Origin of the sequence: Desulfosporosinus nitroreducens, from assembly GCF_023897015.1 — a bacterium.
Taxonomy (GTDB): Bacteria; Bacillota; Desulfitobacteriia; order Desulfitobacteriales; family Desulfitobacteriaceae; genus Desulfosporosinus; species Desulfosporosinus nitroreducens.
In genome coordinates this window covers 1-115,343 of the sequence record NZ_JAMHFY010000013.1, presented here as the reverse complement: position 1 = coordinate 115,343, position 115,343 = coordinate 1, and the positions used below count along the sequence as shown (strand labels likewise).

The following is a 115,343-nucleotide window of genomic DNA, read 5'->3' as shown; positions in this document are numbered from 1 at the left end:
CTAAAACAGCACACCCTGCCGCAGTGGCTAGAGGATTTCCTCCAAAGGTTGATGCATGATCTCCCGGCTGAAAAGCTTTGGCAGCTTTATCTGTGGCTAGCATTGCTCCAATCGGCACTCCTCCGCCCAAAGCTTTTGCTAAAGTCATGATATCTGGGACCACACCGCTCGACTCATAGGCAAAGAGCTTTCCAGTCCGGCCAACTCCGCACTGCACCTCATCAAAAATCAACAAAGCTCCATGTTGGTCACATAGCTCACGCGCTGCCTGGAGAAACTCTATCGAAGCAGGGATTACCCCTCCCTCTCCTTGAATGGGTTCGATAAAGACTGCTGCCGTATTGTCACCAATCTTTGCTCTTAGACCCTCAATATCATTTAGGGCAGCGTAAGTCACGCCGACAGGAAGTGGATCAAACCCTTCCTGATATTTTGTCTGTCCAGTTAGTGTAAGGGTGGCTAAGGTTCGCCCATGAAATGAGTTTTCAAGCGAAATCACCTCATATTTATGCTCACCATAATTCTTCCTGGCGTACTTACGAGCGAGCTTGAAGGCTGCTTCATTAGCTTCTGCACCACTGTTGCAAAAGAACACTTTATCCGCAAAGGAATGCTTCACCAAGCGCTCAGCGAGAGCAACTTGATTCGGTATCCAGTAGATGTTTGAGGTGTGCAGAATTTCTTTAGCCTGTTCCTGAATAGCACGGACAATCGCAGGATGGTTATGTCCCAAAGAATTAACTGCGAGTCCCGTCACGAAATCTAAATATTGCTTTCCGTCAGAATCCCAAACCCATGCCCCGTCCCCTTTGACCATCGTCATAGGCAATCGTCCATAGGTATTCATCACCACATTTCTCCCGCGCTCAATAATCGCTTCGCTTGTTAAGCCTTCTAACATTTCATTTCATCCCCCTATCTATCAAATATAGGAAACTTACTTCAGTGGAGTCCCACTCCACTGGAGTTTAGCTGAACTTATCCAGGGACTTACCTCCACTTATCTCTAATTATACTGAAGAGTCTAGTGGCGCTTAATTATTGGGTAAACATTGTGCCAATCCCGCCATCTGTAAATAATTCCAGTAGAATTGCATGGCTTAGTCGTCCATCAAGGATATGCACACTGCCAACCCCGGCATCTAAGGCAGAGACTGCACATTCTACCTTAGGCAACATTCCACCGCTTAATACTCCTTGTTTCTTGAGGGTAGCGACTTCCCCTCCAGAAATCGTAGAAATAAGTGATCCAGGATCGGAAACATCACTCAGTATTCCTCGTACATCTGTTAAAAGAAGCAACTTATCTGCCTTTAGAGCCTCAGCTATTTTCCCCGCAGCTGTATCAGCATTGACATTGTAAGTTTCCCCTTCTTCGCCGCTGGCAACCGGAGAGATAACGGGAATATATCCCTGTCCCAATAACGTGTTCAATATATCGGGAGTAACAGTTTGGATTTCTCCCACAAGCCCTAGATCAACATCTTCCATTTTCCCTAGACTATTTGGCATCTGCATCGGCTTCTTAACAGCCATTAGCAACTTAGCATCCTTCCCTGATAATCCAACACCTTTCCCTCCAAAGCGATTGAGGAGAGAAACCATTTCAGTATTCAACTTCCCTAATAAGACCATTTGAGCGATCTCCATAGTTTGAGCGTCCGTGACTCTCAAACCCTGTATAAATTGACTTTCTATTCCGACCTTCTTCAACATAGAGTTAATCTCTGGTCCACCGCCATGAACGAGCACCGGACGAATTCCTACGGAATGCAAAAGAAGAATATCTAACATGACCGATTCTTTTAGAACTGGATCAACCATGGCGTGTCCGCCATACTTAATCACGACGGTCTTTCCTGCAAATTTCTGGATATACGGAAGGGCCTCCACCAATACCCGTGCTTTCCCTAATCCTTGTTCCATCGGGGTCATCTCTCCTACCTCCAATTTCAACACTTGACTTCTTGGCTAAATATCTTAGTTTTATAACCTTAGAACTCAATCCTCAGTCTTCGGTTTTAATCACAGCTTATGAACCTCACGATCAAGTCCTATAACTCCCATTGATCGTGACGTACTCATGGGTCAGATCACACCCCCATGCAGTTGCTTGTTCTTCCCCGCTGTGAAGATTTAAACTTATATGAACCTCTTTGCGGCCAAGAATCTCTTTAGCTTCTTCTTCCGAAAAAGTGACACCTTTTCCCGCTTGAGCAACGATTAATTTCCCTAAAAAGACGTCGACTTTGTTGGGATTGAACTCAGCTCCTGAATATCCTGCTGCGGTCAAAATACGCCCCCAGTTCGCATCCTCTCCAAAGAGTGCAGCTTTAACCAAGCTGGAGCCACAAATACTCCGAGCAATTTTACGAGCATCCTCTTTAGTTTTAGCTCCAGAAACTGATACTTCCATTAACTTAGTAGCGCCTTCTCCATCCCTAGCAATATCTTTTGCCAGCTCGATGCACATTGATTTAACCATTTCTTCAAAATTGGTTCGGTCTTCCCCGCTCAGAGTTATTCCAGAGGCCGCATTTGCCATTAAGACAACCATATCATTAGTACTCGTATCTCCATCGACGGTCACCATATTAAAGCTTTCTTCCACCGCTTCACGCAGGATACGTTGTAACTCTTCTGACGGAAGAAACGCGTCTGTCGTCAAGAAACCTAACATGGTACCCATATTAGGGTGAATCATTCCAGACCCTTTCGCGATCGCACCCAGATGAATCACGCCTCCCTGTGAACAGGAAAGCTCATAGGCATATTCCTTAACCAGCGTATCCGTCGTCATAATTGCCAGGGCTGCTCGATGCGCCCCTTCATCGGCCTCTTCCTTCTGACCGCGAATTCCTTTGACCACATCATTAAGAAGCAACGAGCTCGCCACCCGAATACCATTCAGGACTTTATCAAGCGGCATTTCGACCCCGATTACGCCTGTGGAAGCCACCAGAACATCCTCGGGCGGTACTGCCAAAAACGTGCCTGCTACTTCAGCCATGGCAAATGCCGCTTGGTCGCCAAACTCGCCAACACAAGCATTGGCATTGCCGCTATTTATGACAATAGCACGTGCCAGACCGTTTTCCAGATGGCGTTGGGTTAAATATAGCGGGTGGGCTTTAACTAAATTTCGAGTGTATACTCCAGCTGCCTGTGCTTGCACCTCGGAAAAAATTAGTGCTACATCATACTTATCCTTATATTTAATACCCGCTTGGACACCAGTTGCATAAAACCCTTTAGGGACTGCTATACCGCCGTTAATTAACTTCCAAGCCTTTTTAGAATTATCCACTTAATTCACACGCTCCTTCACTTAGTCCATCAAAAATCGTTGCTTGTGCTAAGAACCGTTCCCCAATTTGATGTCTTATGGCCATAGTGCTGTTGCCTTTAGCCCTTGCGCCTCGGGCCAACCCATAGCGAGATTCATATTCTGAACAGCCTGCCCTGCTGCACCCTTTAATAGATTGTCAATTGTAGTAACAATGACCGAATTCCCGGTTCTTTTATCTAACGTCAATTGTAAAAAAGCATGGTTGCTCCCACTGGAGAATTTTGTCTGGGGCCAAGTCCCCGGCGGCAAAAGATGAATAAATTCCTCTTCCTTATACTGGTCTAACCAACAGCTTCGCAGGTCTTCTTCTTGAACCCCCTCTGATACTTTAGCATAAATTGTCACCAGCATCCCGCGCGTCATAGGGACCAAATGTGGCGTAAAGTTGACAGTTAGAGGCAACCCTGCAGCGCGAGACAGCTCTTGTTCTATTTCTGGCGTATGACGATGGCTTGCAACCCCGTACGCTTTAAAGTTCTCGTTTACCTCGCCATAGTGCGTACCTAACGATACCCCTCGTCCTGCTCCCGATACACCGGACTTGGCATCAATGATCAAATAGCCTGTTTGAAGTAATTGCTTACGCAGCAAGGGAACGAGCGCCAGCAAAGTTGCCGTTGGATAGCAACCTGGATTGGCAATTAAAGATTGTCCCTGAATTTTCTCACGATAAAGCTCTGGTAATCCATATACTGCGTCTTTGAGTAACTCTGAAGCTGGATGTTTTATTTTGTACCATTCCTCGTAAATCTCCGTTGAATTTAAACGAAAATCGGCACCCAGATCAATTACCTTAATTCCGCGCGCCAAGAATGCGCCTGTTCTTTCTGCCGTCAACCCATGAGGAAGAGCACAAAAGAGAACATCCATGTCAGGTATGTTTTCGTCTTGCAAGATCCCTATATTTTGACCTAGCCAATGTGGGTAGACTGTTTCATAATCCTCTCCTGCTACACTGGACGAGCCCAGATATAATTCTTTCACCTCTTCATGGCGATGTAATAGCCGCACCAATTCCTGTCCTGCGTATCCTGTAGCGCCAAGAATACCGACTTTCATATCTTGAACACCCTCTCTAATCATTTCTTTTTAATAATTATACATATACTTGCATAAACATTCAACCATTATCGTAAAAAAGAAAGGGGTATCCCTTTCTTAATGACTTATTTTTTTATTCTATTTATAATTCCTATTTCTTTACTATTTATGCTCTCTTATTCTTTAGTCAGTAACAGAAACTCACGTTTGATCTGTTGCAACAGCTTATTATTACTTAAAACATCCCAGCCTGTAAAGGCTAGCACCTGCATAGCCAACAACACTAATCTTTCTCCATCTGGTGACAACGATACCTGGGCAAAGTTCCGAGTATGAGGAATCTCAGTACCTGTTCCTAATGTTAAATAGGGATGAATTGCCGGAACAGCTCGACTGACATTTCCCATATCTACTGACCCCATAGCCGTTTGAGGAGAAGCTATCTGATGGATACCCATCTCCCCCAGATTTCTAGTAAAGCATTCAGCCAGAGATAGATTAGTATGCATTTCATCATAAGAAAATTCGAACTTATGCCAAGTCATTTTTGCAGAAACCATGGAAGCAGCCCCTTCGGCACAACGTATTACTTGCTCTCTCCATTCATCCAATTCTTTACGTTTTCGAGCACGCAGATAAAACTGTGCCACAGCACGTTCCGGGATAATATTCGGGGCTGTCCCCCCCTCTGTTATAATTCCATTGATTTTCACATCCTGAGAAACCTGCTTTTTCAGTGCATTAATTCCGACAAAAAAGTTAATCATGGCATCTAAAGCATTAATCCCAAAACCAGACGCTGCTACAGCATGTGCAGAACGTCCATGAAACGTAAACTCCAAAGCATCTAAAGCCAGGCTGGAAATGACAGGGACGTTTTGACTGCCTGGATGAAACATCATCGCTGCATCGACGTCCTTAAAAATTCCTTTCTCAACCAATGTTACTTTTGCCCCACTGGTCTCTTCTGCTGGAGCACCGATCACTAAGACCTCACCTGCTAATTCTAAACTCTTACTTAAAATCACCGCTGCTCCCGCGCTGGCCGCTCCTATCAAGTTGTGCCCACAACCATGCCCTATAACTGGCAAGGCATCATATTCTGCTAAATATGCAATTCTCGGCCCTGGACGCAACCCCTTAAATCTTGCTAAAAAAGCGGTCTCCATCCCTGCAATCCCACGATCCACTATAAACCCATGCTTCTGCAGAAAACTGCTTAGGCTATTGGACGCAAAGTATTCCTTATAACCAAGCTCAGGACGCGCCCCTATCTGGCGGGCAACTTCCCACACTTCTTTGCGCAAATGCAGGGCCTGATCTCTAAAAAAAGCCTTTATTGCATCCATGGGTAATCCATCTCTTTTCTCAAATTCTATCTCTAGTAACTTAGCTCTATCAACCATTCATATTCATTCAATAATTATGCTTCTTTGATTGTAGAATCTTCGTAAATAGAATGAGGGTTTCTAAAAACAACTATTACACACAGCACCCCCAGTAATGGCCAAGAAACAACACCCCAGAGGAGATCTATCCCGATCTTTAGCTCTTTAAATAATATGAGGCTTTCTAGAATTCGCTGTCCAAATTGCTGAAGCTCAGAAACATAAGGGAACCCGGCGAACATAACCAGCAGTGAATTTAGCCCTTGATAAAGTATTTCGCTTCCGAACCATAAAACTGTCCCAAGCAATAATCCTGTAAACATTAAACTAAAAGCTAACCCTAACCCCCACTTTCGACGCGCAGCCAGGCGGCTTTCTGCTCCGAAATCAACAGGTTGTGCTACAATTTGAGCCATGAGCTGAGCTTGGAAATTTTCCAGAGCTACTTTGGGAATAGGTTCATCTCTAAACAGTTTAATCCATTGCAGGTTGTCCTTCTCCTCCATGGGTCTCCCTCCTTTCCAGGTTCTGGCGAAGCTTTTCTTTTCCCCGATGAATGTAAGTCTTGACTCGGCTTACAGGAACCTCCAGCACTACAGCTATTTCTTTGTACGAAAGTTCTTGATGATAACGCAAATAGAGTGCTTGAGTGTAATGTTCAGGAAGTTCATGTAATACCTCAGATAAAAGGATTGCCTGCTCTTTAGCCAACAATACTTCTTCAGGGCCAGGTTGATGATCAACTGTGTTTTCATCTGAAGTTACTAAAACTTCTTTACGCCTTTTACGCAAAAGATCAAGAGCCCTATTACGAGCAATGGCATATAGCCAGGCCCGAAACGGATATTCTTTTGAGTATCGATTAAGATTTCGATAGGCTGCGAGGAAAGCATCCTGAGCGCAGTCAAAAACATCCTCTTCTGAACCAAGGATTCGGCACAAGAAATGAATCAAGGGCTCCTGGTAACGTTGGACAAGGACAGCATATTGTTGGTGATGACCTGCTATTACTTGCCGAATAACCTCGGCATCTTCCATTAACTTAGGCTCCTATCCTGAGTACTTTTAAACTCGCATTATCTTCTCACTCTTAATACGTTTTAATAGTCTAAAAAGTTTCAAGGGGATTTGAGCAAGATACTATAACCATTTTAACCTACAACCTGTTTTATTCGCAATGAACAATTTAGAAAATACTCTGTATTTAAACATCTCAATTGCGATTTTACTTCACCCCTTAGAATATTTGTTCTCCAAAAGCTGAACATATTAGCCCTACGGCTAGCTTAGCTGTTTTATTATGATTATCTAAAATCGGATTCACTTCTACGACATCCATACTTGAAATACGTCCTGAGTCGGCCAAGAGTTCCATCGCTAGATGTGCCTCCCGATATGTGATTCCTCCTGCTACAGGCGTTCCAACACCTGGTGCCTCCTCAGGATCAATCACATCCAAATCAAAACTGATATGAATCCCATCCGTCCCTTGTGAAGCAATTTTAATCCCTTGTTTGACCACTTCCGTCATTCCTACTTGATCAATATCTCGCATCGTAAAAACAGTAATTTTCGACTTCCGAAGCAGTTCCTTTTCTTGAGGATCCATTTCACGCGCTCCAATAATCACGGTATTTTCCTCACGCAATTTTTTCTTTACCCCGCCAATGGACGTTAATTCCGGAGCACCGATCCCATTAGCTACTGCCAAGGGCATACCATGAATATTACCGCTTTCAGTCGTATCAAGGGAATTATAATCACCATGTGTATCAAACCAAATTAATCCAAACGATTTTTCACTTAAAGCCAATCCTGCTAGAGTCCCAATTCCTAAACTATGGTCTCCACCAAGGATTAAGGGGACCACCCCTTCCTTTATTGCCTCAGAGACTATGAGATGAAGACGTTCATTAATCGTGACAATTTCCTCCAGATACTTAAGACGCTTGTCCTTGATCTCACGCGTCTCAGGAACCGGAACCTCCAGATTGCCGTAATCCTCAACCTTCCAACCCAGCCCCTTTAATCTGGCATTTAAACCAGCATATCGAATAGCACTTGGACCCATGTCCACTCCACGACGATCTGCACCCAAATCAATAGGTACTCCAATAATCCTAATGACTTTTTTTTGCATAGCTTTATACTCCCTGCTTTTAATTCTCTACTCCGAGTGATTCGAGGCAAGATACCAAGCCCCTTGGTTCAAAATATTGCCCATTTTCTCGATACATATTAATGTTCCCCAAAAAGAAAAAAGCTTGCAAACAATTTGCAAGCATATATTCAATTCCAAATCACGACCACCCCGGCTTGCACACGTTCTACACAAGACCAAGCCAGAAGGTGCACATAAAATGTGCCTTCTCCCAAAGCAACGCTCCCCTCGTCCTTCGTCCCAAGACCCAGGACGCAGTGTGACACGAGCGCGACGTCTTTACGTAAGCAGAAAAGCAAACTTCCGTTTAAGCTCCGACCCCAGAGGCGGGGCAGTGTACAGGGATGTACACTGCCGCCAGTGAGCCAAGGACGGCTCATCTGGCGGGAACCCCGCTCCCCATAGCGGAGCTTAAACGGTTAGTTTGCTCTGCGTCGTAAGCACCGAGCGCTGTGTCACACAAGTCCCCTACTTTAGCAACCTAAAAATCACTTCTTCCTCACTAAGACCTACTAACAATTTAAAAGTTCCTGCTCTAAAACGCCGCTCTGCTCTCATTTGACGAGTAAGCGCTAAGAAAGCCTCTTTATCTTTAATAAATTCTTGAGCAAACAACAAATCAGCTATTCGTTCAGCACTGGCTCCCTTTGGGATTACAAAATCTCGATCAATTTGGGGCGAAACTTGGGGATCAGGCGGCAAACTCTCTTTTGGATCAGATTCGGCGGGCTGAACGGGCGGCGCAGGATCAGGTTCTTTTGTCTCCTCAGTTATTGGAAGCGATGTTTGAGGATTTAATTGACCATCTGAGGGCCTCTGCTGAGGAGAGAAGAACAGAGACAGCATAGCACTCAAAATAAGTCCTGAACCTAACCCAAGCCAAAAGGATCGTGTCACTTTCAACTGTTCTTACCTCCATCTGGCTGCATTCGCAATACCATCCTTACCGCATCTTGGCTTAGAAACAAGCGTTGGGCAATTTCCGGTATACGTTGCCCGTTTGCGGCAAGTTCCAATACTTCTTGGTATTTTGGTGAGAGATGGGGTTGGGGTTGGGGTTCAACTTCACTTTGCATTATCCCTTTTTGTGTTTTAAATAAACTATAATTGTAAGTTTCTTTGGATTGGATTTCTCTAGCTTCAAGTTCCTCAGGGCTAGGTTCCTCTACATTGGTTTCTTTTTCTATAGATATAATTTCTCCGTTTTCAACTTCTTGAATATCTTTCACCCTAGCTTCTAACAGCTTACCTTCGAGCTCATAAACCTGATCTTGGACCCGAATAACTTCTCTCTTCAAATACGCTAGCCCTTTCAAGGCTGTCAGAGCTTCTTCGTTGGGTGGATTCTGCCAACGCCAACCCAAAAATAAGAAACAAACTCCTAGAAGAAATAATATAATGGGCAGAATATCCACAAATGCTCCCTACTTTCACAGATATCTTTATCCTAAATTAGACATTCGCGAAAAGAAAATAGTTTCCTGCAAAAACTAATATTATTCAACAAAATTCTCTAATTTATCTTGTACCTTTATTCCCAGCTTGTTTACTAAAGTAGGTACTTACCCCTTGAAAGATTGCAATTGCTAACCTTTGTTGATATTCAGGAGTGGTCAATAACTGTTCTTCTTGAAGGTTTGAAAGAAAGCCTAGTTCGACAGTCACGGCTGCCTGATTTGCCTTCTTTAAGACATAAATATCTTGATTTCCTTTAGCAACTCTTTTGGTATCTGTCATACTGTTTAGCTCTTGCTGAATCGATTGAGCTAAGAGCTTTCCTTCCGGAGAATCTGAATGATAAAACGTTTGCGCTCCTGTAAGTTTTGCATCAGGAAAACTATTGGCATGAATACTTAAATATACTTCAGCTTGAGAGTCCATCGCCAATTGGATGCGTTGGGCTAAATCCTCTCTCTTCCGCCTCAAAAGTCCTTGAGAAGTACCTAAGTCTCGGTCATCTTCGCGAACCATAATTGTCTTAGCTCCACTTTGCTGAACCAGCGCTTGCAAGCGTTTGGATACAGCCAAGGTAATATCTTTTTCTAATACTTTGCTTATTCCAACTGCACCGGGGTCCACACCTCCGTGACCTGCGTCAATTACCATGACTCGATCTCCCAAGGTCCAACTCCATATTTCTTTGTCCTGTCCACTAAATCCAGCTACAAGAGCTAACGTCAAAAAAAGTGTAAGCACAATTCCTAAAAATATCTTGCGTCGTTTCACACTTATAACCCAAATCGGTTTCATTCCTATCCCTCCCCTAGTCTATTTCGTCTTACCTTATGGGGGAGACCTTCAGAATATTCGTTTGGCTTGTCACAAAAAGTTACTCTATTTCTGATTTCATATGTATACCCATCTGCAGATTCAATCGGAATATTGCCTTTAACAAAAATTGGACCACTGGCTTCTTTTTCAGGATCCTGAAGTATTTCAACGGAAGGCTCATATTCAGGTTCAATCGCTTTTCCTGTTTTATCATAGGCAACTAATCTTCCCGCTAGACACTCCGAGGCTGCTATAATAGCTTCTTCTCTATATTTGGGATTATCGGAGTTTCGATGAGCTCCCATACTTTTCCGTCTTCTCTGTGAAAGAAAACGGGCAAAGGCAAATCGATTATCTTCTAGCAGGTCAAGAGATGGTCCCTCAAATAAATTCGCCCTGTCTTCATACTTCTCTCTTGATGCCTTCTCAGCTTTTCAGCACTTTCAAATTTACCCATAGCATTTATTCCTTTCGTTCATAAGTTCTGTTATTTGTGCCATCTTTAGTTTGATGAGTCAAATGCAATAAGTTCCCAATTTACAAGTGAAAGGACAACTCTATTGTGAGCAAATTTATGTTTCCTAATACAAAAAGGAAGGGATAAATCCCTTCCTTTGAATTGCACTGTATTAACGTTTTGAAAATTGTGGAGCTTTACGAGCTTTCTTCAAGCCGTATTTGCGACGCTCTTTCATACGTGGGTCACGTGTAAGAAAGCCAGCTCTCTTAAGACTTGGACGGAGACTAATATCTGCCTTTAACAAAGCACGAGCAATTCCTAAACGAATTGCACCAGCTTGGCCAGTAGTTCCCCCCCCATGAGCGAGAGCAATAACATCATATTTAGCAAGTGTATCTGTTATATTAAATGGTTGTTGAACAATCATTTCCAGAGTTTTCTTACCAAAATACTCCGCTAATTCACGCTTATTAATGATGAATTTTCCTTCACCGGGAATAAGACGAACACGAGCAATTGCATTTTTGCGTCGTCCAGTAGCTGCGTATTGTAATTGAGTTGCCATGTTTTACTTCCTCCTTCCTACTGAATTGTCCAAATTTCAGGTTGTTGAGCTTGATGGGGGTGTGTATCTCCCTTGTACACTTTTAACTTAGTGTACATTTGGGCGCCCAACTTGTTATGAGGAAGCATTCCCTTCACAGCATGTTCCATAGCTCGTTCTGGCATGATTTGCATTAACTTTTTGTAAGGAACTTCTTTTAACCCGCCAGGATATCCTGAGTGACGACGATACATTTTATCGTTTAGTTTGTTACCTGTTAAGACTAATTTTGCAGCATTAATAATAATGACATGGTCCCCCGTGTCAACATTAGGGGTGAATGTCGGTTTATGTTTACCTCTCAGGAGACGTGCTGCTTCAGTAGCAATACGACCCAAGGGGATTCCCTCAGCGTCAATAATATACCATTTACGCTCCTGTTCTTGTGCTTTCGCAAAAAACGTGGACATGACTTTCCCTCCAATTTAGAAGTTTTGCTGTTTTTCCTCACTCGCATGGGGCTCAATCATGCTTGCGTATGCCAGGGGCATGGGGCTCAATCATATCCAAGGCATAAAAACTCATATTGATATTCTATTTAAAATTGAGCCTAATGTCAAGCTTTATTTAAAAAGCTCTTTAAAAACCTCAAATGGACTTTCATCCGTATAATTTACATGAACTAGTGATAAACCGTGTGCAGGTGCAATCATGCGAGCGCGCTTCCGATCATGACTGGCAATGATTTCGGGAATCTCTCCAGGGAGAGTACGTCCTTTACCTACCTCCATGAGTGTTCCAACAATAATACGGACCATGTGGTATAGAAATCCATCTCCCACGCAGGATACTCGAATTAATCGGTTGTCCTCTTCTCTTACTTGACACCTATGAATCGTTCGTTCAAACCTCTTACTATCACCACCTGTAGCTGCAAACGTTTTGAAATTATGTCGTCCTTCCAGAAAGGCAGCCGCTTGTTGCATGTGGTCAGTATTTAAGGGTATGGGCATATGGGATGCATAAAGACGCTTAAATATATCCGGTATACGCTTATTATCAATCAGATAATCATAGCGCTTCCATTTTGCTGACCATCGGGCATTAAACTCGTCCGCAACACACTCCGCCTCGAGTATGCGAATGTCCCTTGGAAGCAGACTGTTAAATGCCTTAGGGATTTTTTCATCGGGAATTCTAGCGGCAGTCATGAAATTTACAATTTGACCGGAGGCGTGCACCCCCGCATCCGTCCGACCTGCCATAGCTAGAGTTATGTTTTCCTCGACGAGTCTCGCCCATACAGATTCCAAGGTTCCCTGAACTGTGGGCCCATGGGCTTCATCCTGTCGTTGGAATCCGTGATAGTTTGTTCCGTCATAGGCTAGTTTTAGACGAATGTTTCGCATGATAAGCATAGCCTCCGCTACTTACTATGGTGTACCACAAAGGCTGGGCATGCTTAACCTTGTAAGCAACCCAGCCCTTAAGTACCGCATTAAACGAGTTCGATGATTACCATTGTGGCAGCATCTCCTCGACGTAAGCCGAGTCTCATGATCCGAGTATAGCCGCCTTGACGGTCAGCATATTTCGGCGCGATAGTATCAAATAACTTCGTAACAACATCTTCATCCATCAGATAAGCCATTGTTAAACGACGGGCAGCCAAATCGCCTTGCTTGCCAAGTGATATCATCTTTTCAGCAATAGCATTCAGTTCCTTGGCGCGTGCTTCTGTCGTTTGAATACGCTCATGTCTTAACAGGGAAGTGACAATGTTACGCAACATTGCCCCGCGATGACCAGTGTTTTTTCCTAACTTGCGGTAAGCCAATTACATTCCCCTCCTTTTGCACCGAATTAGTCTTCAGCAGGTCGGAAAGATAAACCTAAGTCTTTAAGTTTAAATTCCACTTCTTCTAAAGACTTGCGACCAAGGTTACGTACTTTAATCATGTCTTCTTCCGTTTTTTGGGTCAACTCTTCAACAGAATTAATCCCTGCCCGTTTCAGGCAGTTGTAAGAACGAACAGACAGATCTAATTCCTCAATCGTCATCTCGAGGATTTTATCTTTGGCTTCCTCTTCTTTTTCCACCAAAACCTCAATACTATTGAGCTTATCAGTGAGTCCCATGAAAAGGCGCAGATGATCACTTAGGATTTTGGCTGCCGAACTGGTAGCTTCTTCCGGTGAAATACTGCCATTAGACCATGCTTCAAGGGTTAACTTGTCATAGTCCGTGATCTGACCAACCCGGGTATCCTCTACCGTGTAGTTGACCTTGTAAATCGGGGCAAAGATGGAGTCAATGGGGATAACTCCGATGACATGATCTGGCTTCTTGTTTTTGTCAGCAGGAACGTAGCCGCGGCCGCGTTCTACCGTCATTTCCATAAATAGCCGACCATCTTTATCTAATGTCGCAATCTTCAAGTCATTGTTTAAAATCTCAATATCTGGGTCAGTTATAATATCTCCTGCCAAGACAACCCCTTCACCCTGGGCTTCAATACGTATAACCCTAGACTCATCCGTATAGCCCTTCAGAGCAAGAGACTTCAAATTGAGAATAATGTCTGTAACGTCTTCCAAAACACCCGGAATCGTTGAGAACTCGTGTAGTACTCCTTCGATTTTGACTGATGTTACCGCTGATCCCTCGAGAGAGGACAGGAGGATCCGCCTTAAAGAATTTCCTAAGGTGATCCCATATCCTCGCTCAAGAGGTTCAACAATGAATTTTGCATAGGAGTTATCTTCAGAACGCTCGATACACTCGATTCTGGGCTTCTCGATTTCTAACATCGGAATGCACCTTCTTTCTCGAGAACTTGATATACAAACCATCCGACCCAAATGGGTTGAACGTCAACATTAACGGGAGTATTTCTCCACGATGAGGTGTTCTTGGATAGGCAGTTGAATATCTTCACGAGTAGGCAGTGCAACTACAGTTCCAGCAGCAGTATTGGCATCCAAGCTCAACCAACCGGGAACCGAACGCGTACCCAGGTTTTCGAGGAGTTGTTTCATACGTGGCGAGCTCTTACTGCCTTCTTTGACAGCAATGACTTCACCAGCACGTACCGAATAGGAAGCGATATCAACTTTTTTACCATTTACGGTAAAATGACCGTGATTAACGAGTTGACGAGCTTCAGGGCGCGATGATGCAAAACCCAAATGGAAAACGACATTATCAAGTCGACGTTCCAGCAGAACCAACAAGTTTTCACCGGTTACCCCTTTACGACGGGCAGCCTCGTCAAAATAACTACGGAATTGTTTTTCCATGACGCCGTACATGCGGCGTGCTTTTTGTTTTTCTCGCAACTGAAGACCATACTCAGTGGGCTTCTTTGCACGGGCTTGGCCGTGTTGGCCAGGGGCGTAAGCACGACGGTCGATCGCGCACTTACCAGTATAACAGCGTTCTCCTTTAAGGAATAACTTCATTCCTTCACGACGACATAAGCGACAGACTGGTCCAGTATATCTAGCCATGATTACACACCTCCTATACCCTTCTGCGTTTCGGTGGCCGACAGCCATTGTGTGGAATCGGTGTCACGTCTTTAATTAAATTAACTTCTAAACCTGCAGCTTGCAGGGCTCGAATAGCAGCTTCTCGTCCAGCTCCAGGTCCTTTTACATAGCATTCAACATCTTTTAAGCCATGTTCCATTGCAACTTTAGCACAGGTTTCGGCAGCCATTTGGGCTGCAAAAGGTGTACTCTTACGAGAACCCTTAAATCCAAGAGAACCTGCACTGGACCAGGAGAGTGCGTTCCCGCTGGTATCCGTAATGGTCACCATGGTATTGTTGAAAGTAGATTTGATATGAGCAATTCCACTTTCAATATTCTTGCGTTCCCGGCGTTTTGTCCGGACAACTTTACGTGCCATCTCGGTTATCCCCCCTTATTACTTTTTACGTTTTGCTCCAACGGTCTTAGCCGGACCCTTACGGGTTCGGGCATTGGTTTTCGTGCGTTGCCCCCGAACCGGAAGTCCGCGACGATGGCGCAGCCCGCGATAAGAACCAATTTCCATAAGACGTTTGATATTGAGGGAAACTTCGCGACGCAAGTCGCCTTCAATTTTAATCTCTTTATCAATAAATTCCCGAAGCTTGCTGACTTCATCTTCTGACAAGTCACGCACTCGGACATCCGGGCTTACACCCGTTTTAGCGAGAATCTTATGTGAAGTTGGTAGCCCTATCCCAAAAATATAGGTCAAAGCTATCTCTAAACGTTTCTCGCGCGGTAAGTCAACTCCAGCGATACGTGCCATCTAAAATTTACACCTCCACTATTTCAGTTCTGGAAACAATATAAAATCGGTGCATTGGAGATTTTCCCCAATCAGCCGCGCAACCGAAACTTTTTAGCCTTGTCGTTGCTTGTGTTTCGGATTTTCACAAATGATCATGACTTTACCATGGCGACGAATAATTTTACATTTTTCACAGATCTTTTTAACAGAAGGCTTTACTTTCACTGTAATCCCTCCCTTTGGTCATTACTTAAACCTGTATGTGATTCTTCCTCGAGACAGATCATAAGGGGAAAGCTCCACAGTGACCCGATCTCCCGGCAGAATTCTAATAAAATTCATGCGGATTTTTCCAGAGACATGCGCTAATACCTTGTGTCCATTCGCCAACTCAACTTGGAACATGGCATTTGGCAACGGCTCTAAAACTTTACCTTCAACTTCAATCACGTCTTCTTTTGACATAATTATTTACCCCTCCTCTGGCATTCCCTACGCCTCGCACCTAACATCGAGTTAGAATTTCTAGGCCATTTTCCGTAATTGCAACTGTGTGCTCGAAATGGGCCGATGGCCGGTTATCTTTCGTAACCACAGTCCAGCGATCCTTTAGCGTCTGCACTTCATACGTACCCATGTTCACCATGGGCTCAATAGCCAAGGCCATACCAACCTCGAGTCGTGGCCCCCGGCCTGGTTTGCCAAAATTCGGGATCTGAGGATCCTCATGCATGGCTTTTCCAATCCCGTGCCCAACATAATCGCGCACTACTGAAAACCCATTTTCTTCAACATGCGTTTGAACCGCATTAGAGACGTCATAAAGGCGATTGCCTACTTTAGCTTGTGCAATACCCTGCATCAAGGACTCTTCAGTCACTCTCAAAAGTTTTTGGAGGTCTTCACCAACTTCTCCAATTGGTAAAGTCACAGCCGCATCTCCAAAGTACCCCTCTATGAGTGCACCGCAATCTATACTTATAATATCTCCAGATTCTAGAATCCTTAAACCGGGTATTCCATGAACTACTTGTTCATTTACAGAGGTACACAGCGTTGCCGGAAAACCATTATATCCTTTAAACGCTGGTATGGCACCCTGCGCACGAATATATTTCTCAGCTATGCGATCCAGTTCCAGAGTTGTAACACCGGGCTTAGCGTGCTCACGGATAAGGGCAAGTGTCTCAGCCACGATCCGCCCTGCATTACGCATTAGAACTAGTTGGTTCGCATTTTTCAGCTCAATCATGCTGATTAGCCCAAAGCTTTCAGAATATCCTGAAACACTTGGTCAATTGGTTGATCCCCGTTAATACGCTTTAACAGTCCCTTTTCCTCGTAAAAAGCTATCAAAGGTTCTGTTTGCGTATTGTAAACATTTAAGCGATTCTTAGCTGTTTCAACAGTGTCATCAGAACGCTGATAAAGCTCTCCTCCACATTGACCGCAAACTCCTTCTTGCTCAGGAGCGTTGAAGATCATATGGTAAGAAGATCCGCATTTCCGGCATACACGTCGTCCAGTTAATCTGGGAATTAACACCTCTTCGTCAACTTCAATGTTGATAACACCATCGAGCTTCATGCCAAGGCGCTCTAAAATACCAGCTAAAGCACTGCCTTGAGCAAGTGTCCGTGGAAATCCATCAAGAAGAAATCCATCCGCACAATCAGGCAGTGCTAACCGCTCCTCAACAATCCCAATTGTCACTTCATCAGGAACCAAGCCGCCTGCATCCATGAAGGATTTAGCCTTAAGACCTAAGGCAGTTCCCTCTTTAATAGCTGCTCTAAACATGTCCCCTGTTGAAATATGTGGGAAATGAAAACGTTCTACGAGCGGATTTGCCTGCGTTCCCTTACCTGCACCTGGGCCACCCATTAATATTATCTTCATTGCTCTTCCTCCTCTTACTTCATAAATCCTTGATAATGCCTCGACATAAGTTGGGATTCAATTTGTTTCATCGTATCGAGCGCAACCCCAACCACGATCAGAAGGGATGTTCCACCAAAATAGATGTTCTTGAGTCCTGTAAGTCCAATAACTAGTGTCGGTAGGACTGCAATCAAAGCTAGAAATAAACCACCTGCGAGAGTTATACGGTTTAATACTTTAGACAAATATTCTGCCGTTGGTCGCCCAGGTCGAAGGCCGGGAATGAATCCCCCATACTTCTTCAGATTATCAGCTACATCAATTGGGTTAAAGGTGATAGAAGTGTAGAAGTACGTGAAGAATAATATGAGCGCACCGTAGAGCAGTAGGTATGGGATTGAGGTAATGCTACCATTCATAGTAAACCATGTGTTGACAAATCTTGCGAAACCTGATGTCGGCGTCCAAGACGCAATCGTCTGTGGGAAAGCAAGCAAGGACATTGCGAAAATTACTGGGATAACCCCTGCTTGGTTAACCTTGAGCGGAATATGGCTGCTTTGGCCTCCATACACTCGCCGACCGACTACTCTCTTCGCATATTGAACTGTTACACGGCGTTGCCCTTCTTGAACATAAATAACGCCCGCTGTGATAAAGGCAACGATGAGCAACAATCCGATAAGTGAGAGAGCATTGATTTCCCCTACCCTTAACATCTCAAACAAGGATGTAATTGCTGATGGGACTCTTGAAACAATTCCTGCAAAGATGATGAGTGAGATACCGTTTCCAATCCCCTTCTCGGTGATTGCCTCTCCGAGCCACATTAAAAAGGCGGTTCCAGCTGTTAGAACAAGTGCTATCAGCAGGAATGTCGGCCATTTCATAGCTGGACTGGGGATATTAACTGCAGCCCTGATCCCGTAGGTAAGTCCAAATGCTTGAATGAATCCAAGAGCAACAGTACTATATCGCGTATACTGTGTTATCTTCTTACGCCCATAGTCGCCCTCTTTAGAAAGCCGTTCAAGCGAGGGAATGACAATCGTCAGAAGCTGAAGAATGATGGATGCGGTAATATAGGGGGTAATACTCAAAGCAAATACAGATAGACTTTTAAAGGATCCTCCAGAAATCGTGTCCATAAAATTCATCATGGCACCAGAACCAAACATTTGGTTCAGCATTTCTCGATCAATAAAGGGAGTTGGAATATGTGCTCCGATACGAAAAATCAAGAACATCAGCAAGGTATAACCGATTTTCTTCCTGAGATCCGCTACATTCCATGCATTCTTCAGGGAATCGACAGCCATCCTACTCCACCTCTACTTTTCCACCCGCCGCAACTATCTTCTTTGCCGCTGCTGGGCTGACTTTGTCAATTTTGACGGTCAGTGCTTTGGTCAAGTCCCCTGTTGCCAGAATCTTAACGCCATCTTTAGCGGCTTTGATCAAACCAATTTCAAAGAGGCTTTCAATCGTAACTTCGGCGCCATCTTCAAAACGTTCTAAGTCACGAACATTCAACGCAACAATTTCTTTTCTGGAAATATTATTAAAGCCTCGCTTTGGCGCTCTGCGAAACAGTGGATTCTGTCCACCTTCAAAGCCCGGACGTACTCCACCGCCTGCTCGCGAGTTTTGACCCTTGTGTCCTTTACCGGAAGTTTTACCATGTCCGGAACCAATGCCGCGACCCAAGCGCTTAGGTGCATGTGTTGATCCTTCAGCAGGCTTTAGTTCATGCAATTTCATGCTGGCCTACACCTCCTTCTATTGAGCTAGTGTTTCTACCGTAACCAAATGCATGCATTTATGAACCATTCCCAGAATCCCAGGACTGTCCTCATGAACTGCACTTGATCCAACTTTTCCTAAGCCAAGTGCTTGTAACACTTTGTGCTGTGCTTTAGAATATCCGATTGGGCTCTTTGTTAGTGTCACTTTAATTTTCATGACCAACCCTCCTTAACCTAGAACTTCTGCTACGGTCTTGCCTCGGAGTTTGGCAATCTCTTCTGGACGTTTGAGAGATTTTAAGGCTGTCATCGTCGCATTAACCATATTATGCGGGTTTGCTGAACCCAATGACTTCGTTAGAATATCATGAACTCCGGCAACCTCGAGAACTGCACGAACAGCTCCTCCAGCAATAACTCCGGTTCCTTTGGAAGCCGGCTTTAACAGCACGTGTCCCGCACCAAATATTCCATTGATGGGATGAGTAATAGTGGTTCCGTGCATAGGAACGCTTATGAGATTCTTTTTAGCATCTTCGATTCCTTTACGAATTGCTTCAGGAACTTCTCCAGCTTTTCCCAGTCCAGCACCAACACGTCCGTTGCCGTCTCCGACCACAACCAGAGCGCTAAAGCTAAAGCGGCGTCCACCTTTAACAACCTTGGCCACACGGGCAATATGAACAACCTTTTCAATCATGTCTGATTTATTAGCTTCGAACTTCGCCAATTTGAAAATTCCTCCTTTACCCAAGCTTAGAAGCTGAGTCCAGCTTCTCGCGCTGATTCCGCCAATGCTGAGATTCGGCCGTGATAGACATTTCCTCCACGATCGAATACTACTTGCGTAATTCCTTTTTCAAGGGCTTTCTTCGCAACCAGTTCGCCAACCTTTTGAGCGCCAGCGGTGTTACCACCTGACAATTCTGCTGCTTTGAACTCTGGATCGAGAGAAGAAGCCGCAACAAGTGTTACTCCGAGCTCGTCATTGATAACCTGAGCATAAATATGATTCAAGCTCCGAAACACTGCTAAGCGAGGACGCTCGGCAACTCCGATAACATTCTTGCGGATACTCTTATGCTTTTTCAAGCGAATAGCCTTACGATCAATGCGCTTAATCAAAGGGAACACACTCCTTTCACGTTGGCAAGAGATTTTGCCCTTGCCTAATTTGTATTACTTCTTGGCGCCTTTTTTGCCACCTGTCTTACCTACTTTACGACGGATGACTTCACCTTCGTATTTAATACCTTTGCCTTTATAGGGTTCAGGCAGTCGCTCGGAGCGAACAACAGCTGCAAAAGCACCAACGAGTTCTTTATCCATTCCTTTAACCAAAATTTTATTGGGTGCAGGAACTTCAAAGTCAATCCCCTCAAAGGGAGTAAGTTCAACTGGGTGTGATTTTCCAACCGTTAAAACCAACTTGTTTCCTTGCTTCGCAGCACGATATCCAACCCCAACCATATCCAGACCCTTGGTAAACCCATTCGTAACGCCCTCTACCATGTTGGCGATTAACGTGCGAGTCAGTCCATGCAGAGAACGGCTTAAAGGTTGATCATCTGGCCGTGTAACAATGATTTGTGAGTCTTCTACGGCAATGTTCATTAATGAATGAATCTCTCTTGTTAAGGTGCCTTTCGGACCCTTAACTGTAACAACGTTACTCTCTATTTTGAAGTCCACACCACTGGGTATTCCAATGGGGCGCTTGCCAATTCTGGACATTCACTGCACCTCCGCCTTAGAAAATTACCAAATGTAGGAGATTACTTCTCCACCAAGGCCCTCTTTTCGGGCTTTCTTATCTGTCATTATCCCCTTGGATGTTGAAATAACTGCGACTCCAAGTCCACCAAGGACTTTCGGAATTTCATCCTTTTTCGCATAAACACGCAGTCCCGGACGGCTTATCCGCTTCAGCCCGGTAATAACACGCTCACGGTTTGGACCGTATTTCAAATACATCCGAATCACGCCTTGTTTGTCGTCGGCAATGAATTCTACATCCTTGATGTACCCTTCTGATTTAAGCAATTCCGCAAGCTCTCTCTTAATACGAGATGCTGGCACCTCAACTTTATCGTGATAAACCATTCCCGCGTTGCGGATACGAGTTAAAAAATCTGCTATCGGATCTGACATTGACACTTCAGTCGTCCCCCTTCCTTACAATGTTTTACCAACTGGCCTTCGTGATTCCAGGAAGTTCCCCTTTGTGAGCCAACTCCCGGAAGCAAATCCGGCAAATTCCGAATTTCCGCATGTAAGCATGGGGACGTCCACAAAGCTTGCAACGGTTATGCGAACGTACTGCGAATTTTTGTCCACGATTTTGGCGGACAACCATTGATGTCTTAGCCACGTTCTTGAACCTCCTTTTCTCTAATCACGGTATGGCATTCCGAATCCACGAAGCAACTCTCGCGCTTCCTCATCGGTTTTTGCCGTTGTTACAAAGACTACATCCATTCCACGAAGCTTGTCGATCTTATCGTACTCCATTTCAGGGAAGATCAGTTGCTCCTTGATTCCTAACGTGTAATTTCCACGTCCGTCAAACGCCTTTGCTGAAATACCGCGGAAGTCTCGAACACGAGGCAACGCCACGTTTAAGAGTCGATCCATGAATTCATACATACGTTGACCACGTAAAGTGACTTTGCAACCAATGGGCATTCCTTCGCGAAGCTTAAATGCCGCAATAGATTTCTTAGCTCGTGTGACAATCGGCTTTTGTCCAGCAATCTTCATAAGATCACCAACCGCGGAATCAATTGCTTTGGAGTTTTGAACCGCTTCACCAACACCCATATTGATAACGATTTTATCAACTTTAGGAATTTGCATCACATTTTTATAAGCAAACTTCTGCTGTAAGGCAGGAGCTATTTCGGTTAAATATTTATCATGCAGACGAGCCACTAAGGTCCCTCCTTTCGCGATTAGTGTTTATCAGGTAGATTCACACCGCACTTTTTACAGACGCGGAATTTACCGTCTTCCGTTACCTTATAACTGACACGAGTCACGGATTTACACTCTTGGCAATATAACATTACATTTGAGCTGGCCATTGGAGCTTCTTTTTGAACGATGCCGCCTTGAGGCATGCTTTGAGAAGGTTTTGTATGACGTTTGATCATGTTGGCCTTCTCAACCACTATACGGCCCTTCTTAAGAATCACATCAATGACTTTGCCTTTTTTGCCGGCATCCTTGCCGCTGATTACCATGACATAGTCGCCTTTTCTAACGTGTATCTTGCTAGGTTGTACCTTATGCTTAGTAGCAGCCACTTTCTTCACCTCCACCCATCATTGGGTCTTAGATAACTTCCGGTGCTAAGGAAATAATTTTCATGTAGTTATCACGCAACTCACGCGCTACTGGTCCAAAGATACGGGTGCCGCGAGGACTTTTGTCATCCTTGATGAGGACTGCCGCGTTTTCGCTAAACCGTATATAAGATCCGTCGGTACGCCGAATTTCTTTCTTCGTTCGTACTACTACAGCCTTAACAACGTCTCCCTTTTTGACAACGCCCCCTGGCGTTGCTTGTTTAACAGAAGCAACAATAATATCTCCAATCGTTGCATATCGGCGCATTGAACCGCCTAGCACACGAATACACATCAACTCTTTAGCGCCTGAGTTGTCACCAACTCTAAGCCTAGTTTGTACTTGGATCATTCCATTGACCCCCTTCCGAACTAAATATCAAAGATTTAGAGAGCAATTGATCTCTGAGTTATCTCAACTACGCGCCAGCACTTATCCTTACTTAAGAGGCGTGTTTCCATGATCGTGACAGTATCCCCGATGCGGGCTTCATTGTTCTCGTCATGAGCCTTATAGTTTTTTGTGCGTGTGATTGATTTTTTATAAATCGGATGACTCTCCGTGATCTCAACTGACACAACGACAGTTTTGTCCATCTTGTCACTGACAACTTTGCCAGATCGAACCTTACGTTGGGCTCTTTCCACGTTAAAATGCCTCCTTTCTCACCTTAGGCACGTTCAATCTTTAACTCGCGCTCACGAAGAATCGTTTTACCGCGGGCTATTCCTTTGCGGACTTCACGAATTCGCATCGGGTTATCTAATTGTCCCGTTGCCAACTGGAAACGCAAATTAAACAGTTCTGTTTTGAACTCGTCGATTTCCTTTAATACTTCTTCATTCGTTAGGTCTCGGAAATCCTTAGTTTTCATTTGCGTCACCTCCTTCTTGATCTGCACGGGTAACGAACTTGCACTTGATCGGGAGTTTATGCATTGCAAGACGTAAGGCCTCGCGTGCTTGTTCCTCCGTTACGCCGTTTAATTCAAACATTACACGGCCTGGCTTTACTACAGCTACCCAATATTCCGGGGAACCTTTACCACTACCCATGCGTGTTTCAGCAGGTTTAGCTGTAATAGGCTTGTCTGGAAAGATTTTAATCCAAACTTGACCGCCACGTTTAATATAACGGGTCATAGCAATACGAGCAGCCTCAATTTGACGATTCGTAATCCAGCCTGCTTCCATAGCCATAAGGCCAAATTCACCAAACGTGATTTTATTACCGCGTGTAGCCTTACCTGATAAGCGTCCACGATGTTGTTTCCGATGTTTCACTCTGGCTGGGACTAGCATCTAGTTTCCTCCTTCCACCTGAGCGACGGCCTTTTTGGCGGGTAGAACCTCACCTTTATAAATCCAAACCTTGATACCAATTTTTCCGTACGTGGTATTGGCTTCGGCAAATCCGTAATCAATATCTGCACGTAGGGTGTGAAGGGGTACTTTTCCTTCATGATACCACTCGGTTCGGGCAATTTCGGCTCCAGCCAAACGACCGCTGCATTGAATTTTAATACCTTGAGCGCCCTGCCTCATTGTCCGGCCAACCGTTTGCTTCATAGCCCGACGAAAGGATATGCGTTTTTCAAGTTGTAGGGCAATGTTTTCTGAAACCAATTGGGCGTCAAGCTCAGGCTTCTTAATTTCTACGATATTTACTGCTACTTGCTTGCCTGTTATGGCTTCAAGTTGTTTGCGCAGATTTTCGACTTCAGTGCCACCACGTCCGATAACAATACCAGGCTTCGCAGCATAGACAGATACTTTAACACGACTGGCTGCCCGCTCAATTTCGACTTTAGGGCATCCCGCTTGTTTAAGTTTATTCTTTACGAACTCACGAATCTTCAAATCTTCATGAAGAAGTTCCATGTAGTTCTTATCTGCATACCAACGGCTTTCCCAGTCCCGGATAATTCCGACGCGGAGGCCTTTGGGATTAACCTTTTGACCCACAGTTTAGCCCTCCTTCTTCTCGCCTACAACCACGGTAATGTGACTCGTCCGTTTCCGGATTTGGTCAGCACGTCCCATAGCTCGAGGCTTGATACGTTTTAAAGTCGGTCCTTGATCCACACATATTTCAGTAATATACAGATCATCAACATTCATGTCATAATTATGCCCTGCATTTGCGACTGCAGACTTCAGTACCTTGGTCACATCATCAGTGGATCCATTAGGGGTAAACTGAAGGATTGCGAACGCATCACTGATCTTTTTGCCACGAATCAAATTAACAACTTGGCGTACCTTACGAGGAGAGATACGTACATATTTTGCCACTGCTTTTGCTTGCATGTGCCTTAACCTCCTCTCGAATTATCGTAAGCCGCTGGATTTTTCGCTGCCAGCATGGCCCTTATAGGTGCGAGTAGGCGAAAACTCTCCGAGTTTATGCCCAACCATGTCTTCTGTAACATAGACCGGAACATGTTTTCGTCCATCGTGTACCGCAATGGTGAGTCCGACCATTTGCGGGAAAATTGTTGAGCGTCTGGACCACGTCTTAATAACGCGTTTTTCACCTGATTCGTTCATCGCTTCTACACGTTCGAGTAAACGAGATTCGACGAAAGGTCCTTTTTTCAGAGATCTGCTCATTCATGGGCCTCCTTTCGACTACTTACTACGCCGCTTCACAATAAAGCGATTCGACGGATTCTTCTTCTTGCGGGTTTTTGCACCCAGAGCTGGTTTTCCCCAAGGAGTACATGGGTTGCGACCTATTGAGTTACGACCTTCACCACCACCGTGCGGGTGATCCACAGGGTTCATTACAGATCCGCGGACTGTAGGACGAATGCCCATCCAGCGTGATCTGCCGGCTTTACCGATATTAATATTCTCATGGTCAAGATTTCCCACTTCACCGATGGTTGCTCGGCACTCAATACGGATCATTCGCATCTCGCCCGATGGGAGTCTTAATGTTGCATAAGATCCTTCTTTAGCCATAAGTTGAGCTGATCCACCAGCTGAGCGGACCATTTGTCCACCCTTGCCAGGTTTCATTTCGATGTTGTGTAACAAAGTACCGACTGGAATGTTCTGAAGCGGTAAGCAGTTGCCTACTTTAATGTCAGAGTCTGGACCAGAAACAACCATCTGATCAACGCTCAAGCCATTGGGCGCTAAAATATAGGTTTTAAAGCCATCTTGATAAAACAACAATGCAATGTTAGCTGAACGATTTGGATCATATTCAATACTCGCAACACGAGCAGGAATTCCATCTTTATTGCGCTTAAAGTCAATGATACGAAGCTTTCGCTTATGTCCGCCGCCTTTATGGCGAACACTCAAGCGACCGTCGTTGTTACGACCCGCTTTCTTAGTCAAAGGCTTGACTAAAGAGCGCTCAGGTTCAGTTCTGGTGATCTCTTCATACGTCGAACCAGTCATATTTCGACGGCTTGGAGAGGTAGGTTTATAAGTCTTTATTGCCATAGGTCTTCATTATCCTCCTTTGCTTCAAGCTGCTTACAGGCCCGCGAAGTTTTCAATCTTATCTCCAGCTTTAAGCGTAGCAATCGCTTTTTTACGGTTCGATGTTTTACCAAGATATTTCCCAACCCGCTTCATTTTACCTTTTACGGATAATGTACGGATTTCCACTACGGATACTTTAAACATCTTTTCCACCGCAGCTTTGATTTCAATCTTGTTCGCAGCTGGATTTACCCAGAAGGTGTATTTGTTTTCTTCAACAAGTCCTACGGACTTCTCAGATATCACCGGACTTTTGAGGACATCTCGTGCGTCGCGCATTACGCTAACACCTCCTCTGCTTTAGTTACTGCCGCTTTGGTCATCACTAGAATGTCATGATGGAGCAGGTCGAAAACATTCATTCCAGCTACATCCATTGCTTTTACACCCTCGATATTACGGGCTGAACGGAATATTGCCTCATCAGCATTATCCATCACAATCATAGCCTTCTTATCAATATTAAGAGCTTTGAGCACTTGAACAACCTCTCGCGTTTTTGCCTCATTTATGCTTAAATCATCAAGGACAATCAGCTGTTGCTCTAAGACTTTCGAAGAGAGCGCCGAGTACAAAGCTAATCTGCGTACTTTTTTAGGTAATTTAAAACCATATTTACGTGGTTTAGGAGCGAAGATTACACCGCCGCCCCTCCACAATGGAGAGCGCGTACTTCCAGAACGTGCACGGCCCGTTCCTTTTTGACGCCACGGTTTGCGTCCACCTCCGCGAACTTCACCGCGTAACAAAGCAGACTGAGTTCCCCGTCTTTCTCCTGCTAATTGCGAGACAACTGCTGAGTGAAGAACGTGGACATTCGGAGTAATTCCAAACACATTTTCACTGAGTTCAATTTCTCCGACAGCTGCGCCTTGCATATTTACTACTTGAACTTTCGGCATTGCTTATTCCTCCTTTCCCAGTGTTACTTCGCCTTGACAGAAGGCTTCAGAATGAGCAACGACTTATTCGCTCCAGGGAGAGCCCCTTTAATCAAGATCAAGTTTTTATCCATATCAACCCGGATAACTTCCAGGTTTTGTACTGTTACACGTTCGCCACCCATACGTCCTGGCAACTCACGACCTTTAAATACTCGAGCCGGGCCTTTCGCGCCAAGGGAACCTGAACGACGATGATACTTGGATCCATGTGCCATCGGTCCGCGACTTGCGTTATGACGCTTGATCATACCGGCAAACCCTTTCCCTTTAGAAGTACCTACAACATCAACTTTGTCGCCAACTGCGAACAGATCTACAGTCACTTCTTGCCCAACTTCATAGCTCTCGACATCATTGACTCTGAACTCACGAACATATCTCATAGGCTTAAGAGAAGCCTTTTGAAAATGCCCTTTTCGAGGCTTATTACTCAAGCCATCGCGAAGGATAGAAAAACCCACTTGGATAGCGTTGTAGCCATCTGTTGCAATCGTTTTCTTCTGCACCACCGGGCAAGGACCCGCTTCAACGACAGTAACCGGAACCACACGTCCTTCAGCTGTAAAAACCTGAGTCATACCAATTTTTTTACCTAAAATTCCTTTTGACACGAATGCCACCTCCTAAACGCTTTGAAGTGCGCTAGATTCCTCTAGAGCACGAGAGCGCTATTTTATTTATATTATGCCAGCCACCCGACAGCAACTCCACGCTACCGGGTGTTTCGCACAACAAACATAACGATAGTATATCACAAAGTTAAATGATTTGCTACTCTAATTTTAGCCAATTACAACTTAATTTCGATATCCACACCGGCTGGCAGATCTAAGCGCATGAGCGCATCCACCGTCTTAGGCGTCGGTTCAAGAATATCAATTAGGCGTTTATGAGTGCGCATCTCAAATTGTTCCCGTGAATCTTTATTGACATGTGGCGAGCGCAAAATGGTGTAGATGCTTTTCTCTGTTGGAAGAGGAATTGGTCCACTAACCTGTGCGCCCGTACGTTTTGCAGTTTCAACTATGCGTTCTGCTGATTGGTCAAGTGTTTTGTGATCAAATGCTTTAAGCCGAATTCTGATCTTCTGGCTCATAAGTTACAACCTCCTCATAATTCCCGTTATACGGGTTTCGAGCATAAAAATTCCCTGACCAAGCGGAGTCACTCGTCCAGCAACCTTTTACGCCATTCCTGGTGTCAGAGGTCAGATGTCGGAGGCCGGATAAGTGTGTTTCTTATTTAATCCAACCTTCCGTCAACTGGCGAATACTGACTGGCTTTTAATGACGAGAGGAAAAGTGACTTTTCCTCTCGTCATTAAGTCTAAAAAATATTTCTTAGCTGTTAATTTTTGCAACGATACCTGAACCAACAGTACGGCCACCTTCACGGATAGCAAAGCGAAGTCCTTCTTCCATAGCGATTGGAGTGATAAGTTCAACTTCAATCGTTACACGGTCGCCAGGCATAACCATTTCAGTGCCCTCTGGAAGAGTGATTACTCCAGTTACATCTGTTGTGCGGAAGTAAAATTGTGGGCGATAGTTATGGAAGAACGGCGTATGACGGCCACCTTCTTCTTTATTAAGAACGTATACTTCACCAGAGAACTTGGTGTGAGGCTTGATTGATCCGGCTTTTGCCAAAACCTGTCCGCGCTCAATATCTTTACGCTCAACTCCACGAAGGAGAGCTCCAATGTTATCTCCAGCTTGAGCTGAATCAAGGAGTTTACGGAACATCTCTACGCCTGTTACGACAGTCTTACGGGCAGTGTCAGTCAAACCAACGATTTCAACCTCGTCACCGACTTTAACTCTACCACGGTCAACACGACCTGTAGCAACCGTTCCACGTCCAGTAATTGTGAAGACATCCTCGACAGGCATTAAGAAAGGCTTGTCAGTGTCACGCTCTGGAGTTGGGATATAGGAATCAACAGCATCCATGAGATTCCAGATCTTGCCGCACCATTCGCAATCACGTTTTCCGCAACCGCATTGAAGGGCTTTTAGACCAGAACCAGGAATGATAGGAACATTGTCACCATCATACTCCTGGGCAGTTAAGAGTTCCCGAAGCTCCATTTCAACGAGCTCGATTAGCTCTTCATCATCAACCATGTCTACCTTATTAAGCCAAACTACAATACTAGGAACACCTACTTGGCGAGCCAAGAGAATATGTTCACGGGTTTGTGGCATAGGGCCGTCAGCGGCAGAAACACAGAGGATCGCTCCGTCCATTTGAGCAGCACCAGTGATCATGTTTTTAACATAGTCAGCGTGTCCTGGGCAGTCCACGTGTGCATAGTGACGATTTTCAGTCTCATACTCAACGTGTGCAGTGGAAATGGTGATTCCGCGTTCGCGTTCCTCAGGAGCCTTGTCGATTTGGTCAAACGCTGTAGCTACAGCGCCGCCGTGTTTTGAAAGAACAACGGTGATTGCCGCTGTCGTAGTAGTTTTACCATGGTCAACGTGACCAATGGTTCCTACGTTAACATGTGGTTTTGTACGTTCGTATTTAGCTTTTCCCATTTTAATCACTCCTTTAATATACTATAAAGTTATATGATTCAGGGAGGTTACGAAGCCCGAACAAAAGCTCGTGCTTCGCGCCTCAAACTTCGCCTATGACCCTTGGCGCTTAGCAATAATGCCATCCGCAATGCCTTTTGGGACTTCTTCATAATGATCGAACTGCATCACATAGACTCCACGGCCTTGAGTTGCTGAGCGTAAGTCGGTTGAATACCCGAACATTTCGGAAAGTGGAACAAATCCACGAACAACTTGAGTATTGCCACGCGCTTCCATTCCTTCAATCCGACCACGACGTGAGCTTATATCTCCAATGACATCTCCCATATATTCTTCAGGAACTGTCACTTCGATTTTCTCGATCGGTTCGATGATCGCAGGATCAGCTTTGAGTGCACCGGCTTTAAATGCCATAGATCCAGCAATCTTAAAGGCCATTTCTGAAGAGTCAACATCATGGTAAGAACCGTCATACACTGTAGCACGCATGTCAAGCAGAGGATAGCCAGCAAGAATACCATTTTGCATCGCTTCTTCGATACCGGCTCCAATCGGATTAATGTATTCCCGAGGTATAACTCCTCCGACTACCTTGTTAACGAATTCGAAACCGCTACCGGGCTCAAGAGGTTCCAACTCGATCCAACAGTGTCCATATTGACCGCGTCCACCAGACTGGCGAACAAATTTCCCTTCGGACTTAACAGTCTTCCGAATGGTTTCTTTATAAGCAACTTGTGGACGACCTACATCACATTGTACCTTGAATTCTCGCTGTAAGCGGTCAACGATAATCTCCAGATGAAGTTCACCCATTCCTTCGATAATCGTCTGCCCAGTTTCTGTATCGGTGTGCATTCTAAAGGTCGGATCTTCTTCAGCCAAACGGCCGAGTGCCCCGCCCATTTTTTCTTGGTCGGCTTTAGTCTTAGGCTCAATCGATACAGAGATAACAGGCTCTGGGAATACCATTTTCTCCAGAATGATTGGAGTCTTCTCGTCGCATAAGGTATCCCCTGTCGAGGTATCCTTTAATCCGACGGCTGCAGCGATATCACCTGAACGCACTTCTTGTATATCTTCGCGGTGGTTGGCATGCATTTGGAGGATCCGTCCGATGCGTTCGCGCTTGCCCTTAGTCGAGTTGTAGACGTAAGAACCGGCACCTAAAACTCCAGAATAGACCCGGAAGAATGCAAGTTTACCCACAAATGGGTCAGCCATGATCTTAAATGCCAAAGCGGAGAAAGGTTCAGTATCTGAGGCTGTCCGCTGATCTTCTGCCCCGGTATCAGGATGTACTCCGTTAATTGGCGGTACATCTAATGGAGATGGCATATAATCAACTACAGCATCCAGCAAAGGTTGAACTCCTTTGTTCTTGAATGCAGAACCACAAATGACCGGGATAAATTTGTTCCCTATGACTCCGCGGCGTATGCCGTCGCGAATTTCTTGTTCTGTGAGTGCTTCCCCTTCAAGATACTTCATCATGAGTTCTTCGCTTGTTTCAGAAACCGCTTCAATTAACTTTTCACGGTATTCGCTGGCTAATTCAGCTAGGTCTTCTGGGATCGCACTATGCTCTTCAGTCGTACCTAGGTCATCTGTATAGATTGTCGATGTCATTGTCACTAGGTCGACAATTCCTTTGAAGTTTTCCTCAACACCAATCGGCAATTGGATCGGTACAGGGTTAGCACCCAATCGGTCAGTTATCATGGAAACTCCGCGGAAGAAATCCGCACCCAATCGATCCATTTTGTTAATAAAAGCGATCCGCGGAACTTTGTATTTATCCGCTTGACGCCATACAGTCTCCGATTGAGGCTCTACGCCACCGACTGAACAAAACACTGCTACAGCACCGTCTAGTACACGCAAGGAGCGTTCAACTTCCACAGTGAAGTCCACGTGCCCTGGTGTGTCAATGATATTAATCCGGTTGTTTTTCCATTGGCATGTTGTAGCCGCAGAGGTGATAGTAATACCGCGTTCTTGCTCCTGCACCATCCAGTCCATCGTCGCAGCGCCATCATGAACTTCCCCAATTTTATGCACACGTCCGGTATAAAAAAGGATACGTTCAGTTGTTGTCGTTTTTCCTGCGTCAATATGAGCCATAATTCCTATATTGCGCGTATTTTCTAGTGAAAATTGTCTTGCCATTGAGAATCCCCCTTTCTGTCAAAATCAGTGTGTCTCAAATTACCATTTGTAATGCGCAAAAGCCTTATTTGCTTCAGCCATTTTGTGCATATCATCTTTTTTCTTTACTGAACCCCCTGTATTGTTAGAGGCATCAAGTAACTCTCCGGCAATCTTCTCTTGCATTGTCTTCTCGCCCCGTTTACGAGCCATAGCGACAAGCCAACGCAGAGCTAGTGTAGTACGACGTTCAGCACGTACTTCGATAGGAACTTGATAGTTTGCTCCCCCAACACGGCGTGCCTTTACTTCCAATACCGGCATAACATTCTTTAGCGCAGTACTGAAGACTTCAAGGGGATCTTTGCCAGACTTTTCCTGAATCATATTAAATGCGCCGTAGCAAATTGCTTCAGCCGTTCCCTTTTTACCATCTAACATAATTTGATTGATAAACTTGGTTAGAGTTTGATTCTTGTAAATCGGATCTGGCAGAACATCGCGTTTGGCAACATATCCTTTACGTGGCATTTGGTAACCTCCTTTGTATCATAATATTAACAATTCGAGACAATTCAAGAGTCCTTATTAGGCTTTCTTAGGACGTTTTGCACCATACTTCGAACGACCTTGCGAACGTTTTTGAACAGCAGTTGTGTCCAAAGCACCACGAATAACGTGATAACGCACACCAGGAATGTCCTTAACACGACCGCCACGAATAAGAACCACGGAGTGTTCTTGTAAGTTGTGTCCGATTCCAGGAATATAGGTGGTTACCTCAAGCCCATTAGTTAAACGCACACGAGCAACCTTCCGGAGTGCTGAGTTAGGTTTTTTAGGAGTAGTAGTATAAACCCTAGTACAAACTCCTCGCTTTTGAGGGGATCCTCCTGAGGGATATTGCTTACGTTTAAGTGAGTTATAGCCCCACTGTAAAGCCGGAGCTGTTGATTTTTGTTCGATTGTGGCACGTCCCTTACGGATAAGTTGATTAATTGTCGGCATGTCTCCGCCTCCTTTCTAATGAAATCAATATACAAGGAATTGCTTGCTGCAGCATTTAACAAGCAATTCCAAACTCAGCTTTATTGGGTAGCCAGACGGGCGTTACTCTTGCAATATGGCCGCTATTGCTGTGCCTACTTCAATCCCGCACGCTTTCCCTAATTCCCTCATAGTAGGAACTTCAACGCACTCCACGCTATGACTCTCGCACCATTCAAGAATAGGGCGACGAACATGCGTTTCGGCATCTTTGGCCATATAAACGCGCCGAACCCACCCTTTTTCAAGGGCTCGTTGGGTTTGCTTTAACCCAACTGTTTTTTGTTTGGCGTGTTTGAAGGTTTCATCAAGCATCAAAATGCTTTCCCCCTTAATCACACTATAGTAGTTTAGCATTTGAGTTCTAGCGTGTCAATAATTCGGTCGGATTTGTTTCCAAAGATTTTACATTTTGATATCTTAACATGCCTGTTCCGGCAGGAATCAACTTTCCGATAATGACATTTTCTTTTAATCCAAGCAAAGGATCTACTTTTCCTTTTATAGCCGCTTCAGTAAGAACACGAGTAGTTTCTTGGAAAGAAGCTGCTGATAGGAATGAGTCCGTAGCCAATGAGGCTTTGGTAATTCCTAAAAGTACCGGGTGCGCAACCGCTGGCTCTCCGCCTTCAGCAATAGCTCGTGCGTTCTCATCTTGGAAATCAAAAACATCTATCAGTCCACCAGGAAGCAGACTTGTATCCCCGGCATCGTCGATTTTTACCTTGCGTAACATCTGACGTACCATTACTTCAATATGCTTGTCGTTAATATCTACCCCTTGGAGTCGGTAAACTCGTTGAACTTCTCCCAGAAGATAGACCTGAACACCGCGTTGACCCTTAACTTTTAGCATATCATGGGGGTTAATACTTCCTTCAGTCAACTCATCCCCAGCTTCGACCATCTGGCCTTCCTTGACACAAAGGCGCGAACCGTAAGGAATCGTATAGACTATGTGTTCTTCAGTTTCAGTTAGGAGATCCACTTCACGTCGCCCTTTAACTTCGCTGATTGACACTTTTCCAACTGCTTCTGAGATGATCGCTTGCCCTTTAGGTTTACGTGCCTCAAAAAGTTCTTCTACCCTCGGAAGACCTTGGGTTATATCGTCTCCCGCAACCCCTCCAGTGTGGAACGTACGCATGGTCAGCTGAGTACCGGGTTCTCCAATGGATTGGGCAGCGATAATCCCTACTGCCTCTCCCATTTCTACTGGGCGTCCTGTAGCCAGGTTACGACCATAGCATCTCTTGCAGACTCCGTACCGCGATTTGCAGGTTAGGACTGAACGAATTATCGCCGTATCAAAGCATTTAGCAATTTCCGCAGCCTGTTCTTCTGTCATTTCAGTATCCGGTACAGCAAGCACTTCTCCTGTTTCCGGGTGGTGTAACTCCTCTAATACAAAGCGCCCGACAAGACGATCTACTAAAGGTTCAATTATTTCTGGACCGTCCTTAATATCCTCGACCATAATGCCGTTTAATGTTCCACAATCCTCTTCGCGCACAATCACGTCTTGAGAGACATCTACCAATCGACGGGTCAGATAACCTGAGTCAGCCGTTCTCAAAGCAGTATCTGCCAGACCTTTACGTGCACCGTGAGAAGAAATAAAGTACTCTAAAACTGTGAGTCCTTCACGGAAATTAGCCTTAATTGGCAACTCAATGGTCCGTCCAGACGGGTCTGCCATAAGTCCCCGCATTCCTGCTAATTGTCTCAACTGTTGAATATTTCCTCTGGCCCCTGATGTCGCCATCATATAAACAGGGTTAAATACATCTAAGGTATCCATCAACGCTTGGGTTACGGTTTTAGTTGCTTTAGCCCACGTATCAATGACCAGATTATAACGTTCTTCATTCGTGATCAAACCGCGTCTATATTGAAGTTCAGTTTTAGCAACTGCAATGTCTGCTTTGCTAAGAATCTCGGTTTTCTCTTTGGGAACGGTAATGTCAGTCAACCCGACCGTCATCCCAGCTCTGGTGGAGAATTTAAACCCTTGACTCTTTAGCCCGTCTAACAAGTTAGCAGTCGCTTCATAGCCCGCCTTGCGATAGGTTTTAGCTACAATGTCGGCGAGTCCCTTTTTACCTACTACTTCATTGAAATAACCAATTTGAGGAGGAATGACAGAATTGAATATCAATCGACCAACGGTTGTTTCCAAGAGTTCTCCGCCCCGGCGAACTTTAATACTGGCCTGCAAGTGAACTGCTTTGGAGTCATAAGCAAAAACTGCCTCATCATAATCTTTGAATATTTTTCCTTCTCCAAAAGCGCCCGGTCGATCCATAGTCAGATAATAAGATCCTAAGACCATATCCTGAGTTGGAGTGGCCACTGGTCGCCCATCTTTAGGGTTCAGAATATTGTGCGCTGACAACATTAACAACCTAGCTTCCGACTGGGCCTCTGCCGACAGTGGAACGTGCACAGCCATTTGGTCTCCGTCAAAGTCCGCATTGTAAGCAGTACAAACCAACGGGTGAATCTGTAGAGCTTTACCCTCAACTAAGATTGGCTCGAAGGCCTGAATGCCCAAGCGATGAAGGGTTGGGGCACGATTGAGAAGAACCGGATGATCGGTAATGACTTCTTCGAGAACATCCCACACCTCAGGCCGCACCCGCTCAACCATGCGTTTAGCGCTTTTTATATTGTGTGCATGGCCCTCATTGACAAGTTTTTTCATCACGAAGGGTTTGAAGAGCTCTAAAGCCATTTCCTTAGGCAGACCACACTGATGAAGCTTAAGATTTGGACCAACAACGATAACGGAACGTCCGGAATAATCAACACGTTTTCCTAAGAGATTTTGTCGGAAACGACCTTGTTTTCCTTTTAACATATCGCTGAGAGACTTAAGCGGTCGGTTTCCCGGCCCAGTCACAGGACGTCCACGACGGCCATTGTCAATCAAGGCGTCAACCGCTTCCTGGAGCATCCGTTTCTCGTTTCTCACGATAATATCTGGTGCACCGAGATCCAAGAGACGCTTTAAGCGGTTGTTCCTATTAATCACTCGTCGATAGAGATCATTGAGGTCCGACGTTGCAAAACGACCGCCATCCAACTGGACCATGGGTCTCAGTTCGGGTGGAATCACAGGGACAACGTCCATAATCATCCAATCAGGGTGGTTTCCTGAAGATTTAAAGGCTTCCACTACCTCGAGACGACGAATGGCACGGATTTTCCGCTGTCCTGATACTTCTTTGAGCTCTATTCGCAGTTCTTCATTTAATTTGTCTAAATCCATCTCGGCGAGCAATTGTTTAACCGCTTCCGCTCCCATGCTGGCTTGAAAACGATCCCCATATTTATCACGATATTCCCTGTACTCTGTTTCTGTCAGAAGCTGTTTCTTCATTAGAGACGTATCACCAGAGTCTGTCACAATATAAGAGACAAAATAGAGGACTTTTTCCAAAGCGCGAGGAGACATGTCCAAAAGTAGTCCCATCCGGCTCGGGATTCCCTTGAAATACCAGATATGAGATACCGGTGCAGCAAGAACTATGTGCCCCATACGCTCACGGCGAACTTTTGAACGGGTTACTTCAACACCGCAACGATCACAAACTATCCCTTTATAACGAACCCGTTTATATTTTCCGCAATGACACTCCCAATCTCGAGTAGGGCCAAAGATTTTTTCACAAAACAAACCTTCACGTTCCGGCTTTAAGGTCCGATAGTTAATGGTTTCAGGTTTCTTTACTTCTCCAAATGACCACTCACGAATCATATCCGGGGAAGCCAAACCGATACGCATACGGTCGAAGTTATTGACGTCTAGCAATCCTTATCGCTCCTTTCGTCCGGGGACTATTTGAGATCGCCAAGATCTATATCTTCTTCCTCAAGGACTTCAACATTTAATTCATCGAGAGGGTCTTCCTCATCGACCATGGTGTCTTCCTCATCCTTCGACCCAACTATTCGAGTTGAAGGAAGCGGGAGTTCTTCATGCAGATCAATGCCAAGTTCCTTTGCGGTTTCCGTTATATCCTCATCGGTATCATGAATCTCAATTTCCCTGTCATCTGCTGACAAGACTCTAACATCAAGTCCCAAACTCTGCATTTCTTTTATCAAAACCTTAAACGATTCGGGGATTCCTGGTTCAGGAATGTTCTCTCCTTTAACAATCGCTTCGTATGTTTTTACACGTCCAACGACATCGTCTGACTTAACTGTTAGGATTTCTTGTAAAGTATAAGCTGCTCCATAAGCCTCCAACGCCCAAACTTCCATTTCTCCAAAGCGTTGCCCACCGAATTGAGCTTTACCGCCCAAAGGTTGCTGGGTTACGAGGGAATATGGACCTGTGGAACGGGCATGAATCTTATCGTCAACTAAATGGTGAAGTTTAAGAACATACATATAGCCAACAGTGATTTTGCTGTCGAACGGATCTCCTGTCCGTCCATCATACAACATCGTCTTCCCATCTCTTGAGATGCCGGCCTTCTCTAAAGTTTCAAAAATATCATCCTCAGTAGCACCGTCAAAGACCGGGGTTGCAATACGTATCCCTAAGGCCTTTGCCGCCATACCTAAGTGAGTCTCAAGCACCTGTCCGATGTTCATCCGAGAAGGAACGCCCAATGGATTAAGGACAACTTCAATCGGCGTGCCATCCGGCATAAACGGCATATCCTCTTGACGCATAATGCGTGAAATTACCCCTTTGTTACCGTGGCGACCCGCCACCTTGTCACCCACAGATATTTTTCGTTTTTGAGCGATGTAGACACGAACAAGTTGATTAACACCAGGGGATAATTCATCCCCGTTTTCGCGGGTAAACACTTTAACATCGACAATTTTCCCAGCTTCTCCATGGGGTACACGCAACGAAGTATCACGCACTTCACGCGCCTTTTCCCCGAAAATAGCTCGAAGCAAACGTTCTTCTGCCGTTAGCTCTGTCTCACCCTTCGGTGTCACTTTACCAACTAAGATATCTCCCGGACGAACTTCAGCTCCGATACGAATAATTCCACGCTCATCAAGATCTTTCAGAACATCTTCCCCGACATTCGGAATGTCGCGAGTAATTTCTTCTGGTCCAAGCTTAGTATCACGGGCATCTGATTCGTATTCTTCAATATGAATGGATGTATAATAATCCTCTCGAACAAGCTTCTCGCTTATCAAGATAGCATCTTCGTAGTTATACCCTTCCCATGTCATAAAGGCTACTAAAACGTTGCGGCCTAAAGCGAGTTCTCCATGGTCAGTTGATGGACCATCCGCAATGATTTGGCTGGCCTCTACCCGCTCCCCTTTCATAACAATGGGTCGCTGGTTAATGCAGGTTCCTTGGTTGGAACGAGAATATTTAAGCAGTTTATGCTTTTCTGTCATCCCGTCATCACCGAGGACAATGATCTCGTCAGCGGTCGCCCGCTCAACTACCCCAGCTCGTTTAGTAATTGCGCAAACACCGGAGTCCTTAGCAGTCTTATATTCCATTCCAGTCCCTACATAAGGCGAATCCGTCCGCAAAAGCGGCACTGCTTGCCGTTGCATGTTTGAACCCATCAAAGCCCTGTTTGCATCATCATGCTCCAAGAAGGGGATAAGTGCTGTAGCGATGGATACCATTTGCTTTGGAGAGACATCCATATAGTCAACTTGGTTCGGAGACACATGCACGAAATCTGGTCCATGACGACCATCAATTTTCTCCCCTAGAAAATTGCCATCCTTATCAAGTGGTGCATTAGCCTGTGCTACAACATACTTTTCTTCTTCGTCAGCCGTTAAATAATGAATTTCATCAGTAACGCTTCCGCTCTCCTTATTTGCCTTGCGGTAAGGGGCTTCAATGAAGCCATAAGGATTAATGCGTCCGAATGTACTTAGAGATCCAATCAGACCAATGTTTGGTCCTTCCGGCGTCTCCACAGGACACATTCTGCCATAGTGAGAATGATGGACGTCGCGAACTTCAAAACCTGCACGTTCTCTGCTCAATCCTCCAGGTCCTAAAGCACTTAAGCGCCGCTTATGCGTTAACTCTGCCAGCGGATTTGTTTGATCCATAAATTGAGATAACTGACTGCTGCCAAAGAATTCCTTAATGGCAGCCACAACAGGTCGGATGTTAATTAATACTTGAGGAGTAATCACTTCAACATCTTGAATTGTCATTCGTTCGCGAACTACGCGTTCCATACGAGATAATCCAATTCGGAATTGATTTTGAAGCAACTCACCTACAGAGCGCAACCTCCGATTGCCTAAATGGTCAATATCGTCTTTATGACCTTCACCATCCATCAAGGCAAGCATTCGCTGAACACTGGCCACGATATCTCCGCGAGTTAGATGTCGTACATCCATTGGGATATCCAGACCTAGCTTCTTATTGAGTTTATATCGACCAACCTTGGCCAGATCATAACGTTTAGCATCAAAGAACAATGCTTCCAATAATGAGCGTGCACTGTCAACCGTCGGTGGTTCGCCTGGTCTTAACCTTTTATAGATTTCAACCAATGCTTCTTCTGTCGACTCTGAGTTATCCCTTTCCAAAGTAGCGCGGATATATTCATTATCGTTAAATAACTCCAAGATCTGACCGTTGCTGGCATATCCTAAGGCACGAATAAGGACAGTGCCTGGAAGCTTCCGAGTTCGGTCAACTCTTACAAAGATATTATCGTTAACATCCGTTTCAAACTCTAGCCAAGCCCCACGATTTGGAATAACTGTAGCTCCATAGAGCTTTTTCCCGCTGGGATCAATTTGTTCGGCATAATAAACCCCCGGCGATCGAACAAGTTGGCTGACAATAACACGTTCGGCCCCATTAATAATGAAGGTACCTTTGTCTGTCATCAACGGGAAATCCCCCATAAAGACTTCCTGTTCCTTCACTTCTCCAGTTTCCTTGTTGATCAGGCGAACCTTTACGCGGAGTGGCGCGGCATATGTAACATCGCGTTCTTTACACTCCTCCACCTGATATTTAGCCTCTCCTAAGCTATAATCAACAAATTCTAGAACGAGATTGCCTGTGAAATCTTGAATCGGTGAAATATCGCGAAACATGTCGCGTAACCCTTCATCAAGAAACCAACGATAGGAGTTTTGCTGGATTTCAATTAAATTTGGCATGTCGAGAACTTCACGGATTCTGGAGTAGCTCCAGCGCTCTCGTGTCCCAACCTTAACAGGATAGAACATTTACGTTTCACCCCTCAGTGTGGTTTTCTCTCATTGAGGTCTAATAATATATTGACATATACAGCCAAAAGCAAGGCCTTTAAAAGAACCTCGCTTAACTGTTTATGATGTTCCGCTATCATTCCGACAATTTCAAAGATAATATCTCCTTATTATCTAATGCTTTTAACTTATTACCATAGCATGGATAGATTAAGTAATAAATTCCATTTACATATAGTAACATTTATAAAGTATAACAAAACGGAACCCCTCTGTCAAGAAAACATTTTAGTTTTAGGCTTGAATTCAGTATTTTACTATTCTATTCTAAAAGTACAATTTTGTTGAAATACACTGCCTATCCAAAATAAAGAAGGTACTCTCTACAAGAGAGTACCTTTCTGCTATAAACTCTTACTTAACTTCGACGGTTGCACCGGCTTCAGTTAACTTAGCTTTTAAAGCTTCAGCTTCGTCTTTTGAGACTTTTTCTTTAACTGGTTTTGGTGCATTGTCTACGAGGTCTTTTGCTTCTTTAAGCCCAAGGCCGGTTGCTTCACGAACTACTTTAATAACGCCAATTTTGGAAGCTCCGCAGTTCATAAGCATGACATCAAACTCGGTTTTTTCTTCAGCTGCATCTGCTGCAGGAGCTGCAGAGGCTACGCCTGCAACCGCTACTGGAGCAGCAGCGCTTACGCCAAATTCCTCTTCAAAAGCCTTTACGAGTTCAGCCAATTCGAGAACAGTTAAGCCTTTTACGGCTTCGAGAATTTCATTTACTTTAGACATTTTTAATTTCCCCCTTAAAATTATAAAACATTATTGTTATCTAGATAATAAAAACTATTGAGCAGCCTTAAGTTTACGTACTTCTTCCAACGCATACCCCATTTTACGGATCGGTCCTTGAAGAACATTAACCATACCTGTAAGAGGAGCTTGCATACCGCGCAGAACCATAGTGAGCAAGACTTCGCGAGAAGGCAGATCAGCAAGAGCTTTAACGCCCTCGGCTCCGATAACTTTCCCCTCTAATACTCCAGCTTTAATCTGGAACTTTTTGAGCTTGTTTGCTTTAGCAAAGTCCATTAATATCTTGGCCGGAGCAACAGGATCTGCACTAAAGGCGAGTGCTGTCGGTCCTTTAAGATAGGAATCAAGCCCCTCTACCCCTAACTCATCAGCGGCGCGACGTACGAGGGTGTTTTTCAAAACCCGATACTCGACTCCAGCATTACGCAGTTGAGAACGCAATTGCGTTACTTGGGCCACAGTTAAACCGCGGTAATCGGCTAAAACTATACCTGAAGACTGTTGAAACTTTTCTTTAATCTCCGAGACTACCAGACTTTTTTCTTCGATGTTAGGCATTCTGTGTACCTCCTTCCCTATAGATAAACCCAGCAAAAAACCTCCGCGCTTGCAGAGGTTAAGAATGCCAAATGAATATCTTTCGGCGTAATCTTCCAACCTCGGCAGGACATTAAGCCTTTCGGCACCTGCTTTCTACAGCGGACATATTAAATTCCTGATAAGTTTATCCCATTTATAGAACACTGTCAAGCATACCTGTGTTTAGACTGCTTTTGCAGGGTTAATGCGTACGCCCGGTCCCATTGTAGAGGACACTGTGACACTCCGCATGTATTGACCTTTGGCAGCTGCAGGCTTCGCCTTAAGCAAAGTTTCTCCTAACACGCGATAGTTTTCCAGTAGTTGTTCCACACCGAATGAGGCTTTACCGATTGGTGCATGTATAATGCCAGCCTTATCCGCACGGTATTCAATCTTACCAGCCTTAATCTCTTTGATCGCACGAGTTACATCAAGGGTAACCGTTCCAGTTTTCGGGTTTGGCATAAGGCCTTTAGGTCCGAGTACTCGACCTAATTTACCAACCATTCCCATCATGTCTGGTGTTGCTACCACTACTTCAAAACCGAACCAACCTTGTTCGATCTTAGCAATCATGTCCTCGGCTCCAACAAAGTCTGCTCCTGCCAATTCTGCTTCTTTGGCCTTTTCCCCTTTAGCAAACACCAACACGGAGCGGGTTTTACCTGTTCCGTTCGGAAGTACAATGGCACCCCGAATTTGTTGATCTGCATGACGGGTATCAATGCCTAATTTGAAAGCAACTTCTACAGTCTCATCAAACTTAGCTTTAGCGTTAGTCTTTACAATTGATAAAGCCTCTGTTGGTTCGTAGAGCGCAATACGATCAAATGATTTTACAGCCTCTTGATATTTTTTCCCTACTTTAGCCATTCTATTAACCTCCTTGTGGTTATGCGGGCTTAGCCCTCCCACAAAATTTTACTTAACCTTCGACTACGTCGATTCCCATGCTCCGCGCTGTTCCTTCGATCATGCGCATTGCCGCTTCAATACTTGCTGCGTTTAAGTCCTTCATCTTAATGTCCGCTATTTCGCGTATCTTCGATTTAGGAACAGCTGCAACTTTTTTTCGATTCGGTTCAGAAGAACCCGAATTAATATTAGCAGCTTTCTTAAGCAATACTGCTGCTGGTGGAGTTTTGGTAATAAAGGTAAAGGAACGATCTTCGTATACAGTAATTTCTACCGGAATAATAAGCCCTGCTTGATCTTTCGTACGTTCATTGTACTCTTTGCAAAAGCCCATAATATTAACGCCGTGCTGACCCAGAGCTGGACCAACCGGAGGTGCCGGTGTTGCCTTTCCTGCATTGATCGCTAATTTTACCAACCCAATTACTTTCTTTGCCATTGTCATTTACACCCCCTTGTTAAGATAACATTTATTAGTCTAATTTTTGAACCTGTGCGAACTCAAGTTCAACGGGTGTCTCTCTTCCAAACATAGATACCTCAACCCGCAACTTTCCTTTGTCAGCAAGGATTTCTCGAACCACCCCAACAAAATCTTTGAACGGACCAGCAATAACCTGAACGCTTTGATTAATATCAAAATCAATTCGAGTTTGAATCTCATCCATTCCCATTTGTTGTAAAATGGTTACAACCTCACTGTCAAGCAATGGAATAGGCTTAGTCCCAGAGCCAACGAACCCTGTCACTCCTGGAGTATTACGAACAACATACCATGAGTCATCCGTCATTTCCATCTCGACAAGGACGTAACCGGGATATACCTTGCGCTTGGTAATCTTTTGTTTGCCATTTTTGAACTCAATTTCATCTTCCATGGGAACAAGCACTCGAAAAATCTTTTCTTCCATGTTCATAGATTCAACACGTTTTTCAAGATTCATCTTAACCTTGTTCTCATAGCCAGAATAGGTATGAATCACAAACCAATCTTTTGCCATTTCTCAGGGACCTCCTCAGACACTGCCGTTGAAACTTATGTTTAGGGCAGCAGCTTGGTCAAGGCCGCACTTAAACCGCTATCAACAATCCACATTAGAATGGATACAATTGCCACCGCAAAAAACACAACTACTGTGTAGGTAAGCAACTGCCTGCGGCTTGGCCAATGAACTTTCTTGAGTTCGCTCAAAACCCCGCGGAAATACTCCATCGCCTTATCTTTCTGTCGCAGAGTATTGGCCGGTTTCTTCAACTCGCCCATCACTTCACATCCTTACAGACATCCACATCATCGACTCCGTGACAACGCCTCCTGGCGTACATAAACCTTTGCAAAAAAAAAATTACTTTGTTTCCTTATGCAGAGTGTGGCTCTTGCAAAACTTGCAAAACTTTTGAGTTTCCAAGCGATCTGGGTTATTTTTCTTATTTTTCATAGTAGCATAGTTACGGTGCTTGCAATCCGTACACGCTAAAATAATGCCAACACGCATTCACGAACACCTCCCGGACAACGGTAGGACGCTGTATTTTTTTCCATTACTCAAAATACTTTATCATAAGATAATTTTACTGTCAAGAAAAAACATCTTATGAAAAAAACTTGGCTGGCGCTGGCTTGACTCGCTTAGGACGGACGAGTGCCCCTGTAGTCAAGACTCAACCAAGTAATGGTTGAGATTAAGCACCGCCATGACTCAACCATTACTTGGTCGAGATTAGAACACCGCCATGAATGGCAAGGTACCGGGATGGCGATATGTTATACTTTCTAAACAGTATAACAAAAAAGACAGCTTTGCTGTCTAAATCATACTTGGTTGCGGGGGCCGGATTTGAACCAACGACCTTCGGGTTATGAGCCCGACGAGCTACCACTGCTCCACCCCGCGACGTAACGCTTTAGTTGTCCTGTGTGATCACTTGTCAGCCTTTGTGAAGTTACCATGCAGTTTTAAATGTTTATTGCTAAACTATGTCATGCAATCCTCATTAAGTCATGGAGCCGATGGCAGGACTCGAACCTGTAACCTGCTGATTACAAATCAGCTGCTCTACCAATTGAGCTACATCGGCACTAATTCCCGTGTGCGACAATCATCACCCCAAGGCACTTACGTAGTTTACCATTTCTTTATTGATAATGCAAGTCTTTTATCAATAAAGAAATATGTAAATTTATCCATCTCGCCGTTCAAGATATCGTTCGAGCTTTCTCTTAACCCGTTGCAACGCGTTATCGATTGATTTCACATGTCTTCTCAGGTCTACAGCAATCTCTTGATAAGATTTGCCTTCCAAGTATGACATAAGTACTTTCCACTCTAAAGAACTAAGGATTTCGCCCATTTTTTCTTCAATGTCGTCAAATTCTTCCCGACTGATGATTAGTTCTTCAGGATCTGTGATTCGGGTTCCCGAGATTACATCTAGTAGAGTCCTGTCCGAATCTTCGTCATAAATGGGTTTGTTCAAGGAAACATATGAGTTTAACGGAATATGTTTTTGCCTTGTCGCAGTTTTAATCGCAGTAATTATCTGTCGTGTGATACATAATTCAGCAAAGGCTCTAAAGGAAGAGAGTTTGTCCCCGCGAAAATCTCGTATTGCCTTATAGAGTCCAATCATACCCTCTTGGATAATATCTTCACGATCAGCGCCAATAAGAAAGTAAGAACGTGCTTTAGCTCGAACAAAGTTTTTATATTTGTTAATTAGATACTCCAGTGCTGCAGCGTCGCCTTCCTTGGCAAGCTCAACCACCTCTTCATCCACGATAACGTCGATGATTTCGCACTCCGGTAGTTCTGGTTGGGCTTGAAGAGTCAAGTTGATCCCCCCTACAATGTCGTCACGAAGAAGACGCAATCTCGGCTAGCCCTCGTCCACGAGAACATCCTCATTATACTCGACCCTAAAGAAAAGCGTCAAGGCGAAGTTTTGGTTGTTCTGTCGCTATTCGTGAGGTTCTAGATCGAGATACGAATTCAAGGTTCCAAATTATGTTAAAAAATAAAGCTTCTAGATATGGCAAATAGTGCGGAAGAACATAATAAAGTCACATTTGCCATATGTCCTTGGGAAAGTTCAGCTAACCCATATTTCGGTAATTCAAGGAATAATAGCTTTTAATTGGAGTAGATTCTCTGTCTGAGAACTTCATAAAGCATGACAGATCCAGCAACGCTAGCGTTTAAGGAAGTGATCTTTCCCTTCATAGGCAGGCTTACAATCTCATCACAATTTTCTCGGAGTAAACGGCTTATCCCTTTACCTTCGCTGCCAATTACGATTACCCGCGGACCTGTGAGATCTGCCTTGAAAGCATCTTTTCCCCCTGCTTCAGCGCCTGAAACCCAACATCCCTTTTTCTTTAAATCGTTTAATGTTTGAACCAAATTACTAACGCGCGCTACCCTGACATGTTCAACCGCCCCAGCGGATGTCTTGGCTACCGTTCCTGTTAAGGCTACGCTTCTCCGCTTGGGGATAATAACCCCGTGGGCTCCTACAGCGTCTACAGTCCTTAACAAAGCCCCCAGATTATGAGGGTCTTCGATCTCATCCAGCATCAATAGAAACGGGGCCTCTTGCCGTTCCTCAGCTAAGGCCAGAATGTCCTCTACACTTGCATACTCCCTCGCTGCCACATAGGCCAGCATTCCCTGGTGCCGTTCACGATTTGTTAAACGGTCAAGAGTCTGACGATCCACAAATTGGTAAGGAATATTTCGTTCATGCAATAACGAGATTATTTCTTGATTTCGGCTACCCGCCCCTTCCGTGACAAGAAGAATTTTATTAACGGGTTTTCCGCTTTTCAGAAGTTCCACCACAGGATTTTTCCCATAAACCATTTCTTCGTTCAAGTAGTTCACTTCTTTCTATTCGAGGGTTTTCATTTTTCCACAACTGCAGACGCCTTGTCGACAGACAGCAGTTTCTTCACCTAACTATATTTATCCAACCAATACATATTTTACAAACTTAAAACCAATGTTTTCATAGTTTTTAAAATTGCTGGCAGATACTAATTTCCATGCTTTATTCTTATCTAAATTAACGAAATATTTATCTGCTACATATTTTTCCTCAATTTTAGTTACATATACTTCAGTACAAAATGCTAAAAGTTGAGAATAAACCGATTCTCCGCCCACCACAAAAACATCGTCCGTATCATACTTTTCTAGTTCAGAGTACAGTTCATCCAGAGAACGGCATAATGTTACTTTTTCATTGTTAAAGTGCTCGTTCTTACTTAGAACAATATTAACTCTGTCTTTCAAAGGTTCTTGTCCCGGCAATGACTCAAATGTCTCTCTTCCCATAATCACGACTTTACCTAAAGTCATTTGCTTAAAAAACTTCATGTCGTCAGGAATTCGTTTTAACAAATTCCCTCTGTACCCAATTCCCCAATTTAAATCTACAGCTGCAATAGCTTTCATAAACTCTCCTTTTCAAATAGCAACGGGAATATTTTTAATTTGTAGACCGCTTTGGTAACCCTCTAACATAAAATCCCCAACTTTAAAGTCATAAAAGTCTTTTCTATCTTTGTTAATTAATAACTTGGGCGCTGGAAATGGGGCCCTTTGAATTAGATCTGTAATTAACGGTATATGCCTGTCGTATATGTGTGCATCAGCAATAACATGTACAAATTCTCCAACCTCTAGGTTACTAACTTGAGCCAACATATGTACAAGAATCGCATACTGACATACGTTCCAGTTATTTGCAACCAGTATGTCTTGAGATCGTTGATTTAATATGGCGTTAAGCTTCCTTCCAGTAACATTTAGGGTCATGCTGTAAGCACAAGGATATAAGTTCATTTCATGCAGATCACTGTGATTATACATATTAACCATAATTCTTCTGCTATACGGATTATGTCTTAAGTCATACAGTACCCTGTCGACCTGATCAAGCTCCCCTTCGCGGTACTGATGTTTGACGCTCAATTGATATCCGTATGCTTTTCCGATTGACCCATCTTCATTAGCCCAACTATTCCAAATATCGCTGTTCAGATCCTTGATATTATTAGATTTCTTTTGCCAAATCCATAGTAACTCATCGATCGCCGCTACTAAATTTGTGGGTCTCAATGTAAGAATTGGAAACTCTTCCGAAAGATCGTATCTATTGATTACGGCAAATTTCTTAACAGTATTCGCCGGTGTGCCATCATCCCATTTAGCTCTGACAACCTCACCCTCAGACGAAATCCCGTTTTTAAGGATATCAGTACACATCGCAATAAAAATATTATCCGCCTTACTCACTATAGACCCCTCACTCATACATAATAATTATATATTCGCACACCGAGCATTCCCGATCATCATCATTGGTGAAGCATTTCGTCCACTTTATCAAACGCCCACTGCATACGATCAGTTTGTCCGCTTAATTGCCAATAACCCACTAGGCTTTCAAACCCTGTTGCATGTCGATAGGTTACAACATCTACATTTTTAGGATGCCCGCCCTTGGTATTCCGCCCGCGCATAACAACCTGCTGTTCAACCTCATCAAGGTCGGGCAGAAGCACATGCAAAACCTGGGCTTGAGTACTGGCCCGAACATAGCTGATCGCCTGTTTATGAAGTTCCTTGACCTTTTCATGCCCCAATTCCAGCAAATGTGTACGAACCCAAAGTTCATAGACTGCATCTCCCAAATAAGCTAGAGTTAAGGCATTCATTTCCTGCCAATTTCGCATAAGTCACCTTTCAATTACTTCTTTATTTGCCACCTTGCACCTTGCGGTGTATCTTCAATAATAATTCCTTTTTCTTTCAGAACATCGCGGATAAAGTCAGCCATTTCCCAATCCTTTTTTTGGCGTGATTTTGAACGGATTTGCAAGACGGCATCCATAACCTGGGTTAATATCTCATCGTTTTCAATATGAACTTGGGCCGGATGAAGCAAGTCAAAACCTAAAACATCTCCAAGCTCCACTAAAGTCCTTTGGGCTTCTGCTAATTCTTCCGAAGGTACAGGATTCTCCTGAACATACCCATTCATCGTTTTGGCCAGTTCAAAGAGCGCTGCATAAGCTAGTGCTGAATTAAAATCATCATCCATTGCCTTTTCAAACGCTTCACGCGCCTCTTTAGAAGCCTTTAACAGCTCAGCTTGGCTCTGCTGGTTTTTGGCAGAGCCTTCCCTGCCCAAGGCCTCTTGAGCCAAACGGACACTGGTTTGCAACCGTTCCAATCCCTTTTGGGCCATAATTAAGTTTTGGTCATTAAAATCCAGGGGACTGCGATAATGAGTTCCCAGTAAATAAAAGCGAATGACTTCTCCCGGAGAATTCACCAATAACTCGCGAATGGTGAAAAAATTGCCCAAGGACTTAGACATCTTTTCTTGATTAATAGTAAGAAACGCATTGTGCATCCAATACCGGGCGAAGGTCTTTCCTTTCAGATAACCTTCCGTTTGGGCAATCTCATTTTCATGATGTGGGAATGCGAGGTCCTCCCCCCCACCATGAATGTCAAATCCTGCCCCTAAATATTTTAACGACATAGCTGTACACTCGATGTGCCAGCCTGGACGCCCCTCACCCCATGGACTTTCCCAAAAAGGCTCTCCGGGTTTAGCCTTTTTCCAAAGTGCAAAATCCATCGGGTGTCGTTTGCGCTCATCGACTTCAACTCTTGCTCCTGCCTTCATATCTTCAAGCGTTCTGCCAGACAGCTTCCCGTAATTAGGAAAATGATCTACCGCAAAGTAAACATCCCCCTCCACTTCATAACCTAGGCCCGAATCAATAAGCCCTTGAATAATCTCGATCATTTCAGGAATATGTTCTGTAGCCTTGGGGTGAACGGTTGCTGGTAATAGGTTTAGTGCTTTAGCATCTTTAAAGTACTCCTCAATATATTTTTGGCCCAAGGCCAAAGGGTCCATCCCTTCAATGTTACCTCGTTGAATAATTTTATCATCCACGTCCGTAAAATTCTGGACATAACGAACATCATATTTTTTATATAAAAAGTAACGCCTAATCATGTCAAATACAACAAACATTCGTGCATTTCCCGCATGAAAGTAATTATAGGTTGTCGGGCCGCATACATACATCGCAACCTTCCCACTCTCTCTGGGCTTAAACTCCTCTTTTTGCCGGGTCATGGTGTTGTATAATTTCAAAGACATTGTATCGACTCTCCTCTTCCTTTAATCTTTGTTCCAAATATTCCACACGTTGCATTAGGCATCTCAGCATCTCATTAACTGGATCCGGAAGGTCATCGTGTCTTAAATCTGGATCTTTAATCGGCACCCCATGGTGGAGGACAATCCGCCCCGGCACACCTACCACTGTAGTATCACTGGGAACAGGCTTATTAACAACCGACCCAGCTCCAATTTTTACATTATCTCCAACTTTAAAGGAACCTAGTACCCTGGCCCCCGCTCCAACGACTACATTGTTCCCTATAGTCGGATGCCTTTTTCCTTTTTCTTTGCCTGTCCCGCCTAAAGTAACTCCTTGATACAGAGTAACGTTGTCCCCGACCTCCGCAGTTTCGCCGATGACCACCCCCGTTCCATGGTCAATGAAAAGCCCTTGCCCTATCTTTGCACCCGGATGGATTTCTATTCCTGTTAAAAAGCGGGAAAGTTGAGAGATCATGCGCGGGATGAGGATCAGATTACGAAGGTACAGCCAATGAGCCATTCGGTGGAAAAGCACAGCATGAAACCCAGGATAACAAAATACAACCTCCCAAATACTTCTTGCTGCAGGATCTCGTTCAAAAATTACTTGTATATCTCGTTTCATCTGTCCAAACATCTTAGCTTCACCCTTTTCCCTTTAGAATATATTACCAGGCATCAACTTAACTCTATAATGGAGCTAAATTAATACAAAAAAGCAGAACCTTTCGTCCAGAGACGAAAGGTTCCGCGGTCCCACTCTGTTTGAACGACATGTCGTTCCAGCTCAAAGCTTTAACGCAGCCAATACGGATTGAAATACTCTAAATTTCTTCCAATCAACTCCGAGACGCACTTCCAAATACTCCTTGCAAATGGCTTCCACTACCCCATTCTCGCTAGTCGCAATTCCTCTTTGTACTCTTTCTCATCATCGTCCTAAATCATAATTGAGTTATAAAACTATAGTTTGTATCCCATTATAAGGCAGTCTACAAACTCTGTCAATCACTGCGTTGGCATGTCTAACTTAAATATCTCGCCTCTGTAACCGCAATTCGCCCCAGGACATTCTTAATCCCCAACAATGGGATAATATCATAGAGCTCCGGTCCGTGCATTTGCCCGGTCAAAGCTACCCGAACAGGCATGTAGACAAATTTACCCCCAAGTTTTAATTCCTTTGTCATTTGCTTCAATAGCACTTTTACAGTTTCTCCAGAGAGCAACTCTGTTCCCTGCACTTTCTCCCTAAATGAGGCCAAAACACTAGGAACTTGTTCTCCTTTTAACACTTCTAAAGCTTCACCTTCAGGCTCTAGGGGAATATCGCCATGGAAATAATGGATAAAATCCTTTACTTCAGACAGATGAGATATTTTCTCGGAAATAGCATTAATAAAGCTAATTAACCACTGCTGTTGTTCTGCTGACCGCTCCTCATATGGAAGAATGCCTAATTCATCTATATAAGGCAGAGCCAGTTCTGCTAAGCGTTCAGCTGAGGACTCTTTAATGTAATGCGTGTTAATATAATCCAGCTTATGCCGATCAAAAACGGCAGGACTCTTAGAAACCCGATCCAATGAAAAAACGCTTGTCAATTCATCAAGGGTATAAAACTCTTCTTCCCCTGATGGCGCCCAACCAAGCAGGGCAATAAAATTAACAATGGCTTCTGGAAGATACCCTTTTTGCTGATAGTCTATAACCGCAGTATCCCCATCCCGCTTGCTCATTTTCCCTCCCTCCGTATTAAGAATGAGAGAAATATGAGCAAATTTTGGGGTAGGAGACCCTAGCGCTTCATATATGAGAACCTGTCGTGGGGTATTAGAAAGGTGTTCTTCTCCCCGGATCACATGCGTAATAGCCATAGAAATATCGTCAACAACAACCGCAAAATTATAGGTGGGAATTCCATCTGATTTAACAATAACGTAATCCCCAATCCCGTTACTTTCGAATACAACATCCCCACGAACCTGATCGGGGATATGGATTGCCTGTCCGTCCGGAACACGGAAGCGTACCACAGGCTTTCGCCCTTCAAGCTCTAAGGCAGCTCGTTGTTCTGCGGATAATTGACGGCACTTTCCTAAATATCGAGGAGTCTCCCCCTTGGAAGTTAATGCTTGCCTCTCTTGTTCCAGCTCGTCTTCCGTGCAGTAACAATAGTAAGCGTGCCCACTGGCAAGCAACTTATCTGTATACTCCCTGTAAAGTTCTAAGCGATCCGTTTGACGATAAGGACCATGCTCCCCGCCAACTTCAATCCCTTCATCCCATTGAATATTCAGCCATCGAAGCGCTTCCAAAATGTTATGTTCAGATTCTCTGCTTGAGCGTTCTAAATCAGTGTCCTCACTCCGAACAATAAATGTCCCCTTGTTTTTGCGAGCCCATAAATAATTAAATAAAGCCGATCTTGCCCCTCCGATGTGAAGTGGACCTGTTGGACTGGGTGCAAATCGAACACGAATTTTCATCATTCTTCCTCCACCTTTTTTAAGCTAACAATCGCTTGAGCAGCAATTCCTTCTTCTCTTCCCACAAATCCCAACCGCTCTGTAGTTGTCGCTTTCACTGAAACACATGCTTCTTCGATATGCATAGTACGTGAAAGATTAAACCGCATTTTAGAGATAAACGGAGCAATCTTCGGGCGCTCTGCCATAACGATACTATCTAAATTTCCGACACGATACCCCTGTGACTCAATAAGTTTCATGACATGCTCCAATAAAGCAAGACTTGAAATGCCTCGATATTTTGGATCATGATCTGGAAAATGTCCTCCAATATCTCCTAAGGCCAAGGCCCCTAAAAGCGCATCCATAATCGCATGAACCAACACGTCCGCATCCGAGTGTCCCAATAACCCACGTTCATGTGGAATTTCCACTCCTCCAAGAATCAATGACCGCTCCGCCACCAGAGCATGTACATCATAACCGATTCCTACTTTAATACTTAACACCCCTTCTCGATACTCACGGTTTGAAGTTCGACCGCCTAGCCGATGCGGCAATTCACCGCCTCTTTTCTATAGCAAGCTTACTTTGTAACTCGCATATCATATCGTACCTTGCGCTTCGAATATCTAACATCAAATATCGAGTTGCGCTATCGCCTTTGCGTAAGTATCCGTTCAGCTAACAACAAGTCTTCTGGTGTCGTCACCTTAATATTCTCCTGCATACCTTCTACCATCTGTACAGGATGCCCCATCCATTCTAACAAAGATGCATCATCTGTACCATAGTATCCTACGGAAGCTGCTTGCTGATGTGCTTCTTCCAATATTTCTCGGTCAAAAATTTGGGGTGTTTGGGCGGCACGCAAATAATCTCGCGGCAAAGTATCAAGCACTTTTCCTGCTATGTCAACTCGCTTTACAGTATCCTTAATAGGGACCCCCATAATTGCGGCAGAGTACTCTCGTGTTTCTTCAAGAAATTTATGAAATGCTTGTAATGTTAAAAGGGGCCTCGCCCCATCATGCACCACTATCCTTTGAATAGTAGGACTTAGAGCTCGAACCCCTGCACGAACGGAATCTTGTCGCAGCACCCCACCTATACAGACCGCCGCAACTTTGTGAAACTCCTGATAATAAACAAGTTCTTTAATAACCGAGATGTCACCCTCTGCCCCAACAATTACAATTTCTGAGACAAAATCAGATTCTTCAAAGAGTCTTACCGTATGTGCCAAAATTGGTTTCTCCATCAACATCAAGAATTGCTTGTTGTATCCGGCCCCCATCCGTTTACCTTGACCGGCTGCCGGAATGACGATCCCAATATTAGCCAATCGCATTCACCTCATCCGTCGAACGAAGGCCCATCGGCTTTTTTTCCAAGGTAGCTTTTGGCTTGGCAAAAATCATGCGCCCGGCTGCCGTTTGAAGAACACTTGTCACTAAAACAACAACGTTTTGCCCCATGAACCTCCGCCCCATATCCACAACGATCATCGTTCCGTCATCAAGATAAGCTACACCCTGACCAGGCTCTTTTCCTTCTTTCATGACTTGAACTAACATTTCTTCCCCAGGTAATACAATGGGTTTAAGCGCATTGGCTAATTCGTTAATATTTAAAACCTTAACTCCCTGAAGTTCGGCCACTTTGTTAAGATTATAATCGTTTGTCAACAGAGGCGACCCTAATACTTGTCCTAACCGGACAAGTTTGCTGTCAACTTCATTTATATCATCAAAATCTTGTTCATGAATGTGCACTTTGATGACAGTTTCCTTGGAAATCTGATTAAGAATATCAAGTCCTCTGCGCCCTCGATTTCGTTTTAGTAAGTCTGAAGAATCCGCAATATGTCGAAGCTCCTCGAGCACAAAACTTGGGATTAGCAAGACTCCTTCTAAAAATCCGGTTTTAACGATATCGGCGATTCGGCCATCAATAATTACACTGGTATCAAGAATTTTGTAGCTTACTGACTCTTGGGAACGGCCAGTCTTGCCGTCCTTGTTCTTGTCCCCTTTTTCGGCCTTATCTGCCTTGTCTCCTCGATCACGAAATTTAGGGAAAAAATTAAGAAAACTTAGGACATCTTCTTTCCGTTTCATTCCAATTGTCAAACCCAGATAACCTAAAAACAGACTCAGCAGGACTGCCAAAAGCGGTCCGAAGAATTTGATACTGACAAATGAATTTCCAAATAAACTTGCAATAATAAGTCCAATGATCCCCCCGATGGCTCCACCCATAAGATCATTTGTAGGAACTCTAGTTAACCTCGAATCCATCCAACGCATTAAAGCAATAAAAGAACGGATACTAAAAGGAGCAACTAAAAACCCGATAATGCCAAATAAAATACTCATTATGGCGTATGTCCATACAGGCGACCCATCCCATCCAAGGGTTTTTAAAAAGCCGAGGCTAAAAAGAATATAGTTCAGATAAAATCCTACTGCCCCTAATAACAGAGTGATGATCCCGCGTATCAAATTGCGAATCATCTTTTCACCTCCTTTTAACCTATTTTGACTAAAAGTCTTTCCAATTATACTGTGGATTTCATTATTTTTCAACCAAAGGCAATTTAACCCTTTTTTCTCGACATAAATCTATTTTCCGATCCCTTGCTAATACGACACCTTGCCAGCCATGCCGGTGCTCTAATCTCGTCCATCCTTGGTTGAGTCCTGGCGGTGTTTTAATCTCAACCATCCCTGATGAGTCCTGGCGGTGCTCTAAGTTCAAGCTAATTTGATTTAATACGGGGTTCATGGCGATGCTTAACTCTTGAACGTCCAGTTTAAGTCATGGCAGTTATCTTACAACAAATCCTTGTTTAAGTCTAGCGGTGCTTTCCTCGAATTTATAATTCGAGTAAACGAAATACTTTTCAGCCATGACCTCAATAAGACGCCAATAATTCAATTAACAAAAAATCTAAGCCAAAATCAAAGCAGATGAAAGCCATTGTCTGACAGCTTCTTCTTCAGATCCCTCTGTCAAAACGAGTTCACTTATAAGAATTTGGCAAGCATTTTCATACATCTTTTTTTCCCCAGTAGAAAGTCCTTTTTCATTATCCCTTTGAGCAAGGCTTCGAACAACATTGGCAACTTCGAAAATGTTTCCACTCTTGATCTTCTCTAAGTTTGCCCGATAGCGCCGATTCCAAGCTAAGGTAGCTGCCGTATCTTTAGTCCTAAGCACCTCTAATACGTCTTGGACCATAGTGGGAGAAATAACTTGCCTTAAGCCAAGGTTCTCCACATTGTTCAAGGGAATAAACAACTTCATATTCCCTACTGGTAAATGCATGACATAATATTGGCTTTTTTCTCCAAGAACTTCCCGTTCTTCGATCGACTCAATAATTCCGGCACCGTGCATCGGATAGACAACTTTGTCACCAACCTTAAACATTCGGCCACCCCCTTATCTATTATTATAGCAAGGAACGTAGCCCGGGTCAAAATTTTAAAATTATATCATACAAGTCTTTAGCCTGTCAATTTACCTTTTTTAGCCTTATTACTGTTGAAAATTGACAACTGACCAGCCACCTCGGTATAATAGAGATGGCAGAAAGGAGTGAGGATAGCACACATGGAGCAACTCACTGACCAATTCCAAGACACGGTAAAATCCCTCTTGATCCGGCATCAAAGCATTTTGGATATCTTGTCCAAAGGACAAGAAACTTCAGCGCGTGTTAACCGAGCCGTCGTCAAATCTGTGACTAGTTGTGGTTGCCACGCAGTGAATGCACGCAAGAAACCCATACCCCCAGATGCAAGCCTCGCTGACTTAAAGGAGCTCTTGGACAGCCAACTCGAAGGATTCGTTTGTGATAACTGCCAAGACATAATTGCTGCAGAATTGGGAAAACAACTGTTTTACATAGCGGCTTTAGCTAACGCCCTAGACATTTCTCTAAGCGACGTCCTTTACCAAGAACTCAAAAAGTTGCAAACTCTGACGATTTTCAATTTGACTTAAGCCTTTACCCCTTATGTAAATATGTTTATGTAATTTAGCTCCTGCATTGCAGGAGCTTTAATATTTTCCAAAAACAATAGAATTTGCTCATTCCTAAATTTTATTTCACTTCTTAAAACCAAGAGCAACCAGCTTCTGCCGACTGCTTTTGGAGAGAGTATCCCCTGCCAAAATAGTCATGAAAAACCCGCCTGTAACTAATGGAGGATTTGAGGTACCATAAGCTTAATCTGGTGAATCGAATTATTTCCGTACCCTTTGGCATTCCAGGGAGCCGCCTTAGGCTGAACATTTCCGTAGCTGTCAAAAGCTCTGGCCAATAGGGAATAATGGCCTGGAGCGGTAATATCCCATAAATACTCCCATAAAGTCCAAGTGTATTGCTCATGTTCCGAGCTTGTTAACTGTGCTGAATTCCAAGTCATACCGTTGTCTAAACTTACTTCTACTTTATTAATAGTCCCTTTTCCCGCCCAAGCAAGCCCCCTGACGGTATGTTGACCTAAATGAACCTTTTCCCCTTTAGATGGCCAAGTAATAATAGAATTCACTTTCATTTCAGTTACCGGTACTGCATCATGATAATCACCTTCATTGGTTATGTAGACATAGTCAATTGCTTGAAACGGCCCCTTGAAGGGTATGGATGATGCAGTAATACGCGTGACCCATTTAACATGAGCCATCCCATACCAACCTGGAACAATCAATCTGAGAGGAAAACCATGTTTATGAGGTATTGGCTCGCCATTCATTTTCAAACCCAAAATACACTCCGCTAACAAGGTTCTGTCTAACGACAAGCTTCGCTCGTAGTTGACCGGAGTATCCATATCGGGGCGAATGCCGGAATCTGACCCTGTAAAAATAAGCTCTACGGCTGACCCCTTAAGTTTCGCCTGATCTAAGAGATAAGTTAGGGGCACCCCTGTCCATTTGACATTGCCTACTGCGCCGATCCGCCATTGTTCTCCAGGGACTGGCGGTTCCATAAAAGCACGTTTATTGCCTGAGCATTCCGTCGTTACAAATTTGCTAACCGAAGGCATTTTTTTTAGATCCTCATAAGTAAAACTAAACGGTTTTTCCACTTCACCGCCCAGACCTAAAGCCCATGATTGCATCTGAATCGTCGGATAGGGCAGATGGTTCCGAGCGTAATACATTTCGGTAGGCGTAATCCAACTCAGGATGTTGTTTATCGGGGTTTCCAGATTTTCCGGCATCACTTGCCTGGGTATTAGGCCTGGCTTGTCATTCATTCCTCTGGGCAAATCTTGGTTTTGCATTTTACCGCCCTCTGCTTTCAAGAACTTATTTCGCTCCAATACATACCAAATCACTGCTGACAAGGCTCAGAGCATTGCGCTTGCACTTGACACAATCAATAATATATGGTTTACAATCCACTTTCTTTTATACATTTATACCAGAGGATGGAAATACAGAGTTCTGTCAGCTTAATTCCTTATTACTGCGAACGCAAAAAAGGTACTCGTTTAATACAACGAGTACCTGCAAGCATTAAAATCATTTAATTTAAGCGCATTGTCCTTAAACCAACCAATCTTAATCTATTTACACAGGTTTAAACATCTTTTTACCAGCCCCACATAACGGACATCTCCAAGTATCCGGCAAATCCTCAAAAGGAACATCTTTAGGTATTTTACTTTTCTTACACCCTTTATCTGGATTATAGATATATCCACAACTTGAGATTTGGCATTGCCACATTTTATTTTCTTCGTTCATTTCTCCGCTCACCCCCTTGTTTGATTTTATCATTAATTAGTATGTATTACAATTAAAGAGTGATAATCCTTATCGCAAGAATGCCTATTGCAAAGAAAATCCTTTGACCAAACTCGTTTTCCAGTTTGTTCAAAGGATTAGTATACCATATGTAAACTCCTTGTCTGCAGAGGACTCAATAATTCCAATCTCTATTTTAAGCGCATACAACCATTGCTTACAGGCAGAATAATATTAGTGAACCTCTATTTTTTGAACTAAGACATTTAAAAATAGAACAATCCTGATAAACTGGCGGCCGCCATATCCGGTGGTAAATGAAAACTGCGTGAAAGAACATTGATGATTGCTGCCATAGTAATATCCACATATTTTTATAGAATAACTACTTCTTCGAGTTATCCAAATATCTTAATCTTGGAATAATTTCTTTATGAATATCACAAGTAACAGATTTTCCTGATCTAGTACCGGTCAACAGCAATTTATCATGCGGACATCCTCCCTGACAGGCAGTTTTAGATTCACAAGTCCTGCATTCATCCGGGATGCCTTGTTTTCTATGATCAAAATGAAATATGTCACATAGTATTTTACTTAAAGGATTTGCGTCAAATATTGTTCCAACCTTTAATGAATGGTCTCTAATACATGGCCCTATCGTTCCATCAGGATATACCTTAGCAATCCTTTTCCCACATGGGTATGGAGAAGATTCAATATCCCATGAAGGAATTAAAGTATCCAATAAGAAAGTAGTATTCACATCGTATCCTTTAATAATAAAATTCTCCAATAAATCACATAGCTTGTGATATTTTTTCAACAATCTTTCCTTATATTCAGTATCCGATCCTCTGTATAGATCCGAATTATATCTTAAGCGGTATCCATTTACTATTCCGAATTTAGTAATATCAAGAACTCTCTGTAGGTTATAATCATCCAAAACAGCTACTATTGTTTGACCAATAACATTGGATCTTTCACTAATTATTTTCATTCTTCTCGCTAGTTCTCCAATACCTATATCTGTAATATTAGTTGTCATCCATTGGATAGCTTCAAGATCATCCCAATTCACAGAATCTATTAAATCAGCATTTGTATTAACATATCCTTGCATACCATCCGTATTTTTATAGACAGAATCCATGACTTTCTTAATTCTATCCGTTCTCAATAATGGTTCCCCACCAAGAAAACCAATGGAGTTTACTTTAACGTTATTAGCTTTCCAGACTTCTGGAATCCACTCCAATAACCTTGAGAAGGTATTCTCATCCATTTCCATCGTATTGTCATTACCAACTTGATTAAAAGAATAACAATAGTTACATCTTCTTGTGCACTTGTATGTTAAAAATAGGAGGAACCAAAAGAAGGGTAGTTTCTCCCAATTGCCTTCTCCCTTCAATCTTCCATCTTCTATAGAATACATTCTTTTTAATTGTTTAGCATGTTCTGTTAGTTTTCTCACAATTACCTCGCCTTTCTTTATTCTTTCTAAAAATAGACCGGATGGAAAATGTTAATAGATGACAACTGGTTGCGGTCCGGTCCGATGCGATGGACCGCTTCGACCAGTATCATGAACTGTGAGGGAACCGGCGGGATAAGCTAGCCACACTTAATTTGATAAGCAGCTAAGTCGCTCAGGGTGGGAATACACCACCAGGCGGCTTCCACGCGCATGCCCAACCAGAGCAATACCTAGATCGCTTGCCAACAAAATGGCGCTCTTTGTCGGCGCGTGTCGCGAAACAACAATTGGGGCCTGCATCTTTGCCGCCTTGAGCAGCATTTCCGAAGAAATGCGACCAGTGCTCAGCATCAACCGATCTCTGGGTGATATACCCCTCAACAGACATTCGCCCTGAATCTTGTTCAAGGTGTTATGCCGTCCGATATCCTCAGCCACTACCAGCAAGTTCTTGGTATCAGACAGAGCTGAGGTGTGCACGCCGCCACTAAGCGGATACAGCTCCATCTGCTCTTCCAACTGCTTCATCAGTGACAGCACTTCCATTGGTGTGGATATAAGATCCGAATCAACCTTCTGCCCCTGAGTTTTGAAAACTGAACTGCCACTGCATCCAAGTTTCCGCCACGTTGGCAATTCATAATCGAGGTTGCTCAGCCTCACATCGGCCAGCGATTCCTCAAGACTCACCCGCATACTCGCCACATCGCCGAGGCCTGATATAATTCCCTCTGCGTAAAGGTATCCGATGACGAGATAATTCAGCTTGGCTGCAGTGCACAGGATAGTGACCATGGCCTTCTCATTTACACAGATTGTCAGCTCCATCTCTCTAGGCACGTAAACTTTGGTCCTGACCCATCCCTCGTCCGAAAAACGATCACATACTATGTCCGCTGCCACACCCTGGATGTCTAATATGCCAATCTCTTCTTGCATGTTTCGCTCCTTCGTCTCCTCTTAATGTTTTAACTCTTCTGGGACATTCGGGCGATGGTATCCACCAGCTTTTCTAAGCCATGTTTGTCCACTAATGATTGCAATCCGAGCTCCATCTCGCCCAGTTTCACTTCTTCTTCGACTTCCTCTTCCCTTTCTTCGAGAGTCAGAACCTTATTTAAGCACCATTCAACACAGAGCGGCTGTTCTTCACCTTCACACATATCACATCTTAACGGGAGGCCGGAATCGGGCTCTATGAATCTGCCCCTGGCTGAGCAGGAAGCCTTGCAGAAGGAGCACTCATCGTATTCCTTTCCGTCAATCACATACTTTTCCCTGCCCATGCATTGGGCTGGCGTATTCTCACCCGCGAATACGGGAAGAAATATATTTTCTAGTCGGTGAGTAATCACATGAATACGAGCCCTTGCCGGATTATTGCTGCTGAATCTCGGCGTAGCGTGACCAGCGGAGCAGACTACCTCACAGGTTCGACATCCATTGCACAAATCTGCATTAATCTTGATCGTTCTTATTTTCTTCTTAATCGTGGCCATCTTTTATCATCCCTCTTTTCTCGAGACGTGATCATCGGGAATATAAAAGTCCGACTGACCGTCCTGCAGATAAATTGAGCTTTCTTCTCTCGAGACGTTATCATTGGGAACATAAATCAGATCTGGGTCGTCTTTTAATATCCCTCTCTTCTCAAGATCGTCTGCAACATAACCAAGATCTAATTCCTCTAATCTTTTTCTTGTCGGAATCGCGTCCATATTCCATCCCTTGAAGTTATAATAATACGATAAGAGTTCGTATTCGTACTCTGGAAATCTATGCTTCCAATGGTCTTTCGGCGGCGCCTCATCTTTCCTTCTCAGGCCTCTCCGATTTTGTAGTGCGCGGTGTAAATTCCGGCTCCGATTAACTATTTTCCTTAGTCCGGCTTCATCTAGATTCAGCCCGGTGGCTGCATTAATGAAATTGCAGTAATTGTGGATATGATAGGCAGGCTTCAAGCAAAATGATCCCATGCCGCAACAAATCCCAAGGGCGTCATCAATGTTGTGCAACAGCTCCATCCAATCCACAAGTTCAGCGGATATTTCTTTAGTAGGGTAAAATGGATTGGCGAATTCTCCGCGTGGTTCCCAGTCCAGGAAATATTTCTTAAACTTTTCATCCGGAAGATGGGGCCAGTCCTTAACAAACTCTTCTCTATCCGCCATTTCTCTAAAAGGCTCCTGGGGCCAATTCCCTTCCATTTGGGTAATGCTTACCTTCTCGTTGGTAGAATACATAAGGTAATAAAGGGGATCCATCATGCCCAGTTTGACACACATCTGCTCATGTTTCTTAATATTATTATGATCATACTTCCCTTCTGGTAAGCCAAGCCTTTGGCATGCCCCATAACAGCCGTCGGCCAGTAGATCTCCGACTCTTCCTTCCCGGCGGGCCATTTTGTCAAGCAACCAGAAAAATGTCCCTGCTATATCGCTTGGGCATCCTTCCCAATCCTCATCAGTAAAAATGCCGTCTTTACGAAGTTCAACACCCATGGCCAAAATTTGCGGGGTTGAAAATGAGTCAAACCCATACTGAAAAGCAGGCTCAAGGATTTTCCAATTAAAGCCCTGTTCGTCTATTTCAGCTGCAAACATATAGGAAAGTTTCGAGAAGCATTTCGCCATGTATCTTGGCGTATCCTCATGGGTAATTAAGGCTCCGCATTGCTGCGGACAGTTAAAGCAACTTATGAATCGCTTTGTTGCTTTTTCTTGAACCTCCGTCCATTGCTTATTGATTGCGTCGTTCCAGAAGGTTTTTCTCCGTCTGCGCGAATTTCCCCAAGCGAAACCTTGAGTATGCCAGCTCTCATCAATAACTTTCATCGCCTGTGGCGACCCAACCCCGCAATGAATAGTCATTATGTTTTTGTTCGGAAGGGGATTATGATTGCGGTGATCTATCCAATCCGCCAATATCTTCAACTGCTTCATAAATTCAAGCCCATCAGCAAGGTAAATATCCTTTGTTCCACGAACAGCAATCGCCTTAACGTTTTTGTCTCCCATAACGGCGCCGGCGCCGCCCCGGCTGGCACTCGACTTGGATTGCTCAATGGAAGCCACGAAACAACGATTTTCGCCGGCCAAGCCGATAGCAGACACCTGGGCATCCGGCTCATTTAACTCTTCTCTTATTAGGTCTTGAACTTCAAGCGCGCCTTTCCCCTTCAAATGAGTAGCATCACGTATTTCTACTTTGTCATTGTTTATATAGATATACACAAGCTTTGGGGACTTGTTGCGCATGATTACTTTGTCATAACCGGCATACTTCAATTCCGACGCCCAAAATCCCCCTGCCATTGGATAACACAGTAACCCCGTCTGTGGAGAAATAGTGGTAACCAGCATACGATTCGCGCTGAAAGTAGGTGTGCCACATAAAAGACCTGCGCTGAAAATCAGTAGATTTTCAGGATCAAATGCTTGAGTCTCAGGAGGAACCCTATCGTAATGGATCTTGACGTCCGTACCCAGGCCCCCCAAATGAAGTTCCATTAATTTCGGGTCAGTTTCTACCTTCTCAATGTTTCCTGTGGCTAGATCAATTTCTAAGTTATATCCTGACTCTGCGTATCTCATTTTCCAACCCCTTTATATATTTTTTCCACACAATTTAACCGGCAATATTTAGTTTGTTAAACATCCTCCTTTTATATTTCGATTTAATTTAATTTAATTTAGTTTGTTTTAGATAGTTTTTATTTGTTTTAGTTTGGTTTGGTTATATACTTGCAAGTACAATGCCACTATATAAACTCTTTCCCTATTTGAGTATTGATTAGCTGAAATTAACGGTCTAATTGTCGAAATCAAACGGTCAACGGTATAGTACCAGATAATTTATTTGAAAATTTTAATAATTTAAAATATAATACCACTGCAAAATTGCAGTGGTATTTATCAATATATGCAAAAAGACTTCTTAATCAGAGCTTGTGTCAAGTCATAATTGCATCTAGATGATGCAATTATGACTCAATTATTCTTAGCAGTTACTAATATAATCCTGAAGGCTGCAGAGAATAGCACCTGCTATCTTAAGCAAGTGCTATTCTCTGTTGTTATGCTAGTAATGCAGCACCTAATGATGCAGTTAATTCGGGATCCGACGGTATCACGATCTTCCCTTTTAACTCTCGTTCGAGAAAGTGGACTAAGAGACTGTAATGGGCGCCTCCCCCAGTAAATATTAGACATTCAGGGTGTCCGACAGACTCTACAAAATTGGCAAGACGTTTTGCCGTACTTTTGAAAAGACCAGCAATCACCTCTGGTTTTGGAATCCCCTTAGCGAGCATAGTAATGACTTCAGATTCCGCGAAAACAGTACACATGGAATTGATGGGCATTGGCTTAGCTTCTGTGGCTAACTCCATCTCCATAGAGGTTAGATCTAATCCCTTAAGAATAACATCTAAAAAACGCCCGGTTCCGGCAGCACACTTGTCATTCATAATAAATTGAACGACTTTGCCTTGCGCACTTTTCTTGATCACTTTAGCGTCTTGTCCCCCTAAATCCAAAATGTAGGCATAATCCGGAAAATAGACATGACATCCTCTAGCTTGACAGGTGATTTCCGTAATTACCCGGCCCTCCGGAAAGTTTACCCGTCCGTACCCTGTGACCACAAGTTTTTTAGGTTTTTCTCCATGTTCTTCGACATAGGACTTTAATAGGGTAATACCCGCTTGGACGGAATCGAACCGAGAAGGTATGACCTGGTTGTAAATTCTTTTTCCGTTTTCAAGCACCACCAACTTTGTGTTAACCGAGCCAAGGTCTAACCCAGCCTGTTTCATGCACGAATCATCTCGATTAAAGCCTCGATACGCGTTAAGAGTTGCCCCTGATCTTCATCCGAAAAATCACTTTCCAGCCGTAGGAAGGGAATTTCTTTCTTCTCCATTTCTTTACCCACAAAATAACTTTCTACTCCATAGGTCTGACAGAACTGAAGAGTAAAATCAATGACGGCGTCGGCTTTTAAATTGTCCGCCATGAAAGCTATATCTTCCATGCGTCCTTGATTCGGGGTAAAGCAGGCACAATTCACCTTTAAGGGACGCTTAGCAATATTGGCGAGCATATCCGATATGTTGTCCGCCGGCTCAGTGATATCCTTATAGTAACGCTCTCCTGTGCAAGTTTCTTCCCCTACCACAACAGCTCCAGCTTGTTCGATTAAGGCGTGCAACTTCCAAGCTGGAAGCGGCTGTGGTGTTCCCGTTACCAGAATCCTTGGCGCATCAACGGGTGCAACTCCGCTCCCCTCTTTAACCCTCACATCGAGTTCATCACATAGAGCATTGACTTGAGCGGCAAAACGAACCGGATCATCAAAGAATGAAAGTTGATTAATTAAGAGAACATCTAAACCGTGAATCGGAGCAGGGGTATGTTTTCTTAAGTTTGCTAACCTTTGAAGTGCTTGACGTTTATTATTAATCGTCTGAATTGCCTTAGCTAGATTTTCTGGGGTTATGGTTACCTTAGTTTCTCGTTCAATGAAGGATGCAAATTCACGCACCTCTTCTTCCCATAGACGTGTGTCTTTAGCGTCTTTCTTTTGGGGGAGGTCCATTACATAGGTAGGAATATGTTCATTAAGGATCTCCCACGCCTTCTTCTTGCCGTCGCAGGTCGTCTCCCCAATAACCCAATCAGAAACTTGAAAGTACGGACAAATTCGGTCTAATTTGAAACCCATAGTCGACTTAATCAACGGACAGAGGTTGCGGGGCAAAACTTTTTCCCCTGAAGAAACGGTATACTGAGCCCCAGCGCATAGTCCGATATTGGCACTCCCTGTTGCAACGATGATCTCCTCCGGAACATATACGCAAAAGGTTGAGAACACCTTAGCGCCAGCTTCTTTCATAGCATAAAGTTCATGCACTCGAATCCCATGCACATCTCCGACTACCATATCGAAATACCCCATAGCTTTAGGTCGATTGGGTCGATCTAGGAATAGGCTCGTAAAAATCGCTGGCACAGGGGCCAAAAAATCATCGTGTTTCTCTAAATCCATACCCAAGGCTGTCCATAATTCTCTATTATCCATTCTTTTATCCTCCCCATTCTCCTAAGTTGTCCTCGTTAAATATGTATCACTTTATCGCTTTCATGCATAACGGCGATAATCTCAGGCATAGTTGAAATCTCTCCAACCTCGATTTTATCTTTGATTCCGTAATAATCCAGACAGGTCACACAAGCCAATAGCGTAACGCCAGACTCCTCTGCTAAAATCTTAAGGGCATCGAGAGCAGAAAATTCGGGCAACAAAAGCTGCACCCCTTTTTCGAGGAAAAGAATATGGGTTGGTTTTTCGGCAGCCTCCAAGAGTTTCAAAAAGAAGCTATGCATCAGGCGTCTTCCTAATTCCGGATCTTGATGGCCAATGACATCTGAGCTAATCAAGTAGGTAAAGGACATTGAAATCTCTCCTTTATTATAACTTTTTGTTTATGTAATACTATCACTAAATGCACATGTTATAAAGATCCAAATTAGATATTTTTCCAATTTCCTTCCAGTCCGTTAATAGCCAAGGACTCATGGAGCACATAGGACCATTTTCTTCTACGCTTTAACTTCTAGAAAACTTATCCAACGCTAAGCCACAGGCGTTGGCCACGAATGGCGAGAAGGGACTGCTGTCCATGGATGCCGAGAAGGACCTTCTAGAAAGTATGTAACGCAAATTATGCTTTCTGAGTAATGCAAAAAAGAGTAATGGTGAATGCAAACTAGCATTTTACCATTACTCTATTGTCAAAGTGTATTAAAATTGAAATTGCCCTTGCCCACTCACACCCCCTTACAACTCACCCTCTTTTTTATCCTTTAACGCCTTTAATACCATTTCCGGGGTAATCGGCAGGGTGTAAAATCTTACGCCGATGGCATCATAAATCGCGTTGGTAAGAGCAGGGAAAGTAGGTTGAACAGCTCCTTCACCTGTTTCCTTAACCCCAAACGGAGCTGAATGGTCATAACTTTCTACTATGTTAGTATCCATTTCTGGCATTTCCATAGTAGTTGGCGTCTTGTAATCGTGGAAGTTTGGGTTTAAATGTTTACCACTGGCATCTAACTTTTGATCTTCGTAAAGGCAGGCTCCTATATTAAACATAATGGACCCTTCTACCTGTCCGTCTACACACATGGGGTTAACAGGTGTACCACAGTCACCGGCTTCAGTTACCTTCTTCACATAGATTCGGCCAGTTTCCACATCCACTTCTACTTCGTGTACTTGGGAACTAAAACCGAAAGTAGGAGAGTGACCAATATTTGCGCCCTGAACCCGATTCCCGCTTATGATATCAATTCCCTTGCGCCTTGGTGGAGAAAAGTTACCCATACCAACCAATGTCCCATTGATACTGGTATAGACCTCAATAGCCTTTTCCCACGAGATCCGTTTCTTGATCTCATACATTGAATATATCTCATGATTTTTAATCACTAATTGATCGGCCCGTACTCCAAGCATTCCAGCCGCGGTTTCTTTTAGACTTTGATTAATTTCTACGCAGGCCATCTTGATAGCCGCCCCGGCTGCATAAGTTAGACGGCTGGCAAAGCTCCCTAAATCAAAGGCCCCTATTTCTGTATCTCCCGACTGAACATGTACATCTTCGTATTGGATACCAAGTTCTTCGGCTACCATCTGGGCCATAACAGTATTACACCCCTGACCGATCTCCGCAGCCGCACAAAGAAGGGTAACCCCTCCCTCTGTATCTACCCTAATCATCACCGTAGTGTGCGGCTTATAATTTTGATAAAGAGTGTAGGCTGTGCCGGTGATATAATAACCACCCGCCATTCCAATACCTTTCCCAAAAGGTAACTTGCCCTGTTTTTCCAGGAAACCTGATTTTTTAACCGCTGTCTCAAGGCATTTCTTAAACTCGGAATGCGGTACGAACATATTATTAATGCAGGTATGTCCCGATTCGATAGCGTTTTTTAGTTTCAGTTCGTATGGGCTAATTCCCATCATTTCAGCCATTTCATCCATCAAGCACTCCAAAGCCCACCGAGGTTGAACCCCGCCTAGACCGCGCATGGCCCCAGTGCTGGGTTTATTAGTATAAACACTTCTTCCCCGAAACCGGGCGTTAGGAACCTTATAAGGCAGATGTATCATTGATGCAGTGTAAAACAACACAACGATCCCCCAGCCAGAGTATGCACCTTTGTCCAATGTATTGTCAAAATCTACGGCTTGAATATAACCATCCTTATCCAAACCCATTTTCACCTTCATATGGCATGGATGCCGGCCTTTGTTCGTATAAAATACTTCTTGGCGATCATAAACTACTTTAACGGGCCTGCCTACCTTCCTTGATAACAAGCAGGCTACAAATTCTGAAGGCGCTGCTTCTCCTTTGCCGCCAAAACCACCGCCGATTGTAGGAAGTGTAACCCGAATTTTGTTCATGGGTATTTCTAACACTATCGACATTTGTCGATGCAAGTAGTGGGGAATTTGACTGCTGGCCCACAAATGCAGTTGACCGTTTTGGGTATCATAACTGGCTAGGGCTGAATGCGGCTCGAGAAAGCCGTGTTGCGGATAGTTAGTATGAAACTCTCTTTCTAAAACATACTCACACTCGGCAAAGGCCTTATCCACATCGCCATAGACCTGCTCCCCTGCATGCATTATATTACCCTTACTATCTTCATGGATAAGCACTTCTTGGGAGCGTTCCATGGATTGAAAAGGATCGAGCAAAACCGGCAGAGGCTCATATTCGACTTCAATCAATTCAAGAGCAGCTTCGGCGGTTTCTTCATCCAGGGCAGCAACAGCAGCCACACCTTCACCATAGAAACGAACTTTCCCAACGGCTAGGACAGTCTCATTGGCTGCCTGTGGAACGATACCCCATTTGTTAGGAGCTTCATCTCCAGTAAGGACTGCCAGAACACCCGGCAACTTCAGAGCTTTGCAGCAATCAATCTTTTTAATGATCGCATGGGCGTACGTGCTACGCTTGATTTTCCCATAAACCATGCCGGGCAGTGTCATATCTCCTGTATAAATTGCTTCACCCTTAACCTTGATAGGGCCATCTATCCGAGGGACACTTCTTCCCACCTGGGTATATCTTTTCTCATCCTGGCTGGAGGGTACCCCTTCGAGGTTCCAGCCTTCTGGAGTCAGATTCCATTTTGATTTTAAAACTTTCTTCTCCATTATTGCACCCCCTCTTTGGACCAAACCTTAGCCGCCGCTTCAACTGCTTCAATTATTCTCTTATAGCCGGTGCAACGACAAATATTGCCACTTAATTCGTGTTTTATATAATGCTCGGTTGGATCGGGATTCCTGTCCAACAGCGCCTTTGAGGACAAGATCATACCCGGTGTGCAAAAACCGCACTGTACGGCACCATGATCGACGTATGCCTGCTGAATCGGATGAAGCTGACCGCCTTCCTGCACCAGGCCTTCAATAGTGGTAATTTTTTTGCCCTGGCTGGCAATAGCAAGTTTAATACAAGACAACTCAGGTTTGCCATCAATTAACACGGTGCAGGCTCCACAGTCGCCATCCCCACAGCCTTTCTTGCTGCCTGTAAGGCCTACTTTATTTCTGATGACATCGATCAGCAAATCTCTGGCATCAATGGCTACTTCATAAATCCTATCATTGATATCTAATTCAATCAGTTTTTTCATCACTATACCCCCTTCGCATCGGTATAAGCCTCTTTAATCAACCTGCGTGCCAGTACTTTGACAATTTCACGGCGATATTCAGCAGATGCTCGAATATCATCAATCGGTTTAGCTTCACCTTGGGCCGCCTCAGCAGCCTTTTCGATCAGTTGATCACTAAGCTTTTGCCCTACCAAAAGAGCAGTAACTTCCTTTGATACCAAAGGCCTTGGATATACAGACCCCATCACAAGCTTTATATTTTTAACTTTTTCACCATCATCTTCCAACTCTATAGTTACAGCCATATTGACACAATCGATTTCCATGGCATCTCTGCGTCCCATGTAGGCATAGCGGCATGCTGATTTCAGTTTAGGTTCCGGCAGTACGAACTTTGTTAACATTTCTCCTTCTGCAAGGTCCAGTACTCGGACGCCTAAAATAAATTCTTCCAAAGGCAGTTCTCTCTCCCCCAAAATACTGCTAAGCACCACTTTCGCGTCCATTGCCACTAGGGGTGTCGGGGTCTCTGCTGCCGGAGAAGCATTACAAGAATTACCTCCTAAACTAGCCATCTGCCTTACCTGAGATGAACCTACCTCACCAGCTGCGTATGCAAGAGCAGGGTATTTTGCCTGAATCGCCTCTGAAAATTGAATCTCAGCCAACTTAGTATTTGTTCCGATAACAGCACCTTTTCCTTGCTCACAAAAAATTCCTTTAAACTCCTCTACCCCATTGATGTCGATTAGATAGTCGGGGCTAATTGCCTTTGCCTTCATCACCACCATTAAATCTGTGCCCCCGGCGAGTATTTTAGCCTTACTTCCCAAGCAGGCAACCAATTCTAGGGTTTCCGCCGGCGTTTTTGGCGCAAAATACTCAAAGTGATTCAAAAACATCTTAGAGCAACCTCCTCTTTTTGTTTAAACTTGGACATTGCAGCTGTATTTCACTAGGCAAAGCCGTTGTATTAGACAACATATTTGCCGGCTTTCCGGTAAATAATTTTATGTTCAAGTGTGAAATCCTCGGGTGTAAAAATATCTTGTGTATTAGTTTGTCAGAAAAGGAATCTTCTTCCTTTGGGTAAGTTCCCTATTTTTGCTCATCTCACTTTCATCGGAATATTTATGAGCTTGACTATCTAATCAATGAATACCCCCTCCGTCATGTTTTTCGAATTAAAATTCTAATTATTCAGTATATTCAACTAAGTATGCAATTATTGTGCCAGAAAAGCATACTCGTCCTTACCCCTTGCTGCAATTAATCAGAGGGATCTAGAGGCACACATAAAATTATCGAGACAATATACCTTTGTTTAAATTGACGGATGGTTGTACAATTTGATTTACAACAAAGGGATTGAACATGATATAATTAGAATATATTGACTATTTGATTAATTAGTCTATTCTGGCAGTATCAAATAAGGGGTGAGATTAATGAGTCACGTAGAAGAAACAATTAGTCAAGAACTGCTAGAACATCTTCGGAAGCGAAATGACGAATTAGAGCACCAGAATAGGGACCTTTTAGGGATGCTTGAAAACTCTTATGATGGTCTGCTTATAGCCGATAATGAAAGTAGAATTTTATATATCAATCCCTCGATAGAACGAATTATGGGGCTTAAATACCCCGATTCAATTGGTCAAACAACAAGAGAGCAGATTGAAAAGGGAATAACTGACGTCAGTGCAACGTTGAAGGTTATTGAATCCGGCCAGAAAGAAACTGTAGTGATTAACACGATTAATGGCAAGATTGCTCTAAGTACTGGTGTTCCAAGTTACGATAGTAACGGAAAAATCCACAGGGTCTATTGTAATGTGCGAGATATCACGGATTTAAATCAATTAAAGCAAAAACACCAGCAAACTCAAGTGCTTGCCTTGAAATATTTAGCAGAGCTGAATCAACTTAAAAAAAGTAATAACTCGGAGATTATCGCCCATAGCAAAGAAATGCGCAAGGTTATTGATTTGGCGTATCGAGTAGCTAATGTTGACAGTTCGGTGCTGCTGCTAGGCGAGTCTGGAGTAGGAAAAGACTTAATTGCTAAAGTAATTCATAAGGCAAGCCCGCGTAATGAAGCGGGTTTGTTTTTAAAAATTAATTGTGGGGCTATTCCTGAGAATCTTTTGGAATCCGAGTTATTCGGATATGAAACAGGGGCCTTTACCGGAGCCAGCAAAGAAGGTAAAGCGGGATATTTTGAATTTGTCAATAAAGGCACACTTTTTTTGGATGAAATAGGGGATTTACCAAAAAACATGCAAGTCAAACTCTTGAATGTTATTCAGGATCAAAAAGTAACCAGGGTGGGCGGCGTTAAGCCAAGAGAGATTGATGTGCGGATATTGGCTGCCACCAATAAAAACCTTGAGGAAATGGTTATGCATAGACTTTTCCGTGAAGATTTGTATTATCGATTAAATGTTTTGCCCATCACAATTCCCCCCTTGCGAGAGCGAAGAGAAGACATACTTTTAATTGCTCAACATTACGCGGATCATTTCAACAAAAAATATAATCTCAATGTGAAATTCAGTAAAGAAGCGATTGAAATCTTGTCAAAATATGATTGGCCGGGTAACGTGCGAGAGTTGACTAATTTAGTTGAGCGCTTGATCATTATTGCTCAAGAAACAGTGATAACTCCCGAACACATCCCTTCTAAATACCATTCAGCTTATGAACCTCTAACGCTAGAATATAATTATCAAGCGAAGACACTTAATAATGCTATGGAAGAATTCGAAAATAAATATATCGCTCAAATGATTACGCACTGTGGGAGCAGGGAAGAAGCAGCCGTACAGCTGGATATCAGTTTATCTAGTCTAACAAGAAGGATAAGAAGACTAAGAAGGTCAAAATTGACGTTCATAAATGACTGATAAAAAGGTTCTTGGACAAAAAGAATTAGGGAGTAAGTAAAATAAAAAGCCCCAGAATATACCAAACCTTTGACCGTCCTTCAATATTTCAAACTTGTCCTTTTGCTTTTATCCATAGAAAAAAGGGCTGTTTCAAAATACAAATGTAAATTTCTATTTTGAAACAGCCCTTACGTTTAGCTTCGATAATCTTTTATAGATTTCTATCAAATTTGTCTTTCTTTCCGTTTGACAAACTATTTACTTCATTTAATAGTTTGTCTAATTCACGGCTAATAGTAACTACTTCTTCAGAAGTAAGTTTTTTAAATGTAGCCAGCTTATTCAGTTGATCGCGTTTCGTTTCAACGGCATTTAGTAAGTCCTGTAAATCGCCCCTCATCAGACCACCTTCCTCAACGTCCAAAAAGACAAGAGATTAGGGGTATTAGTTACTCTGCCTTTAATAAATTAAGATACTGGGGATGACAATTGAAATTACTAGGAATGCCAATATTAAATTGAAAGCACTAACAACTACTATTTGCATCACCTCTAAATTTAAAATTAATTTATATCTTTAAGAAAATTCTATTATAATTATGTCTAAAGAACAAGGGCATATAAACACTAAGTAAGGGTAAATTTAGTTAAATTTGTCATACCGATTCATCCATACTTTAGTCCCTAATAAAATCAGTTTCTATCTTTGACACTGTTCTCATATTTAAATCCACAATGACCTCATACAAAGTGTTAACCTCGATAATTTCGAGGTTCTTAAACCTCGAAGAATCTCTTAGCGTATTTTTTGCTATATAGACTCGCTTAAAACCCATTCTGTCTATTTCCCGTATACGCGCCTCAATTGAAGGAACTTTTTTCAATTCTCCGGTTAAGCCGACATCCGCTACAAATACAGTATCATTGGGAATGGCTTTGTCTTTAATAGAAGAAACAATACACATGATAATAGCCAGGCTTGCGGATTGTTCTTTGAGCTGAAGACCACCTGTTGTTTTAATGACCACATTTTTATCGTATAGGTTGATCTTTCCTCTCTGTTCCAAGATAGAGATAAGGGTGTTTAATTGATCTCTTCTCAAGCACTCTGCAATTCTAGAGGGATAGGGAGTAAAAGACTTGGATACGAGACTTTCTACTTCCGCAATAATTGGGCGTGTTCCTTCTTTGATCACAGTTAAGGCGCTTCCTGAAACTGTTTGTCCCTCGCCCCTTTGAGTCATAAAGAACTCTGACGGGTTATCGATGGACAGCATTCCTTGTTCAGTCATTGAGAAGAAACCTATTTCACCTGTACTTCCGAATCGATTCTTCGAACACCAAGCTCCCCTTAATTCTTCCCCATTTTCTCCGTTAAGAATTAACACAGCGTCGACCAAGTGCTCTAACGCACGAAGTCCCGCGATTTCATCGTCTTTAGTCATTTGCCCTACCATAATCACGGCCCTTGGACGACTGTTATTTTTCGCTATTTTTAGAAGTTCGTTGGCGCACTCCATTGTTTGGATAGGTGAACCTGGTCGGGAATTATGTTCTTCAAGGGTGAACGTCTGGATACTGTCAATAATGATCAAATCAGGATCAAGTTCCTCAATTGAGGTTAAAACATGGTTCATACTTGTATCTGAATATACCCATATGTTACTCTTGCTTCCCTTGAGAATTCTGTCAGAGCGATTTTTGATTTGACTGTCACTCTCTTCGGCCGAAGCATATAAAACCTTGTAGCCCTTATTAGCAACATCATCTGCTACTTGCAAAAGCAAAGTTGATTTTCCTGCACCTGGCCGTGCTGTTAAAATAATGATTGAATCCTTGACGATGCCTCCACCCAAGACTCGGTTGAATTCACTAATGCTCGTCACAATTCTATCACTATTGCCAGGTAAAACCTCAGATAACCTCTTAGGAGATGTTCTTCTCTTGCTTGTCGAAGACGTCGTTTTTAGTTGACTCTCTGATTCTTCAAACGTATTCCATTCCTCGCATTTTGGACACTTTCCTAACCATCTTAGACTTTCAGCTCCACAATTAGAACACCGATAAATTACCTTAATCTTCATCTAACGCCCCATTTCCCATAACACTATCTGATGCCTGGAATAATAATGTGCTTCTAACATTAACCATCCCCATGCCTAATATTGCAGGGGCAATTCATAAATTGCCCCTGCATCCCTTGACAAATATCTGCGTGTTTTAAACACATAGATTAGCTTTTGGTAAACTTCATCTTTCCATCTTCTGCTTCGACACGAATTCGGTCTCCATTTTTAAATTCCCCTTGAAGTATTTTCTCAGAGAGTGCATCTTCAATTAACCTTTGAATAGCTCTCCGAAGAGGACGTGCTCCAAAAATCGGATCGTTTCCCTCCTTAGCAACTAGCTCGACAGCACTTTTTTCTACGTCAAGCGTTAAACCATTTTCACTTAAACGCTTGTTCACCTGACGAATTAGGATTTCCGATATTTTGACTAAGTGTTCTTCTTGGAGGGAATGGAAGACCACTATCTCGTCAATTCGATTTAGAAACTCCGGGCGGAAGGAGCGTTTTAGCTCTTCCATTACATATCCGCGCATATTTCGATAATCTGTCTTTTCATCTTTTTTAGGCGCAAAGCCCATAGCTTCTTTTTTAAGGAAGGAAGATCCTACATTGGATGTCATGATTATTACAGTATTTCGGAAGTCGACTGTCCTTCCTTTAGTATCTGTTAAACGTCCGTCTTCAAGAACTTGGAGTAAAATATTGAAAGCTTCAGGATGGGCCTTTTCAATCTCATCCAACAAAACAACACTATAGGGTTTTCGCCTTACCGCTTCTGTAAGTTGACCCCCTTCATCATGCCCCACGTATCCCGGAGGTGCTCCTACAAGTCGGGAAACCGCATGTTTCTCCATGTACTCTGACATATCGATACGAATCAGCGCCTTTTCATCCCCAAACATTCCTTCTGCTAGAGCTCGCCCCAGTTCGGTTTTCCCGACTCCTGTTGGTCCGAGGAAAATAAAGGAACCTATTGGACGCTTTGGATCTTTCAACCCTGCCCGTGCTCGGCGAACTGCTCGAGCAACCGCAGTGACGGCGTCCTCTTGTCCAATGAGTCGTTGATGCAGGAGATCCTCCAGATGGAGCAGACGTTCACTTTCCTCTTCTGCAAGTTTTTTGACAGGTATTCCTGTCCAACTTGCAACAATTTGAGCAATGTCGTCTTCAGTAACCATAGCATTTTCTTTATAACGTTGGTTTTGCCAAGCTCCACGTTGTTCAGCCAGCTCCGCTCGTAATTTTTGTTCTTGATCACGGAATTGCGCAGCTTTCTCAAATTCCTGACTGGAAACGGCCGCTTCTTTCTCTTTTTTCAATCGTTCCGTTTCTTCCTCCAGTAATTTCAAATCAGGCGGTGCCGTAAAGCTTGCTAACCGAACTCGCGAAGCTGCTTCATCCATCAAGTCTATAGCCTTATCTGGCAAGAAGCGGTCCGCAATATAACGATCAGACAGACGGGCGGCAGCCTCAATAGATTCATCGGTTATTTTCACCCGATGATGAGCCTCATACCGATCCCTCAAACCATGGAGTATCACGATGGCTTCCTCTACAGTCGGCTCACCAACTGTGATAGGTTGGAAACGACGTTCTAAAGCGGAATCTTTCTCGATGTATTTTCGGTATTCTTCTAATGTTGTCGCTCCAATGCATTGCAGTTCACCCCTAGCTAAAGCAGGTTTCAAAATATTTGCTGCATCAATTGCACCTTCTGCTGCTCCCGCTCCTATCAAGGTATGCAGCTCATCTATAAAGAGAATGACGTTTCCGTCCGCTCGGATCTCCTCCATAACTTTCTTTAAGCGCTCTTCGAATTCACCACGGTATTTGCTTCCTGCCACCATTGCCGAAAGGTCTAACGTAATGACTCGTTTGTTTACTAGAATTTCCGGCACTCTATTACTAACAATCCCTTGTGCTAATCCCTCTGCTATCGCTGTTTTACCAACACCTGGTTCTCCTATCAACGCAGGATTATTTTTCGTACGGCGGCTTAAAACCTGAATTACCCGTTCTATTTCCTTTTCTCTTCCAATTACAGGGTCAAGACGTCCTTCGCGCGCTTGCAAAGTAAGGTCACGACCAAACTCATTTAAAGCAGGTGTGTTCACAGGACCGGCATTTTTAGAAGGTTGAATAGAATTTGGGGCAGGTATCGAAGATTCATCCAATTCTCCACCTAATAATTTAACGACTTGTTTCCATACTCTTTCAGGACTTACATTAAGGTTTGCCAAGATGCGAGCTGCAATTCCCTCTCCCTCCATAATAAGACCTAAAAGCAAGTGTTCTGTTCCAATATAATTAACCTCTTGCCGATGAGCTTCCTCATTCGCCAATTCCAAGACCCTTTTTACTCGAGGGGTGAACCCAACTTTCCCTTTACTAGGCTGACCCACTCCAGTAATTTGTTCAATCTGATTCTGTATTTTTGCAAGGTCCAAATTCATTCCTGTCAAGGCTTGCGCAGCAATGCCTTCCCCTTCTTGAATAAGCCCCAGCAAAATGTGCTCAGTCCCTATCACTTGATGGCCCATTCGTTTGGCTGCATCATGGGCTATAGCTAATACTTTCTCGGCACGTTCAGTATAACGACCCTTCATAAATCTTTCATCCTTTCCTGATCGCAGTTATTTATAGTTAGCGTTCGTTGAAGAGCAAAAATTTCTGCTTGCATCTTGTCTCATCTTTTTGCCACGCTTCACGCAATTCGTTCTCGTATCAAGCGAGCCCGTTCCTCATCACGTTGACTGGGGTCAAGTTCTCGATCGAGGATATATTGCAAACATCCCGGACGGGTATCGACGATTAACGTCGCAAAGCAATCCTTAGTCTTGGGCAGTAATCCCATATCCGTTCCTAACCGATCATGGGACAAAAGATGTATCGCATCTTCCGATGAAAGTAACCGTGCATTTTGTAAAGTTCCCCTGGCACGCCAGACTTTGTCTTCTAAGTGTATAGGAGTTTGCTGACGAAGAAGTTCACGTGCCTGAAGCTCATGCTCAACAATCTGTCGGGTTACTGCATCTAAATGAGTTAAAATATCCTCTTCACTCTTCCCAAGTGTAATCTGGTTAGAAACTTGAAAGATGTGTCCGAAGGCTTGAGAGCCCTCGCCATATAACCCCCGTACGGCTAACCCCAAGCGAGTTACCGCCCCTAAGACCTGCTGAACTTGCTTCGTGATAACCAAGCCCGGCAAATGGACCATAACTGAAGCTCTGAGTCCTGTCCCTACATTTGTAGGACAAGCCGTTAGATATCCTTGACTTTCCCTGTAGGCAAAATCAAGTTTTGCTTCTAAAAGATCATCTAACTCTGTTGCTAAACGGTGTGATTCTAAAAGCTGATTGCCCGGTAAAAGTACTTGAACTCTTAGGTGATCTTCTTCATTAACCATCACTGCATAACGGTGATCAGGGGCTAACGCCACACCGCGCGCTCCAGTTGACCCGCCTAAACTCGGACTGATCAAATGCTTTTCTATGAGAACTTGTTGCTCAATACTATTCAGTTCTGTTAGAGGTATATAGCTGAGTTCCTTATTCTCCCCTTCTGTATCGGTTAAAACTTGGGCAACAGTTTTCTCAACCTGAGCGGCACCCTCCTGGCTTAGACCATGGGGAAAAGGGAAATCCTCAAGGTTACGTGCTAATCTAACCCGACTGCTAATAACGACCGGAGAATCGGTTTCACTCATCCAGGCGCTGTGCTGTAAAAGAAGCTCTTTACGAATCACTTTTTTCCCCTCCAGCCGATTGCTCAATTTTACGAATCTGATCCCTTACTACAGCAGCCTCCTCAAACGCTTCTTGCTGAATCAAGGCTTGAAGAGTTTCCTTCAGCTTTCTTTGTTCCATGCGTTTTATGAGCGTTGCTCCTCGTCTTGCAGGGATTTTACCCACATTTTGGCCTCCGCCATGAACACGTCGCAGTAACGGCTCAAGTTGAGTTTCAAAGGTCTCATAACAGGTACTGCATCCCAGCTTCCCGACTTGCGTAATTTGGGAAAAGCTAAGTCCACATTTAGGGCATGCTGTCTCAGTTGGTTGGTCCTTTGCAGTGGAATTAAAGCCAAAAAGTGCTTGCAAAAACTCCGGCACAATGGCGGGGTGGAAGACAAAGCTTACTTCTTGGGTTTTTTTAGCACAAGACTGGCAAAGATACACCTCACGAGTATTCCCGTTTTCTGTAATAAACAATTGCATAATAGCCTCTTGCTGTTTACAATGCTGACAAAGCATTTTCAAAACCTCCTTAGACCAAATCATCCCGACTTAGCGTTGTTAAAATATCTTTCATTAAACACGCGCGGAGCGTATCCCAATCTCTGAATTCTCCCCCTAAATTGTTTCCAGAAAGCAGGCTCTTAATCAGGGCTGCTTCTCTAGTCGTCAACAGTTCCTCATCCAAAAGTCTCTCTACCAAAGCGTTGGATCGAGCATGAGAAAGCTGTTCTCCAATCAATTGCCTTATAACATGTTGATACTGCCCCTCAATTCCCAGACCTAAGCGGATAATCCTCAGGTATCCCCCACCCCCTCGGCGACTTTCAACGAGGTATCCGCGTTCAACCGTAAAACGGGTGTCGAGAACGTAGTTAATCTGGGATGGTACACATGAGAACTCACCCGCAAGTTCGCTTCGTTGCAGCACAATGTATCCTTCTGTTGTCTTTTCCAAGATCTGTTTCAAGTATTCTTCAATGCGATCCGCTAGGTTTCCCATTGTTTTGTCTCCTTGTCAACGTAATATTTCTGCAACACATATCATTGACCTTTCCTGACCTTCTATTTATATGATACCCAAATTTTAATGATTTTGCAAAGATTTTTTCAAAAAAAATAGGAAGGCTTTCATTATTTTGTAACAAGCCTTCCCACAAATTATGCAATTATTAACTGCTAATCAGAAAATAAGACAAAGTAGAACCATGATGATAGTGTTAAAATACCAACACTGCCCAACAGCCATATTACAGGCTGTCCTTCAAGTCGCCTGGAATCGGTTCCCTTTTTCTGCGGAAAAGAGTCCTCTGCTTGCTTTGCAGGTTGGGAAACCGACGGTTTGTCTATAGATTCACCCAGCTTTCGCATTCCCGCTTTGGACGAGGTTACGCGAGGGGATATGTCATTCCATTGTAATGAGCCCTGTAGCATGAGTTCAAGTTCCTTGGAACTTAGCCAAACATATTTCTCTTTCATGGTTGCCTCCACTTGTCTCGGATCATTCCTAATAAGATAATTTGCCCCTTAAAGTTTAACTTTCAATAACTAATCTGCCAAAAAGACTCTAACTCGTAAATTATAGTGAAGCTAATCCTCTGGATGAGTGCACCGAAGGCACATGCCCCATAGAAGGTTTTTCTATATACTTCGCGACCCATGAAAAAAATCCCTGCCGCTTGGACAGGGACATTTGTCCTGAAATGTCTACAAAATGAATCAATATTTACCATCAACTTCATTTTATTAACAGCTTATTGCTAAATGAACACTTTCATTACTTAAAGTACCATCAATTCCCTCGGTGTTACCGATAAATATCGGGCGCCCAATTCAGCCTCGATAACAACCGTATCCTCAATTCCAACAACTCCTACACTCGGAAAAACAAACTTGGGTTCAATGGCTACTACCATTCCAGTTTTTAAAACCTCTTTAGAACCCCTGCTGATAGTTGGAAGCTCATCAAGTTCCAGTCCCACCCCATGTCCTACATAACTAACTCTACTTGCTCCATAGCCCATAAAATTATCTTCATAAGGGGTATTATCACAAACCCACGTTAGAATTTCTTCATAGACCTCGCCAGCAACCCGGCCTGGAATTAAGGCACGCCGCAGTTTCTCTTCAACCAGCCTTGCCATCTCATAGGCCATCGTCAGCTCTTTGGACAAGGGCCCTATGCTTAATATTCTGGTCTGATCAATTTGGTAGCCATTTACAACTGTTACCATATCCACGACAATGGGTTCACCCATTTGAATCTGTTCCATAGAAGCGCCATTGGGATGAGCAATGGAGATACCCTGCCCTGTAACCGGACTATCAAAACTGCTCCGCGTTGCTGCCTGAACTCCTGCAGTGATAGCACCGGCATAAAACTCCGAATCAAATCCGCGCATCCTGATAAATCCACCATGACCAAGTGCCCTGGCTTTGCCTGCTAATAACCCTTCAAGCTCAACTTCGGTCATTCCCGGATGAAGAACTTCCTTGGCAAACTCTAGTACTAAAGGAAAGATACGTGCACTCTCTTCAATTCTAGCTAACTCCCACTCAGATTTTACAGAACGTTGCAGACGAATCTCGGCGGAAATATCCACTAAGGTAACCTCTGGAAAGGATTTTCGATAGCGCTCGTATTGATTAACTCGAAGAACATCGAGTTCTAAGCCGAGTACTCGAGGCAGGGGAAGCCCCGCTTCCTGGATATCCTTTGGAATTTTCGACATGCTTTTAAGCGGTATAACCTCCCAAGAACTTTCACTTTTTGCTCTGGCAAAATCCCGATAGGCAAGCACCATCGGCTTTCCTTCCACTGGAATATAGACATGAACATTTTGAGCTGTGCCACTAAAATAGAGGGTATCTGCCCGTTGGACCAAAAGTGCTCCTTCGATCCCTCTTTTCTGGAGATTTACCTGTAAATTAGAAATCCGTTCTTGCAATTCTTTTATAGGTATTCTCATTATTCTCCTCCGTTTTTATATAATATTCAGAATGTTGCATCTATAATTATGTTCATATTTTATAGAATTGCAAGTATTTATTTAGAATTATTGTTTTAAAGTTATTTGGTTTTAATTATGTATACCTAAGAAGACAATTCTGTCTATTGTAAAGCCGAGTAGGTATCCCTACTCGGCTTTAGATGCTTAATACTTCTCTGGCAGTTCTTCGAAATATCCCTGAGGGTGCGCACAAGCTGGACATGTATCCGGTGCATCTGGGCCTTCGTGAATATAACCACAGTTCGTACATTTCCATACAGTTGCAGTATCTTTACTAAAAATCGTGCCCTTTTCAATCCCATCGGCATAATGGTCAAAACGAGTCATATGGTGCTTTTCTACTTCAGCAATCGTCTGAAAAGCTCTGGCTATATCGGAGAATCCTTCCCTTTCTGCAACAGTTGCGAACTTGGAGTAGATTTCAGCCCATTCTTCTTTTTCTCCAGCTGCAGCAGCCCTTAAATTTGTCAGGGTGTCTTTATAAACTAACGGATAATCAGCATCAACATGTATAATGTCAGTTTCTTCCCCCGTATGTGTAACAAGAAGTTTGTAGAACACTTTAGCGTGTTCCTTTTCGTTAGCGGCCGTTTCCTCAAAAACAGCTTGGATATGTTGATACCCTTCATTCTTAGCCACCCCAGCAAAAAAAGCATAACGATTACGTGCCTGAGACTCACCTGCAAAGGCATTGCTTAAGTTCTTGAAAGTTTCGGTTCCGGAGAACTTCATAATTCACACTCCTTTTTAGGTAGTTTCTCAAATAGGCTGCAATTTATGCCAAATCGGATAACCTCTTCCGACAACCATAGATGATTTAGTGACGATGTGCTTTGGCAAGGAGCTGGTAAGATCAGATGGGGTAAGGGTTCCTTTATCCCCCTGCTGAAAGGAATCGTAAGCGAAAGGCCCTTATAATTTCCGGCCAATCCTCTTCGTCAACCCGAAAGATTACTTGTGTGGCTGGGATTTGAATCGACCCCAGGGTACAGGACCATGTATCACTTAAGTTAACTTCCCAGTTTGGGGCGAAATATGTTCCCTTTCCATCCCACTTTCCTCCGATGGAGAGAAAATACTCTTCCAAATCACAGTGTGGCATTCCTCTCATTTCCAGAGAATATTCTTTGATTCCCATCGTACTTGCTCCTTCTTCTAATGGTTCTCAGTTTTCAATTCTCAATTTAGAAATAATCAATTACTATTTTAATGATTACTTTCTTAATCCGTCCAACAAATGCCTTATTGCTGCGATTGGATGATTATAAATCACCTTAGGTCCTGAATACCGCATAGTCTCTTGAATCTTTTTACGCATTTCTGATTTATAACAATGCACTGTACATTTTGCACACGTTGGTTTGCTTTCTCCAAATTTGCAATGGTTGAGGCGGGTCGTGGCATACTCTAACAATTCTTGGCATTCATAACATAATTCACTGTCTGCAGAGTGGTGATGACCTTTACAATATAGCTTAATCATCATCTGCGCGGTCGCTTTTTCACGCTCTAATCTATTAGATATTTCGACTCAACTCCATTTCAACTCAGCACATTTTTAAGGCATATGCATGTTATTCATTAATCAGGGGATTCTACCTGTGAAACTTTTAAAGGAGGGTAAAATCAGTAATGGCAAAGAAAACGAATAATAAGTCACGCAAACCTGATAACACCGAGAAAATTCCCCTTCCTCATGACTCTGATAAAATCGGGAAAGACGTATCAAAAGACCGGGTGTGAACCCGGTTTTTTCTTGAACTGGCCCCCATGCCGCTAGGCATCATCAAAGAAGGAAATGAGTTATTTTCAGGCAGTCAGAAGTATCTCTTTTTTATATATAGTCAGATTAATATCCAGTATTTTGATAGCTGTCATTTAGCTTCCTCTGTTATTATGTCACGAATCTTTACCGCTCTCTGATAAGCCTTCTCAAGAAAGTTCTGCGGTGAATCTTCACGTTCTTCCTTCGTTGCATAAGCTTCTAAGGTCAAACACCCACGATAACTGGTTGGAAAGTGATTGGCTACTTTAGTCCAGTCAATAATGCCTTGACCGGGGAGCCAATGACGGTCTTTTAGCCCGTCATTATCTGACAGATGAGTCGACATCAGTCTCCCTCCATATTTATCCAATAAATGATAATCCAGTTTATCTGTTAAATTATAATGAGAGCTGTCATAGCAAAAGCCTAAATATTTGGAATCAATTCTTTCTAGGATATAAGGAACATTATCACTCCTTAGAGTGTTCTCTATAGCAATTTTTACTCCGAGCCCCTCGGCAACTTTCACTAGTTCTAACATGCTTTCTAAGCCAGATCTATTGGGAGCCGGATGGTTTCCTTGTTCTGTCAAGTGCATAACCATGATTGGGATTTGGTGGTCAGCGCATGCATTAAGCCAGTTAAGATGACTCTTAATGATATTAGTTCTCACGGACTTCTGCTCTGACCATAACGCACCCGATTCATTAAAAGGAACATGAATATTCTCTACAAATATTCCCATATCCCTAACTAACTGGGGCATACTCTCCTTCTTCATCGGCCATGGTGTATCTTCATCTTCCCACCAGATAGAAGTCGATGCAAATCCAGCTTCTTTGATCAAACGAATCCTTTCTTGAAAAGGGAGTACATAACCGAACCATGAAAAGATACCTAGAAGATAATGATCTATCTCTTGATTCTTCAATATAACTCCTCCACCACTGACTTTGTATATGCTATCATTTAAATAAATTTAAAAACTCCTTCGGAATATCCGTTTCATAACGAACTACTTCGCCAGTAATTGGATGTTTGAAGGCCAATACTCGAGCATGAAGTCCGATCCGACCAATAGGGTGCTTAGTCGCACCATACTTCTTATCTCCGATCACACTGTGTCCAATATCTTTCATATGGACACGAATTTGGTTCTTCCGGCCTGTTTCTAATTTTACTTCCAACAAAGAATAATGCTTATTTTTCTTAAGAACTCTATAGTGGGTTATCGCTTTCTGACCATCATTAGGGGTCCGGCTAGAGTACATAATAAACGCCTTACTCTCTGTCAGCCAAGAAGTAATCGTTCCTTCCTCTTTTGTTACCATCCCCTCTACGACAACGACATAGGTACGCTCTAAGACAGCTTCCTTCCATGCTTTTTGCAGTAGTTGCTGCACTTTTTCACTTTTTGCAAACATCATCACGCCTGAGGTTTCTCTGTCAAGCCGATGCAATACAAATACCTTGTTTTTAGAGTCCCTTTTTTTCACATGATCACTTAGAATACTGTAGGCAGTTTGCTCCTTTTCTGTAGCAGTCGCAATCGAGAGCAACCCCGCTTGTTTTTCGATAATCATTATATAAGGATCTTCAAATACAATAGTTAGACCTTGAGGTTGCTCTTCTATTAAGACCTTTTCCCAATTTACAACGACCTGTTGCCCTTCTGCAAGAGGATGATTAAATTGTGTGATAATCTCAGCGTCAACGGAAATCTGACGATGGGCTAATAGAGATTTAATATCCTTCCGACTTTTAGCAGGAAGTTTAACCATTAAAAACTTCATTAGTTCAGCTGGCTCAGTTACCTCCAGATAAGTATGATTATCCTTTTCCATATTACGTTTTATTTTACCACTTGGTATTTGCATACTTGTTACCCCTTTACCTTTATAATTCTTATATTCTAACCAACGATGCCAGTCTCAAACTATATAATAATAACCCCAATATTACCAGTTAACATTGGGGGGGTCAAACCTCTTTTGCTTACAAACGATCTTAACAATTATGAGTTACACCGCCTAATTTAATATACCCAACCGTTCAGAGGAACCTATAAAAATTCAAAAGAAAAAAGGGGCCATTTCAAAGGCCCCTTTTAGTAAGTGCAATACTATTTATATTGGTTAGCTAATCTCTTCTTGAGGTTTTCTGCTACCACGGCAGGATCAATAGGATTTCTAGCAATTCCACTTTCGATAGCAGCTTTAGCTGTAGCAGCAGCAACAGCAGGGGCTACTTCCGGATTCAAAGTGCTTGGCATAATAAAGCTAGCATTGAGTTCTTCTGCAGAGACACAATCAGCGATTGCTTTTGCAGCGGCAATCTTCATAGCGTCATTAATGTCAGTAGCTCTAACATCGATAGCGCCTCGGAACATGCCAGGGAAAGCTAGAACGTTATTAATTTGATTAATAACATCTGAGCGGCCAGTAGAAATGACTGCAGCACCAGCTTCTATTGCTCTTTCAATCGGCCATATTTCTGGAATTGGGTTTGCTTGACAGAAAACAATAGGATCCTTCGCCATAGATTTGATCATTTCTTCGTTAAGAACATTTTCTGCCGAAACACCAATAAATACATCTGCACCAACAAGTGCTCCAGCGAGATCACCGCTAAACTTATCAGGGTTAGTTGCTGCAGCGATCTGTTCTTTCCAAGGATTCATTCCAACGGTGCGTCCTTGATAAATGGCACCTTTGGTATCACACATAATTACGTTTTTCAGACCAACACTCATAAGAAGTTTAATGATTGCAATTCCAGCGGCTCCTGCGCCATTCGCAACAACCTTAACGTCTTCGATTTTCTTTCCGACGACTTTAAGTGCATTGTAGAGTCCGGCCAAAGTTACGACTGCAGTTCCATGTTGGTCATCATGGAAAATAGGTCCCTTAAAGATTCCACGAGACTTAAGACCTTCTTCAATTTGGAAGCATTCAGGAGCTTTAATATCTTCTAAATTAACTCCGCCAAAGGTAGGAGCAGTTAATTCAACAATCTCAATTATTTTGTTAACATCTTTTGTATTAACACAGATCGGGAAGGCATCGACATCTCCAAAGGTTTTAAAGAGAAGTGCTTTCCCTTCCATAACAGGCATGGAGGCGGCAGCACCAAGATCCCCTAATCCAAGAATAGCAGTACCATTGGAGACTATGCTTACAAAATTGGCGTGGTTTGTATAAATATCAAGATTTGTAATATCTTTTGCAATATCTTTAACAGGCTCAGCAACCCCAGGGGAATAAGCAAGTGTCAAATCATCTCTGTCTTGAGCCGGGCATGTTACTCTTACTTCGAGTTTACCTGGTTTCACAGCATGAAAAGCCAGGGCTTCTTCACGAAGATTTTTAATACGTGACATATGCATCTTCCTTTCATAATCTTTTTAGTTTAACGCAAAAGCAGATACTCCTAAATAAATTGTTTGGTCACCTCGTAGAAGAGGCAACCAAACAACAATTAAACTATCTTACTTAGCGTTTTTTGCGTCGATTTCAGCTTGAGCAGCAATAATATCTAGGGCATTAAGGTACACAGGGGTATCTACCATTTTTCCGTTGAAAGAAACGGATGCTTTGCCTTTAGCAATACCTTCTTCTTCGAAGACTTTCACGACACCAGCAGCCCACTCAACATCAGCAGGATCAGGAGAGTACATACGATTAGAAGGTTCGATTTGTCCTGGGTGAATGATCATACGGCCTTCATAGCCCATTTGTCGTCCTTCAGCAACGTTTCTTTCAAAGGCTTCAATATTCTTAAAGTCAACGAAAGGAGCATCGATTGCCACAATTCTCGCCGCACGGCAAGCAACAGCCACATGAGCGCGGCCATATTGTTGTTCAACACCTTCATTGGTTAGTTTAACACGCATATCGCGGCAATAGTCAACTGCTCCGAAAATTGCATTCACATTCCGTTTGCTGGCTAAGCAGCACTCTGCAGCATTGATAATTCCTTTAGCGGTTTCAAGCAACATAGAGATCTTAACTGTCCCTACTTCTAAGCCGCGACGACGCTCGAGTTCCTCGAGTTTCCAATCAAGGCGCTGTACATCTGCGGCGCACCCTGTTTTAGCCAGAGTTACTCCACTGAGACCTTCATAAACAATAGCTTCCAGATCATCGTTGGTTAATTCTGTTTCCCAGTTATTAATACGGACATATACTTCTGCTCCACCAGTACCTGCATATTTGAGGTTTTCACGAACGATTTGACGAGCAGCTTCTTTTTCAGCCGGCGGAACGGAATCCTCTAGGTCAAGTGTAACGATGTCAGCTGGAAATTCAGGAGCCTTTGCAACCATTTTAGGATTGTTTCCAGGAATATACATAACAGATCTCATAATTGTCATTAGTATTACCCCCTATAATTTTATTTTTTTATTTCCAGGGTTAAAACCCATGGGATACCTACACTATGCTTTAGACCTTAATCCTTAATCTTCTGTTTTAAGATAATTGGGATATCCGTTGGAGTTTCAGCAACAAATCCCCCAGCCTTCGTAATAGCTTCCATTTTACTTTTAGCTGATCCACGTCCACGCTCTACAATATTAGATGCATGGGAGAATCGCATACCTGCCGGTGCCCATGCACCTGCTACGTAAACTACGAAAGGCTTTGTGAATTCACCAGCTGCGATAACCTCAGCACACTCTTCTTCTTGAGTACCACCGATTTCTGCATAGACTGCAACGCCCTTTGTCTCTGGATCAGCCTCAAATAACGGCAGTAAATCCGCCATAGACGTTCCCAGGACTGGTTCCGTCCCGGTATGAATTACGGTACTTACTCCAAATCCGCCTTCTCTCAGCAACCAAGGAATTGTTCCTGACTGGCCGCCACTGCGAGAGAAAACTCCAATATTCCCTTTTTGGAAGAATTTGTTGGCCCATTCTTTGTTACCGCCAAGCCAACCTACGACAGCCTCACCTGGTGTTATAATTCCGATAGACCCTGGTCCTAGGAGCCTTGATCCTTTAGACTTGGCATACGCTATCATTTGCATGATATCGTGGATCGGAGTTCCCTCAACACATGGAATAATGTTCTTAACGCCAGCATCGACTGCTTCATAAACAGCTGTTTTTAAGATTTTGCCTGGTACAAAGATAACACTGAAGTCAATTTCACCTTGCTCGCGGACAATCTCTTTTACGGTGTTAAAAACCGGTATGCCGTGGACCTGTTCTCCAGCTTTTCCCGGACTAGTTCCACCAATTACTTTGGTACCATATTCTTTCATGTACTTTGTCCGTACAGATCCCTCTCGACCCGTAATCCCTTGGACAATTACCTTAGTACTCTTATTGATCAAAATGCCCATCTTTATCCCTCATTTAACATTTTGCTTCGTTTTAATATACAATAACAACCTACCTAGTCTATTGCACCTATTGACGTTTCTTAAGGTACTCATCCAAACCTTTAACAGGAACCTCAATGGTTATGGCATTGTTACCTTTGGTCTTACAAGCGAGTTCACATGCTAAACACTCAGTTCCAAGACGCAGAACTTCTTCTGCATCGCGATGTGCAACCGAAGCTCTACCTTGGTCATCAATCCCAAGCAAACCTCTCGCGTACTTTTTGCACGCCTCGGCACATGCCTTAGTCTCGCATGTATCACACTTGCTGGTATCGATTCTAACTGTCAGGCTTTTTTCTGCGAATTCCAGCACAGGTTTCCCCTACTTTCCTTGAGATTCTTTTTCAGCTCTATATTCTTTGCTAAGAGCTAAGAGTCTTTGTCCAATGAATTTGGTATCTGTTACGTATTCTTTGCCATAGATTTCGATTCTCTTTCCCGGGCCATCAGGAGTCATTAGGTCGGCAAGACCCTCTCTAAGGATTTCCAGAGATTCATCTTCCCTGTTGCCACAGAGTAACAACACACAAGGCAATCCGGGTTTCTGCGTAGGGAGAACCTCCCTGAGTACCTTGACGATAGCGTGGGAATGATGCCACTGCTCTTGGTTTGCCATCATGAACCCGCCAAGCAGATAACCGTCGATATTTGGCTGAGAAAGGACACATTTTGCTACTCGATAAATTTTTGAGCCGACTGGGTTACCACTGGTGTCAGCATAATTTGCCGGCTTCAGGCCTACTTGGTTCAAAGCATCTAAGCCCATCATTGCTGAACCGCCACCAATTGGATGGTAGCCGATATAACCAGGACTCACTTCGTCATAGCCCATATTCATAAGGAAGCCTGTACCACGAGCATCAGTTTCTTCAATACTCCAGCCAATCAGGTCTAACTCAGTAGGCGCACCAGGCAAATCCCGCGCGATTGAAATCCCAAATTCCGGATGACGTCCCACGGAACTGTTGTCAATTTCCATTTTGCAATCTGCACAGACTAAGTTACCGCTACCCGTCATAATAAAGGGATTAATCTCCAGTGTTTGGCAATCTAATTTTTTATAAGCTTGGGAAAGCTTAGATAAAAAACTAGCAAACTTACTTATATCCTGAGCAGGAATTCCAGCTCGAGCACACACATCTACTGCGTCATATACCTGCAACCCGTTGATTGGATCAATGTTGACTTTAAAAAGGAGTTCTTCAGGAACGCTTTCAATGTCCATTCCACCCTCCGTACTAAACATGAGCATAGGGGAACGAGCTTCTCTTGCGCCATTAACAACGAACGAACAATAGTACTCTTTTTTAATATCCAATTTTTCCTCAACAAGAACCTGGTAGATAGGTACTCCCATGACGTTTTTAGCAAAAATTTCGGCAGCTGCTGCTGCTGCCTCATCAGGAGTATTAACTAATTTTACAATTCCTGCTTTACCGCGTCCCCCGGCCTGTACCTGTCCTTTTACTGCAACAGCTTTGCCTATCTCTTCGGCAATCTTTTTGGCTTCTTCCGGAGTCGAGGCTACACGTCCTTGTGGTACCGGTAGTCCTGATTTTCTAAGCCATTCTTTTCCCTGGAATTCTAGAAATTTTGCCATACGTTATCACTTCCATAATGAAATTTTCTGCAACTATTAAGGTCGCTTTAAGAGATTAGTTTTTCTAACTAGACACATACCTCTTGACAATTTTTAATACCCATTCAATGAAAAGAAAATGTCCCTCCTTCCCACTTAGTATTCACACAAGATTCGAGGGGCGTATAAGACATTGCTTCCCAAGCACATCGTAGTAAGTAATATTTATTTGACAAGTGGAAAACGATTTAAGGCATTGTTTCACTCTTTAAAACCTAGTTTCATTTTCCCTTAGCACCATTATCTATCTTATTTGCTCATTAGTCAACAGAATTATTTGCTTATTTTTCAAAAAAAATGTCATTAAATAATAACTTTTTTGTTCATAGCTTAAATCCAAATTCTTTTGCCTCGTATATTATAACTTCACTGTCTCTACCGGCACTGGCCCAGCAATCCCGATAAATACAAAACGGTCTTTACCGGTATTTCTCATTCCATGAGTCTGTACGGCTTTTGCAAGAATCGCCATGCCTTTTTTAATTTTTACATCTTGCCCTTCTCCCGCAAAATAGAGACCCGATTCACCTTCCAGACAAATCCACACATCATCAGCATTAGGATGTTGATGAAGAAATACTTCTTGACCAGGTTCTAAACACCACATAGCACCTAAAGTTTTATCGGACTGATAAACCATAACTTTTTGAGGATCGTTTGCATCAAATTTAGCCAAATCTTCAAGCATAAAAACTCGGTTTTCCACATTTTTGCCTCCATTCATTTTTAATCATCCGCCACAACTCAATTTCTGATAACCAGAATATTTAGATATTAGTGGTGTTATATTACTTGGTTTACAAGCCTTAACCCCTTTTATCTTCATACACTTATGCCGTAATAATAGCTTAGCCATTATTGCTCAGATTCTGTTGTCTATGTTAATACCATGATAAAAAGGACTCCTAAAACCCAAAATTTAGTATATCCCCTTTATACTATTAAATTCGCTTCACATGTATACATAAGCACTGTTTTTAGAGCCTCAAAGAAAACTGCTCTAGTGTATAAACACTAGAGCAGTGTCCAAACGCCACTAGGAAGTGAAATTTATAGGTCGATAATCTTCCCTGGGTTAAAGCGATTGCTCGGATCAAAGCTTCTCTTAATCTTTCTAAAAGCTTCCATAGCAGCGGGTGTAAACTCCTTATCAAGATACTTCTTCTTGACGAGCCCGATTCCGTGCTCACCACTTATGGTACCATCGAGATCAAGAGCCATCATACAGAGCGCCTGTTCAGCCGCATGGACGGTTTCAGTTTCCTCTTTATTCCGTTGATCGAAAAGAATGAGCGGATGAAGATTTCCGTCACCGGCATGGGCCACAACTCCGATGGTCACACCAAAATCTTTTGCTACTTTAAGGACTCCCTCAATCGCTTTTGGGAAATTACTCCTCGGAACCGTAATATCATTAACACCATAAGATGGTCTAACGCGAGCAACCGATCCGAAAGCACTGCGCCTTGAAGTCCAAATTTGATCTACTTCAACTGCCGTTTGAGCAACTTTAAATTCTTTGGCAATTTTAGAGGCGATTTCACCAATCGTCTTGACTTGTCCGTCCATATCTTCTGGATATCCGTCAACCTCAATAATTAGAACCGCTCCAGCGTCACGGGGAAGCCCGGCATGGGTAAAATCCTCAGTTGTATTGATCAGTAAATTATCCATCAATTCTAGGGTTGTCGGAATAATACCGGCAGCAACGATATCGGCAACCGTTTGAGAAGCATCTTCAACTTTGTCATAAAGAGCTAGCATTGTTTTCTTAGCTCTGGGTATCGGTAAGATACGGACGAAAACTTTGGTGACCAATCCTAGAATTCCTTCCGAGCCAACAATGATTCGAGTCAAATCATAACCAGGCTCACTTTGGAAATTACGCCCCCCCGTTTGAATGACTTTGCCATTGGGGAGAACGACTTCTAGACCCAACATATAATCGCGGGTAACACCATATTTAAAACATTTCGGTCCACCGGAGCATTCACCTAGATTTCCTCCTATTGTTGAGGCCTTAAAGGAGGACGGATCGGGAGGAAAATAGAAATTTTTCTTTGCGAGTTCAACTTGAAGGTCAAAATTGATCACTCCAGGCTCAACAACTGCTACAAAGTTTTCAGTGTCTATTTCATGAATCTTAGTCATTTTAGTAAAGCTAATCACCACAGATTTTTCAGAAGGAATGGTTCCACCACTCTCATTCGTACCAGCACCCCGGGGAACAAGTTTAATATCGTGCTCGTTCATTAATTTGACTATTTCAACGACTTGTTCCGTTGTTTGCGGAGAAACGACTCCTAACGCTTCACCAGATAATAACGTGCCGTCATAACCATAGGTCAACAGACCAACTTTGTCTGTAACCACGTTTCTCTCCCCAACAATTTCCTTCAGCCGCTTAACAACCGCTTGGCTTAACATATTAAGACCTCCTTCTTCTTAAGCCTCTAGACTTACCCCAGGGTTGAGAATCCCTTTGGGGTCAAATTGTTGACGCAGTTCACTGAGCAAACTTGTGGTTTGCTTCCACATTTCCGCATCATTGTAAACTTCAGCTTTGAGCTTATGACCCAAGAGGCCCTTCACGTTCCCGCCCAGGGACATCGCCAGTTTATTCACTTTAGTGGCTAAAACAAGTTTATCGGTTCCCTCGGGCAGAGCCAAACAAACATATCCGAGAAGTCCTTCGACAATTATGCCAGGATAAGCCCCTAGATCCCCCGTAAGCGCTTCGAGCTGAGCCAGGGCTTGAGGCATTTTCATCGGGCCAACCACAAACTCCACGATCCGCTCCGGTTTTGCATTGAGTTCAGCGCGAACTTTAAGCCAACCATTGATCATTTGATCATACTCAGCGCCCTCCTCAATGATCTTTACATCAGAGCCTCCACCCAAGGTAAGAACTGAAGCAACTTCATTAGCGATGTTTTTACCCGACTCTTTAAATCCTTGCAAATCAATGATCACAAGTTGCCCTTCCGTTTCGGGTTTTGCAATTTTCGCAAGGGATGCATTGATGAGATTCATCCGGGTCGGATGCACATTCCGCTTAATCAGGGTATTGAAGGTTGCATTCGCCTTATGCATGGATGGGAAGGTTCCAATCACTGCTTTTTTAGCTTCCGGTACAGGTAAGAGCTTCACCAGAAGTTTGGTGAAAATCCCAAATGTCCCTTGGCTTCCGACAGCGAAGTGGATGAAATCTAAACCAGAAACGTTTTTTATACATTTATTTCCGATCTCCAGGATTTCCCCTGTCGGGAGAACCATTTCAAATCCCAAAAGGAACGTCCGGGTAGGACCATATTCAAAGGATTTAGAATCAGAATCTCCAATCGCAAAGCAGCCGCCAACCGAACTGGTTTCGACTACATAGGGCTCCGGAGGAAAGTTTAATCCGGCTTCCGCAACTTTAAGAAGAAATTCTTTATGAAGAAGTCCTGGTTCGACGACCGCCACAAGGTTTAGATGATCCATTTCTAAAATCCGGTTCATCCGGGACATAACCATCGCAATCCCGCCCGTAATCCCCTGGGTATCGACGACTACCCCGCCTACCCCTAATTTCACATTCTTCTCATTCGCCAGTTTGACGATACTCGAAACTTCTGAAGTACTCGCAGGTAAGACGACGACTGCAGGCTTACCTTGACCTTTTAGATATTTAGCCATTTCGGAAGGGGAATCGATGACATAGGCATCACCGACAATCCCCTTTAACTTACTGATATTGACGTTACTCATGACTACCCGCCCTTCCACTCATTTACTAGAACTTGCGGTCAGCATGTTCCGCAAAGGGAAATTTTCGATTTTCGGCCAGACCATGATGAATTGTAATGGTCCGCCCATATACAAAGTTAATGTAATTCTTGCATCCAATTAGTCTTCGTAAGCGTTTGCCATTACATCGGCAACATGCATAACCTTTTGTTTTTGTCCGGCTTTGTTTATGCCGCCTTGAAGTCTCAACATGCAAGCTGGGCAACTTGTAGCCACCAAATCTGCATTGGTATCCTTGATGTTTTGAGTCTTCTGATCTGTGATATCTGTTGATACCTCATGATAGAAGGCTTGTATTAAACCGGCTGCCCCGCAACAACGGTTGGCTTCAAACATTTCCTTATATTCAACCCGAGGAACCATTTGCAACAATTGCCGAGGCTGCGTTGTTACCTTAAGACCCCGAACCATGTGGCAAGGATCATGATAGGTGACTGTTAGAGGAGTTGAATTATGAAGTTTGCTCTGATCGACACCAATCTTTGCCATATATTCCGAAAACTCGACCACTTTTTCACAAAATGATTTGACTTTTGGAAGATAGGACGGCTCATCGGCAAAGAGCTTTAGATAATCATGTCTAAGCATCGCAACACAGGAACCGCATGCGGAGAGAACAACTTCGGCATCGCTATACTTATCTAAAAAGGTATCAATCGTTTTGCGGGCGTTTCTTTTCGCTGTTTCAAAGTCACCATAGCAATATTGCGGAAGACCGCAGCAGACTTGATCTTTTGGAATAATAACTTCACAATCATTTTTCGTTAACACTTTAACAACAGAATGAGCGGTTTGGTCTAAGGAGTGATTGAGAAAACAGCCCACATAAAATCCGACTTTATGCTTCGGATGTTGAACCGTAATCTTCTGCGGGACCTGCTCCAAAAATGGTTTTTTGGCAGTAGGGAAGTTTCGAATATCAATACCGCGAAAATAGTCCAATCCATCAATTTTATTGAGGACACTTTTACCCATTCCTCCGAAAAGTCTGAATCCCATACCCAACCTCTTTGGACTTGCTAACGTATTTAAAGCAAAAGACTTGACAAATGGCTTGATTCCTTTTCTTAGTTTTAGATCCCGCCGCGCGGCCATGACGAGTTCATTACCATGTACACCGTTTGGGCAAGTGACTGCACATTCTCCACACAACAGACAACTCATGATAGCATCTTCATACTCTTGATTAGGTTCCAATTTCCCATCGGCGACAGCTTTGATAAGCTGGATTCTTCCGCGTGTAGACATTTCCTCTGACCCAGTCAATTTATAGGTCTTACAAGCTGTATGGCAGCCACCACACTTGTTACACGTATTTAGCATTTCATATACGTCTGCTAATACTCCCACTGATCTTCCCCCTTCATTACAGTGTTTTTGCCCGATGGCTAACCGCCAACAATCTCCTTTTCGCTTCCCTCTATCCTTGGCTGGAGCGACACTTGCCCATCCTTGGCCGGAGATCGCTTCTCAACATCACGGCACCTTGCAGTACATGACGGTGTTCTAGCCTGGAGGTTAGACTCTTGGCTACAGCGATACTAAATCATCTATAACCGTCAGTCATTAAGCGGCGACTAAACCCCTGAATAAGTTCAACAAAACTTCCCCGATGTAAGTTCCTAATGACTTAAACCTTGAATTAGCTCCCCTTTCTTCGCAAAATACTGTCTAACTGTTTTGAATATTGAAACATAGTTTCAAAAACTTATAATTCTATTATTACGCTATCTGAGTAAATCGTCAATAGGAAACTTTCCAAAAATTTTAGTTATTTGTGGATTTTGACGAAATTATGAATTGTGAAACATTTATTTAAGGCGGACTTGTCTATGACTTTTGAAAAAAGCTAAATCCCAGCTTAGCCGAAATTAGCTCTCCCGACGTTTTTAATTCCTCTCCAATCCACTTAATTCCTTTTTCAGTAATCCTGCTAGCAGGTCCTGAAACACTGATCGCCCCTATTGCTTGCCCAGAGTAATCGAAAATAGGTGTTCCTAAACATATGATTCCTACTTCATTTTCTTCCGTCTCTAGAGAAATCTTACTTAATTTAATTTCTCTTAAACCAGCTAACAAATCTTCAGGGTCTGTTATTGTGTTAGGAGTATATTTAGTCATGCCTTTAACTTCAAGGATATGTCTGACTTCCTCTTCTGGCAAGGTTGAGAGCAAAGCTTTTCCTACAGCAGTACAGTGCATTGGAGCCCTGCGTCCTACCTTAGAATGCATACTGACAACTTGAGAGCTCTCTGCTCTATCGATATAAACAATCTCTCCATCATCAGGAAGAACCAGGTGGACAACTTCATCCAAAACTTTTACTAAGTCACTTAACACAGGAGCAGCAACTTTACGAATTTCTAAGTCATTAAAGAAGCGAATTCCTAATTCGATAATTTTAATACCTAATTGATAACGCTCACTGTCCTTTTTTCTGTCGACATAGCCCCTGTGACATAAAGTTTGTAAAATCCTATGAACTGTGCTTTTATGCAAACTGATACGATTTCCAATTTCTGTGACACCCAATGGTTCTTCAGCATGAGCTAACACTTCTAGAACATCTAGAGATCGCTCAAGAGTCTGTACATATTTCTCGGCCACGAATAGTCCTCCATTCATTACCACAAATTATGAGCAAATTATTGATATCCAGTTTTAGTATATAAAACTATGTTTTATATTTGATAGTATGACCTTTTTATTCACTATAGTCAATACCCTAAATTTTCAAATTAATAAAATATCTATTTTTAAAAGAAAACTTGTTATCTCTCCATTAAATTACTATGCACAATTATCTAAATAGCTAACCACTCAGCACTCTTCCGTAGCAGGTTTCCTATATTCGATTGCTAACCGCCTCTAATCGCCAGCTTAAAAAGGGCGATTAGAGGCGGTTAAGCAATTTGCTACGCCATCTCTAACTTGACCTTGCTTCCAACCCCGCCAGCCTCAGCGGGAGTAATAACCAGCCTGCGCGAAAGGCGATTCTTTAATTCCGGGACGTGACTGATAATGCCAATAGTTAGATTTTGCAGGTGAAGTTTTTCGAGCGTGTTCATTACTGTCTCTAGCAAATTAGCATCAAGAGTTCCAAAACCTTCATCTAAAAAGAAAAACTCCAGCGGTGCTTCTCCGCGAAGCTGGATCTGGGTAGATAAAGCCAAGGCCAGCGCCAATGCTGTAAGGAAAGTTTCTCCGCCTGACAGACTGCTTACGGGTCGACGTACTCCACCGTTAGCATCGTCACGCATAATAAATCCGCCCTCAGCATCAACCTCCAAGGCATAACGTTGGTTTGTTAACTGTTTTAAACGTTCGGACGCATCTAGAGATACGTTTGCTAATTGTTCTTGCGCAATGAACTCAACAAAAGCATTCCCTTTGAAAACAGTCTGCAAGGTTTTGAGTAAATTCTGGCGGTGGCTTAAGGCTTTTCGTTCACATTCCAGGCGCATCCATTCCTCATGCGCCACTTTCAACTTCTCTATCCTTTGTTGATTAGCACCCCGTTGCTCAATCGCTTCTGTATAATCCTTTTTAAGCTCCTTTAACCGAATCGGCCAAGCGAGCCATTCCTCAGGACGAAGAATCCGTCCTTTAAGCGCCTCTTCCACATCTTCCCTTTTCTGCTTATTTACCAACACTTTTTGACGGAAGATCGAGATGTCTTTTTCCATATTCAGTCGCTCTTCGACCTCACATAACGCGCTTTGTGCCTCTGCCACGGTCAAGAATTGTGCGGTTTGAAGACCCAGGTCTAGCTTTCGCTGAACTATTTCAAACCCCTCTTGAGATAATTCCAGGGTTTTTTGGCTAACTGCCTGAGTCTGTTCTGATTGTTTCCATATCTCTTTGGCCTGTTCATAGGCCTTCTTAAATACTTCTTCACTCCCTGTTACAAGCAACAATTCCTGTTTAACCTGCTCAATCCGCTCATGGGATGGCTTTCCTTGGGTTAAAGCATCACATTTCATCTGTAACTCTGCCAGATCGCGGGCGGCTTCTGTGCCCATGGTCCTTAAATTCTGAAGTTCAAGCTCACAGTCCGTCTTTTCTCGCGTAAACCTTTCCTGGGCCTCATCGGCTTTCTGCAACTCCTCCTCAAGACCGGACAAGGTCTGATTTAAAGTACCCATCATCTCATCCCAGTTTGCGTATTGCTTTTGTAATGACAAAATTTCCGTTATTGCAATTTCGCCGCGCAAATTGTCCAAGGTTGCTTTTCGTTGCACTTGGTCTTCCAACAGTTGGTTTAGGCGATTGCGAACCTCTTTTCCTACTCCTTCTGACAAAGCAATTTGAGCACTCATTTGATGTTGTTTTTTCTCTACTTCGGCTAGCTTATGCTGGGCGTCCTCCAACTGACGGTTTAACTGTTCTTGATCCGCTTTCCATTGGTTCAAAATTCGGCGATCATTCGCCAACTTAGATTCTTGTTCAATTATTTGTGCCTTTAAATCATGAACTTCCTTATTGCGTTCTGCTTCAGCCAACACTCCTCGATAAGCAACAAGAGCACATTGCTTAGTTGCTAAAAGATCAGCTTGTTTTTGCTCCAGCTCTTCTTTAGACAACAACTGAGCTTTGGCTACGGCAAGAGCGGTCGTACCTTCCGCACTTTTCTCTTCCAAGCTTTGGAGCTCTCTTGAGGCCTGCTCCAGTTCAACTCTCGCTCTGTCCAACATCTCATCATCTAAACTGTGAGCAGGCTTGGGATGGTGAAGTGAACCACAAACCGGACATGTTTCTCCCTCCACCAGGTTTTCAACCAGTAACCCGGCAAGATTTTCCCGCTCTAGTTCCTTCACGTCAATCATTTTTCTTTCGGCAATTGCTGTTGCCTCCAAAACGGCCAGCGAAATCTCACCCTGTGCCTTCTGCCTGATTCCTACTTCAACTTCCGCTTTTTGGCGATCCCCTGTGATGATTTGCAATCGCCTTTGTTCTTCGATCCCTTCCATCTCAACCCGCTCAATATTAGCAATCTTATGCCGGTCACGTTCTATTCTTTGAGCCTGTTCAGTTAAGATTTCTTCACGAACTGGCGGGTTTTGGTTCATACTCATCAAAGTCGCTTTTAACTGCTCTGACATTTTCTGAGCAGTCTGGACCTCCCCCAGGGAAGTCTGCAACTCCGATCGCCGTTCTTCTATTTCAGACAAGTTTTTGACCATGTCTATTTGCAAGTCTTCCACTTGCTTGGAGACCATCTCATATCCTTCTAATGCTTGGGCCGATGCACTAACCTGCCTCCGCAGGGCAGGGTCTACAGTGATTTGAGCGATATTGCTTTTTACATCCTGTTGTTGCTTTTGCACATCTGTTTTTTTATCCATTGCAACTTTGATCGTTTGCTCTAAGTCCTTCCGAGTTCGGTCGAGCGCGCTGTATTGGAGACGTATTTCGCTTAAGCGTCCTTGGCGTGCCTGGATATCGACTTCTAAACCTTTCGCTTGCTCAAGCTGTTCTAACCTGCGCAGACAGCGAGGCTCCGTTTCTTGCCTTTTTTGATTTGCCTCAAACCACTTACCTTCAGCAGTTTCCTTTTCGTTCCTCGCCGCTGTAAGCCCCTTATCTGAACCCTCAGCGCGCTCTTTGGCTTGCTTGAATCGTTGCTCACTCGTGGCTATCTCTTCCAAAAGTGAACGGATCGATTCTGCACGTTCAGCCAGACTTAAACGCACCGCTAATTTATCCATCTTGAGTTGTTGAATTGAAAGCTCGGCGTCTTCATGTTGCAGTTGTTGTAACTGTTCTTGAAGACTCCAAATTTCCTTTGCTTCCTCAAACATAATTTCTAAGTTTTTCAAGTCTTTCGTAATTATATCAGACTTTACGGTTGAAGCCTTCAAATCCGCTTCTGCTTCTTTAACCCGCTCATCCGAAGCATCCCCCAAACCTTGTTGTCGTTGTTCTACCCCGTTTAAGTTGAATTTAGCACTGTCCAGCTGTTCCGAAAGACGAGCTGTAAGTTCCCGCCCGTAGGCTTCAAGGGAAAATAGTCTCTCCAGCATTAGTCTTCGATCTTTGGGTTTTATAGTGAGAAACTCAGCAAATTTGCCTTGGGGAAGAACTACAGCCCGTGTAAAATCTTCTACGTTTAGGCCTAACACATCTTCAATTCTCTTGGTCATCTCATCTGCCTTGGAAGCTAAAACAGTTTCAACCTCGCCGACTATTTCTATTAATCGACAGGTCGATGCCTTGACCGTCCGCTCCCCTGAGCGTCGATAAGCCCGTTCCGCACAGTAGGTTGTCCTTTGATCCCCTGCAGCTAATGAGAAACTATACTCCACCGTAAGCTGTGCTTCCGCATGGTTAAGAATTCCCTGAGTATTGTTGGTTGCCCGTTCCACTGTTCCATATAGGGCCAAGGTGATAGCATCTAGAATCGTAGATTTTCCGCTGCCGGTGGAACCGAAAATTCCAAAAACACCCGTTTCACACAGTTTCGAAAAATCTATTTCTTGTACCTCTCTAAAGCTGTTCAAGCCAGCTACTCTTAAGCGAATCGGCTTCACGCTGACTCAACCTCCTCGGCCCCTGTTATTTGTGATTGAGGGGTGAACACATCTGTAGATTGCGATGGAGATGTTGTGTTGTCTGGGTCAATTAGGGATAAAAACAAAGCAACTAATTCCTGCTCGGGCTCTGCTCCACCCGTTCGGTCTTGGTAAAACTTACTGAAGAGTTCATCAATGGGCAATTTAGAGCGAGCCTCCGCGACGATCTGCTCCGTTTCCGGGAAAACGGGTCGAATATTAATTAGGCGTTCCCTCTGCCTACGCAGATTATGGATATCCTGCGCTTGAAGCGCGCTTGTTACAAAGACTTCCAGGTCAATCCAGGCATTAAGATCCTTACCTTCATTAATCCACTGTTGCACCTGAGCTAAGCCTTCTTTAGCCTTCCATTTCACAAGAGGGTAACCAGCGCTTAGGAAAATTTCTCGGGTCGTTACCGCTTGACTGGGAAAGGCTTCAACAAGAATCACAGATTTGGCATACCCTGTCTCGGAAAAACTATAAGCTAGCGGCGAACCTGAGTAACGAGTCGGTACAGCTGCTCCTTTAACAGCCTGTGCACGATGCAAATGACCAAGGGCAACGTATTGCGCACCAGAGGGCATCGCATTCACCTCAACAGTTGGCGCACTTCCCAGTTGAATCGGACGCTCTGACTCGGATTCCATTCCTCCGCGTACAAAGAGATGACTCATGCCCAGGTTAACCGCATCTGGGCGAAAGTGCTGACTAAATGAAGAAAATAATTGCTGAACTCGCTTCGAGTATTCTTCACGGAGGATTTCTTCATCTAAGCTTTCGCTTAAAACCTCATTAAGCCGAGATTCAGAAGGATATGGCAGCATAGCAATGATGGCCGGATCTGAGCAACTAGGAATATGTAACTCCACCCACCCTTGACCCGCTGCAAACCTGGTAACCCGTCCTAAATTAGGCTGGTCCAAGAGACCAGGTGTCAATACCTCTTTAGGAAGGCCATATAATGTAATTCCATTACGCACGGCAAGAGGGCTTGCCGCACATAATCGCTCCGGGTTATCGTGATTTCCAGCTATCGCTACAATAGCCCTCCTTCCGCCTGCAGACAATCGATTCAATGCATCATAAAAAAGTTCTTCTGCAATGGCAGGAGGATTAACCGTATCAAAAACGTCACCGGCAATTAAGATAAGATCTACCGCTTCGTCTTCAGCTATCATGCAAAGTTCATTAATAAACGTCATCTGTTCCTCAATCCGGCTTCGCCCCTCGAGCGTACGCCCCAGATGCCAATCCGATGTATGTAAGATCCGCATGGGTCACTTGCCCCTTTCACTCAATATCTCTATATATTCTCATTATAGAGCATGTCTTAGACAAAAGGATGTGGTCGTTTTTGGATATTAATTTATTTATCGCTCTTTCATATAAACAAGTCCATGCTGTGAACTCTTTCAGCTAAAGTTGGATCAACAACATCTCAAAATAATTTTTAGTAGAATATACAGTTGAAGATAGAATGTCTAATTATACAAATATTGAACATAATACACTCCATAATAAATGAAAGAAGGCTTTACTATGAGTGATTGGTTAATACCATACCTTGTTTTTAATGGAAACTGTGAAGAAGCTGTCAACTTCTATCAAGCATCTTTGGGCGGAGAAAGTCAAATCCTGCATTTTAGCGATGCCCCGCCAAATCCAGCATTTCCAGTACCTGATCATTTGAAAAATCTCGTTCTGCATGCTGAATTAAGAAAAGATGGTCATGTCATACGTTTTTCAGACACCTTTCCTAATACCCCTTACAATGCCGGCAATAACATTTCTTTTTCACTCGAATTTGATACACAAGAAGCCACAAAAGCAATGTTTGAAGCATTATCTACAGATGGGCAAGTTGAAATGGAACTGCAGGAAACTTTCTTTAGCCCATTATACGGCAAGTTTACCGATAAATTCGGGATGATGTGGCAAGTATCGTGTAAGGCAAAATAATTCAAACAATTTATTTATAAAAAAATGGCCACGCGATAATTGAATTCCAGAAGCGCCGCTGAGAAACAAGAGCTTGACTCCCTGTTTCTCAGCGGCGCCGACTTTCGCCTTATGTGAATTAATTAGACTGCTCCACTTTGAGGCCTATTGCTTGCTTCAATTTCACCATCGTGATTGTTAATAATTGCCTTAACTATGGCAAGGCCTAAACCTGTTCCTCTTTCTTTGGTCGTGAAAAACGGTGTAAACAATTGATTATGACACCAGGGCTAACTCATTAATGGTTTTTTTGTGAAAGTTCAAGGATCTCCCTCCACTCAAATTAATACATTTCGACATGTTTTTGCCAAAATCCTTTTATGTCTGTCATTTGCACAAAAAACAAGTATTGCGGTTGAGAGGATTGGCCATAATTTACACAATTGATGATAATCCTTTAATATCAATTGTAATAAAACTTGCCTTGACAGACGAAGGACAACAGTTGTCACGTTTAATGATAGTCTGAATGCGTATGAAAGCTTAGAAAAGGGATTAAAACCCGATGTAATATTGGTAGATCTTAAAATGCCTGGAATGAACGGAAAAGAACTAGTTGAGAAGATGAGAGCAAATCCTGAATTAGATTTTATTCCAGTCACATTTATTACGGGTTCAATCCCCTCAGCGGAAATATTGCCGTCTAAAGATTTTTACCATGGATTGATACTTAAACTTTCGAATTACAAGATCTAATCGACACGGTAGAGGGATTGATTGCATAATTCTCTTTTAATGTATAACAAAGTGGTAGCGCTATCGTCGTTGCCACTTTTGTGTTATAAAGAAAGAGAAAAGTGAAGCCGTTTGATGATGGTCAACACGAAATATTTAGGGAAACACAAAGGAAGGAGTATTTCACCATGGCAGTTCAAGCTGATTGGAAAAGACTACTTGTTGATGAAATGAAAAAGGACTATTATATTCAATTATTAGATTGGGTGAAAAACCAATACCGAAAGAAACAGATCTTTCCTAAAAAGGAAGATGTGTTTAACGCTTTAGTATTTACCTCATACGAAAATACCAAGACTGTCATTTTAGGGCAAGACCCCTATCCCAACGTCGGTCAAGGAATGGGGCTTAGTTTTTCTGTGAATATTGGAGTTCCCTTTCCAAAATCGCTCCAGAATATATTCAAGGAACTGCAATCCGACTTAGGTTGTCAGACACCTAAACATGGTTCTCTTAGAAAATGGGCCGAACAAGGAGTATTACTTCTCAATACGTCACTCACCGTAGAAGCAGGTAAGCCCAATTCTCATCAAAACAAGGGTTGGGAGATCTTTACTGATAAGATTATTTCTTTAGTTAATGAGAAAACCGATCCTGTAGTCTTTATTTTATGGGGTAATAACGCTCGTTCTAAGAAAAACCTCATTACAAACCCCCATCACTTGATTATCGAATCCGCTCATCCAAGCCCCTTATCTGCCAGCAGAGGATTCTTTGGCAGCAAACCCTTTTCTAAAGCAAACAATTTCTTAATTTCTAACAATAGATCACCGATCGACTGGCAGATAGATTAGTTCAGAAAAACTTAAATTTTATAGATCTCCTACTGTAGATTCTACAATGGGAGTTCTATATCTTTCGTGTTACTAATTTTGGTTCAACGATAAATCTCTATTTTCGTATGGTAAATTAGGGGATACAGTTTTTTTCGTATTCCTGCGGAACTTCTTCTTCATATCATCCAATAGAGAATAGATAACTGGAACAATAAAGAGTGTTAATATCGTGGAAGTGATCAAGCCACCAATCACTGCATGCCCCATTGGTGCCCGCATTTCTGCCCCTGCTCCTGTTCCGGTAGCAACAGGAATCATACCGAAGATCATGGCCAGAGTCGTCATCAGGATAGGCCTTAACCGGACGGCACCTGCTTCAATCAAAGCCTCTTTTACACCAAGTCCATCATTCCTCTTCTGCTTTGTAAAGTCTAGCAGAATACCATTCTTAGCTACCAATCCCATCAGAAGAATGATGCCGATCAAAAAGCTTTCAAACTGCATAGCCATAACCAAGAACATGAACATTATACCCATCAGGAGCGCGGTTACAAGACTACCGAACCCTTCCTGCATAGTCTCGTTCATTCCCCCTACTTTTACGATAACCCCCTGTGGAATATCCAACTCATTCGTCAGTTTGTTCGTATACATGTTTAGAAAGTCCCCAGTGGCTATTCCTTCGACATTTGTGGAAAGCTCAATCTGTAACAACCTATCATATCTATGAATTGTGGAAAACGAAGTGGAAAGAACTTTCTTAGTAACATTGGACAACGGTATCTGTCGATCATCTGAACCACTTACATAAATACCATCCAGATTATCCAAGCTCTTACGTTGATCGTCTTTCAACGATACCCTCACATTATACCTATCACCCGCCCACTCAAATTTACCAGCATCTATTCCGTCAAAAAGCGCCTGTATAGTCGCAGCCGCAAGTGCTGTATTAACACCCAGATCGGAAACCTTATCTCTGTCAACCTCTAATTTTGTTTCTGTTTTGCCAGTTTTGAGATCTAGCGCTACATCTTTGGCATGAGGATCTTGACTCAGTATCTTTTTCGCTTTCAGCGCGAAAGCCTGCATTGCCTCCGTGTCGTTTCCCAGGATAACAAAAGAGACATCTTTACCCTCGTTGGGTCCTAAGGAACTTGCTTTAACAGCCAGTTCAACTCCTGAGATTCCTTTTAAGTCCTCCCTGATTTCTGAGGCAATCTGTTTCGATGACTTTTCTCGCTCTTGTTTCTCAGTTAGTTTTACATAAATTGAAATTTTTTCAGGACTGACCGTAGTATAAACATGAGTGACTTCAGGATATTCCTCAATCCTTTTTTCAAGTTCTTTGGCTTTTTCCCCTCCAGCCTGCAATGTCAAACCAGAGTCTGTACTCACACTTATATTTATCCCCCCTGCATCAGTGGATGGGATAAAACTGAAACCTAGCAAAGGAATCAACCGCATGCTGGCAGCAAAAATTACAATAGTAAAGATTAGGGTTATAAAACGGTGACCAAGAACAACCTTTAGTAATTTAGAATATTTAGTTCCCAGCAAATCAAATTTCTCATTAAACCAGTCTAAAAAATGACCCACAAAGGTTCTTTTCATCTTTCTCTCAGACTTTAATAATTTGGAAGACATCATAGGCACTAATGTGAAGGATATAAAGAGTGAAACCAGCATGCTAAAGGCTACGGTGAGTCCAAATTCAATAAAATATTTTCCGATAATCCCCGTAACCATGGCGATAGGCACAAAAACCGCAACCACTGCGAAGGTTGTTGCCATAACCGCTAACCCAATCTCAGATGTAGCCTCCCGGGCTGCCTGCATGGGCGGTTTCCCCATATGTAAGTGCCGGACAATATTCTCGATTACCACGATGGCATCGTCAATCAATAAACCGACCGACAGAGACAGGGCCATCAGTGACATGGTGTTAAGAGAAAAATCCATGACCTTCATGGCAATGAAGGTTGTTACAATAGATGTTGGTAAGGAAATTCCACTGATCAAGGTAGTTTCCCATTCCCTTAAAAAAAGGAACACAATAATGACCGCCAGAATACACCCTTCAAGGATCGTTTTAACTACTTCGTTGACTGAATCACGTATAGACACGGAATTATCCGCTACGACATCAATCGTTATTCCTTGGAATCGACGAATTCTACAGCAGTTTCTTAGATCTCTCATCCTCTTGGGCGTATTCTCAACCACTCTAGGGAAAGGCACTGATTTCTCAGTGCCTTAATACGATCATCTGTGCTATTATCTAAACTTTTCTTCGGTTTTATATTTTATAGAGAACCTAAATTAATAATCTTTTTTATAGTTCTAAAGGAAACTTTTATTATATTCTACTGAGATTGTCATAGTCCTTAGTTTTATTTATCCACTTAGAATATTTACCCATTAAAAAGTTTTCCCTAAGCCTTTTAATGAGTCATATATTCTTATATCATCTCGAGGATCTTTTTGTTCATTCCCATATTTTATTGTATAGGTATCTTTATCATTACCCTTAAACCACATAGAATATATAGTTGGAATTTCAGGCATATATAATGAAGAAATCGGGTTCCAAAAACTTCCTAGATATATTCTTTCACTATCCGCGACTACAACAAAAGGCTTACCACTTATCGGCACTTTCCCTTCTAATTTTTCTTCCAAATTGAAACCTTCCTTCAATGTAAAAACATGTTCTTTCCAATTATATATACTAATTTCCTCATCGGTAAGCACCGGTATATCTTCTAATGCTAGATCATCGAGATTTTTACTCATAGCTTCAGTTGCAGTTAAATCTTTAACTAAATATATTGAGAAATCATTAACAACGCTAACCTTATTATCCTTATTACACCCAAAAATTAAGAGTATCGTAACAAAGAGTGTTATAAATAGCCTTACTTTAGATGGTGTCAAAAAACATTTCCTCCTAAATTAAACTTCATGAGAACAATACTTAGGCTAATCCCATCAAAAATCCACGAATCGTATAATGGGTTAAATGTTGTCCTCCCCGATATAGAGTATAAAAGAGGTTCAAACGGTTACATATGTTTAAAAAAGATAAAGAATAGTAAGGAGAAGTTAAGACAAAAAAACCTGGCCATCATGACCAGGTGGATGAGTCTGACTTGAAGATCATGCCCAATGCGAGTTTTTGGCTCTACTTGCATGCTAAACCTCTTTGATTTAGCAATTCCTGCATTTTACACTCGCCTAGTTCGTGGTGGACAAGAAACATATCACGATCCTCACAAATCTTGGGAATATGAGACATTGCATTAATTATAATCACCTGAGCCTCGAGGGCTTCTTCTTGAGTGTCACATGCAACATAATTACTATATACCTTAATCATTTTCGAACTCCTTCGCGCCTCGATCCCCTTTGTGATCCGCACGCAATCCCATGATCTATATGAGTATACCATACACACATCAGCAAGAGGTGAAATTCTTATTTCAATATTCAATTTTGTTTTTTCTAATCAGCATTTCCTATGCCTTTGTTATATAATTACCCTCTCTTTATGGAATCATATCATAAAGAGAGGGTAAATCGTTTTCTGCAACCCCATGGGACTGTGCAGACTCAAGTATCTATTGATCTTATATATTCATTTCACAGGGTATGAGAACGACTCAATTCAGACCGGAACGTTTACTAGTTAATTGATACAAAATACCACCCATTTACCGGATGAGGTTTGCAACGTGATATACCAAGTAATCGAGAAACTAATAACATAGGAGCCGAAAAGAGAAATATTCCGACTGATTAATAATAAAGCTATCTTCTGTCATCAGATATTTACAAACTTTGTCGCGATATTTTCGCTGAATATCCTATCATGCTCTACAAACAAAATAGTCGGTTGATATTTGAGCAATAACTCTTCGATTTGTATACGGGAAATCACGTCAATATAGTTAAGTGGTTCATCCCAAATATATAGATGCGCTTGTTCGCATAAACTACTGGCAATCAGCACTTTTTTCTTTTGGCCACCGCTATAAGTTGACATATCCTTTTCAAATTGAACTCTGGAAAAACCAAGCTTTCTTAAAATAGATTTAAAAAGGCTTTCATCAATCTTGTTGTTTGCAGCAAAGTCAGTTAAATCGCCCTGAAGATGCGATGTGTCCTGTGAAACATAGGATATTTTAAGCTGACTCCCTTTTCTAAAAGTGCCTGTATAGGCTATATTCTCACCACAAATAAGTTTAATGATACTTGATTTCCCTGAGCCGTTTTTACCCACAAGCGCAATTCGGTCACCTTGCTCAATAGTAAAGCCTACTTTACAAATTGTCTTTTCATCGTAAAAAATTGAAACATTCTCAAGTTCGACAAGTTGGTTTTTATGATAAGCAAGCTGAGAAATCTTCAGGCTGTCGGAGTCTTCGATATTTTTGAGAAGTTTAGACTTTTCATCAATAGCAGATTGTTGTCTGTTTTCAATTGACTTAGAGCGTTTCATCATTTTTGCAGCCTTATGACCGACATAACCTTTATCCAGCTTGGAACCCGAATTTTTTGTTCCTTTTTTTGTCTTTTCCACTTCGTTCGACCAGTTACTCGTTCGTTTGGCGGAATCTGACAAGCGATTAATATCTTTCCTAAGCTTCTCGTTTTCTTCAAACTCAAAGCTATCCTGCCTTTTTTTATTTTCCCACCAACAAGAAAAATTGCCTTTTTGGATTTCTATATTGGTCTTATTGATTGAAAGAATATGGTCAACGCAGTTATCAAGAAATGCTCTGTCGTGTGATACCAGAATAAAGCCACTTTTGGTATTGAGATAATCACTTACTAGTTTTCTTGCAGTCATATCAAGGTGATTGGTTGGCTCATCAATCAACAGAAAACTATTCTCCTTAAGAAACAACGCCGCAAGCAATACTTTCGTTTGTTCTCCGAAGGATAATGAATCAAAAGGACGATACAAAACATCCTCAGAAACTTCTAGTAATGAAAGTTCACGCATCAATTTCCAGTGGGTATAATCCGGAAAAATATCGCTGATTAGATCAAGGGTATTCCTTTCCTTGTTTACTATATTGAAAGGAAAATATTCAAAACTAACATTTGCAGAAATGTTACCGCTGTATTCATATTTACCAAGCAACAAGTTAAGAAATGTTGTCTTACCTCTACCATTTCTCCCCGTAAATCCTAATTTCCAATTGGTATCTATTTGGAAATTAACGTTTTCAAAAATGTTATCATAACTGCCATCATAGGCAAAGGTCAGATTTGTAACATTTATTAGAGACATAATTTTTCCTCCTGTGCAAAAAATTAATGAGCTGCAAGAAAGTTAAATTCTTGCAGCTCGCAAATACACAGCAAAGCCAGACCCATTTAGAGTATGGTAAGGATGTATTATCTGAGTGAAAAGAAATAGTAACTTTCTTGCATTAAGCACAACAAAACAAGCGGTTTCTGCCACTGGTTCCGTATATCATTATGCTTATATTTTTAGCAAGAAAAATTACGCATCTTTCCATCTCCAATCTCTAATTGATATTTTTGATTATACAATATAACCAAGAAAATTTCAAATCGCTCGGATCCTTACGATCCGAGCGATCATTGATATTATATTTAATCCTAGTAAAACAAAGACTTTAAATCCTGAACATTAATCTTATCCACACTTTGAATAGCCGCAGTGAGTGCAGACAACACAACCACTTTCATGATTGATCGACATTCCACACTCTGGGCAGGCATTTCCTGGGGCAACATTCACACGGGCTTTTTTTGTAGTGCCCTTTTCTGCCGCAACATTTCCTTGTCCTGCTACAACATCAGCCTTTTCGGTCGCTAGCACTTGTTCTTGCACGCCCGTTTGAGACTTAGTGAAATTAATTCCGACGTCATTATACTTTCTAATTACTCTAGCAATAGCATCCGGGCAGGATGTGACATTAACTCCTTCTCGCCGCATACAAGCCGGACAACGAATTCCCTTGATCTGTTCTGTAATTGCATCTACTGACAGGCCGGAACGCAGAGTTATAGAAATCAGACGGGCAGTAGCCTCAGATTGGGATGAGCATCCTCCGGCACGACCAGTATTCGTAAACACTTCACAAATTCCTTTTTCGTCTGCATTAACACTTACATATAGGTTTCCACACCCAATTTTAATTTTCTCCGTAACCCCTATAGTTGTAGTCGGTCGTGGTCGAGGAACGACTGTGTTCACCTCGGGGACAAACGGTACTTTAGGAGCAGAGATCGGTGCCTTAGTCCCAGCAACCTTTTCATCTTGGGATTGTACTGTTGCGGTACCCGTGGAAAGCACCTGCTCTTCCCGACTGCCATCGCGATAAACTGTCAGGCCTTTACAGTTAAGTTCATCTGCAAGTCGATAGGCCTCCGCAATTTCTTCCCGTGTCGCAGAGTTAGCAAAGTTAATCGTTTTAGATACTGCGTTATCAGTATATTTCTGGAATGCTGCTTGAATTCGAATATGCCATTCAGGAGCAATCTCTTGGGCCGTAGTAAAGACTTCCTGTACCCAATTTGGAACTTCTGCCAAACCTAAGACGGTTCCCAGGTTTGCGATTTTCTCCATAAGGTCTTGGGAATAGAAACCAAACTCTTTAGCAAACGATTCAAAGAGCGGATTTACTTCCACCAAAGCTGTCCCATCCATTACAGTTTTAGTATAGGCAACTGCAAATAAAGGTTCTACCCCACTCGAAGCGGCACAAATCATGGAAATGGTTCCAGTAGGAGCTATAGTCGTTAGTGTTGCATTTCTCAGCTTCATAACCCCATCATAAATAGAACCCTCATAATTTGGGAAAGTTCCGCGCTCTTCAGCCAATCTCTGAGACTCAATACGGGCCTCGGTTTGGATAAATTTCATAACCTTTTCTGCATATTCAACTGCTTCTTCAGTAGAATATGAGGTCTGGAGTAGAATAAGCATATCTGCAAATCCCATGACACCTAAACCAATTTTACGATTTCCTTTAACCATCTTATCGATAATTGGCAGAGGGTATTGATTAGCGTCTATTACGTTATCAAGAAAGCGAACCGACAATCGTGTTACCTGACTTAAACGCTCCCAGTTGATCACCATTTTTCCTTCTTTTTCGATGACCATCAGTTTAAGATTGATTGACCCTAAGTTACAAGCCTCATTTGGAAGCAATGGTTGCTCACCGCATGGATTCGTAGCTTCAATCTTCCCTAACAGCGGGGTTGGATTTCCTTGATTTAAACGATCGAGGAAAACAATTCCAGGTTCACCGTTTTTCCAGGCATGGTCTACAATTATATTAAAGATCTCTGGCGCGGACAATTGTCCGACAGCACTACCCGTATGGGGGTCTATGAGATCATAAGGTCGTTCTTCTCGAACGGCTAGCATAAATTCCTCGGTAATTCCCACAGAAATATTAAAGTTTGTAATTTCCTTATTATCCTCTTTACACTGAATGAAATCTATAATATCTGGATGATCGACACGAAGAATTCCCATATTGGCTCCCCGACGGGTACCACCTTGTTTAACTGCTTCTGTGGCAGAATTAAATACTTTCATGAAAGAAATTGGACCGGAGGCTACTCCACCGGTTGAACGGACCATACTATTTTTGGGGCGTAAACGAGAAAAGCTGAAACCAGTCCCTCCACCAGACTTATGAATAATGGCTGCATTTTTTATTGCATCAAAAATTTCTTCCATGCTGTCCTCAATTGGCAACACAAAGCAAGCGCTGAGTTGTCCGAGGTCACGACCTGCATTCATTAACGTAGGTGAGTTTGGCATGAACTCGAGGTTGGCCATCATGTTATAAAAATCTTTGATCAGAGCTTGAATTTCCTTTTTACCCTTACCGTAATTTTCCTCCTCAATTTGGGCAACCACACTAGCTACTCGATAAATCATATCTTCAGCGGTTTCTATTACTTGTCCATCTTCTTGTTTTAAATACCGTTTTGCTAATACAACCCGTGCATTAGGCGTTAAATTAGCCTTCGGCCATGTCTTTGGTGCTTGTCCTTCGAAACTCAACTCAATACCCCCAACTTTCCTTATCACTACTCAGACTAATTTCTCTTTTTGATAGATCCTCTTTTTTCAATAAGTTCATGCAGCTCTTCCATAAATCGTTGTATGTCTTGAAACTGTCTATAGACAGAAGCGAAACGTATGTAGGCAACTTCGTCCATATTAAATAACTGTTCCAAAACTGCTTCTCCAACTTCGGAGCTTGACACCTCTCGCTCATTACGATTACGCAATTTTTTTTCTATTGCGTAGGCTGCTTCCTCGATTTCATCGATCGAAATCGATCGCTTTTCGCAAGCTCTGAGCATGCCGGCCATCATTTTAGATCGAGAAAATCCTTCTCGTCGACCTTCTTTTTTTACAACGACTAATGGTGAGTCTTCGAACTTTTCAAAGGTGGTAAATCGACGCAAACAACGTTCACATTCCCTGCGTCTACGGACCGCTGTTCCTTCTTCAACCTGACGCGAATCATGAACTTTCGTGTCCTCATTTCCGCAGAATGGACAGTGCACAACCTCAACCCCCAACATATAGTACGATTTTAATTTAATCACACTATATGTTGTGTGTCAACAGGTCTTAAGTCTTATTTATGATTGAATCTATTAACTTTATATTTTTGATTTTTTCTTCCTTTAATTTTTAAATAGGAGTATTAATTTAATTAATGTGAAAAGTAGTATTCCATAATTAAAAGGGGCAAAATAATTTCGTTATCTAAATTAGTTTGATTATATATGAAGGAGTTGAGGTAATTCGTGATAAAGAAATTCCCAGAAAGAAACGCTAATCCTAATACCAAGCCTATTCCATCTCGTCCTGAAGATCAACCGAGCATGGATTCCAGAGACGGGCATGGACTTTCAAAAGAGGAAGCATTGCGATCTAAGAAGTAACTCAAAGATAATAACTTAGCTTTGTCCTGTCCTTCGTTCAATTCATATAACTACCGCAACAAAAACAGGAGTCATCTTATAAAAAAGATGACTCCTGTTTTTTAATGCCTTGGAAATCGTACAAAGAATTCTAATATAGTTTTAAGTTACATACTCACTGCAATTTCTTGGTTAGCAACCACCTGAGCCTCCGCAGCTCTTTCTTTTTGTAATATTTTTTCTCGCTCTTCGTCAACTAAATAACGTCGCAGAACCTTGCCGACAGCCGTTTTCGGCAAACTCTCACGAAATTCTACCTTCTTAGGTATTTTAAATCCAGCTAGTTTTCCTTGACAGTATTTCAAGATTTCTTCTTCCGTTTCACTCGATCCCTCTTTAACAACAATATATGCCTTAACGATTTCTCCCCAATACGGATTGGGAATTCCAGCACACACTGCTTCTCTTACGGCTGGGTGGGTATATAAAACTTCTTCTACGTCGCGGGGATAGACATTATAACCACCCGTTATAATCATATCCTTCTTTCGATCGACAATATAGAAAAAACCGTCTTCATCTTTGTAAGCAATATCTCCGGTATAAAGCCAACCATCCCTTAAGACATCCTTTGTTTCCTCAGGTCTTTGCCAGTATCCTAACATGACTTGATTTCCTTTAACAACCAATTCACCGATTTCCCCAGGTGGAAGCTCCCTCAGACCTGTCTCTAGGTCCATAATTTTAGAATTCGTATTAGGTGCTGGAACACCAATTGAGCCGACTCGGGCATTGAATATCGGATTTAAATGAGTAGCAGGCGATGCCTCAGATAAACCATACGCCTCGACTAATCTTCCACCAGTTAATTCACCAAAACGAATTGCTACTTCCTTTGGAAGCGGGGCAGATCCGCTTAGACAGCACCGAATAGAGGAGACCTTATATTCCTTGATCCTCGGATGATTAATTACTGCAACGTACATGGTCGGCGCACCAGGAAAAAGCGTCGGTTCATAGTCGTTGATGTGTTGGAGCACAGCATCGATATCAAATCTAGGCAAAATTATCATTGCCCCTCCAGAAAGTATTGCTAAGTTCATACAAGCAGTCAAAGCGTATATGTGAAACAAGGGCAATACGGTTAATACTCTTTCCTTTCCCTCTTGACCCCCAATCCATTCCCATGCTTGGAGTGCATTGGCTACAAGGTTATGATGAGTTAACATAACGCCTTTAGCAGTTCCGGTCGTCCCACCGGTATACTGTAATACTGCAATATCATCCGCCTGAGATACCCATTCAGGGGGGACTAATTTATCTAAGCTTAGATCTAAGAGTTGTTCCTCGAGGTCTACATACACTGAGTTATCCGCTAATCCTAAACCAGCTAAGCCAGAAAATCCACTTAAGTAGTCTAAGACAATCAATTCTAGTCCAACATCTGCTTTGATTGCTGCAATACGAGGCAAAAGCTGCGGAATAGAAATTATCCCTGTTGCCCCCGAATCTTGTAATAAAGCTTTTAGTTCGCTTTCCACATATAGTGGGTTGGTCTGCACGACAACTGCCCCTATTCTTTGAATTGCAAAGAATGAGATCACCCAGGTAACGCTATTAGGCATAAATATGGAAATTCGATCTCCCTTTTTTATCCCTCTTAGCACAAGCATCTTAGCCATCCGCTCAATGAGAACATCCATCTCGCTGTACGTAAGTTTCTTTCCCCCGAAGATTAATGCCAGGTTATCCGGGAATTTTAACTTTGTTTGTTTCAACATACCCATTAAAGTCAATTCAGGAATTTCTACCTGTCTCCGAACATTCGGCTCATAAAAGCGAAACCAAGGTCTTTCTAAGGTAGCTTCTTCCATGCCTCTATTCCTCCTCTAACTTGAATGTGTACTCATTCATTTATGTTCGTAATTTTCTATATATTATTACTATTCAGATAATAATATATAGTGACTAATTTTGTCAAATGCATTATTTAACTATAATTTCTCTGCTGCTAAGTGTCTTAAACCTCTGAATCGCCACAAATCCTATTCTGTAGTTATTAAGGAAAGTAATTAACCCTTACACAACTCCTTAATTAATGGTATATTTACTATGTAAATGACCCTAAAGTCCTCTTTGAAGTACTCGGCGGAATGTTCGATATTCTTTTTCTGTAGAGGCAGGGATGGACTTTTTACCGTAATTTTTTTAAGGGTGTCAGAAAAACTATGGTCAATAAATAATCCTATTCCTTATGCTTGGCATAAAATTATTTATTTAAAATTAAGGAGTCGAAATTAATGAAGTTTCTTACAGGTGTTTTATTAGCGATAACAATTCTAGTGAGCGGATGCTCTAACAATAATGGATCTATTGCGACAGTTAATGAACCTCAAGTCCAAGTACCTACAATAAACATAGTTTCAAAAGTAACTCATTTATCAAAAAATGAGTTCGAGAGAGTTGGGACTCAACGCATTCAAGATCCTAAAGTCGATGATTTTCGAAATCTCATACTTAAAATAGAGATCGCCAACGGTAAAAATGTTACAAGAAAGGAATTAGTCGTTCCCAGTACTATTGAGTTTAGACAAATTTTAACCTCAGATCGTTTATGGTTCGGAAATGAAGCCTATCAAAATAATGAAAACCAAGAGTTGTCGTTTGCCGAACGAAATTATGTTTTATATTACAGGGAGTTAACTGATGACAAATTGAAAGAATTACTTAGTCCTATTGAATTTCACATAAGTTGGGTTAATATCAATGGAGATAAAACCTCCATGGATTATAAGTTAGTGGATTACCTTGTTTTTGAATAATCAAAAACCAGCCGAATAATACAAGCGAAAAAACTATCTCATTAGAGATAGTCTTTTCGCTTGTTTGCCTGGCGATACGAAAGGCACGAAAGCCTCCAGTGGAGGGTCTCGCCGAAGCCGCGATCCCCAAAGAATAATTATCGGCGTAGGATGAGTATCGCCGAGCCACCCACCCAAAGGAAGACTTCGTGGTGAAGGAAAGCTTTTCGCCATACTGCAACTTGTAACGCAGACCTCCTGCAGTGTGGATCCCAAAGGAGGGAACCCCGGTACTTTCGTTCCTTACATTACAGTATTAAAAACACAGAAAAACTACCTCGTTAAAGGTAGTTTTTCGCTTGTTTACCTGGCGATGACCTACTTTCCCAGGAGCTATGCTCCGTATCCTTGGCCCTGGAACGAAAGGCGGATGAGCCTTTCGCCACACTGCGACTTGTAACGCTCTCTCCTGCAGTGTG

Annotated in this window: 126 protein-coding genes, 2 tRNA genes and 2 other annotated features (1 of these 130 running past the window's edge); of the genes, 7 read left to right on the top strand and 121 right to left on the bottom strand. The window is 42.9% G+C overall.

The window, feature by feature from the left end:
- The 76 genes from M8E35_RS15305 to M8E35_RS14930 all read right to left on the bottom strand — a co-directional run.
- A protein-coding gene (locus M8E35_RS15305) for an acetylornithine transaminase (RefSeq protein WP_252470036.1) crosses the window boundary here: on the bottom strand, positions 1 to 901 show its 5' portion. The gene continues 305 nt to the left of window position 1, outside the view; the window shows 901 of its 1,206 coding nt (coding positions 1-901); its start codon is at positions 899 to 901; its stop codon lies beyond the left edge, outside the window.
- 137 nt (positions 902 to 1,038) lie between these two features.
- Entirely contained in the window at positions 1,039 to 1,935 is an 897-nt protein-coding gene (gene argB, locus M8E35_RS15300) for an acetylglutamate kinase (RefSeq protein ID WP_252470034.1), read from the bottom strand.
- 112 nt (positions 1,936 to 2,047) lie between these two features.
- Positions 2,048 to 3,307, bottom strand: a complete 1,260-nt coding sequence (argJ, locus tag M8E35_RS15295) for a bifunctional glutamate N-acetyltransferase/amino-acid acetyltransferase ArgJ (RefSeq protein WP_252470032.1) — start codon at positions 3,305 to 3,307, stop codon at positions 2,048 to 2,050.
- A 75-nt stretch (positions 3,308 to 3,382) separates the two neighbouring features.
- The gene (argC, locus tag M8E35_RS15290; protein ID WP_252470030.1) at positions 3,383 to 4,408 is read right to left on the bottom strand and encodes an N-acetyl-gamma-glutamyl-phosphate reductase; all 1,026 of its coding nucleotides are present in this window, start codon (positions 4,406 to 4,408) and stop codon (positions 3,383 to 3,385) included.
- A 158-nt stretch (positions 4,409 to 4,566) separates the two neighbouring features.
- A complete protein-coding gene (locus M8E35_RS15285; protein ID WP_252470028.1) occupies positions 4,567 to 5,739 on the bottom strand; it encodes a M20 family metallopeptidase in 1,173 nt (390 codons plus the stop codon).
- A 74-nt stretch (positions 5,740 to 5,813) separates the two neighbouring features.
- Positions 5,814 to 6,284: a hypothetical protein gene (locus tag M8E35_RS15280; RefSeq protein WP_252470026.1), complete on the bottom strand. Its 471-nt coding sequence runs from the start codon at positions 6,282 to 6,284 to the stop codon at positions 5,814 to 5,816.
- Positions 6,253 to 6,816 carry an RNA polymerase sigma factor gene (locus tag M8E35_RS15275; RefSeq protein ID WP_252470024.1) on the bottom strand — a complete coding sequence of 188 codons (564 nt, stop codon included), beginning with the start codon at positions 6,814 to 6,816 and terminating at the stop codon, positions 6,253 to 6,255. The genes M8E35_RS15280 and M8E35_RS15275 overlap by 32 nt, the downstream gene beginning before the upstream one ends.
- 199 nt (positions 6,817 to 7,015) lie before the next feature.
- Positions 7,016 to 7,918: an arginase gene (gene rocF / locus M8E35_RS15270; RefSeq protein ID WP_252470022.1), complete on the bottom strand. Its 903-nt coding sequence runs from the start codon at positions 7,916 to 7,918 to the stop codon at positions 7,016 to 7,018.
- 149 nt (positions 7,919 to 8,067) lie between these two features.
- Positions 8,068 to 8,319, bottom strand: coding sequence for a hypothetical protein (locus M8E35_RS15265; RefSeq protein WP_252470020.1), 252 nt, complete (start codon positions 8,317 to 8,319; stop codon positions 8,068 to 8,070).
- Positions 8,320 to 8,407: 88 nt separating this feature from the next.
- Positions 8,408 to 8,836 carry an ABC transporter substrate-binding protein gene (locus M8E35_RS15260; protein ID WP_229247379.1) on the bottom strand — a complete coding sequence of 143 codons (429 nt, stop codon included), beginning with the start codon at positions 8,834 to 8,836 and terminating at the stop codon, positions 8,408 to 8,410.
- 2 nt (positions 8,837 to 8,838) lie between these two features.
- Positions 8,839 to 9,303, bottom strand: a complete 465-nt coding sequence (locus tag M8E35_RS15255; RefSeq protein ID WP_252470018.1) for a helix-turn-helix domain-containing protein — start codon at positions 9,301 to 9,303, stop codon at positions 8,839 to 8,841.
- A gap of 154 nt (positions 9,304 to 9,457) precedes the next feature.
- Complete coding sequence (locus tag M8E35_RS15250; RefSeq protein WP_252470016.1) at positions 9,458 to 10,189, bottom strand: N-acetylmuramoyl-L-alanine amidase; 732 nt, start codon at positions 10,187 to 10,189, stop codon at positions 9,458 to 9,460.
- A 2-nt stretch (positions 10,190 to 10,191) separates the two neighbouring features.
- Positions 10,192 to 10,515, bottom strand: a complete 324-nt coding sequence (locus tag M8E35_RS15245; protein WP_252470014.1) for a hypothetical protein — start codon at positions 10,513 to 10,515, stop codon at positions 10,192 to 10,194.
- A 324-nt stretch (positions 10,516 to 10,839) separates the two neighbouring features.
- Positions 10,840 to 11,235 (bottom strand): 30S ribosomal protein S9, encoded by a 396-nt coding sequence (rpsI, locus tag M8E35_RS15240; protein ID WP_045574862.1) that lies wholly within the window; start codon positions 11,233 to 11,235, stop codon positions 10,840 to 10,842.
- A gap of 17 nt (positions 11,236 to 11,252) precedes the next feature.
- Positions 11,253 to 11,684 carry a 50S ribosomal protein L13 gene (gene rplM, locus M8E35_RS15235; RefSeq protein ID WP_073032145.1) on the bottom strand — a complete coding sequence of 144 codons (432 nt, stop codon included), beginning with the start codon at positions 11,682 to 11,684 and terminating at the stop codon, positions 11,253 to 11,255.
- 153 nt (positions 11,685 to 11,837) lie between these two features.
- Complete coding sequence (gene truA, locus M8E35_RS15230; RefSeq protein ID WP_252470012.1) at positions 11,838 to 12,623, bottom strand: tRNA pseudouridine(38-40) synthase TruA; 786 nt, start codon at positions 12,621 to 12,623, stop codon at positions 11,838 to 11,840.
- 89 nt (positions 12,624 to 12,712) lie between these two features.
- Positions 12,713 to 13,051, bottom strand: coding sequence for a 50S ribosomal protein L17 (gene rplQ, locus M8E35_RS15225; RefSeq protein WP_073032149.1), 339 nt, complete (start codon positions 13,049 to 13,051; stop codon positions 12,713 to 12,715).
- A 26-nt stretch (positions 13,052 to 13,077) separates the two neighbouring features.
- Complete coding sequence (locus M8E35_RS15220; protein WP_073032151.1) at positions 13,078 to 14,025, bottom strand: DNA-directed RNA polymerase subunit alpha; 948 nt, start codon at positions 14,023 to 14,025, stop codon at positions 13,078 to 13,080.
- A gap of 69 nt (positions 14,026 to 14,094) precedes the next feature.
- The gene (gene rpsD / locus M8E35_RS15215) at positions 14,095 to 14,724 is read right to left on the bottom strand and encodes a 30S ribosomal protein S4 (RefSeq protein WP_073032153.1); all 630 of its coding nucleotides are present in this window, start codon (positions 14,722 to 14,724) and stop codon (positions 14,095 to 14,097) included.
- 13 nt (positions 14,725 to 14,737) lie between these two features.
- Positions 14,738 to 15,127: a 30S ribosomal protein S11 gene (gene rpsK / locus M8E35_RS15210; protein ID WP_007778485.1), complete on the bottom strand. Its 390-nt coding sequence runs from the start codon at positions 15,125 to 15,127 to the stop codon at positions 14,738 to 14,740.
- A gap of 18 nt (positions 15,128 to 15,145) precedes the next feature.
- Positions 15,146 to 15,517 carry a 30S ribosomal protein S13 gene (gene rpsM / locus M8E35_RS15205; protein ID WP_073032155.1) on the bottom strand — a complete coding sequence of 124 codons (372 nt, stop codon included), beginning with the start codon at positions 15,515 to 15,517 and terminating at the stop codon, positions 15,146 to 15,148.
- A 93-nt stretch (positions 15,518 to 15,610) separates the two neighbouring features.
- On the bottom strand, positions 15,611 to 15,724 hold the full coding sequence (gene rpmJ / locus M8E35_RS15200; protein ID WP_007778480.1) for a 50S ribosomal protein L36: 114 nt from the start codon (positions 15,722 to 15,724) through the stop codon (positions 15,611 to 15,613).
- Between the two features lie 21 nt (positions 15,725 to 15,745).
- The gene (gene infA / locus M8E35_RS15195) at positions 15,746 to 15,964 is read right to left on the bottom strand and encodes a translation initiation factor IF-1 (protein ID WP_007778476.1); all 219 of its coding nucleotides are present in this window, start codon (positions 15,962 to 15,964) and stop codon (positions 15,746 to 15,748) included.
- 40 nt (positions 15,965 to 16,004) lie between these two features.
- Positions 16,005 to 16,751 (bottom strand): type I methionyl aminopeptidase, encoded by a 747-nt coding sequence (map, locus tag M8E35_RS15190; protein ID WP_252470010.1) that lies wholly within the window; start codon positions 16,749 to 16,751, stop codon positions 16,005 to 16,007.
- Positions 16,752 to 16,756: 5 nt separating this feature from the next.
- Positions 16,757 to 17,398 (bottom strand): adenylate kinase, encoded by a 642-nt coding sequence (locus M8E35_RS15185; protein WP_252470008.1) that lies wholly within the window; start codon positions 17,396 to 17,398, stop codon positions 16,757 to 16,759.
- Positions 17,399 to 17,412: 14 nt separating this feature from the next.
- Complete coding sequence (gene secY, locus M8E35_RS15180) at positions 17,413 to 18,699, bottom strand: preprotein translocase subunit SecY (protein ID WP_229247256.1); 1,287 nt, start codon at positions 18,697 to 18,699, stop codon at positions 17,413 to 17,415.
- Between the two features lies 1 nt (position 18,700).
- Complete coding sequence (rplO, locus tag M8E35_RS15175) at positions 18,701 to 19,141, bottom strand: 50S ribosomal protein L15 (protein WP_073032162.1); 441 nt, start codon at positions 19,139 to 19,141, stop codon at positions 18,701 to 18,703.
- An 18-nt stretch (positions 19,142 to 19,159) separates the two neighbouring features.
- Positions 19,160 to 19,342, bottom strand: coding sequence for a 50S ribosomal protein L30 (gene rpmD, locus M8E35_RS15170; protein ID WP_073032164.1), 183 nt, complete (start codon positions 19,340 to 19,342; stop codon positions 19,160 to 19,162).
- Between the two features lie 12 nt (positions 19,343 to 19,354).
- The gene (rpsE, locus tag M8E35_RS15165) at positions 19,355 to 19,825 is read right to left on the bottom strand and encodes a 30S ribosomal protein S5 (protein ID WP_373887458.1); all 471 of its coding nucleotides are present in this window, start codon (positions 19,823 to 19,825) and stop codon (positions 19,355 to 19,357) included.
- Between the two features lie 56 nt (positions 19,826 to 19,881).
- Entirely contained in the window at positions 19,882 to 20,250 is a 369-nt protein-coding gene (gene rplR, locus M8E35_RS15160; protein ID WP_073032168.1) for a 50S ribosomal protein L18, read from the bottom strand.
- A 54-nt stretch (positions 20,251 to 20,304) separates the two neighbouring features.
- Positions 20,305 to 20,859 (bottom strand): 50S ribosomal protein L6, encoded by a 555-nt coding sequence (rplF, locus tag M8E35_RS15155; protein WP_073032170.1) that lies wholly within the window; start codon positions 20,857 to 20,859, stop codon positions 20,305 to 20,307.
- Positions 20,860 to 20,883: 24 nt separating this feature from the next.
- Positions 20,884 to 21,282 (bottom strand): 30S ribosomal protein S8, encoded by a 399-nt coding sequence (gene rpsH / locus M8E35_RS15150; RefSeq protein ID WP_073032173.1) that lies wholly within the window; start codon positions 21,280 to 21,282, stop codon positions 20,884 to 20,886.
- A gap of 28 nt (positions 21,283 to 21,310) precedes the next feature.
- Positions 21,311 to 21,496, bottom strand: coding sequence for a type Z 30S ribosomal protein S14 (locus M8E35_RS15145; RefSeq protein WP_045574846.1), 186 nt, complete (start codon positions 21,494 to 21,496; stop codon positions 21,311 to 21,313).
- A 20-nt stretch (positions 21,497 to 21,516) separates the two neighbouring features.
- Positions 21,517 to 22,056 (bottom strand): 50S ribosomal protein L5, encoded by a 540-nt coding sequence (gene rplE / locus M8E35_RS15140; RefSeq protein WP_073032174.1) that lies wholly within the window; start codon positions 22,054 to 22,056, stop codon positions 21,517 to 21,519.
- Positions 22,057 to 22,076: 20 nt separating this feature from the next.
- Positions 22,077 to 22,430 (bottom strand): 50S ribosomal protein L24, encoded by a 354-nt coding sequence (gene rplX / locus M8E35_RS15135; RefSeq protein ID WP_073032176.1) that lies wholly within the window; start codon positions 22,428 to 22,430, stop codon positions 22,077 to 22,079.
- 28 nt (positions 22,431 to 22,458) lie between these two features.
- Complete coding sequence (rplN, locus tag M8E35_RS15130) at positions 22,459 to 22,824, bottom strand: 50S ribosomal protein L14 (protein ID WP_073032178.1); 366 nt, start codon at positions 22,822 to 22,824, stop codon at positions 22,459 to 22,461.
- Positions 22,825 to 22,859: 35 nt separating this feature from the next.
- Complete coding sequence (gene rpsQ / locus M8E35_RS15125) at positions 22,860 to 23,120, bottom strand: 30S ribosomal protein S17 (protein ID WP_073032180.1); 261 nt, start codon at positions 23,118 to 23,120, stop codon at positions 22,860 to 22,862.
- 23 nt (positions 23,121 to 23,143) lie between these two features.
- Positions 23,144 to 23,347: a 50S ribosomal protein L29 gene (rpmC, locus tag M8E35_RS15120; RefSeq protein WP_014901242.1), complete on the bottom strand. Its 204-nt coding sequence runs from the start codon at positions 23,345 to 23,347 to the stop codon at positions 23,144 to 23,146.
- On the bottom strand, positions 23,337 to 23,774 hold the full coding sequence (rplP, locus tag M8E35_RS15115; RefSeq protein ID WP_073032182.1) for a 50S ribosomal protein L16: 438 nt from the start codon (positions 23,772 to 23,774) through the stop codon (positions 23,337 to 23,339). The genes rpmC and rplP overlap by 11 nt, the downstream gene beginning before the upstream one ends.
- On the bottom strand, positions 23,775 to 24,437 hold the full coding sequence (gene rpsC, locus M8E35_RS15110) for a 30S ribosomal protein S3 (protein WP_252470007.1): 663 nt from the start codon (positions 24,435 to 24,437) through the stop codon (positions 23,775 to 23,777).
- A 3-nt stretch (positions 24,438 to 24,440) separates the two neighbouring features.
- Positions 24,441 to 24,782 (bottom strand): 50S ribosomal protein L22, encoded by a 342-nt coding sequence (gene rplV, locus M8E35_RS15105; RefSeq protein ID WP_073032186.1) that lies wholly within the window; start codon positions 24,780 to 24,782, stop codon positions 24,441 to 24,443.
- Positions 24,783 to 24,803: 21 nt separating this feature from the next.
- Positions 24,804 to 25,085 carry a 30S ribosomal protein S19 gene (gene rpsS / locus M8E35_RS15100; RefSeq protein WP_252470006.1) on the bottom strand — a complete coding sequence of 94 codons (282 nt, stop codon included), beginning with the start codon at positions 25,083 to 25,085 and terminating at the stop codon, positions 24,804 to 24,806.
- Positions 25,086 to 25,103: 18 nt separating this feature from the next.
- Positions 25,104 to 25,931, bottom strand: coding sequence for a 50S ribosomal protein L2 (rplB, locus tag M8E35_RS15095; protein ID WP_073032190.1), 828 nt, complete (start codon positions 25,929 to 25,931; stop codon positions 25,104 to 25,106).
- Between the two features lie 33 nt (positions 25,932 to 25,964).
- The gene (gene rplW / locus M8E35_RS15090; protein WP_073032191.1) at positions 25,965 to 26,252 is read right to left on the bottom strand and encodes a 50S ribosomal protein L23; all 288 of its coding nucleotides are present in this window, start codon (positions 26,250 to 26,252) and stop codon (positions 25,965 to 25,967) included.
- Positions 26,252 to 26,875 (bottom strand): 50S ribosomal protein L4, encoded by a 624-nt coding sequence (gene rplD, locus M8E35_RS15085; RefSeq protein WP_252470005.1) that lies wholly within the window; start codon positions 26,873 to 26,875, stop codon positions 26,252 to 26,254. The genes rplW and rplD overlap by 1 nt, the downstream gene beginning before the upstream one ends.
- A 23-nt stretch (positions 26,876 to 26,898) precedes the next feature.
- Positions 26,899 to 27,528 carry a 50S ribosomal protein L3 gene (gene rplC, locus M8E35_RS15080; RefSeq protein WP_252470004.1) on the bottom strand — a complete coding sequence of 210 codons (630 nt, stop codon included), beginning with the start codon at positions 27,526 to 27,528 and terminating at the stop codon, positions 26,899 to 26,901.
- A gap of 179 nt (positions 27,529 to 27,707) precedes the next feature.
- On the bottom strand, positions 27,708 to 28,013 hold the full coding sequence (gene rpsJ, locus M8E35_RS15075) for a 30S ribosomal protein S10 (RefSeq protein ID WP_007778414.1): 306 nt from the start codon (positions 28,011 to 28,013) through the stop codon (positions 27,708 to 27,710).
- Positions 28,014 to 28,257: 244 nt separating this feature from the next.
- A complete protein-coding gene (gene tuf / locus M8E35_RS15070) occupies positions 28,258 to 29,460 on the bottom strand; it encodes an elongation factor Tu (RefSeq protein WP_252470003.1) in 1,203 nt (400 codons plus the stop codon).
- 93 nt (positions 29,461 to 29,553) lie between these two features.
- The gene (fusA, locus tag M8E35_RS15065) at positions 29,554 to 31,632 is read right to left on the bottom strand and encodes an elongation factor G (RefSeq protein ID WP_073032198.1); all 2,079 of its coding nucleotides are present in this window, start codon (positions 31,630 to 31,632) and stop codon (positions 29,554 to 29,556) included.
- A gap of 39 nt (positions 31,633 to 31,671) precedes the next feature.
- Complete coding sequence (gene rpsG / locus M8E35_RS15060) at positions 31,672 to 32,142, bottom strand: 30S ribosomal protein S7 (RefSeq protein ID WP_073032200.1); 471 nt, start codon at positions 32,140 to 32,142, stop codon at positions 31,672 to 31,674.
- Between the two features lie 57 nt (positions 32,143 to 32,199).
- A complete protein-coding gene (gene rpsL / locus M8E35_RS15055) occupies positions 32,200 to 32,619 on the bottom strand; it encodes a 30S ribosomal protein S12 (RefSeq protein WP_229247248.1) in 420 nt (139 codons plus the stop codon).
- 102 nt (positions 32,620 to 32,721) lie between these two features.
- The gene (locus tag M8E35_RS15050; protein ID WP_252470072.1) at positions 32,722 to 32,973 is read right to left on the bottom strand and encodes a L7Ae/L30e/S12e/Gadd45 family ribosomal protein; all 252 of its coding nucleotides are present in this window, start codon (positions 32,971 to 32,973) and stop codon (positions 32,722 to 32,724) included.
- Between the two features lie 49 nt (positions 32,974 to 33,022).
- On the bottom strand, positions 33,023 to 36,472 hold the full coding sequence (rpoC, locus tag M8E35_RS15045) for a DNA-directed RNA polymerase subunit beta' (protein ID WP_289710857.1): 3,450 nt from the start codon (positions 36,470 to 36,472) through the stop codon (positions 33,023 to 33,025).
- A 26-nt stretch (positions 36,473 to 36,498) separates the two neighbouring features.
- Positions 36,499 to 39,870 carry a DNA-directed RNA polymerase subunit beta gene (gene rpoB / locus M8E35_RS15040; protein WP_252470002.1) on the bottom strand — a complete coding sequence of 1,124 codons (3,372 nt, stop codon included), beginning with the start codon at positions 39,868 to 39,870 and terminating at the stop codon, positions 36,499 to 36,501.
- Positions 39,871 to 40,266: 396 nt separating this feature from the next.
- Complete coding sequence (gene rplL / locus M8E35_RS15035; RefSeq protein WP_073032210.1) at positions 40,267 to 40,644, bottom strand: 50S ribosomal protein L7/L12; 378 nt, start codon at positions 40,642 to 40,644, stop codon at positions 40,267 to 40,269.
- Between the two features lie 54 nt (positions 40,645 to 40,698).
- Positions 40,699 to 41,226 (bottom strand): 50S ribosomal protein L10, encoded by a 528-nt coding sequence (gene rplJ / locus M8E35_RS15030; RefSeq protein ID WP_229247246.1) that lies wholly within the window; start codon positions 41,224 to 41,226, stop codon positions 40,699 to 40,701.
- A 25-nt stretch (positions 41,227 to 41,251) separates the two neighbouring features.
- Positions 41,252 to 41,385, bottom strand: a sequence feature (ribosomal protein L10 leader region).
- Positions 41,386 to 41,430: 45 nt separating this feature from the next.
- Positions 41,431 to 42,123 (bottom strand): 50S ribosomal protein L1, encoded by a 693-nt coding sequence (rplA, locus tag M8E35_RS15025; RefSeq protein WP_073032214.1) that lies wholly within the window; start codon positions 42,121 to 42,123, stop codon positions 41,431 to 41,433.
- A 52-nt stretch (positions 42,124 to 42,175) separates the two neighbouring features.
- Positions 42,176 to 42,604, bottom strand: a complete 429-nt coding sequence (gene rplK, locus M8E35_RS15020; protein ID WP_073032247.1) for a 50S ribosomal protein L11 — start codon at positions 42,602 to 42,604, stop codon at positions 42,176 to 42,178.
- A 34-nt stretch (positions 42,605 to 42,638) separates the two neighbouring features.
- Positions 42,639 to 43,166: a transcription termination/antitermination protein NusG gene (nusG, locus tag M8E35_RS15015; protein WP_073032216.1), complete on the bottom strand. Its 528-nt coding sequence runs from the start codon at positions 43,164 to 43,166 to the stop codon at positions 42,639 to 42,641.
- A gap of 41 nt (positions 43,167 to 43,207) precedes the next feature.
- Positions 43,208 to 43,429, bottom strand: coding sequence for a preprotein translocase subunit SecE (gene secE / locus M8E35_RS15010; RefSeq protein ID WP_073032218.1), 222 nt, complete (start codon positions 43,427 to 43,429; stop codon positions 43,208 to 43,210).
- A gap of 82 nt (positions 43,430 to 43,511) precedes the next feature.
- Positions 43,512 to 43,661: a 50S ribosomal protein L33 gene (rpmG, locus tag M8E35_RS15005; RefSeq protein ID WP_045575441.1), complete on the bottom strand. Its 150-nt coding sequence runs from the start codon at positions 43,659 to 43,661 to the stop codon at positions 43,512 to 43,514.
- Between the two features lie 324 nt (positions 43,662 to 43,985).
- A tRNA-Met gene (locus M8E35_RS15000) sits at positions 43,986 to 44,060 on the bottom strand.
- A gap of 108 nt (positions 44,061 to 44,168) precedes the next feature.
- A tRNA-Thr gene (locus M8E35_RS14995) sits at positions 44,169 to 44,244 on the bottom strand.
- A 102-nt stretch (positions 44,245 to 44,346) separates the two neighbouring features.
- A complete protein-coding gene (gene sigH, locus M8E35_RS14990) occupies positions 44,347 to 44,997 on the bottom strand; it encodes an RNA polymerase sporulation sigma factor SigH (RefSeq protein WP_143187687.1) in 651 nt (216 codons plus the stop codon).
- A gap of 299 nt (positions 44,998 to 45,296) precedes the next feature.
- A complete protein-coding gene (rlmB, locus tag M8E35_RS14985; RefSeq protein ID WP_289710856.1) occupies positions 45,297 to 46,037 on the bottom strand; it encodes a 23S rRNA (guanosine(2251)-2'-O)-methyltransferase RlmB in 741 nt (246 codons plus the stop codon).
- 90 nt (positions 46,038 to 46,127) lie between these two features.
- On the bottom strand, positions 46,128 to 46,619 hold the full coding sequence (locus M8E35_RS14980; RefSeq protein WP_252470000.1) for a dihydrofolate reductase: 492 nt from the start codon (positions 46,617 to 46,619) through the stop codon (positions 46,128 to 46,130).
- A gap of 12 nt (positions 46,620 to 46,631) precedes the next feature.
- Positions 46,632 to 47,462 carry a thymidylate synthase gene (gene thyA / locus M8E35_RS14975; RefSeq protein ID WP_252469999.1) on the bottom strand — a complete coding sequence of 277 codons (831 nt, stop codon included), beginning with the start codon at positions 47,460 to 47,462 and terminating at the stop codon, positions 46,632 to 46,634.
- Between the two features lie 62 nt (positions 47,463 to 47,524).
- The gene (locus M8E35_RS14970) at positions 47,525 to 47,902 is read right to left on the bottom strand and encodes a Mini-ribonuclease 3 (protein WP_252469998.1); all 378 of its coding nucleotides are present in this window, start codon (positions 47,900 to 47,902) and stop codon (positions 47,525 to 47,527) included.
- Between the two features lie 14 nt (positions 47,903 to 47,916).
- The gene (gene cysS, locus M8E35_RS14965; RefSeq protein ID WP_252469997.1) at positions 47,917 to 49,350 is read right to left on the bottom strand and encodes a cysteine--tRNA ligase; all 1,434 of its coding nucleotides are present in this window, start codon (positions 49,348 to 49,350) and stop codon (positions 47,917 to 47,919) included.
- Complete coding sequence (cysE, locus tag M8E35_RS14960; protein ID WP_252469996.1) at positions 49,301 to 49,993, bottom strand: serine O-acetyltransferase; 693 nt, start codon at positions 49,991 to 49,993, stop codon at positions 49,301 to 49,303. Before cysE ends, cysS begins: the two co-directional genes overlap by 50 nt.
- A gap of 94 nt (positions 49,994 to 50,087) precedes the next feature.
- Positions 50,088 to 50,300 (bottom strand) — a binding site (T-box leader).
- Positions 50,301 to 50,381: 81 nt separating this feature from the next.
- The gene (gltX, locus tag M8E35_RS14955) at positions 50,382 to 51,845 is read right to left on the bottom strand and encodes a glutamate--tRNA ligase (protein WP_252470068.1); all 1,464 of its coding nucleotides are present in this window, start codon (positions 51,843 to 51,845) and stop codon (positions 50,382 to 50,384) included.
- Entirely contained in the window at positions 51,845 to 52,336 is a 492-nt protein-coding gene (gene ispF / locus M8E35_RS14950) for a 2-C-methyl-D-erythritol 2,4-cyclodiphosphate synthase (RefSeq protein WP_252470067.1), read from the bottom strand. Before ispF ends, gltX begins: the two co-directional genes overlap by 1 nt.
- 146 nt (positions 52,337 to 52,482) lie before the next feature.
- Positions 52,483 to 53,172 (bottom strand): 2-C-methyl-D-erythritol 4-phosphate cytidylyltransferase, encoded by a 690-nt coding sequence (gene ispD / locus M8E35_RS14945; protein ID WP_252469995.1) that lies wholly within the window; start codon positions 53,170 to 53,172, stop codon positions 52,483 to 52,485.
- A complete protein-coding gene (locus tag M8E35_RS14940) occupies positions 53,165 to 54,343 on the bottom strand; it encodes a PIN/TRAM domain-containing protein (protein WP_252469994.1) in 1,179 nt (392 codons plus the stop codon). Before M8E35_RS14940 ends, ispD begins: the two co-directional genes overlap by 8 nt.
- 61 nt (positions 54,344 to 54,404) lie before the next feature.
- Complete coding sequence (locus M8E35_RS14935) at positions 54,405 to 54,614, bottom strand: hypothetical protein (RefSeq protein ID WP_252469993.1); 210 nt, start codon at positions 54,612 to 54,614, stop codon at positions 54,405 to 54,407.
- Positions 54,615 to 54,779: 165 nt separating this feature from the next.
- Positions 54,780 to 55,262 carry a CarD family transcriptional regulator gene (locus M8E35_RS14930; RefSeq protein ID WP_073032235.1) on the bottom strand — a complete coding sequence of 161 codons (483 nt, stop codon included), beginning with the start codon at positions 55,260 to 55,262 and terminating at the stop codon, positions 54,780 to 54,782.
- Between the two features lie 183 nt (positions 55,263 to 55,445).
- Here M8E35_RS14930 and M8E35_RS14925 point away from each other — a divergent pair, with 183 nt between their 5' ends.
- Positions 55,446 to 55,838, top strand: coding sequence for a nucleoside triphosphate pyrophosphohydrolase family protein (locus M8E35_RS14925; RefSeq protein WP_252469992.1), 393 nt, complete (start codon positions 55,446 to 55,448; stop codon positions 55,836 to 55,838).
- A gap of 197 nt (positions 55,839 to 56,035) precedes the next feature.
- Here the strand turns inward: M8E35_RS14925 and M8E35_RS14920 are convergent, their stop codons facing one another.
- The 12 genes from M8E35_RS14920 to M8E35_RS14865 all read right to left on the bottom strand — a co-directional run bounded on the left by M8E35_RS14920 (position 56,036) and on the right by M8E35_RS14865 (position 69,685).
- Entirely contained in the window at positions 56,036 to 57,127 is a 1,092-nt protein-coding gene (locus tag M8E35_RS14920; protein WP_252469991.1) for a sulfite oxidase, read from the bottom strand.
- A 289-nt stretch (positions 57,128 to 57,416) separates the two neighbouring features.
- Positions 57,417 to 57,593, bottom strand: coding sequence for a rubredoxin (locus tag M8E35_RS14915; protein ID WP_252469990.1), 177 nt, complete (start codon positions 57,591 to 57,593; stop codon positions 57,417 to 57,419).
- A 385-nt stretch (positions 57,594 to 57,978) separates the two neighbouring features.
- Positions 57,979 to 59,073, bottom strand: coding sequence for an SPASM domain-containing protein (locus M8E35_RS14910; RefSeq protein ID WP_252469989.1), 1,095 nt, complete (start codon positions 59,071 to 59,073; stop codon positions 57,979 to 57,981).
- Positions 59,074 to 59,223: 150 nt separating this feature from the next.
- A complete protein-coding gene (fdhD, locus tag M8E35_RS14905; protein WP_252469988.1) occupies positions 59,224 to 60,015 on the bottom strand; it encodes a formate dehydrogenase accessory sulfurtransferase FdhD in 792 nt (263 codons plus the stop codon).
- A 29-nt stretch (positions 60,016 to 60,044) separates the two neighbouring features.
- Positions 60,045 to 60,575, bottom strand: coding sequence for a 4Fe-4S dicluster domain-containing protein (locus M8E35_RS14900; RefSeq protein ID WP_252469986.1), 531 nt, complete (start codon positions 60,573 to 60,575; stop codon positions 60,045 to 60,047).
- Positions 60,576 to 60,581: 6 nt separating this feature from the next.
- A complete protein-coding gene (locus M8E35_RS14895; protein WP_252469985.1) occupies positions 60,582 to 62,672 on the bottom strand; it encodes an aldehyde ferredoxin oxidoreductase N-terminal domain-containing protein in 2,091 nt (696 codons plus the stop codon).
- 482 nt (positions 62,673 to 63,154) lie between these two features.
- A complete protein-coding gene (locus tag M8E35_RS14890) occupies positions 63,155 to 63,895 on the bottom strand; it encodes an acyl-CoA dehydratase activase (protein ID WP_252469983.1) in 741 nt (246 codons plus the stop codon).
- Positions 63,892 to 65,160: a double-cubane-cluster-containing anaerobic reductase gene (locus M8E35_RS14885; protein WP_252469981.1), complete on the bottom strand. Its 1,269-nt coding sequence runs from the start codon at positions 65,158 to 65,160 to the stop codon at positions 63,892 to 63,894. Before M8E35_RS14885 ends, M8E35_RS14890 begins: the two co-directional genes overlap by 4 nt.
- Before the next feature lie 35 nt (positions 65,161 to 65,195).
- Positions 65,196 to 65,534: a DsrE family protein gene (locus M8E35_RS14880; RefSeq protein WP_252469979.1), complete on the bottom strand. Its 339-nt coding sequence runs from the start codon at positions 65,532 to 65,534 to the stop codon at positions 65,196 to 65,198.
- Positions 65,535 to 65,919: 385 nt separating this feature from the next.
- Positions 65,920 to 68,316, bottom strand: coding sequence for a xanthine dehydrogenase family protein molybdopterin-binding subunit (locus M8E35_RS14875; protein ID WP_252469977.1), 2,397 nt, complete (start codon positions 68,314 to 68,316; stop codon positions 65,920 to 65,922).
- Positions 68,316 to 68,801 carry a (2Fe-2S)-binding protein gene (locus M8E35_RS14870; protein WP_252469975.1) on the bottom strand — a complete coding sequence of 162 codons (486 nt, stop codon included), beginning with the start codon at positions 68,799 to 68,801 and terminating at the stop codon, positions 68,316 to 68,318. The genes M8E35_RS14875 and M8E35_RS14870 overlap by 1 nt, the downstream gene beginning before the upstream one ends.
- Positions 68,802 to 68,803: 2 nt before the next feature.
- Positions 68,804 to 69,685, bottom strand: coding sequence for an FAD binding domain-containing protein (locus tag M8E35_RS14865; protein WP_252469973.1), 882 nt, complete (start codon positions 69,683 to 69,685; stop codon positions 68,804 to 68,806).
- Positions 69,686 to 70,231: 546 nt separating this feature from the next.
- Between M8E35_RS14865 and M8E35_RS14860 the strand changes: the two genes are divergently transcribed.
- On the top strand, positions 70,232 to 71,689 hold the full coding sequence (locus M8E35_RS14860; protein ID WP_252469972.1) for a sigma-54 interaction domain-containing protein: 1,458 nt from the start codon (positions 70,232 to 70,234) through the stop codon (positions 71,687 to 71,689).
- A gap of 193 nt (positions 71,690 to 71,882) precedes the next feature.
- On the opposite strand, the gene M8E35_RS14855 is transcribed toward M8E35_RS14860, so the two are convergent.
- The 25 genes from M8E35_RS14855 to M8E35_RS14735 form a co-directional block, all read right to left on the bottom strand.
- Positions 71,883 to 72,071 carry an aspartyl-phosphate phosphatase Spo0E family protein gene (locus M8E35_RS14855; protein ID WP_252469971.1) on the bottom strand — a complete coding sequence of 63 codons (189 nt, stop codon included), beginning with the start codon at positions 72,069 to 72,071 and terminating at the stop codon, positions 71,883 to 71,885.
- Between the two features lie 277 nt (positions 72,072 to 72,348).
- On the bottom strand, positions 72,349 to 73,755 hold the full coding sequence (gene radA, locus M8E35_RS14850; protein WP_252469970.1) for a DNA repair protein RadA: 1,407 nt from the start codon (positions 73,753 to 73,755) through the stop codon (positions 72,349 to 72,351).
- Positions 73,756 to 73,904: 149 nt separating this feature from the next.
- Positions 73,905 to 76,346 carry an ATP-dependent Clp protease ATP-binding subunit gene (locus M8E35_RS14845; RefSeq protein WP_252469969.1) on the bottom strand — a complete coding sequence of 814 codons (2,442 nt, stop codon included), beginning with the start codon at positions 76,344 to 76,346 and terminating at the stop codon, positions 73,905 to 73,907.
- Between the two features lie 98 nt (positions 76,347 to 76,444).
- A complete protein-coding gene (locus M8E35_RS14840) occupies positions 76,445 to 77,485 on the bottom strand; it encodes a protein arginine kinase (RefSeq protein ID WP_252469968.1) in 1,041 nt (346 codons plus the stop codon).
- Positions 77,475 to 77,990 carry a UvrB/UvrC motif-containing protein gene (locus M8E35_RS14835; RefSeq protein ID WP_252469967.1) on the bottom strand — a complete coding sequence of 172 codons (516 nt, stop codon included), beginning with the start codon at positions 77,988 to 77,990 and terminating at the stop codon, positions 77,475 to 77,477. Before M8E35_RS14835 ends, M8E35_RS14840 begins: the two co-directional genes overlap by 11 nt.
- A gap of 13 nt (positions 77,991 to 78,003) precedes the next feature.
- Positions 78,004 to 78,474, bottom strand: coding sequence for a CtsR family transcriptional regulator (locus M8E35_RS14830; protein WP_252469966.1), 471 nt, complete (start codon positions 78,472 to 78,474; stop codon positions 78,004 to 78,006).
- A 176-nt stretch (positions 78,475 to 78,650) separates the two neighbouring features.
- Positions 78,651 to 78,950 (bottom strand): hypothetical protein, encoded by a 300-nt coding sequence (locus M8E35_RS14825; RefSeq protein ID WP_252469965.1) that lies wholly within the window; start codon positions 78,948 to 78,950, stop codon positions 78,651 to 78,653.
- Between the two features lie 302 nt (positions 78,951 to 79,252).
- Positions 79,253 to 80,440, bottom strand: coding sequence for a M24 family metallopeptidase (locus M8E35_RS14820; protein ID WP_252469964.1), 1,188 nt, complete (start codon positions 80,438 to 80,440; stop codon positions 79,253 to 79,255).
- 186 nt (positions 80,441 to 80,626) lie between these two features.
- Positions 80,627 to 81,214, bottom strand: a complete 588-nt coding sequence (gene rbr / locus M8E35_RS14815) for a rubrerythrin (RefSeq protein ID WP_252469963.1) — start codon at positions 81,212 to 81,214, stop codon at positions 80,627 to 80,629.
- A 142-nt stretch (positions 81,215 to 81,356) separates the two neighbouring features.
- Positions 81,357 to 81,620, bottom strand: coding sequence for a MoaD-like domain-containing protein (locus tag M8E35_RS14810; RefSeq protein WP_073032391.1), 264 nt, complete (start codon positions 81,618 to 81,620; stop codon positions 81,357 to 81,359).
- Positions 81,621 to 81,695: 75 nt separating this feature from the next.
- Positions 81,696 to 82,007, bottom strand: coding sequence for a nitrous oxide-stimulated promoter family protein (locus tag M8E35_RS14805; RefSeq protein WP_302048940.1), 312 nt, complete (start codon positions 82,005 to 82,007; stop codon positions 81,696 to 81,698).
- A 349-nt stretch (positions 82,008 to 82,356) separates the two neighbouring features.
- Positions 82,357 to 83,178: a sugar phosphate isomerase/epimerase family protein gene (locus tag M8E35_RS14800; protein ID WP_252469961.1), complete on the bottom strand. Its 822-nt coding sequence runs from the start codon at positions 83,176 to 83,178 to the stop codon at positions 82,357 to 82,359.
- Between the two features lie 34 nt (positions 83,179 to 83,212).
- Positions 83,213 to 84,124 (bottom strand): RluA family pseudouridine synthase, encoded by a 912-nt coding sequence (locus tag M8E35_RS14795; protein ID WP_252469960.1) that lies wholly within the window; start codon positions 84,122 to 84,124, stop codon positions 83,213 to 83,215.
- A 245-nt stretch (positions 84,125 to 84,369) separates the two neighbouring features.
- Positions 84,370 to 85,626, bottom strand: a complete 1,257-nt coding sequence (locus M8E35_RS14790; RefSeq protein WP_252469958.1) for an NAD(P)-dependent malic enzyme — start codon at positions 85,624 to 85,626, stop codon at positions 84,370 to 84,372.
- Between the two features lie 108 nt (positions 85,627 to 85,734).
- Positions 85,735 to 86,619: an HpcH/HpaI aldolase/citrate lyase family protein gene (locus M8E35_RS14785; protein ID WP_073032398.1), complete on the bottom strand. Its 885-nt coding sequence runs from the start codon at positions 86,617 to 86,619 to the stop codon at positions 85,735 to 85,737.
- A 77-nt stretch (positions 86,620 to 86,696) separates the two neighbouring features.
- The gene (locus tag M8E35_RS14780; RefSeq protein WP_073032400.1) at positions 86,697 to 87,593 is read right to left on the bottom strand and encodes a succinate--CoA ligase subunit alpha; all 897 of its coding nucleotides are present in this window, start codon (positions 87,591 to 87,593) and stop codon (positions 86,697 to 86,699) included.
- Positions 87,594 to 87,660: 67 nt separating this feature from the next.
- Positions 87,661 to 87,948, bottom strand: a complete 288-nt coding sequence (locus M8E35_RS14775; RefSeq protein WP_073032401.1) for a hypothetical protein — start codon at positions 87,946 to 87,948, stop codon at positions 87,661 to 87,663.
- Between the two features lie 9 nt (positions 87,949 to 87,957).
- A complete protein-coding gene (locus M8E35_RS14770; RefSeq protein WP_073032402.1) occupies positions 87,958 to 89,235 on the bottom strand; it encodes an ATP-grasp domain-containing protein in 1,278 nt (425 codons plus the stop codon).
- Between the two features lie 397 nt (positions 89,236 to 89,632).
- On the bottom strand, positions 89,633 to 89,980 hold the full coding sequence (locus M8E35_RS14765) for a cupin domain-containing protein (protein WP_252469957.1): 348 nt from the start codon (positions 89,978 to 89,980) through the stop codon (positions 89,633 to 89,635).
- A 344-nt stretch (positions 89,981 to 90,324) separates the two neighbouring features.
- Positions 90,325 to 91,701 carry an FAD-binding oxidoreductase gene (locus M8E35_RS14760; RefSeq protein WP_252469956.1) on the bottom strand — a complete coding sequence of 459 codons (1,377 nt, stop codon included), beginning with the start codon at positions 91,699 to 91,701 and terminating at the stop codon, positions 90,325 to 90,327.
- Positions 91,702 to 91,719: 18 nt separating this feature from the next.
- A complete protein-coding gene (locus tag M8E35_RS14755) occupies positions 91,720 to 93,024 on the bottom strand; it encodes an FAD-binding oxidoreductase (RefSeq protein ID WP_252469955.1) in 1,305 nt (434 codons plus the stop codon).
- 138 nt (positions 93,025 to 93,162) lie between these two features.
- On the bottom strand, positions 93,163 to 94,413 hold the full coding sequence (locus M8E35_RS14750; RefSeq protein ID WP_252469954.1) for a (Fe-S)-binding protein: 1,251 nt from the start codon (positions 94,411 to 94,413) through the stop codon (positions 93,163 to 93,165).
- A 480-nt stretch (positions 94,414 to 94,893) separates the two neighbouring features.
- Positions 94,894 to 95,670 (bottom strand): IclR family transcriptional regulator, encoded by a 777-nt coding sequence (locus M8E35_RS14745; protein WP_252469953.1) that lies wholly within the window; start codon positions 95,668 to 95,670, stop codon positions 94,894 to 94,896.
- Between the two features lie 308 nt (positions 95,671 to 95,978).
- Positions 95,979 to 99,593: an SbcC/MukB-like Walker B domain-containing protein gene (locus M8E35_RS26740; RefSeq protein ID WP_252469952.1), complete on the bottom strand. Its 3,615-nt coding sequence runs from the start codon at positions 99,591 to 99,593 to the stop codon at positions 95,979 to 95,981.
- Entirely contained in the window at positions 99,590 to 100,891 is a 1,302-nt protein-coding gene (locus M8E35_RS14735) for a metallophosphoesterase family protein (protein WP_252469951.1), read from the bottom strand. Before M8E35_RS14735 ends, M8E35_RS26740 begins: the two co-directional genes overlap by 4 nt.
- A 265-nt stretch (positions 100,892 to 101,156) precedes the next feature.
- On the opposite strand from M8E35_RS14735, the gene M8E35_RS14730 reads away from it, so the two are divergent.
- Positions 101,157 to 101,576 carry a VOC family protein gene (locus tag M8E35_RS14730; protein WP_252469950.1) on the top strand — a complete coding sequence of 140 codons (420 nt, stop codon included), beginning with the start codon at positions 101,157 to 101,159 and terminating at the stop codon, positions 101,574 to 101,576.
- A gap of 122 nt (positions 101,577 to 101,698) precedes the next feature.
- On the opposite strand, the gene M8E35_RS14725 is transcribed toward M8E35_RS14730, so the two are convergent.
- On the bottom strand, positions 101,699 to 101,827 hold the full coding sequence (locus tag M8E35_RS14725; protein WP_289710851.1) for an ATP-binding protein: 129 nt from the start codon (positions 101,825 to 101,827) through the stop codon (positions 101,699 to 101,701).
- A gap of 190 nt (positions 101,828 to 102,017) precedes the next feature.
- Between M8E35_RS14725 and M8E35_RS14720 the strand changes: the two genes are divergently transcribed.
- Positions 102,018 to 102,311 (top strand): response regulator, encoded by a 294-nt coding sequence (locus M8E35_RS14720; protein WP_309446474.1) that lies wholly within the window; start codon positions 102,018 to 102,020, stop codon positions 102,309 to 102,311.
- A 167-nt stretch (positions 102,312 to 102,478) separates the two neighbouring features.
- Positions 102,479 to 103,144 carry a uracil-DNA glycosylase gene (locus M8E35_RS14715; RefSeq protein WP_073032418.1) on the top strand — a complete coding sequence of 222 codons (666 nt, stop codon included), beginning with the start codon at positions 102,479 to 102,481 and terminating at the stop codon, positions 103,142 to 103,144.
- Between the two features lie 72 nt (positions 103,145 to 103,216).
- On the opposite strand, the gene M8E35_RS14710 is transcribed toward M8E35_RS14715, so the two are convergent.
- The 6 genes from M8E35_RS14710 to nrdR all read right to left on the bottom strand — a co-directional run bounded on the left by M8E35_RS14710 (position 103,217) and on the right by nrdR (position 111,700).
- The gene (locus M8E35_RS14710; protein WP_252469949.1) at positions 103,217 to 105,328 is read right to left on the bottom strand and encodes an efflux RND transporter permease subunit; all 2,112 of its coding nucleotides are present in this window, start codon (positions 105,326 to 105,328) and stop codon (positions 103,217 to 103,219) included.
- A gap of 219 nt (positions 105,329 to 105,547) precedes the next feature.
- Positions 105,548 to 106,063: a hypothetical protein gene (locus M8E35_RS14705; RefSeq protein ID WP_252469948.1), complete on the bottom strand. Its 516-nt coding sequence runs from the start codon at positions 106,061 to 106,063 to the stop codon at positions 105,548 to 105,550.
- Positions 106,064 to 106,310: 247 nt separating this feature from the next.
- Complete coding sequence (locus M8E35_RS14700; protein WP_252469947.1) at positions 106,311 to 106,505, bottom strand: hypothetical protein; 195 nt, start codon at positions 106,503 to 106,505, stop codon at positions 106,311 to 106,313.
- Positions 106,506 to 106,949: 444 nt separating this feature from the next.
- On the bottom strand, positions 106,950 to 108,425 hold the full coding sequence (locus tag M8E35_RS14695; protein WP_252469945.1) for an Lsa family ABC-F type ribosomal protection protein: 1,476 nt from the start codon (positions 108,423 to 108,425) through the stop codon (positions 106,950 to 106,952).
- A 372-nt stretch (positions 108,426 to 108,797) separates the two neighbouring features.
- Positions 108,798 to 111,188 (bottom strand): vitamin B12-dependent ribonucleotide reductase, encoded by a 2,391-nt coding sequence (locus M8E35_RS14690; protein ID WP_252469943.1) that lies wholly within the window; start codon positions 111,186 to 111,188, stop codon positions 108,798 to 108,800.
- 35 nt (positions 111,189 to 111,223) lie between these two features.
- Complete coding sequence (gene nrdR / locus M8E35_RS14685; protein ID WP_073033572.1) at positions 111,224 to 111,700, bottom strand: transcriptional regulator NrdR; 477 nt, start codon at positions 111,698 to 111,700, stop codon at positions 111,224 to 111,226.
- A 246-nt stretch (positions 111,701 to 111,946) separates the two neighbouring features.
- Between nrdR and M8E35_RS14680 the strand changes: the two genes are divergently transcribed.
- Positions 111,947 to 112,084 (top strand): hypothetical protein, encoded by a 138-nt coding sequence (locus M8E35_RS14680; protein WP_007778236.1) that lies wholly within the window; start codon positions 111,947 to 111,949, stop codon positions 112,082 to 112,084.
- 146 nt (positions 112,085 to 112,230) lie between these two features.
- Here the strand turns inward: M8E35_RS14680 and M8E35_RS14675 are convergent, their stop codons facing one another.
- A complete protein-coding gene (locus tag M8E35_RS14675) occupies positions 112,231 to 113,937 on the bottom strand; it encodes a long-chain-fatty-acid--CoA ligase (RefSeq protein WP_252469942.1) in 1,707 nt (568 codons plus the stop codon).
- Positions 113,938 to 114,363: 426 nt separating this feature from the next.
- On the opposite strand from M8E35_RS14675, the gene M8E35_RS14670 reads away from it, so the two are divergent.
- A complete protein-coding gene (locus M8E35_RS14670) occupies positions 114,364 to 114,885 on the top strand; it encodes a hypothetical protein (RefSeq protein ID WP_073033576.1) in 522 nt (173 codons plus the stop codon).
- Positions 114,886 to 115,343 lie beyond the last annotated feature (458 nt).

Bases quoted from the DNA above. Each gene is read 5' to 3' on its own strand.
- M8E35_RS14890 (WP_252469983.1), bottom strand. From the start codon at position 63,895: ATGAAACAGGCTGGGTTAGACCTTGGCTCGGTTAACACAAAGTTGGTG.
- rpoB (WP_252470002.1), bottom strand. From the start codon at position 39,870: ATGTTCTATCCTGTTAAGGTTGGGACACGAGAGCGCTGGAGCTACTCC.
- M8E35_RS14870 (WP_252469975.1), bottom strand. From the start codon at position 68,801: ATGAAAAAACTGATTGAATTAGATATCAATGATAGGATTTATGAAGTA.
- M8E35_RS14735 (WP_252469951.1), bottom strand. From the start codon at position 100,891: ATGCGGATCTTACATACATCGGATTGGCATCTGGGGCGTACGCTCGAG.
- M8E35_RS14785 (WP_073032398.1), bottom strand. From the start codon at position 86,619: ATGACAATTATGAGATCTGTTATGTATATTCCTGGAAACAATCCTAAA.
- map (WP_252470010.1), bottom strand. From the start codon at position 16,751: ATGATTGAGCTGAAAAATGCGAACCAACTAGTTCTAATGCGTAATGCA.
- M8E35_RS14980 (WP_252470000.1), bottom strand. From the start codon at position 46,619: ATGAAAGCTATTGCAGCTGTAGATTTAAATTGGGGAATTGGGTACAGA.
- secY (WP_229247256.1), bottom strand. From the start codon at position 18,699: ATGGCTGTCGATTCCCTGAAGAATGCATGGAATGTAGCGGATCTCAGG.
- M8E35_RS14865 (WP_252469973.1), bottom strand. From the start codon at position 69,685: ATGTTTTTGAATCACTTTGAGTATTTTGCGCCAAAAACGCCGGCGGAA.
- cysS (WP_252469997.1), bottom strand. From the start codon at position 49,350: ATGTCTTTGAAATTATACAACACCATGACCCGGCAAAAAGAGGAGTTT.
- M8E35_RS14830 (WP_252469966.1), bottom strand. From the start codon at position 78,474: ATGGGAAACCTAGCGGATCGCATTGAAGAATACTTGAAACAGATCTTG.
- rpsJ (WP_007778414.1), bottom strand. From the start codon at position 28,013: ATGAGCCAGAAGATCAGAATTCGGCTTAAAGCATTTGATCACAAAACA.
- rpmC (WP_014901242.1), bottom strand. From the start codon at position 23,347: ATGAAAACTAAGGATTTCCGAGACCTAACGAATGAAGAAGTATTAAAG.
- rplB (WP_073032190.1), bottom strand. From the start codon at position 25,931: ATGGCAATAAAGACTTATAAACCTACCTCTCCAAGCCGTCGAAATATG.
- M8E35_RS14670 (WP_073033576.1), top strand. From the start codon at position 114,364: ATGAAGTTTCTTACAGGTGTTTTATTAGCGATAACAATTCTAGTGAGC.
- M8E35_RS15220 (WP_073032151.1), bottom strand. From the start codon at position 14,025: ATGTTAGAAATCGAGAAGCCCAGAATCGAGTGTATCGAGCGTTCTGAA.
- M8E35_RS14715 (WP_073032418.1), top strand. From the start codon at position 102,479: ATGGCAGTTCAAGCTGATTGGAAAAGACTACTTGTTGATGAAATGAAA.
- rpsD (WP_073032153.1), bottom strand. From the start codon at position 14,724: ATGGCTAGATATACTGGACCAGTCTGTCGCTTATGTCGTCGTGAAGGA.
- M8E35_RS14880 (WP_252469979.1), bottom strand. From the start codon at position 65,534: ATGTCCTTTACCTACTTGATTAGCTCAGATGTCATTGGCCATCAAGAT.
- rpsL (WP_229247248.1), bottom strand. From the start codon at position 32,619: ATGCCGACAATTAATCAACTTATCCGTAAGGGACGTGCCACAATCGAA.
- gltX (WP_252470068.1), bottom strand. From the start codon at position 51,845: ATGAAAATTCGTGTTCGATTTGCACCCAGTCCAACAGGTCCACTTCAC.
- M8E35_RS15275 (WP_252470024.1), bottom strand. From the start codon at position 6,816: ATGGAAGATGCCGAGGTTATTCGGCAAGTAATAGCAGGTCATCACCAA.
- tuf (WP_252470003.1), bottom strand. From the start codon at position 29,460: ATGGGAAAAGCTAAATACGAACGTACAAAACCACATGTTAACGTAGGA.
- rpsI (WP_045574862.1), bottom strand. From the start codon at position 11,235: ATGGCAACTCAATTACAATACGCAGCTACTGGACGACGCAAAAATGCA.
- M8E35_RS14915 (WP_252469990.1), bottom strand. From the start codon at position 57,593: ATGAACGAAGAAAATAAAATGTGGCAATGCCAAATCTCAAGTTGTGGA.
- rplM (WP_073032145.1), bottom strand. From the start codon at position 11,684: ATGTCCACGTTTTTTGCGAAAGCACAAGAACAGGAGCGTAAATGGTAT.
- rocF (WP_252470022.1), bottom strand. From the start codon at position 7,918: ATGCAAAAAAAAGTCATTAGGATTATTGGAGTACCTATTGATTTGGGT.
- M8E35_RS14770 (WP_073032402.1), bottom strand. From the start codon at position 89,235: ATGGCAAAATTTCTAGAATTCCAGGGAAAAGAATGGCTTAGAAAATCA.
- M8E35_RS14895 (WP_252469985.1), bottom strand. From the start codon at position 62,672: ATGAGATACGCAGAGTCAGGATATAACTTAGAAATTGATCTAGCCACA.
- M8E35_RS14700 (WP_252469947.1), bottom strand. From the start codon at position 106,505: ATGATTAAGGTATATAGTAATTATGTTGCATGTGACACTCAAGAAGAA.
- rplJ (WP_229247246.1), bottom strand. From the start codon at position 41,226: ATGCCTAACATCGAAGAAAAAAGTCTGGTAGTCTCGGAGATTAAAGAA.
- truA (WP_252470012.1), bottom strand. From the start codon at position 12,623: ATGCGAAACATTCGTCTAAAACTAGCCTATGACGGAACAAACTATCAC.
- rpmD (WP_073032164.1), bottom strand. From the start codon at position 19,342: ATGAAAATTAAAGTGACACTAACAAAGAGCCCAATCGGATATTCTAAA.
- rplF (WP_073032170.1), bottom strand. From the start codon at position 20,859: ATGTCCAGAATTGGCAAGCGCCCCATTGGAATACCCAGTGGTGTGGAC.
- M8E35_RS14795 (WP_252469960.1), bottom strand. From the start codon at position 84,124: ATGCAAATACCAAGTGGTAAAATAAAACGTAATATGGAAAAGGATAAT.
- rplK (WP_073032247.1), bottom strand. From the start codon at position 42,604: ATGGCAAAGAAAGTAATTGGGTTGGTAAAATTAGCGATCAATGCAGGA.
- radA (WP_252469970.1), bottom strand. From the start codon at position 73,755: ATGAAGATTAAGGTAATTTATCGGTGTTCTAATTGTGGAGCTGAAAGT.
- M8E35_RS14675 (WP_252469942.1), bottom strand. From the start codon at position 113,937: ATGGAAGAAGCTACCTTAGAAAGACCTTGGTTTCGCTTTTATGAGCCG.
- M8E35_RS14875 (WP_252469977.1), bottom strand. From the start codon at position 68,316: ATGGAGAAGAAAGTTTTAAAATCAAAATGGAATCTGACTCCAGAAGGC.
- rpsK (WP_007778485.1), bottom strand. From the start codon at position 15,127: ATGGCACGTAAAGTTGTCCGGACAAAACGCCGGGAACGCAAGAATATT.
- M8E35_RS14940 (WP_252469994.1), bottom strand. From the start codon at position 54,343: ATGATTCGCAATTTGATACGCGGGATCATCACTCTGTTATTAGGGGCA.
- M8E35_RS15250 (WP_252470016.1), bottom strand. From the start codon at position 10,189: ATGAAACCGATTTGGGTTATAAGTGTGAAACGACGCAAGATATTTTTA.
- M8E35_RS14760 (WP_252469956.1), bottom strand. From the start codon at position 91,701: ATGTTAAGCCAAGCGGTTGTTAAGCGGCTGAAGGAAATTGTTGGGGAG.
- M8E35_RS14845 (WP_252469969.1), bottom strand. From the start codon at position 76,346: ATGAAGGGTCGTTATACTGAACGTGCCGAGAAAGTATTAGCTATAGCC.
- rplA (WP_073032214.1), bottom strand. From the start codon at position 42,123: ATGGCTAAAGTAGGGAAAAAATATCAAGAGGCTGTAAAATCATTTGAT.
- M8E35_RS14930 (WP_073032235.1), bottom strand. From the start codon at position 55,262: ATGTTTAAGGTTGGTGACAAAGTTGTCTATCCGATGCACGGTGCCGGA.
- M8E35_RS14920 (WP_252469991.1), bottom strand. From the start codon at position 57,127: ATGCAAAACCAAGATTTGCCCAGAGGAATGAATGACAAGCCAGGCCTA.
- rplN (WP_073032178.1), bottom strand. From the start codon at position 22,824: ATGATCCAAGTACAAACTAGGCTTAGAGTTGGTGACAACTCAGGCGCT.
- M8E35_RS14695 (WP_252469945.1), bottom strand. From the start codon at position 108,425: ATGTCTCTAATAAATGTTACAAATCTGACCTTTGCCTATGATGGCAGT.
- M8E35_RS15285 (WP_252470028.1), bottom strand. From the start codon at position 5,739: ATGGATGCAATAAAGGCTTTTTTTAGAGATCAGGCCCTGCATTTGCGC.
- M8E35_RS14710 (WP_252469949.1), bottom strand. From the start codon at position 105,328: ATGAGAGATCTAAGAAACTGCTGTAGAATTCGTCGATTCCAAGGAATA.
- M8E35_RS14790 (WP_252469958.1), bottom strand. From the start codon at position 85,626: ATGTCACGTATTAAAAATCTTCGTGAAGAAGCCCTGGCTTTTCATGCT.
- M8E35_RS14935 (WP_252469993.1), bottom strand. From the start codon at position 54,614: ATGAACCCCGTATTAAATCAAATTAGCTTGAACTTAGAGCACCGCCAG.
- M8E35_RS14825 (WP_252469965.1), bottom strand. From the start codon at position 78,950: ATGAAAGAGAAATATGTTTGGCTAAGTTCCAAGGAACTTGAACTCATG.
- M8E35_RS15245 (WP_252470014.1), bottom strand. From the start codon at position 10,515: ATGGGAGCTCATCGAAACTCCGATAATCCCAAATATAGAGAAGAAGCT.
- M8E35_RS15185 (WP_252470008.1), bottom strand. From the start codon at position 17,398: ATGAAGATAATATTAATGGGTGGCCCAGGTGCAGGTAAGGGAACGCAG.
- rplP (WP_073032182.1), bottom strand. From the start codon at position 23,774: ATGCTAGTCCCAGCCAGAGTGAAACATCGGAAACAACATCGTGGACGC.
- rpsM (WP_073032155.1), bottom strand. From the start codon at position 15,517: ATGGCACGTATCGCTGGAGTTGACTTACCGCGCGAGAAACGTTTAGAG.
- M8E35_RS15280 (WP_252470026.1), bottom strand. From the start codon at position 6,284: ATGGAGGAGAAGGACAACCTGCAATGGATTAAACTGTTTAGAGATGAA.
- fusA (WP_073032198.1), bottom strand. From the start codon at position 31,632: ATGGCAAGACAATTTTCACTAGAAAATACGCGCAATATAGGAATTATG.
- rpmG (WP_045575441.1), bottom strand. From the start codon at position 43,661: ATGCGTGTTGGCATTATTTTAGCGTGTACGGATTGCAAGCACCGTAAC.
- rplV (WP_073032186.1), bottom strand. From the start codon at position 24,782: ATGCAAGCAAAAGCAGTGGCAAAATATGTACGTATCTCTCCTCGTAAG.
- rplO (WP_073032162.1), bottom strand. From the start codon at position 19,141: ATGAAATTGCATGAACTAAAGCCTGCTGAAGGATCAACACATGCACCT.
- M8E35_RS14900 (WP_252469986.1), bottom strand. From the start codon at position 60,575: ATGGCCACGATTAAGAAGAAAATAAGAACGATCAAGATTAATGCAGAT.
- M8E35_RS14835 (WP_252469967.1), bottom strand. From the start codon at position 77,990: ATGCTTTGTCAGCATTGTAAACAGCAAGAGGCTATTATGCAATTGTTT.
- infA (WP_007778476.1), bottom strand. From the start codon at position 15,964: ATGTCAAAAGAAGACGTGATTGAAGTTGAAGGTAAAGTTTTAGAGCCG.
- argB (WP_252470034.1), bottom strand. From the start codon at position 1,935: ATGACCCCGATGGAACAAGGATTAGGGAAAGCACGGGTATTGGTGGAG.
- cysE (WP_252469996.1), bottom strand. From the start codon at position 49,993: ATGTTTGGACAGATGAAACGAGATATACAAGTAATTTTTGAACGAGAT.
- M8E35_RS15265 (WP_252470020.1), bottom strand. From the start codon at position 8,319: ATGAGCCGTCCTTGGCTCACTGGCGGCAGTGTACATCCCTGTACACTG.
- M8E35_RS14925 (WP_252469992.1), top strand. From the start codon at position 55,446: ATGGAGCAACTCACTGACCAATTCCAAGACACGGTAAAATCCCTCTTG.
- M8E35_RS14755 (WP_252469955.1), bottom strand. From the start codon at position 93,024: ATGAGTAACGTCAATATCAGTAAGTTAAAGGGGATTGTCGGTGATGCC.
- M8E35_RS15050 (WP_252470072.1), bottom strand. From the start codon at position 32,973: ATGCTTGATGAAACCTTCAAACACGCCAAACAAAAAACAGTTGGGTTA.
- rplD (WP_252470005.1), bottom strand. From the start codon at position 26,875: ATGCCGAAAGTTCAAGTAGTAAATATGCAAGGCGCAGCTGTCGGAGAA.
- M8E35_RS14885 (WP_252469981.1), bottom strand. From the start codon at position 65,160: ATGGATAATAGAGAATTATGGACAGCCTTGGGTATGGATTTAGAGAAA.
- fdhD (WP_252469988.1), bottom strand. From the start codon at position 60,015: ATGCAAGAAGAGATTGGCATATTAGACATCCAGGGTGTGGCAGCGGAC.
- rplW (WP_073032191.1), bottom strand. From the start codon at position 26,252: ATGCGCGACGCACGAGATGTCCTCAAAAGTCCGGTGATATCTGAGAAG.
- M8E35_RS14970 (WP_252469998.1), bottom strand. From the start codon at position 47,902: ATGCGAAATTGGCAGGAAATGAATGCCTTAACTCTAGCTTATTTGGGA.
- rbr (WP_252469963.1), bottom strand. From the start codon at position 81,214: ATGAAGTTCTCCGGAACCGAAACTTTCAAGAACTTAAGCAATGCCTTT.
- nusG (WP_073032216.1), bottom strand. From the start codon at position 43,166: ATGGCAAAAGATTGGTTTGTGATTCATACCTATTCTGGCTATGAGAAC.
- M8E35_RS14820 (WP_252469964.1), bottom strand. From the start codon at position 80,440: ATGAGAATACCTATAAAAGAATTGCAAGAACGGATTTCTAATTTACAG.
- rpsG (WP_073032200.1), bottom strand. From the start codon at position 32,142: ATGCCACGTAAAGGATATGTTGCCAAACGCGATGTTCTGCCAGATCCG.
- M8E35_RS14730 (WP_252469950.1), top strand. From the start codon at position 101,157: ATGAGTGATTGGTTAATACCATACCTTGTTTTTAATGGAAACTGTGAA.
- M8E35_RS14810 (WP_073032391.1), bottom strand. From the start codon at position 81,620: ATGGGAATCAAAGAATATTCTCTGGAAATGAGAGGAATGCCACACTGT.
- rplL (WP_073032210.1), bottom strand. From the start codon at position 40,644: ATGTCTAAAGTAAATGAAATTCTCGAAGCCGTAAAAGGCTTAACTGTT.
- rpsE (WP_373887458.1), bottom strand. From the start codon at position 19,825: ATGATTGAAAAGGTTGTTCATATTGCCCGTGTGGCCAAGGTTGTTAAA.
- M8E35_RS14780 (WP_073032400.1), bottom strand. From the start codon at position 87,593: ATGGGCATTTTGATCAATAAGAGTACTAAGGTAATTGTCCAAGGGATT.
- argC (WP_252470030.1), bottom strand. From the start codon at position 4,408: ATGAAAGTCGGTATTCTTGGCGCTACAGGATACGCAGGACAGGAATTG.
- M8E35_RS14855 (WP_252469971.1), bottom strand. From the start codon at position 72,071: ATGAGGGGCGATTTACAGGACTTACTAAATGCCGTTGAAACGAAACGC.
- secE (WP_073032218.1), bottom strand. From the start codon at position 43,429: ATGGGCGAGTTGAAGAAACCGGCCAATACTCTGCGACAGAAAGATAAG.
- rpsS (WP_252470006.1), bottom strand. From the start codon at position 25,085: ATGAGCAGATCTCTGAAAAAAGGACCTTTCGTCGAATCTCGTTTACTC.
- M8E35_RS14860 (WP_252469972.1), top strand. From the start codon at position 70,232: ATGAGTCACGTAGAAGAAACAATTAGTCAAGAACTGCTAGAACATCTT.